This window comes from Streptomyces sp. MNU76, assembly GCF_020982545.1.
In the GTDB taxonomy this organism is placed as follows: domain Bacteria; phylum Actinomycetota; class Actinomycetes; order Streptomycetales; family Streptomycetaceae; genus Streptomyces.
In genome coordinates, this window is the sequence record NZ_JAJKLK010000003.1 from 173,015 (window position 1) to 287,809 (window position 114,795).

The 114,795-nt window shown below is 71.0% G+C and carries 96 protein-coding genes and 8 pseudogenes (1 of these 104 running past the window's edge); 58 read left to right on the top strand and 46 right to left on the bottom strand.

The features are described from left to right. Both E4N62_RS07110 and E4N62_RS07115 read left to right on the top strand, forming a co-directional pair. Nucleotides 1-435 (top strand): annotated as a pseudogene (locus tag E4N62_RS07110) (TIGR02680 family protein); it begins 3,652 nt to the left of the window's first position. After that, a complete protein-coding gene (locus tag E4N62_RS07115; protein ID WP_230212916.1) occupies nt 432-1,724 on the top strand; it encodes a TIGR02679 family protein in 1,293 nt (430 codons plus the stop codon). Before E4N62_RS07110 ends, E4N62_RS07115 begins: the two are co-directional and overlap by 4 nt. A gap of 13 nt (nt 1,725-1,737) precedes the next feature. On the opposite strand, the gene E4N62_RS48565 is transcribed toward E4N62_RS07115, so the two are convergent. After that, entirely contained in the window at nt 1,738-1,950 is a 213-nt protein-coding gene (locus tag E4N62_RS48565; RefSeq protein WP_308184871.1) for a hypothetical protein, read from the bottom strand. A gap of 212 nt (nt 1,951-2,162) precedes the next feature. On the opposite strand from E4N62_RS48565, the gene E4N62_RS48570 reads away from it, so the two are divergent. From E4N62_RS48570 to E4N62_RS07160, 8 genes are all read left to right on the top strand, one after another. Continuing rightward, complete coding sequence (locus E4N62_RS48570) at nt 2,163-2,426, top strand: hypothetical protein (RefSeq protein WP_308184872.1); 264 nt, start codon at nt 2,163-2,165, stop codon at nt 2,424-2,426. Continuing rightward, the gene (locus E4N62_RS48575) at nt 2,420-2,833 is read left to right on the top strand and encodes a hypothetical protein (protein WP_308184873.1); all 414 of its coding nucleotides are present in this window, start codon (nt 2,420-2,422) and stop codon (nt 2,831-2,833) included. Before E4N62_RS48570 ends, E4N62_RS48575 begins: the two co-directional genes overlap by 7 nt. Beyond that, nucleotides 2,830-3,495, top strand: coding sequence for a vitamin K epoxide reductase family protein (locus E4N62_RS07130; RefSeq protein ID WP_230212918.1), 666 nt, complete (start codon nt 2,830-2,832; stop codon nt 3,493-3,495). Before E4N62_RS48575 ends, E4N62_RS07130 begins: the two co-directional genes overlap by 4 nt. 91 nt (nt 3,496-3,586) lie before the next feature. Further along, on the top strand, nt 3,587-3,889 hold the full coding sequence (locus E4N62_RS49295) for an FAD-binding oxidoreductase (RefSeq protein WP_374116976.1): 303 nt from the start codon (nt 3,587-3,589) through the stop codon (nt 3,887-3,889). Nucleotides 3,890-4,153: 264 nt separating this feature from the next. Then, nucleotides 4,154-5,881: a cytochrome c oxidase subunit I gene (ctaD, locus tag E4N62_RS07140; protein WP_230212920.1), complete on the top strand. Its 1,728-nt coding sequence runs from the start codon at nt 4,154-4,156 to the stop codon at nt 5,879-5,881. Between the two features lies 1 nt (nt 5,882). Beyond that, nucleotides 5,883-6,440, top strand: coding sequence for a hypothetical protein (locus tag E4N62_RS07145; protein ID WP_230212923.1), 558 nt, complete (start codon nt 5,883-5,885; stop codon nt 6,438-6,440). A 283-nt stretch (nt 6,441-6,723) separates the two neighbouring features. Continuing rightward, the gene (locus E4N62_RS07155; protein ID WP_230212925.1) at nt 6,724-7,230 is read left to right on the top strand and encodes a LysR substrate-binding domain-containing protein; all 507 of its coding nucleotides are present in this window, start codon (nt 6,724-6,726) and stop codon (nt 7,228-7,230) included. A gap of 277 nt (nt 7,231-7,507) precedes the next feature. Next, nucleotides 7,508-8,062: a DUF1707 domain-containing protein gene (locus E4N62_RS07160; RefSeq protein ID WP_230212927.1), complete on the top strand. Its 555-nt coding sequence runs from the start codon at nt 7,508-7,510 to the stop codon at nt 8,060-8,062. On the opposite strand, the gene E4N62_RS07165 is transcribed toward E4N62_RS07160, so the two are convergent. Then, nucleotides 8,053-8,616 (bottom strand): DUF4396 domain-containing protein, encoded by a 564-nt coding sequence (locus tag E4N62_RS07165; RefSeq protein ID WP_230214048.1) that lies wholly within the window; start codon nt 8,614-8,616, stop codon nt 8,053-8,055. The two genes, E4N62_RS07160 and E4N62_RS07165, sit on opposite strands and share 10 nt — an antisense overlap. 233 nt (nt 8,617-8,849) lie before the next feature. Here E4N62_RS07165 and E4N62_RS07170 point away from each other — a divergent pair, with 233 nt between their 5' ends. Beyond that, nucleotides 8,850-9,569 carry a DUF5134 domain-containing protein gene (locus E4N62_RS07170; protein WP_230212929.1) on the top strand — a complete coding sequence of 240 codons (720 nt, stop codon included), beginning with the start codon at nt 8,850-8,852 and terminating at the stop codon, nt 9,567-9,569. A 73-nt stretch (nt 9,570-9,642) separates the two neighbouring features. Here the strand turns inward: E4N62_RS07170 and E4N62_RS07175 are convergent, their stop codons facing one another. From E4N62_RS07175 to E4N62_RS07215, 9 genes and pseudogenes are all read right to left on the bottom strand, one after another. Then, nucleotides 9,643-10,554 carry a M56 family metallopeptidase gene (locus E4N62_RS07175; RefSeq protein ID WP_230212931.1) on the bottom strand — a complete coding sequence of 304 codons (912 nt, stop codon included), beginning with the start codon at nt 10,552-10,554 and terminating at the stop codon, nt 9,643-9,645. Continuing rightward, nucleotides 10,551-10,919, bottom strand: a complete 369-nt coding sequence (locus E4N62_RS07180) for a BlaI/MecI/CopY family transcriptional regulator (protein ID WP_184900322.1) — start codon at nt 10,917-10,919, stop codon at nt 10,551-10,553. The genes E4N62_RS07175 and E4N62_RS07180 overlap by 4 nt, the downstream gene beginning before the upstream one ends. 140 nt (nt 10,920-11,059) lie before the next feature. Next, entirely contained in the window at nt 11,060-11,731 is a 672-nt protein-coding gene (locus tag E4N62_RS07185) for a DUF305 domain-containing protein (RefSeq protein ID WP_230212933.1), read from the bottom strand. 94 nt (nt 11,732-11,825) lie between these two features. Then, a complete protein-coding gene (locus tag E4N62_RS07190) occupies nt 11,826-12,290 on the bottom strand; it encodes a DUF6153 family protein (RefSeq protein ID WP_230212935.1) in 465 nt (154 codons plus the stop codon). 118 nt (nt 12,291-12,408) lie between these two features. Continuing rightward, nucleotides 12,409-12,924: a hypothetical protein gene (locus E4N62_RS07195; RefSeq protein WP_230212937.1), complete on the bottom strand. Its 516-nt coding sequence runs from the start codon at nt 12,922-12,924 to the stop codon at nt 12,409-12,411. Next, nucleotides 12,908-13,408, bottom strand: coding sequence for an RNA polymerase sigma factor (locus tag E4N62_RS07200; RefSeq protein WP_230212939.1), 501 nt, complete (start codon nt 13,406-13,408; stop codon nt 12,908-12,910). Before E4N62_RS07200 ends, E4N62_RS07195 begins: the two co-directional genes overlap by 17 nt. A gap of 70 nt (nt 13,409-13,478) precedes the next feature. Further along, nucleotides 13,479-14,114, bottom strand: a complete 636-nt coding sequence (locus tag E4N62_RS07205; RefSeq protein ID WP_230212940.1) for a class F sortase — start codon at nt 14,112-14,114, stop codon at nt 13,479-13,481. Further along, nucleotides 14,111-14,490: pseudogene (locus E4N62_RS07210) on the bottom strand (sortase-dependent protein). The gene E4N62_RS07205 and the pseudogene E4N62_RS07210 overlap by 4 nt, the downstream one beginning before the upstream one ends. Before the next feature lie 217 nt (nt 14,491-14,707). After that, entirely contained in the window at nt 14,708-14,986 is a 279-nt protein-coding gene (locus E4N62_RS07215; RefSeq protein WP_230212941.1) for a hypothetical protein, read from the bottom strand. 221 nt (nt 14,987-15,207) lie between these two features. Between E4N62_RS07215 and E4N62_RS07220 the strand changes: the two genes are divergently transcribed. Next, nucleotides 15,208-15,357, top strand: coding sequence for a hypothetical protein (locus E4N62_RS07220; RefSeq protein ID WP_230212942.1), 150 nt, complete (start codon nt 15,208-15,210; stop codon nt 15,355-15,357). Continuing rightward, complete coding sequence (locus E4N62_RS49300; protein WP_374116949.1) at nt 15,354-15,821, top strand: helix-turn-helix transcriptional regulator; 468 nt, start codon at nt 15,354-15,356, stop codon at nt 15,819-15,821. Before E4N62_RS07220 ends, E4N62_RS49300 begins: the two co-directional genes overlap by 4 nt. Here the strand turns inward: E4N62_RS49300 and E4N62_RS07230 are convergent. Further along, complete coding sequence (locus tag E4N62_RS07230; RefSeq protein WP_230212943.1) at nt 15,733-20,013, bottom strand: bifunctional nitrate reductase/sulfite reductase flavoprotein subunit alpha; 4,281 nt, start codon at nt 20,011-20,013, stop codon at nt 15,733-15,735. The two genes, E4N62_RS49300 and E4N62_RS07230, sit on opposite strands and share 89 nt — an antisense overlap. 480 nt (nt 20,014-20,493) lie before the next feature. Here E4N62_RS07230 and E4N62_RS07235 point away from each other — a divergent pair, with 480 nt between their 5' ends. From E4N62_RS07235 to E4N62_RS07250, 4 genes are all read left to right on the top strand, one after another. Further along, on the top strand, nt 20,494-20,880 hold the full coding sequence (locus tag E4N62_RS07235) for a cell division protein SepF (protein WP_230214049.1): 387 nt from the start codon (nt 20,494-20,496) through the stop codon (nt 20,878-20,880). A gap of 292 nt (nt 20,881-21,172) precedes the next feature. Continuing rightward, on the top strand, nt 21,173-22,348 hold the full coding sequence (locus E4N62_RS07240) for an ATP-binding protein (protein WP_230212944.1): 1,176 nt from the start codon (nt 21,173-21,175) through the stop codon (nt 22,346-22,348). Further along, the gene (locus E4N62_RS07245; RefSeq protein WP_230212945.1) at nt 22,335-22,688 is read left to right on the top strand and encodes a nucleotide pyrophosphohydrolase; all 354 of its coding nucleotides are present in this window, start codon (nt 22,335-22,337) and stop codon (nt 22,686-22,688) included. Before E4N62_RS07240 ends, E4N62_RS07245 begins: the two co-directional genes overlap by 14 nt. 193 nt (nt 22,689-22,881) lie before the next feature. Continuing rightward, nucleotides 22,882-23,358 carry a DUF6099 family protein gene (locus E4N62_RS07250; RefSeq protein ID WP_230212946.1) on the top strand — a complete coding sequence of 159 codons (477 nt, stop codon included), beginning with the start codon at nt 22,882-22,884 and terminating at the stop codon, nt 23,356-23,358. Nucleotides 23,359-23,616: 258 nt separating this feature from the next. Here the strand turns inward: E4N62_RS07250 and E4N62_RS07255 are convergent, their stop codons facing one another. Then, nucleotides 23,617-23,784 (bottom strand): hypothetical protein, encoded by a 168-nt coding sequence (locus E4N62_RS07255; RefSeq protein ID WP_184900344.1) that lies wholly within the window; start codon nt 23,782-23,784, stop codon nt 23,617-23,619. Nucleotides 23,785-24,024: 240 nt separating this feature from the next. On the opposite strand from E4N62_RS07255, the gene E4N62_RS07260 reads away from it, so the two are divergent. The 4 genes from E4N62_RS07260 to uppS all read left to right on the top strand — a co-directional run bounded on the left by E4N62_RS07260 (nt 24,025) and on the right by uppS (nt 31,524). After that, the gene (locus E4N62_RS07260) at nt 24,025-24,948 is read left to right on the top strand and encodes an LLM class F420-dependent oxidoreductase (protein WP_230212947.1); all 924 of its coding nucleotides are present in this window, start codon (nt 24,025-24,027) and stop codon (nt 24,946-24,948) included. A 335-nt stretch (nt 24,949-25,283) separates the two neighbouring features. Next, a complete protein-coding gene (locus tag E4N62_RS07265; RefSeq protein ID WP_230212948.1) occupies nt 25,284-26,864 on the top strand; it encodes a 3' terminal RNA ribose 2'-O-methyltransferase Hen1 in 1,581 nt (526 codons plus the stop codon). Continuing rightward, on the top strand, nt 26,861-29,449 hold the full coding sequence (locus E4N62_RS07270; RefSeq protein ID WP_230212949.1) for a polynucleotide kinase-phosphatase: 2,589 nt from the start codon (nt 26,861-26,863) through the stop codon (nt 29,447-29,449). The genes E4N62_RS07265 and E4N62_RS07270 overlap by 4 nt, the downstream gene beginning before the upstream one ends. A gap of 218 nt (nt 29,450-29,667) precedes the next feature. Then, nucleotides 29,668-31,524, top strand: a complete 1,857-nt coding sequence (uppS, locus tag E4N62_RS07275) for a polyprenyl diphosphate synthase (protein ID WP_230212950.1) — start codon at nt 29,668-29,670, stop codon at nt 31,522-31,524. Between the two features lie 250 nt (nt 31,525-31,774). On the opposite strand, the pseudogene E4N62_RS07280 reads toward uppS, so the two are convergent. Both E4N62_RS07280 and E4N62_RS07285 read right to left on the bottom strand, forming a co-directional pair. Then, nucleotides 31,775-32,673 (bottom strand): annotated as a pseudogene (locus E4N62_RS07280) (hypothetical protein). After that, entirely contained in the window at nt 32,670-33,785 is a 1,116-nt protein-coding gene (locus E4N62_RS07285) for an SPFH domain-containing protein (protein WP_230212953.1), read from the bottom strand. The pseudogene E4N62_RS07280 and the gene E4N62_RS07285 overlap by 4 nt, the downstream one beginning before the upstream one ends. Before the next feature lie 192 nt (nt 33,786-33,977). Here E4N62_RS07285 and E4N62_RS07290 point away from each other — a divergent pair. Further along, nucleotides 33,978-35,185 (top strand): annotated as a pseudogene (locus E4N62_RS07290) (arginine deiminase); the annotation flags it as partial. Between the two features lie 163 nt (nt 35,186-35,348). Continuing rightward, nucleotides 35,349-36,356, top strand: a complete 1,008-nt coding sequence (gene argF / locus E4N62_RS07295) for an ornithine carbamoyltransferase (RefSeq protein WP_230212955.1) — start codon at nt 35,349-35,351, stop codon at nt 36,354-36,356. 65 nt (nt 36,357-36,421) lie between these two features. Here argF and E4N62_RS07300 read toward each other — a convergent pair. Further along, nucleotides 36,422-36,872 (bottom strand): annotated as a pseudogene (locus E4N62_RS07300) (ATP-binding protein). A 332-nt stretch (nt 36,873-37,204) separates the two neighbouring features. Here E4N62_RS07300 and E4N62_RS07305 point away from each other — a divergent pair. Further along, nucleotides 37,205-38,032, top strand: coding sequence for an enoyl-CoA hydratase family protein (locus tag E4N62_RS07305; protein ID WP_230212958.1), 828 nt, complete (start codon nt 37,205-37,207; stop codon nt 38,030-38,032). Then, nucleotides 38,017-40,431, top strand: a complete 2,415-nt coding sequence (locus E4N62_RS07310) for a bifunctional salicylyl-CoA 5-hydroxylase/oxidoreductase (protein WP_374116950.1) — start codon at nt 38,017-38,019, stop codon at nt 40,429-40,431. The genes E4N62_RS07305 and E4N62_RS07310 overlap by 16 nt, the downstream gene beginning before the upstream one ends. A gap of 153 nt (nt 40,432-40,584) precedes the next feature. Here E4N62_RS07310 and E4N62_RS07315 read toward each other — a convergent pair whose 3' ends face one another. The 8 genes from E4N62_RS07315 to E4N62_RS07350 all read right to left on the bottom strand — a co-directional run bounded on the left by E4N62_RS07315 (nt 40,585) and on the right by E4N62_RS07350 (nt 47,368). Next, a complete protein-coding gene (locus tag E4N62_RS07315) occupies nt 40,585-40,752 on the bottom strand; it encodes a hypothetical protein (protein WP_268269368.1) in 168 nt (55 codons plus the stop codon). A gap of 2 nt (nt 40,753-40,754) precedes the next feature. Then, nucleotides 40,755-41,672: a sulfate adenylyltransferase subunit CysD gene (gene cysD / locus E4N62_RS07320; protein ID WP_230212963.1), complete on the bottom strand. Its 918-nt coding sequence runs from the start codon at nt 41,670-41,672 to the stop codon at nt 40,755-40,757. Further along, complete coding sequence (gene cysC, locus E4N62_RS07325; protein ID WP_230212965.1) at nt 41,669-42,229, bottom strand: adenylyl-sulfate kinase; 561 nt, start codon at nt 42,227-42,229, stop codon at nt 41,669-41,671. The genes cysD and cysC overlap by 4 nt, the downstream gene beginning before the upstream one ends. After that, nucleotides 42,226-43,470: a glycosyltransferase family 4 protein gene (locus tag E4N62_RS07330; protein WP_230212967.1), complete on the bottom strand. Its 1,245-nt coding sequence runs from the start codon at nt 43,468-43,470 to the stop codon at nt 42,226-42,228. The genes cysC and E4N62_RS07330 overlap by 4 nt, the downstream gene beginning before the upstream one ends. Further along, nucleotides 43,467-43,877: a hypothetical protein gene (locus E4N62_RS07335; protein WP_230212970.1), complete on the bottom strand. Its 411-nt coding sequence runs from the start codon at nt 43,875-43,877 to the stop codon at nt 43,467-43,469. The genes E4N62_RS07330 and E4N62_RS07335 overlap by 4 nt, the downstream gene beginning before the upstream one ends. Then, nucleotides 43,874-44,770 carry a sulfotransferase gene (locus E4N62_RS07340; protein ID WP_230212973.1) on the bottom strand — a complete coding sequence of 299 codons (897 nt, stop codon included), beginning with the start codon at nt 44,768-44,770 and terminating at the stop codon, nt 43,874-43,876. Before E4N62_RS07340 ends, E4N62_RS07335 begins: the two co-directional genes overlap by 4 nt. An 84-nt stretch (nt 44,771-44,854) precedes the next feature. Continuing rightward, a complete protein-coding gene (locus E4N62_RS07345; protein WP_230212976.1) occupies nt 44,855-45,673 on the bottom strand; it encodes a PaaX family transcriptional regulator C-terminal domain-containing protein in 819 nt (272 codons plus the stop codon). 15 nt (nt 45,674-45,688) lie between these two features. Next, the gene (locus E4N62_RS07350) at nt 45,689-47,368 is read right to left on the bottom strand and encodes an AMP-binding protein (protein WP_230212989.1); all 1,680 of its coding nucleotides are present in this window, start codon (nt 47,366-47,368) and stop codon (nt 45,689-45,691) included. 176 nt (nt 47,369-47,544) lie between these two features. On the opposite strand from E4N62_RS07350, the gene E4N62_RS07355 reads away from it, so the two are divergent. Together E4N62_RS07355 and E4N62_RS07360 are read left to right on the top strand one after the other, a co-directional pair. Continuing rightward, nucleotides 47,545-48,684 carry an acyl-CoA dehydrogenase family protein gene (locus tag E4N62_RS07355; protein WP_230212991.1) on the top strand — a complete coding sequence of 380 codons (1,140 nt, stop codon included), beginning with the start codon at nt 47,545-47,547 and terminating at the stop codon, nt 48,682-48,684. Beyond that, on the top strand, nt 48,681-49,079 hold the full coding sequence (locus tag E4N62_RS07360) for a RidA family protein (RefSeq protein ID WP_230212994.1): 399 nt from the start codon (nt 48,681-48,683) through the stop codon (nt 49,077-49,079). The genes E4N62_RS07355 and E4N62_RS07360 overlap by 4 nt, the downstream gene beginning before the upstream one ends. A 37-nt stretch (nt 49,080-49,116) precedes the next feature. Here the strand turns inward: E4N62_RS07360 and E4N62_RS07365 are convergent, their stop codons facing one another. Continuing rightward, entirely contained in the window at nt 49,117-49,305 is a 189-nt protein-coding gene (locus E4N62_RS07365; protein ID WP_184900388.1) for a DUF5999 family protein, read from the bottom strand. Nucleotides 49,306-49,637: 332 nt separating this feature from the next. Between E4N62_RS07365 and E4N62_RS07370 the strand changes: the two are divergent. Next, nucleotides 49,638-50,084: pseudogene (locus E4N62_RS07370) on the top strand (DUF6299 family protein); the annotation flags it as partial. Nucleotides 50,085-50,182: 98 nt separating this feature from the next. On the opposite strand, the gene E4N62_RS07375 reads toward E4N62_RS07370, so the two are convergent. The 6 genes from E4N62_RS07375 to E4N62_RS07400 all read right to left on the bottom strand — a co-directional run bounded on the left by E4N62_RS07375 (nt 50,183) and on the right by E4N62_RS07400 (nt 57,962). Then, on the bottom strand, nt 50,183-51,004 hold the full coding sequence (locus E4N62_RS07375) for a carbonic anhydrase (protein WP_230212996.1): 822 nt from the start codon (nt 51,002-51,004) through the stop codon (nt 50,183-50,185). A 186-nt stretch (nt 51,005-51,190) separates the two neighbouring features. After that, the gene (locus E4N62_RS07380) at nt 51,191-51,859 is read right to left on the bottom strand and encodes a class F sortase (protein ID WP_230212998.1); all 669 of its coding nucleotides are present in this window, start codon (nt 51,857-51,859) and stop codon (nt 51,191-51,193) included. A gap of 229 nt (nt 51,860-52,088) precedes the next feature. Then, complete coding sequence (locus E4N62_RS07385; RefSeq protein WP_230213000.1) at nt 52,089-52,850, bottom strand: hypothetical protein; 762 nt, start codon at nt 52,848-52,850, stop codon at nt 52,089-52,091. A gap of 112 nt (nt 52,851-52,962) precedes the next feature. Next, nucleotides 52,963-53,958 (bottom strand): methylmalonyl Co-A mutase-associated GTPase MeaB, encoded by a 996-nt coding sequence (gene meaB / locus E4N62_RS07390; RefSeq protein WP_230213002.1) that lies wholly within the window; start codon nt 53,956-53,958, stop codon nt 52,963-52,965. Beyond that, nucleotides 53,955-56,135, bottom strand: a complete 2,181-nt coding sequence (gene scpA / locus E4N62_RS07395; protein ID WP_230214050.1) for a methylmalonyl-CoA mutase — start codon at nt 56,133-56,135, stop codon at nt 53,955-53,957. The genes meaB and scpA overlap by 4 nt, the downstream gene beginning before the upstream one ends. A gap of 18 nt (nt 56,136-56,153) precedes the next feature. Next, nucleotides 56,154-57,962 carry a methylmalonyl-CoA mutase subunit beta gene (locus E4N62_RS07400; RefSeq protein WP_230213005.1) on the bottom strand — a complete coding sequence of 603 codons (1,809 nt, stop codon included), beginning with the start codon at nt 57,960-57,962 and terminating at the stop codon, nt 56,154-56,156. A gap of 216 nt (nt 57,963-58,178) precedes the next feature. Between E4N62_RS07400 and E4N62_RS07405 the strand changes: the two genes are divergently transcribed. Further along, complete coding sequence (locus tag E4N62_RS07405; RefSeq protein ID WP_230214051.1) at nt 58,179-58,403, top strand: heavy-metal-associated domain-containing protein; 225 nt, start codon at nt 58,179-58,181, stop codon at nt 58,401-58,403. Nucleotides 58,404-58,655: 252 nt separating this feature from the next. Here E4N62_RS07405 and E4N62_RS07410 read toward each other — a convergent pair whose 3' ends face one another. Next, nucleotides 58,656-62,309 carry a LamG-like jellyroll fold domain-containing protein gene (locus E4N62_RS07410; protein ID WP_230213007.1) on the bottom strand — a complete coding sequence of 1,218 codons (3,654 nt, stop codon included), beginning with the start codon at nt 62,307-62,309 and terminating at the stop codon, nt 58,656-58,658. A 540-nt stretch (nt 62,310-62,849) separates the two neighbouring features. Between E4N62_RS07410 and E4N62_RS07415 the strand changes: the two genes are divergently transcribed. The 6 genes and pseudogenes from E4N62_RS07415 to E4N62_RS07440 all read left to right on the top strand — a co-directional run. Continuing rightward, entirely contained in the window at nt 62,850-63,872 is a 1,023-nt protein-coding gene (locus tag E4N62_RS07415; RefSeq protein ID WP_230213009.1) for a LacI family DNA-binding transcriptional regulator, read from the top strand. 166 nt (nt 63,873-64,038) lie between these two features. Continuing rightward, the gene (locus E4N62_RS07420; protein WP_230213011.1) at nt 64,039-65,286 is read left to right on the top strand and encodes an extracellular solute-binding protein; all 1,248 of its coding nucleotides are present in this window, start codon (nt 64,039-64,041) and stop codon (nt 65,284-65,286) included. Nucleotides 65,287-65,306: 20 nt separating this feature from the next. Next, nucleotides 65,307-66,287, top strand: coding sequence for a carbohydrate ABC transporter permease (locus E4N62_RS07425; protein ID WP_230213013.1), 981 nt, complete (start codon nt 65,307-65,309; stop codon nt 66,285-66,287). Beyond that, the gene (locus E4N62_RS07430; protein ID WP_230213015.1) at nt 66,284-67,108 is read left to right on the top strand and encodes a carbohydrate ABC transporter permease; all 825 of its coding nucleotides are present in this window, start codon (nt 66,284-66,286) and stop codon (nt 67,106-67,108) included. Before E4N62_RS07425 ends, E4N62_RS07430 begins: the two co-directional genes overlap by 4 nt. A gap of 79 nt (nt 67,109-67,187) precedes the next feature. Next, nucleotides 67,188-68,945, top strand: coding sequence for an amylo-alpha-1,6-glucosidase (locus E4N62_RS07435; protein ID WP_230213017.1), 1,758 nt, complete (start codon nt 67,188-67,190; stop codon nt 68,943-68,945). A gap of 218 nt (nt 68,946-69,163) precedes the next feature. Continuing rightward, nucleotides 69,164-69,499, top strand: a pseudogene (locus E4N62_RS07440) (AbfB domain-containing protein); the annotation flags it as partial. A gap of 376 nt (nt 69,500-69,875) precedes the next feature. On the opposite strand, the gene E4N62_RS07445 reads toward E4N62_RS07440, so the two are convergent. Then, a complete protein-coding gene (locus E4N62_RS07445; protein WP_230213019.1) occupies nt 69,876-70,097 on the bottom strand; it encodes a hypothetical protein in 222 nt (73 codons plus the stop codon). 623 nt (nt 70,098-70,720) lie between these two features. Here E4N62_RS07445 and E4N62_RS07450 point away from each other — a divergent pair. The 5 genes and pseudogenes from E4N62_RS07450 to E4N62_RS07465 all read left to right on the top strand — a co-directional run bounded on the left by E4N62_RS07450 (nt 70,721) and on the right by E4N62_RS07465 (nt 74,527). Further along, nucleotides 70,721-71,929, top strand: a pseudogene (locus tag E4N62_RS07450) (IS3 family transposase). A gap of 63 nt (nt 71,930-71,992) precedes the next feature. Then, nucleotides 71,993-72,457: a helix-turn-helix domain-containing protein gene (locus E4N62_RS07455; protein ID WP_308184874.1), complete on the top strand. Its 465-nt coding sequence runs from the start codon at nt 71,993-71,995 to the stop codon at nt 72,455-72,457. After that, nucleotides 72,399-72,536: a hypothetical protein gene (locus E4N62_RS48580; RefSeq protein ID WP_308184875.1), complete on the top strand. Its 138-nt coding sequence runs from the start codon at nt 72,399-72,401 to the stop codon at nt 72,534-72,536. Before E4N62_RS07455 ends, E4N62_RS48580 begins: the two co-directional genes overlap by 59 nt. Before the next feature lie 237 nt (nt 72,537-72,773). Beyond that, the gene (locus E4N62_RS48585; RefSeq protein ID WP_308184876.1) at nt 72,774-73,064 is read left to right on the top strand and encodes a transposase; all 291 of its coding nucleotides are present in this window, start codon (nt 72,774-72,776) and stop codon (nt 73,062-73,064) included. A gap of 656 nt (nt 73,065-73,720) precedes the next feature. After that, nucleotides 73,721-74,527 (top strand): IPT/TIG domain-containing protein, encoded by an 807-nt coding sequence (locus E4N62_RS07465; RefSeq protein WP_230213021.1) that lies wholly within the window; start codon nt 73,721-73,723, stop codon nt 74,525-74,527. A 287-nt stretch (nt 74,528-74,814) separates the two neighbouring features. Here the strand turns inward: E4N62_RS07465 and E4N62_RS07470 are convergent, their stop codons facing one another. Then, on the bottom strand, nt 74,815-75,054 hold the full coding sequence (locus tag E4N62_RS07470; RefSeq protein WP_230214117.1) for a hypothetical protein: 240 nt from the start codon (nt 75,052-75,054) through the stop codon (nt 74,815-74,817). A gap of 328 nt (nt 75,055-75,382) precedes the next feature. On the opposite strand from E4N62_RS07470, the gene E4N62_RS07475 reads away from it, so the two are divergent. Beyond that, a complete protein-coding gene (locus E4N62_RS07475; protein ID WP_230213023.1) occupies nt 75,383-75,835 on the top strand; it encodes an IS110 family transposase in 453 nt (150 codons plus the stop codon). A gap of 443 nt (nt 75,836-76,278) precedes the next feature. Here E4N62_RS07475 and E4N62_RS07480 read toward each other — a convergent pair whose 3' ends face one another. The 4 genes from E4N62_RS07480 to E4N62_RS07495 form a co-directional block, all read right to left on the bottom strand. Then, nucleotides 76,279-77,808, bottom strand: coding sequence for a UDP-N-acetylglucosamine 1-carboxyvinyltransferase (locus E4N62_RS07480; RefSeq protein WP_230213025.1), 1,530 nt, complete (start codon nt 77,806-77,808; stop codon nt 76,279-76,281). A gap of 146 nt (nt 77,809-77,954) precedes the next feature. Next, complete coding sequence (locus E4N62_RS07485) at nt 77,955-78,152, bottom strand: DUF4236 domain-containing protein (RefSeq protein ID WP_230213028.1); 198 nt, start codon at nt 78,150-78,152, stop codon at nt 77,955-77,957. Between the two features lie 95 nt (nt 78,153-78,247). Then, entirely contained in the window at nt 78,248-78,970 is a 723-nt protein-coding gene (locus E4N62_RS07490; protein ID WP_230213031.1) for a VOC family protein, read from the bottom strand. 168 nt (nt 78,971-79,138) lie between these two features. Then, entirely contained in the window at nt 79,139-80,035 is an 897-nt protein-coding gene (locus E4N62_RS07495; RefSeq protein ID WP_230213033.1) for an aminoglycoside phosphotransferase family protein, read from the bottom strand. A 424-nt stretch (nt 80,036-80,459) separates the two neighbouring features. Between E4N62_RS07495 and acnA the strand changes: the two genes are divergently transcribed. Beyond that, on the top strand, nt 80,460-83,177 hold the full coding sequence (gene acnA, locus E4N62_RS07500) for an aconitate hydratase AcnA (RefSeq protein WP_308184877.1): 2,718 nt from the start codon (nt 80,460-80,462) through the stop codon (nt 83,175-83,177). 145 nt (nt 83,178-83,322) lie between these two features. Here the strand turns inward: acnA and E4N62_RS07505 are convergent, their stop codons facing one another. Then, nucleotides 83,323-83,499, bottom strand: coding sequence for a reverse transcriptase N-terminal domain-containing protein (locus E4N62_RS07505; RefSeq protein ID WP_230213038.1), 177 nt, complete (start codon nt 83,497-83,499; stop codon nt 83,323-83,325). A gap of 342 nt (nt 83,500-83,841) precedes the next feature. On the opposite strand from E4N62_RS07505, the gene E4N62_RS07510 reads away from it, so the two are divergent. Together E4N62_RS07510 and E4N62_RS07515 are read left to right on the top strand one after the other, a co-directional pair. Then, entirely contained in the window at nt 83,842-84,948 is a 1,107-nt protein-coding gene (locus E4N62_RS07510; protein ID WP_230213040.1) for an LCP family protein, read from the top strand. 81 nt (nt 84,949-85,029) lie between these two features. Further along, nucleotides 85,030-85,809, top strand: coding sequence for a CDP-alcohol phosphatidyltransferase family protein (locus E4N62_RS07515; protein WP_374116951.1), 780 nt, complete (start codon nt 85,030-85,032; stop codon nt 85,807-85,809). A gap of 14 nt (nt 85,810-85,823) precedes the next feature. Here E4N62_RS07515 and E4N62_RS07520 read toward each other — a convergent pair whose 3' ends face one another. Continuing rightward, a complete protein-coding gene (locus E4N62_RS07520) occupies nt 85,824-86,330 on the bottom strand; it encodes an adenylyltransferase/cytidyltransferase family protein (protein ID WP_230213042.1) in 507 nt (168 codons plus the stop codon). A 125-nt stretch (nt 86,331-86,455) separates the two neighbouring features. Here E4N62_RS07520 and E4N62_RS07525 point away from each other — a divergent pair, with 125 nt between their 5' ends. From E4N62_RS07525 to E4N62_RS07535, 3 genes are read left to right on the top strand one after another with little or no spacing between them, the layout of a single operon-like run. Next, nucleotides 86,456-87,739, top strand: a complete 1,284-nt coding sequence (locus E4N62_RS07525; RefSeq protein ID WP_230213044.1) for a glycosyltransferase — start codon at nt 86,456-86,458, stop codon at nt 87,737-87,739. Continuing rightward, nucleotides 87,736-89,493, top strand: a complete 1,758-nt coding sequence (locus E4N62_RS07530) for a lipopolysaccharide biosynthesis protein (protein WP_230213046.1) — start codon at nt 87,736-87,738, stop codon at nt 89,491-89,493. Before E4N62_RS07525 ends, E4N62_RS07530 begins: the two co-directional genes overlap by 4 nt. 41 nt (nt 89,494-89,534) lie before the next feature. Next, nucleotides 89,535-90,794 carry a hypothetical protein gene (locus E4N62_RS07535; protein ID WP_230214053.1) on the top strand — a complete coding sequence of 420 codons (1,260 nt, stop codon included), beginning with the start codon at nt 89,535-89,537 and terminating at the stop codon, nt 90,792-90,794. Nucleotides 90,795-91,186: 392 nt separating this feature from the next. Here the strand turns inward: E4N62_RS07535 and E4N62_RS07540 are convergent, their stop codons facing one another. Then, nucleotides 91,187-92,680, bottom strand: a complete 1,494-nt coding sequence (locus E4N62_RS07540; RefSeq protein ID WP_230214054.1) for an O-antigen polysaccharide polymerase Wzy family protein — start codon at nt 92,678-92,680, stop codon at nt 91,187-91,189. A gap of 339 nt (nt 92,681-93,019) precedes the next feature. Here E4N62_RS07540 and E4N62_RS07545 point away from each other — a divergent pair, with 339 nt between their 5' ends. Together E4N62_RS07545 and E4N62_RS07550 are read left to right on the top strand one after the other, a co-directional pair. Beyond that, a complete protein-coding gene (locus tag E4N62_RS07545; RefSeq protein ID WP_230213048.1) occupies nt 93,020-93,559 on the top strand; it encodes a WcaF family extracellular polysaccharide biosynthesis acetyltransferase in 540 nt (179 codons plus the stop codon). A gap of 181 nt (nt 93,560-93,740) precedes the next feature. Next, on the top strand, nt 93,741-94,889 hold the full coding sequence (locus E4N62_RS07550) for a glycosyltransferase (protein ID WP_230214055.1): 1,149 nt from the start codon (nt 93,741-93,743) through the stop codon (nt 94,887-94,889). On the opposite strand, the gene E4N62_RS07555 is transcribed toward E4N62_RS07550, so the two are convergent. The 3 genes from E4N62_RS07555 to gmd form a co-directional block, all read right to left on the bottom strand. Beyond that, on the bottom strand, nt 94,868-95,569 hold the full coding sequence (locus E4N62_RS07555) for a hypothetical protein (protein ID WP_230213050.1): 702 nt from the start codon (nt 95,567-95,569) through the stop codon (nt 94,868-94,870). The genes E4N62_RS07550 and E4N62_RS07555 overlap by 22 nt on opposite strands. Before the next feature lie 89 nt (nt 95,570-95,658). Beyond that, nucleotides 95,659-98,379 (bottom strand): DNRLRE domain-containing protein, encoded by a 2,721-nt coding sequence (locus tag E4N62_RS07560; protein WP_230213052.1) that lies wholly within the window; start codon nt 98,377-98,379, stop codon nt 95,659-95,661. Between the two features lie 195 nt (nt 98,380-98,574). Next, nucleotides 98,575-99,588: a GDP-mannose 4,6-dehydratase gene (gene gmd / locus E4N62_RS07565; RefSeq protein ID WP_230213055.1), complete on the bottom strand. Its 1,014-nt coding sequence runs from the start codon at nt 99,586-99,588 to the stop codon at nt 98,575-98,577. Nucleotides 99,589-99,782: 194 nt separating this feature from the next. Here gmd and E4N62_RS07570 point away from each other — a divergent pair, with 194 nt between their 5' ends. Beyond that, entirely contained in the window at nt 99,783-100,826 is a 1,044-nt protein-coding gene (locus E4N62_RS07570; RefSeq protein ID WP_230213057.1) for a GDP-L-fucose synthase, read from the top strand. Between the two features lie 26 nt (nt 100,827-100,852). On the opposite strand, the gene E4N62_RS07575 is transcribed toward E4N62_RS07570, so the two are convergent. Next, nucleotides 100,853-102,295, bottom strand: coding sequence for a sugar transferase (locus tag E4N62_RS07575; RefSeq protein WP_230213060.1), 1,443 nt, complete (start codon nt 102,293-102,295; stop codon nt 100,853-100,855). A gap of 654 nt (nt 102,296-102,949) precedes the next feature. Between E4N62_RS07575 and E4N62_RS07585 the strand changes: the two genes are divergently transcribed. The 4 genes from E4N62_RS07585 (at nt 102,950) to E4N62_RS07600 (ending at nt 105,295) form a co-directional block, all read left to right on the top strand. Beyond that, the gene (locus E4N62_RS07585; protein ID WP_230213062.1) at nt 102,950-103,501 is read left to right on the top strand and encodes a hypothetical protein; all 552 of its coding nucleotides are present in this window, start codon (nt 102,950-102,952) and stop codon (nt 103,499-103,501) included. Further along, entirely contained in the window at nt 103,498-103,674 is a 177-nt protein-coding gene (locus tag E4N62_RS07590; RefSeq protein ID WP_230213065.1) for a hypothetical protein, read from the top strand. Before E4N62_RS07585 ends, E4N62_RS07590 begins: the two co-directional genes overlap by 4 nt. Before the next feature lie 61 nt (nt 103,675-103,735). Continuing rightward, nucleotides 103,736-103,921: a hypothetical protein gene (locus tag E4N62_RS07595; RefSeq protein WP_230213068.1), complete on the top strand. Its 186-nt coding sequence runs from the start codon at nt 103,736-103,738 to the stop codon at nt 103,919-103,921. 300 nt (nt 103,922-104,221) lie between these two features. After that, entirely contained in the window at nt 104,222-105,295 is a 1,074-nt protein-coding gene (locus tag E4N62_RS07600) for a lytic polysaccharide monooxygenase (RefSeq protein WP_230213070.1), read from the top strand. Between the two features lie 259 nt (nt 105,296-105,554). Here E4N62_RS07600 and E4N62_RS07605 read toward each other — a convergent pair whose 3' ends face one another. After that, nucleotides 105,555-109,352, bottom strand: coding sequence for a GH92 family glycosyl hydrolase (locus tag E4N62_RS07605; RefSeq protein WP_230214056.1), 3,798 nt, complete (start codon nt 109,350-109,352; stop codon nt 105,555-105,557). Nucleotides 109,353-109,821: 469 nt separating this feature from the next. Between E4N62_RS07605 and ngcE the strand changes: the two genes are divergently transcribed. The 4 genes from ngcE (at nt 109,822) to E4N62_RS07625 (ending at nt 114,720) form a co-directional block, all read left to right on the top strand. Next, nucleotides 109,822-111,294 (top strand): N-acetylglucosamine/diacetylchitobiose ABC transporter substrate-binding protein, encoded by a 1,473-nt coding sequence (ngcE, locus tag E4N62_RS07610; protein ID WP_230213073.1) that lies wholly within the window; start codon nt 109,822-109,824, stop codon nt 111,292-111,294. Between the two features lie 137 nt (nt 111,295-111,431). After that, nucleotides 111,432-112,361 carry a carbohydrate ABC transporter permease gene (locus E4N62_RS07615; RefSeq protein WP_086801846.1) on the top strand — a complete coding sequence of 310 codons (930 nt, stop codon included), beginning with the start codon at nt 111,432-111,434 and terminating at the stop codon, nt 112,359-112,361. 19 nt (nt 112,362-112,380) lie between these two features. Further along, nucleotides 112,381-113,316, top strand: coding sequence for a carbohydrate ABC transporter permease (locus tag E4N62_RS07620; RefSeq protein ID WP_230213075.1), 936 nt, complete (start codon nt 112,381-112,383; stop codon nt 113,314-113,316). Between the two features lie 204 nt (nt 113,317-113,520). Beyond that, nucleotides 113,521-114,720 (top strand): ROK family transcriptional regulator, encoded by a 1,200-nt coding sequence (locus tag E4N62_RS07625; RefSeq protein ID WP_230213078.1) that lies wholly within the window; start codon nt 113,521-113,523, stop codon nt 114,718-114,720. Nucleotides 114,721-114,795: the final 75 nt, after the last annotated feature.

Genomic DNA, 114,795 nt, shown 5'->3' on the forward strand with positions numbered 1-114,795 from the left:
GAGGAACAGCTCGGTGAGGTGCTCGACTACACCGCCTGGCACCGCTTCACCGTCCGCCTCGACCGGGCGAACGGAAGCGGCTGGCAGCCGCTGACCAAGAAGCTGCACGGCGCGCTCTCCGGCGGAGAGAAGGCCATCGCACTGCACCTGCCCCTCTTCGCCGCCGTCGCCGCCCACTACGAGGCCGTGCCCCTGGCCCCCCGGCCGATCCTGCTCGACGAGGTCTTCGTCGGTGTCGACACCGTCAACCGCGGGCAGGTCTTCGCGCTGCTCACCGCCCTCGACCTGGACCTCATGGTCACCTCCGACCACGAATGGTGCACCTACGGCGAACTGCCCGGCATCGCCGTCCACCAACTCCTCACCGGCGGGGACGACGACGCGGTCACCAGCGCCCGCTTCGTCTGGAACGGCAGCGACCTGGAGGCGGGATGACCAGCGCCGAAGCCGCGATCCCCCCGGAACCGGCCCCGGGCGATGCCACTCTGCGCCGCCCGGAACTGCGCCCCCTCTGGGACACGCTCCACAGCCGCCTCTCCTCCGGCCGCCCCGTCACACGGGTGCGCCTCGGACCGCTCGACGACCCCCAGCGCGAGGCGCTCGCCGACCTCCTCGGCCTCGACCGCCTGCCGGACGCACGCCCCTCCGTCCCCCTGACCCGCCTGGAGGAGGCCGTCACCGAACTCACCGGCCGCACGGTACGAGAAGTCGTCACCACACTCGTCGGCCCTCTCGGCGACAGAGCCGGAGAGCGGCGCCGCCAGAGGGACGAGCGGGCCGAGCTGTGGACCTGGCTGGCCGAGCACGAGACGGTGAGGGCCCAGCCGGCGCTCTCCGACTGGGCCGCCACCTGCCGGGCGGCCGGCGTGGTCGCCGGCTCGGTGGAGCACACCCGTACGCTGCTCACGGACGCGCTCAAGGTGCTCGCCGAACTGCCCGGCCAGGCAGAACCCCTGCCCGTCTTCGCCGCCCGGGTCCTGAGCGGCCGGACGCACGCACTCGACGACGGCACACCCCTGTCCGCACTCGTCCTGCGCGCCCTGGCGACCCTGTACGACACCCTCCCGCCGCAGTCCGCCGCGCAGCGGCGTGCCCTGTGGACCCGCGCGGGAGTCGCCGACGACGAGCTGTCCGCCACTGTCCTCGTCGGCGGACTGCGTCCGGCCGGTGACGGCCTGCTCGCCCGGGTGGCCACAGCGTGCGCGGAGGCCGGCCAGGCCGCCTGTCTGACCCTCGCCCACGTCCGTCACCCGGGCGAGTTCACCCTTTCCGAGGCCCCTGTACCCGTCGTCCACGTCGTGGAGAACCCCAGCGTCCTGGCCCTGGCCCTACGCCGCTTCGGGCCCTGCTGCCCGCCGCTCGTCTGTACGTCCGGCTGGCCCAACAGCGCCGCGATCCAGCTCCTGCGCATGCTCGCGGACCACGGCGCGGCGCTTCGCTACCACGGCGACTTCGACGGAGAAGGCGTCCGCATCGCCGCGTATGTCCTGGACAAGACGCCGGCGCGTCCCTGGCGCATGACGGCCGCGGACTATCGTGCCGCGGTCGCCCTCTACCCACGCGGTCCTCAGCCGGGACGCATCACCGAAGCGCCCTGGGATCTCGACCTGGCCGAGGCCATGGCGGAGCACGGCATCGCCGTGGTCGAGGAACTGGTGGCGGAAGTGTTGTTGAAGGATCTCGCTGGTACGGCTCAGCAGAGGCGTCGCCCTGGCTGGTCGTGACGCTCCTTTGACGCTACGAGGGTACGAGCGGCCGTTCGGATCCTCCTGGCCTCCGGCTTCTCGGAGGGGTGAGGAGCAGACCGGGCTCGGGGAGCGGGCGTGGCGGGAGGTGCGAGGGCGGCGTATCGGCCTGATCCCGCAGGACCCAGGTGTCAGCCTCGACCCGGTCGAGCAGGTCGGCGCGCAGGTCGCCGAGGTGCTCCGGGTGCACCTCCTGGCCAGTCACGGGACGCCCCCGCCCGAGCCGTCGCTCTCCTCGGAAGAGGCAGGGGCCGCCGGCAGGTCTGACGGACTTGGCCGAAGGCGCGTCGACATTCTCGGGCAGGGCCGTTCGGCCCTTGTCGCCGGTTGCGCGTACTGACTTCACTGATCCTGCGGTTCCGCCCGTGCGCCGACGCTTTGGATCCCGCCTGTGGGCTTGGTCTTGCGGCACCGCTCATGAGCGAGGCGGGCGGGGCCGTGCAGTGCGTGGACGAACGGCAGAGCGAGAGCACCGTACGACGGGAGGTGAGCGGAGAGATGATCTTGGCGGTCGGGCACGCCGACCTCGCTTCGCACACGCTGAAGCTGGTGGAGGCCGAGTTGCGGGCGGTGCTGGATCGCCTGCCCGAGCGGGTGCCGGGGCTGGTGCGCGTGGGGGCGGGGTGCCGGTGGCGTTCAGCCGGGCGGTGCGGGCGGCGGGTCGGGAACTCGTCGTGGTGATTCCCACTCAGGGGATGGTGCCGGCGTTGCTGCCGCAGCGTGACCGGGCGGCGACCGGTGGGGTGCTGGTCCTCGCCCAGCAGGTGCGTCTGCTGGCGTACGACCCGGCGGACCGGGACGCGTGTATCGGCGAGGACGAGCGGATGATCGCGGGATGTCGTCAGCTGCTTGCCGTGTGGGACGGCTCGCCGTCCAACGGCCGTGATGCCACCGCGCATCTGGTGGCATACGCCCGCGCCCACGGCGTTCCGGTCGAGGTCGTGTGGCCAAAGGGGGCAGCCCGCGGGGCCGTCCCCGGCGTACCGGAGCCGGCCAACGGCCGTGCTCCGCGCGGCGGCAGCGACGTGTCGACCACTGTGGGCCCCCGGCCCACCCCGAACAGGGCCAAGGCGGAACAAACCCGATGACCGGCACCACCACGACCGTGCACCATCTCACCACTGCGACTCAGGGGGGCGGAGACGAGCGGGAGATCACGTCGGCGAGCACGAGCGGGGCCGGGCGGGCTTTCGCCTGGCTGCTGATCGTGTCCGGCGCCCTTGGCGTCCTCGCCTCCTTCGTCATCACCATCGACAAGTTCCAGCTCCTTGCGGACCCCGACTTCTCGCCCTCGTGCAACCTCAGCCCGGTCCTGTCGTGTGCGAACGTCATGAAGAGCGACCAGGCTTCCGTGTTCGGCTTCCCCAACCCGCTGCTCGGCCTGCTCTCGTACCCGGTGGTCGTCGCGATCGGCGCGGCACTGCTGGCCGGGGCCCGCTTCCGCCGCTGGTTCTGGCTCGGGTTGAACGCCGGCACGTTGTTCGGCGCAGGGTTCTGTATGTGGCTGATGACGCAGGCGCTGTACGAGATCGGCGCGCTGTGCCTGTGGTGCTGCCTGGCATGGGCGGCCACCGTCGCGATGTTCTGGTACGTCACCGCGCACAACCTGCGGCACGGGATCATCCGTGCGCCCCGCGTGCTGGTGGCCGGGGTGCTGGAGTTCCACTGGGCGGTACCGGTCACCTGGTACCTGAGCATCGTGATGCTGATCGTCACCCGTTTCTGGGACTACTGGCAGACCCTGCTCTGAGCCAGCGGGCCCCCGCACGACCACGCTCGGCGGGTGGGCGGGCGCGGAGGTTCGTAGGCCCGCGACCGGGAGCGCACCCCCGGGCCGGGTGATGACGCCGTCGCGGGAACGTGCGAGCGGAGGCATTTCCGCCGGTTCGGTTCACCTGCCGCGTTCCGGCCACACGTGGCGGCCGTACTCCGTCGCCTGCGCGCCCCGTCCGGACGGGGCGCTGGAGTTCCATGTCCGCTCCACCGGCCCAGGTGGGGTGAGTGAGGCACTGGTGGCGCGCACCCGCGTCGGCGACCCGCTGCGTCGGGGACCCGCGCTGGGGGAGTTCGAGGCCCCGGCCCAGGTTCGTGACGGCGTCGAGGAGGCTGTGCATCCGGTCCGGCACGTCGAGCCGAAGCCGTGACGACGCTGCGGTCGGGGGTGGTGATTCGGCCTTTCCACCCGCTCGTGGACCGGTCGGTGCTCAGCAGCGTACGACCGGCGTGCGGGGCGATGCGCGCCGCGCCGCTCAGCGACGCGAAGTGGGGACGTTGGACCCCTGCGCAGGGTCCTGGGAGGGGCCCTTCGGCCCTATCCGGACCCGGTACCCCACCGCCGATCATGAGGCGGCGACAAGCAAGAGCCAGGTGAACATCCCGCACCACGGCATTTCCGGCTCGTCGACGACATGAGCAGATGGGGAGGACGCCGTCCGGTGGACGAGGCACAGATACGGAAGACGGGGACCGAGCGGCCGCGCGCCGCGGTCGCCGTGGCCGACGAGGCATCCGGACGGGCGGAGCACACGGCGGGCGGATCGTCGTGGACGGACTGGCTGACGACCACCGACCACAAGAAGATCGGGACGATGTACCTGGTCACCGCGTTCGCGTTCTTCATCGTCGGCGGGGTGATGGCCCTGCTGATGCGCGCCGAGCTGGCCCGTCCGGGCACGCAGATCATGTCGAACGAGCAGTTCAACCAGGCGTTCACCATGCACGGCTCGATCATGCTGTTGATGTTCGCGATGCCGCTGTTCACCGGCTTCGCCAACTGGATCATGCCGCTGCAGATCGGCGCTCCGGACGTGGCGTTCCCGCGGTTGAACATGCTCGCCTACTGGCTCTTCCTGTTCGGCTCGTCGATCGCCGCGTTCGGCTTCCTCACGCCGGGCGGCGCCGCCGACTTCGGCTGGTTCCTGTACGCGCCGCTGTCCGACGCCGTCCACTCGCCGGGCCTCGGCGCCGACATGTGGATCATGGGTGTGGCGCTGTCGGGCTTCGGCAGCATCCTCGGCGCGGTCAACTTCATCACCACGATCATCTGCATGCGCGCGCCCGGCATGACCATGTTCCGGATGCCGATCTTCACCTGGAACGTGCTGCTGACCGCGCTGCTGATCCTGATGGTGTTCCCGGTCCTGGCGGCGGCCCTGTTCGCACTGGAGTGCGACCGCAAGTTCGGCAGCCATGTCTTCGACGCGGCCAACGGCGGCGCACTGCTGTGGCAGCACCTGTTCTGGTTCTTCGGTCATCCGGAGGTGTACATCCTGGCGCTGCCGTTCTTCGGGATCGTCTCCGAGGTGATCCCGGTCTTCTCCCGGAAGCCGATGTTCGGCTACATGGGCCTGATCGGCGCGACGATCGCGATCGCGGGCCTGTCGGTGACGGTGTGGGCGCACCACATGTACGTCACCGGCGGCGTCCTCCTGCCGTTCTTCTCCTTCATGACGTTCCTGATCGCGGTGCCGACGGGCGTGAAGTTCTTCAACTGGATCGGCACCATGTGGAAGGGCTCGCTCAGCTTCGAGACGCCGATGCTGTGGACCACCGGCTTCCTGATCACCTTCGTCTTCGGCGGCCTCACGGGCGTGATCCTGGCCTCGCCGCCGATGGACTTCCACCTCTCCGACTCGTACTTCGTCGTCGCGCACTTCCACTACACGGTCTTCGGCACGGTCGTGTACGCGATGTTCGCCGGCTTCCACTTCTGGTGGCCCAAGTTCACCGGCAAGATGCTCGACGAGCGCCTCGGCAAGATAACCTTCTGGACACTCACGGCGGGCTTCCACCTGACCTTCCTCGTCCAGCACTGGCTGGGCGCCGAGGGCATGCCCCGCCGGTACGCCGACTACCTGGCCGCCGACGGCTTCACCGCGCTCAACACCCTGTCTACCATCGGGTCCTTCCTGCTGGGCCTGTCGATCCTGCCGTTCTTCTACAACGTCTGGAAGACCGCCAAGTACGGCAAGAAGGTCGAGGTCGACGACCCGTGGGGCTACGGCCGTTCGCTGGAGTGGGCGACCTCCTGCCCGCCCCCGAGGCACAACTTCACCATGCTGCCGCGGATCCGGTCCGAGTCTCCGGCCTTCGACCTCCACCACCCCGAGATCGCCGCGGCCGAGGCGGTGAACTGAGGTGTCGCACACCGTCCCGGCGATGGGCGCCGCGCTGGTGACCGCCGCCGGCTGCGTCTGGTACCTCCCTGCCCTCGCCGACCTGCGCGCCGGGGCCGACCGGCCGGTCTCCCGCCGTACCGCGGCGGCGGCCTGCCTGACCGGCTGGAGCACGGCCGCGGTCGTCGCCGTGGTGCTCTTCGCCGGCGTGGTGTGGCAGGCGGCCTGCGTGGTGGCGGTGGCGGGTGCGACCGTCGTGGCCGCGCTGCGGATCCGTGCCGCCGCGCAGCACCGCCAGGAAGTGCGGGAGATCGCCCGTCACTGGGCGGCGCCGGCCCCCGGCCGGCCCGGACACGGCCGCTCCCGGCACGCCTTCGCCGCCCTCCTCGCCTGCGGACTCGTCGCCGCCGTGGCCACGGCGGCCCTCCTGGTGGCCGCCGGCCCGGAAGATGGCGCGGACTGGCTGATGATCGTTACAGCCCCCGCGGCGGTCGTCGGCCTGACCCTCGCCATCGCGGCGACGCGCACACGTATGGTCGTCCGTCGCACCATGGCGGGCCGTACGTGGCCCCCGCGATAGGGGAGCGTGTCGGTGGTGACGCCCATCTGACGCTCCGGTGCGCGTTGACGGGGCCTGTGAGCGTCTCGCCGTCGATCGCGCAGCGCAGTGCCCCGATGTGGTCGGTCAACGAGACGAACGGCCAGTACCGGTCGCCGGAGCCGAGCCGGCAGCCCAGGCCGAAGCGGAAGAGCGGGAAGAGTCTGCCGAAGGCGGAAGTCGTCCCCGGGTGGCGCGCTCTCCTCCTTGGTCCGGTCGCCGGTGTCGCCGTAGTAACCAGTTCCAGCACAGCACCGAACGGGTCGTGCAGCAGGCGCTGGACAACCTGCGCACGGTGGACGCCCTCGTCCTGCCCCAGGGCTTCCTGTCGAACATCCCCACCTTCGACCTGTACAAGGACCGTTGGGTGTGCGTGATGTCCGCCGACCGCGCCCCGGCCGTCCTCGGGCGGGAGGAACTGGCGGAACGTCCTTGGGTGTTGCCCTACCGTCACCCGTCGCCGGTCTTCTCCCCGCTGAACCGCCTGCACGCCGAGGGCATCGAACCGCACGCGGAGATCGTCACGGAGAACTTCCTGGCCATTCCCCACCTGGTCGCTGGGACCGACCGGATCGGCCTGATGCCCGAACGGGTCGCGAGCTCCGCCTTCTCCGGACAACCGATCACCGTCGTCCAACCCGCCTTCGAGATCGGCCACTTGGCGGAGTCCTTGTGGTGGCATCCCCTCCATGAGCGGGAACCGGCCCACATATGGCTGCGCCGCATCGCCGCTCAGGCCGGCCAGACAGTCGAGAGCGGCCCCTTGGCGTGAGGAAGTGCCCTCGGGCGGGGCGCGGAAGGTGTACAGCAGTCGGTCGACATCGAGCGCGGACACCCGGGTGTCGGCCTTGCGGGAGGGGTGGCCGCTCGGGCAGGCGATGCGCCGAGCGGAGAAACCAGCTGGTCGCGAGCCTCTGCCGGGACGCCCCGAGGTGGTGCGGGAGCTGCGCGCGATGCCCGTCCTTGCCCAGAGGTGTCGCGGCCCTGACCGTTCGGTGAGGAGAGGAGGGGAGGGGAACGCATCGTCTGCCCGGCAGTAGGGTGAAACGGTGACCCTTTTACCGGAGGATTCGTCGCAGTCGATCAGTGAGGGTGACCGTGAAACGGCCGTGCGGCGCCTGCAGACGGCGTACGCCGAAGAGCTCATCTCGCACGAGGAGTTGGACGAACGCCTGCATCGCGTGCTCACCGCCGAGGTGCGCGGTGAACTCGTGACGGCCCTGGCCTCGCTCCCGGAGGAGGGGCCGGGTGCCGCGTCGACGATCGGCGCCGCGGGTGGACGGATCAAGCGGCGGGGTGCGTGGCGGGTGCCTCGGGTCCTCAAGGTCGGGTCCGCCTACGGAAGGGTGCGGCTGGATCTGTCGCGGGCGATCATCGAGCATCCGGTCGTCGACATCGAGCTTCAACTCGGAACCGGCGGGGCCAGGATCACGGTGCCTCGTGACGCGGTCGTCGATGTCGAGGGTGTGACTACGGGGTGGAAGGACCTGCGCTACCGGGCCCCGCGGCGTTCCCCCTCCGGCGGGCCGGTGATCCGGATCTCCGGGGCCATGGGGTTCGGGCGGCTGAAGGTCCGTCACGCCTGGCGTCGAGTTCAGTGGTAGGCGTGCACGACGGCGTGGCCCTTGCCCCGGCCGATCATCCACTTGTTGACCGGCGTGGTGATGAGGAAGGCGACCCCGAAGCCGCCGAGAAGGGCTGACCAGAACAGGGCGTCGTCCAGGTGGGCGTCCATCGCGCCCGGGGTGAGGGCGATGATGGCGTTGTCGACCAGCTCCATCACGGCGATCGAGACGGTGTCGGCGGCCAGGGCCACCCTGATCGCGCTCTTGAGGTCCAGGCCCGCCCGCCGCACCGCGAACAGGGTGAAGGAGTAGCCGAAGAGGAACGCGAGCGCGATGGCCAGGACCATGGTCGGCACGTTGCCCCACCTCAGGGCCGTACCGATGACCATGCCCAGGATCTCGCCGATGGCGCACCCGGTGAGGCAGTGCAGGGTGGCCTTCGCCGCCGTCGCCCAGGAGGCTCCTCCGTGGCCTCCATGCCCTCCATGCCCTTCGTGGCCTCCGTGCCCTCCAAGGCCTTCGTGGCTTCCTCGCGGGTCGGTGTGCCCCGGGTGGTCGTGGGTGGTGCCGTCGTGGGCGGTCCTGTGGTTCATGTGGTCCATGACCTCTTCCTCCCTCTCCGTCCATGGTGGCCCGTGGTCGGGCTCATGTCAGGCTATACCCCAGGGGGGTATATGGCCAGAGGTGCGCCTGGACGCCTCGGGTGCCCCAGGAGGCGGTTCGGTTCACCCGTCTGAGTCGGATGGGCGGTCGCTACGTACTAAGCGGGTACGTAGTGGTCGACGATCGGTGAGCCGGATTTCCGGCCCCGTGAAGGGGTGGCGACGTGGGTGGACACCTTCTTGGCTGGACGCTGGTGGCGCTGGGAGCCGGGGCGGCCGTCGGGAACCTCGTGCGGCTGGCGCTGGTCAGAGGCTGGGTGCGGTACGAGGCAGGGGCCGAGGTGGTCATGGGTGTGGGGATGGCCGTCATGGCGGCGCCTCCGACCGCGAGCCTCTACGGCACGTACGGCGTGTGGTGGGCGGCCGTGTTCGGGCTGCTCTGTCTCGGGGGCGTGGCCCTGTCCGTCCGGCATGCCGTACGCGGCGGTGTACGGCAGCTGCGGCACGGCGCCCATCTCGTGATCGGCAGCGCCGCCATGGTGGTGATGACCCTGGCCATGCCCGGCGCCGTCTCGGGGCCGACGCTCGCCCTGGCCGGCTCCTCCGGGCACGGCCATGGAGGCGCTGCCGGGACGGAGGGCATGAGCGGGATGGAGGCCATGGGAGCCCATGGCGTCACCGAGGCCGCCGCCGCGTCGGGCTCCGCGATGGTGTGGCGCGTCGCCTTCTGGGTCCTGGCCGCCTACTTCCTGGCGTCCGTGGCGCTGGCCGTACGCGCCCGGCTGCGGGAGCCGGGCGGATCGTCCGCCGGGTCGGCCGCCCGGGCCCGCCACCGCCGGGCGTCCCGCACCCCTGACGTGCTGTCCGTCCCGAACGCCCGCCTGGCCGGTCACATCGGTATGGGCGGCTCGATGGCGACGATGCTCCTGGTGATGACCGTCTGACCCGAACGAGCCTCACCCCTTGCGGAGTTGGGTCCCAAGAGGCCGTGCGACGACGGGGGCGGCCATGTCCGCTTCACGCGGCGCCCAGCGGGCAGGCGACGAGGAGCGGCAACAGCGGGACGGTCGCGGTCACTGCGGCGACCGAACCCCAGAACGCGCGGTGTGCGGGACGGCGCGGCCCGAGCACCCGCCGGATCCGGATCAGGACCGCCGGGCCGCCCGCCGCGAAGGCGGCCTTCGGGGTCCGGGCCGCCGCCATCTCGTACATCGCGCTCGCCAGGGCCCCGTCGGAGTGGGCGCGCAGGGCGTGGTCGTCGGCGATCATCTCCAGCAGGAGTGCCGTCTGCGCTCGGGCGTGGCGGGCCAGGGGGAGTCGGGGGAAGAGTGAGTGGAACGCTTCCGCGGCGGCGATCACCAGATGGTGACGGCCCGCGATGTGGGCCCGTTCGTGCGCCAGGACCGCCGCCAGTTGTTCGGGGCTCAGCTGGCGTACGGCCGCGTCGCTGATCACGATCCGGGGCCGGTGGCCCGGCAGGCAGTAGGCGGCGGGCACGTCGTACGGCAGGACGGTGGCCCCCAGCCGCTCGGAGCGGCGGCCGACCAGATCCACCGCCTCCCGGTGTCGGTCCCGCGCGCGCCGGGCTCGTACGACATGGAAGGCGAAGATTCCCGCGAGTACCGTCCCGAGCGTCGTGGGAACGGCGACGGCGAGGCGGCCGGCGGTGTCGTGAGCGGGTCCGCTCGCGCCCAGGTCGAGTCCGCAGGAGTGCAGCAGGCCCAGGAGTCCCTGGTGTGTGTGCTCGGTGGGCATCAGCAGGTGGTACGCGGTCAGCGCGATCCCGAGGACGAAGGACAGCGTCAGCGTGTGCCAGACCAGCAGGGCCAGGGCCGGCGCCCGGTGCGGCCATGCGGCGCGCAGGACCAGGGGAGGGGCGACGAGGCCCACTGTCGCCGTGTAGGCGAGCAGGAGTGGAGCCGCGTTCACGGTTTCGCCTGCCGTCCCACCGCGCGCAGCGCCTTGCGCAGGGCGGCCTGCTCCTCCTCCGTCATGTTCTCCACGAAGTGGACCAGCGCGGCAGGCCGGTCCCTGCTCGCGTCGAGACCGTCCTCCATCAGCGCGGCGGCGTACGCCTCGCGGCTGCGCACGGGGGTGTACAGCCAGGCGCGGCCCTGTTTGCCCCGCAGCAACCAGCCCTTGTTGTAGAGGATGTTGGTGACCGTCATGACCGTGGTGTAGGCGAGCGGACGGGTCTTGTTGAGGTCGTCGACGACCTCGCGCACCGTCGCCGGACGGTTCCACGTCCAGAGGCGGTCCATGATCTCAGCTTCCAGTTCCCCCAGCCGTCTCATGGCCCCTACTCCTTCTGGCTGTTGACGTGTACGCGCGTAGGCGCGTACGCAGGGGCATAGTAGTTGGCCGGTAGCCGGCCGGTAGACGGCCTGCCCGAGTGAGGACCGGCGCGGGCCGTCGTCGGCCCGCGCCGGGGTGCTCAGAGTCGGTCGAGGATGTCGCCCAGTTGCTCGACCTCGGCGGTCTGGCCCTTGACGATGTCGCCCGCCATCTTCACGGCGGCATCGTTCTTGCCGTCCTTCTGCTCGTCCTCGGCCATGGTGATGGCACCGTTGTGGTGCTGGATCATCATCTCGGCGAACATCTTGTCGAACTCGGTGCCCTTCATGCCCTTGAGCTGCTGCATGTCCGCGTCGGACATCATCCCGTCGCCGCCGCTGCCGTGGTCCATGCCGGGCATGGACTCGACGGTCGTCGGCTTGCCCCAGGACCGCAGCCACCCCTTCATCGCCTTGATCTCGGGGTCCTGGGCCTTCTCGATCTGCTCGGCGATGTCCTTGAGTTCCGTGTCGGAGGCCCGGCCGTCGGCGAGTTCGGCCATGTCCAGGGCCTGTTCGTGGTGCGGGATCATCATCTGCGCGAAGGTGACGTCCGCGTCGTTGAAGTCGCCGGATCCGGCGTCGCCCGACCCGGAGTCGGACGATCCGGCGTCGCCGGACGCGGACGGCGAGCTCTTGTCGCTGCCGTGGTCCATGCCGTCCATGTCGTCGCCGCATGCGGTGAGGAGCAGGGCGCCGACGGCGACGATGCCGACGGTGGCGGAGGCGCGGCGAAGGCGCGTCCGGCGAGCGGTACGCGTGAAGGCAGTCATGGTCGATTCACCTCGTGGTGTGCGTTCTTGGCTGTTCGTGGGCAGGCGGAACCGCGGGGTCGCGCAGTGCGCGCGCCCGCGTGGGCGGTTCGGCCTACAGCCGCAGAACTGACAGACGGGTGAGATCGGGCCCGCGCGGCGGCGGGCGGGGTCGCGCGATCGCGGCGACCTGGGCGAGAAGTGCTGCCCACTCCTCATGGCGACGGGTGAACGCCGACTTGAGGAGGGCGGTGAGAACCCATGCGGCGAGCAGGATCGCCACGCAGAGGGACTGCATGTCCATGGTCGTGGCCGGTTCGTGCGAGGACGACGGCCCCGGAAGTCGGCCGCCCCACCCCGGCGCCGTCGACGACGGTCCCGGACCCGGCGCCGTCGACGACGGTCCCGGACCCGGCGCCGTCGTATGTGTCGCAGCGGCGTGGGAGGCCGTGCCCATGGAGTGCGCGGACTCGCCGGGGTGCCCCGTGCTGTGCATCGCGAAGACGCCGAAGGCGAGGACGGCGACGAGCAGCAGATGGCCGAGGGGGCCACCCGCGCGTACGCGTCGACTCAGCTTCATGCGGGGCTCCGTCACCGACCGTTCTGGATCTGCTGTCACGACCGTACCCAAGGAACGGTCGTCGCGCCGGGTGGCGGGGCGTTTTCTACTGTTCTACTAAGAGGTTTCGTGGTGGAGATCACGTGGCGGCGGCACCTGACGACGGCGCCGCCGCGTGGGCGCGGGTCAGGGCGTGCCGGAGGTGCTGTCCAGGGCCGAGGGACGGGTGGCCTCGGCCGGGTCGCCGACGGGCGGGGGTGTCGGTGGCGGTCTTGCTGGGCGGGGCCGAGGGACCGGGGTCGCGGGGCCGTCGCTGGGCGATCCGGTGTCGGGCGTGCGGGACGGCGTCGGTGTCGCTGTCGGTGTCGCTGTCGGTGACGGGGAGGTGCTGGTCGCGGGGGCGGGGCCAGGGGACCGAAGGTTTCGCCGGGGCCTCGTCGGCGCCGAGCCGCAGCGGGAGGGCGATCAGGGTGACGACCGCGCAGGCCGCGGCGGCACCGGCCGCGGCCCGGGCCAGTCGGCGGAGGGTGGCGGTGCGGCGGATGGCCTCGTAACGGCCCGGCGGTGGGCCGAGGCGGTCGGCCGGGGGACGCAGGAGGACGGTGAGCGGGTCGTCGGGCTCGAAGTCCGGGCCCTCGTCAGGGCGTGTGATCAAGGCTTCTCCTCAGGTGGGCGCGGAGCAGTTCGCGGGCCGCGTGGAGGTCGGCCTTGACGGTTCCTTCCTTGCGTCCGGTCAGCTCGGACACCTCCCGGATCGGCATGTCAGCGTAGTAGTGCAGCAGGATCGGTACGCGCAGCCGTTCCGGCAGCGACTGCACGAGCAGCCGCACCGAGGGGTCGGGCTGTTCGGCGTCGTCGTACCGCGGGTGCACCGCGGCCTCGGCGGTGGCCCGGTGCATCGCCTTGCGTTCGCGTTCGAGCTTGCGCCAGTGGTCCCGTACGAGGTTGGCCGCGGTGACGTAGAGGAAGCCGTGCGGCTCCGCCACGGACGTCCAGCGGGCCCAGAGCCGGGTGAACGCCTCCGAGGCGATCTCGTGGGCCGTCTCGTCGTCGTCGACCAGCCGACGGCACCAGCCGGCGAGGCGCGGGTAGAGGGCGGCGAACAACTCGGACGCGGCCTTCTCGCGGGACCGTTTCAACGCTCTCCATGGTCGTGATGGTGCGACAAGAGGAAGGGAGGAAGGAGGGGGGGGGCGGGCGGGGTGCTGGTCACCGGGCCGTGGGGCTCAGCGTCGCGAAGACGATCACGTTGTCCCGGTACTCCTCGCCCGTGCGCGGGCCGCCGCAGGTGATGAGGCGCAGCGCGGGGCGGTTCACGTTGCCGTAGACGTCGTTCGCGGGGAAGTCGGCCTTGGCGACCGTGCGTACGGAGTCGACGGTGAACTCCGCTGTCGTGCCGTTCTCCAGGCGCGCCTCGATCCGCTCGCCCCGCCGCAGCCGGGCGAGCCGGCGGAAGACGCCGTCGCCGTAGGGGCCGACCGTGACATGGCCCAGGATCACCGACGGGCCGGTCTGGCCCGGCGTCGGCGAGTGCCGGTACCAGCCCGCCCTGTCGTGCTCCGTGACCGGCGGCACCTCCACCGTGCCGTCCGGGGCCAGCCCCAGGCGGATGACCGGGGTGTCGACCTCGATGGCCGGGATCAGCAGCCGCACCGGGACCGAACGGGCCAGGGGGCGTGCCGCGCCGGGTGTCGGCGACGGGGACGGGGGCGGCGAGGACCGATGCGAGGTCGCGCCGCCCTCGGAAGGCTTGGTCGAGGCGTGGTCGGCGCGGCCACCCCCGCAGCTCACCGACAGCGCGGCGGCCGCCGCCACGGCGAAGGCGCGCCTGGAGAGCGGAGTCACGCCTCGTTCGCCCGCTTGCGGCGTACGAGGACTACGGCCGCGCCGCCACCGAGGAGCAGCGCGGTGGCACCGGTGCCCGCCAGCACGGCCGTGCCGCTGGTCCCCTGCGACTCCGGTGCCGTACCGGTGTCGGGGGCTCCGCCGGGGACGACGGAGACCTGGCTCGGCACCGGGCTCGCGACACTGTCGTCCGTGGCCTCGGTGGGCGCGCTGTCCGACGGGTGATCCGTGGCGGGGGCGGACGGGGCCGGGTCGCCGTCTTGGCGGCCTCCTTCGGTACGGCGGTCGGGCTCGTGCCGTCGGCGAAGGCGGGGAGCGCGATCGCCAGCACGGAGGTGACGGCAAGTGCCGTGGCACTGAGGACGGTTCGGCGCATGGGTCGCTCTCTCTCGTCTGGTTCGGGTCTGTCGAACGGCTTCGTGGGCCGCCGCGCGGCCGGTTGCCCGGGGTGCGGCGGCGTCACGTACCGAGCGGAGAGACGAGACAGCCGCGGAGTGCGTTGTAAAGAGATGGCAAAGTCGTCTCTGGGGGCGGTGGGAGCGGCTGAAGTGGTGGGGGCGGTGGGGGCCCTCCGGGATCGCGGGGCGTACGCGTCACGCGAGGCACACCAGCTCCACGGCGACCACCACATCCACGACCGCGCACCATTCGGCGAAGGTGGGGCCACGACCCCCCCGCAGCCGACGCATCCTCAGATGGGTGAAGTCCCCTACGCCGTGGCAGAACCAGCCCGCCGCGATCAGATACCGGCCCAGGTCCGCGCCCACCACCAGCCCGGTCACGGCCGGCGCCCCGAACACGACCGCCCCGGCGGCCTGGAGCCCGAAGACGGCACGCCCGTGCGGAGTTCCTCCGGCCGAGACCCCGGCCACGCTCCCGGCCGTGCTTCGGCCCGCGGCCCGGGATCGGATCGCGCTTCGGAGCGCGCCCCAGAGCAGTACCGCCAACGCTGTGCCCACCATGACGCCCGCCGGTGAGACAAGGTCGAGGCCTTGGAGGGCGACCGCGAACGACGCGCCCACGGCGAGTACCGGCCAGGTCGCCCGGGGCCTGCCGATGCGCGGCCCACCTCGGCCCGGGGCCCCGCCGGACGTTGATCGTCGGCGCGGTGCTCCTCGCCGCGCTGCCCGGCGGTGCCGTCAGTCTGGCCGCGGGGGACGGCCGGTTCGCGCACGCCGCGCTCTTCCCGGCCGGTCTCGTCGCCTTCACCGTGTGGATGGTGCTGGGCCCGCTGTGGGCGTGACACATCGCCGGACCACGGCCGCCCAGCTGGCGGAGATCATCCGCGACGTCGCCGCCGGGCGCCGCTACGTCGACCCCGACATCGCCGCGTCCGCCCTCACCGAGGACGACTGCCCCCTCAGCGAGCGCGAACTGCCGGTGCTGCGCGCGGCCCGCGCCGGCGCCTCGGTCGCCGAGATCGCCGACGAGGTCCACCTGGCCCAGGGCACGGTCCGCACCTACCTCTCGGCCGCGATGTCCAAGCTGGGCGCCCCCACCCGGCACGCGGCGGCGCACCACGCAGCAGGGCTGGATCTGAGCGGAGCGCAGGCGCGTGTCACCCGGGCGGAGCGACCGGTCGGGCCCCGCTCGGCGAACAGGCCCGGCCGGCACCCGCTCAGTACACGTCCCGCACGTACCGCTTCTCCGTGGTCAGCTGCTTCACGTACGCGGCCGCCTCGTCCTCGGTCATCCCGCCGTGGGTGATCGCGATGTCCCGCAGGGCCCGGTCGACGTCCTTCGCCATCCGGGAGGCGTCGCCGCACACGTAGAAGCGGGCGCCGTCCTGGAGCCAGTGCCACACCTCGGGGCCGTGCTCGCGCATCCGGTCCTGGACGTAGACCTTGGCGCGCTGGTCGCGCGAGAAGGCGGTGTCCAACCTGCTGAGCACGCCCGACTCCTGAAGCTCTGTCAGCTCTTCCTGGTAGTAGAAGTCCGTCGCCCGGTGCTGCTCCCCGAAGAACAGCCAGTTGGGCGCCCGGTGGCCGAGGGCCCGCCGTTCCTGGAGGAAGCCGATGAAGGGCGCGACACCGGTGCCGGGGCCGACCATGATCATCGGGGTCACCGGATCGGCGGGCGGCCGGAAGTGCGGGGAGCGCTGGACGTGGACCGGCACCTCCAGGTCCGCCTCGCCGTCCGCGAGGAAGGGGGAGCAGACACCCCCGCGCGGGCGCCCGTGCAGGTTCTCGTACCGCACGACCGACACCGTCAGCGAGATGTGGTGCGGATCGACGAGCGGGCTCGACGAGATCGAGTACAGACGGGGCTGCAGCTTCTTGAAGACACCGGCCCACTCCCGGGCGGAGGCGCGTACCGCGAACTCGGCGACCACGTCGACGGCCTGTCGTCCCCAGGACCACTGGGCCAGCCCGTCCTTGTTGTCCGGACGCATGAGCTTCTTCAACTCCCGGTTGTCCCGGGTCCGTTCGGAGACGAAGCGGAGCAGGTCCGAGGTGATCCGGGTGATGTCGAGATGCCGGTGCAGCGCCTCGGCGAACGGCACCTCGCCGACCCCGTCGACCGTCACGGGAGCCGAGCCGTCCAGACCGGTCACTGCCAGCCATTCGGCGACCAGGCCGAGGGAGTTGACCGGCCGCACCCCAAGCGCGTCGCCCGCCTCGTACGACAGTCCCGTCCCGCTGGTGTCGAAGGTGAACCGGCGCACCTCCTTGCCCGCTCCGGGCAGGCTCAGCAGCCGGTTGCCGACCAGCCGGGCGGTGGCCGGCGCGGGCCTCGCGGAGCGGTGGACGGGCGTGGACGTGGGTGCGGTGACCCGGGGAGGGGCGATGGTGACGGAGCCCTGGGGCGTCGTTCCCGCGGCCGTGGGTCCGCCCTCCGCGGGGCCCTCGCCCCCGTCCGTCCCCTTGCCGAGCGCGGTGATGACCTGGCCCAGCCAGGCGTCCGCCGACGGCTCGTAGTCCGGCTCGCAGTCCGTGCGCGGGGCCAGCCGCACCCCGCCCAACTCGTCGAGCCGGGCGTCCAGTCGGCGACCGTGCCCGCAGAAGTCGTCGTACGAGGAGTCCCCGAAGGCCAGCACGGCGTAGCGCACGCCGTCCAGGCGGGGGGCCTCCTGCCGGGACAGCGCGTCCCAGAACCCGGAGCCGTTGTCGGGTGCGTCGCCGTCCCCGAAGGTGCTGGTGATCAGCAACAGGTCGGCGCCGAGCGGCAGTCGGTCCGGCGCGGCCTCGTCCATCCCGACGAGCGTCGCCCGGTGCCCCGCCGCCCCCAGATGCTCGGCGGCCGCCGTCGCGAACTCCTCGGCCGTCCCGGTCTGCGAGGCCCACAGCACGACGACCTCGCGTCCGGCCGGTTCGACGGCGGGCTCCGCGCTCGGCGCCGCCGACCGCGAGTACATCCCGGCGAGCACCCCGTTCACCCACACCGCGTGCTCCGGCGCGAACGGCGCGTCCGCCGGCAGCACGGGCACCCCCTGCACCCCGGACCCGAGCCCGGCGAGGAACCCGGTGAGGTACTGCCGCTCCTGGGCGGAGAGGACGGGCGGTGGCGAGGGTTCCAGACCGAACGGGTTGGCATCGAGGGCGATGTGGGTCGGCGCGGTGATCGACGCGGCCACGGGGAGCGGGGAGGCTGGTACGGGGGCTGTCGCCGGGGCCGTCGTCGTGGCCGTCGTCGGCGTGCCGGTGGGTTCGCTCCCGGCCGGCGCCGCGAACCTCGTCGGCGCGGCCACCTTCGCCAGGGACACCGCGCACACCTTCAACTCCGGCTGGAACGACAGCGGGTCCACCGCGTCGCTCGTCACCGCGTTGATGCTCAGATACTCCCCGAAGAGGTCGTTCCAGTGGAACGGCGCGAACACGCACCCCGGCATCACACGGTCGGAGACCACCGCCGGCAGGACGGCCCGCCCCCGCCGCGAGGCGACCTCCACCGAGTCCCCGTCCGCGACGCCCAGTTCACGCGCGTCCCGCGGATGCACCTCCACGAACGGTCCCGGGTTCAGCCTGTTGAGCTTGGCGACCCGGCCGGTCTTCGTCAGCGTGTGCCACTGGTGCTGCAGCCGCCCGGTGTTGAGCACGAACGGATAGTCGTCGTCCGGCATCTCGGCGGGCGGCAGGTGCGGACGTGCGTGGAACACGGCCCGGCCACTGACCGTGGGGAAGAGCAACCCCCGACCGGTCGCGCCCTCACCGCCCGCAGCGCGGTCATCGTTCGCGTCCCCGTCACCGTTCGCGGCCCCGGTTCCCACCACGTAGCGGATCGGGTTGCGCGCCGGCCCGTCCTCCGTAGCCGCGGGCCACTGCACGGACCCCGACCGCAGCCGGTCGTACGTCACACCGCGCAGGTCCCAGCCGGTCTTCGGGTTCCACGCCCGCTTGATCTCCTCGAAGACCTGCTCGGCGCTGTCGTACGAGAACCCCTTCTCGAAGCCCATCTCCCGGGCGACGGCCGCGATGATCCGCCAGTCGGCCATCGCCTCGCCCGGCGGGTCGGCGGCGGGGGCGGCGAGCGTGAGGTTGCGCTCGCTGTTGATGAGGACGCCCTCGGACTCGGTCCACAGCGCGCCGGGCAGGACGACATCGGCGTAGGCGTTGGTCTCGGTGTCAGCGAAGACGTCCTGGGTGATGACGAACTCCGCGGCCTCCAGCCCCTCGATCACGGTCTTGCGGTTGGCCACGGAGGCGACCGGGTTGGTACAGATGATCCAGCAGGCCTTGATCTCCCCGTCGGCCATCTTCTGGAACAGCTCGACGGTGCCCTTGCCGACCCCGTCCTTGCGCAGGCTGTCCGGCGCCAGCTCCCACAGCTCCTCGACGAACGCCCGCTCCTCGTCCACGAGCACCGACCGCTGCCCCGGCAGCCCCGGCCCCATGTAGCCCATCTCGCGCCCGCCCATGGCGTTGGGCTGGCCGGTGAGCGAGAACGGGCCGCTGCCCGGCCGGCAGATCGCACCGGTCGCCAGGTGCAGATTGACGAGCGCGTTGGTGTTCCAGGTGCCGTGGGTGGACTGGTTGAGCCCCATGGTCCAGCAGCTCGTCCACTCGGCGGCCTCGCCGATCAGCCGGGCGGCCTCGCGGATGTCGTCCGCCGGGATGCCGGTGATGTCGGCGACGGCGTCCGGCGCGTAGTCGGCGAGGAAGTCGGGCATCGCCTCCCAGCCCTCGGTGTGGGCGGCGATGAAGTCGGCGTCGGTGTGCCCGTTCGCGTGCAGCTGGTGCAGCAGGCCGTTGAGGAGGGCGAGGTCCGTGCCCGGACGTATCTGCAGGAACAGATCGGCCTTCTCGACGGTCGCCGTGCGGCGCGGATCGACGACGATCAGTTTCGCGCCCGCCTTGACCCGGTCCATCATCCGCAGGAACAGGATCGGGTGGCAGTCCGCCATGTTCGAGCCGATGACGAGGAAGACGTCCGCCCGGTCCAGGTCCTCGTAGGAGCCGGGCGGGCCGTCGGCGCCCAGCGACAGCTTGTAGCCGGTGCCGGCGCTCGCCATGCACAGCCGGGAGTTGGACTCGATCTGGTTGGTCCGGATGAAGCCCTTGGCCAGCTTGTTCGCCAGGTACTGGGCCTCCAGGCTCATCTGGCCGGAGACGTAGAAGGCGAACGCGTCGGGCCCGTGCTCGTCGATGATCGCGCGCAGCCGCCGGGCGGTCTCGGCGATCGCGTCGGAGGCGGGCGCGGGGGCCGGTTCGTCGCCCCGGTCGTCCCGCACGAGGGCGGTGGTGAGGCGGCCCGGCGCGGCGAGCATGTCGGCGGTGGTCGCGCCCTTGGTGCAGAGGCGGCCGAAGTTCGCCGGGTGGGACTTGTCGCCGGACGCCTTCAACACCGTGCGCCGGCCGTCGGGGCCCATCCCGACGTCCAGGAGCATGCCGCAGCCGACACCGCAGTACGAGCACACGGTCCGCACCTGTGTCGTGGTGCTCTGCGGGCCCTGCGCGGCCACGGGCGGCCCCTCTCTGTCGGCGTCCGGGGTGTCCGGTCGTTCGTCCGTTCGTCCGTTTGCTCGTCCGGTCGGTCCACCGGGCGCTGTCGGTGTGGCGGCCGGCGCTGTCCGGCGCGACAGCCGTTCGTCGCCCGGCGTGACAGCCGTTCGCCGTCCGAGGCGATTGGCCGTTCCCTGTCCGGCCCGATGGCCGGTCGCCTTCTGGTACGGCCGCCGGTCGGCTGGCGCTCAGTCGCCGGATCGCCGCCCGGCAGGCTCGATCGTACGAATTGCCCGTTACGCCTGTGTCACATGATCCGATCATGAGGCGTTACGCCCGCCACACACGGCCGCGCGAGGGGCTGTGAGGGTGGGTTCCGGCTGTCGGCCGGGACGGAGGAGTCGCGGTCCGTGTCGCTGTTGGGCCGAACGGGTGACCATGCGTAAGAATTGGCCGATGCAGTCATTCAGTGCGAGCCAGGGGGAAGGCCGGTGAACAGGGTGAACAGCCACGATGTCACCGACGAACAGTGGGAGGGGCTCGCCCAGGTCGTGCCGCTGCGGGGCCGGGACGCCTGGCCGTCCGCAGTCGGCCATCGGACCATACCGGAAGCCGAGACGGAGGCCCGGCGCCGCTTCGTGGTGCTGCGCGTCAACGTCTTCGCGGACGCCCGTGAGGTGGCGGAGACGCTGATGGCGGGCGTTCCGGTGCTGTTGGACCTGTCGGGTGCCGAGAGCGACACCGCCAAGCGTGTGCTGGATTTCAGCACGGGCGTCGTCTTCGGCCTGGCATCCGGGATGCACCGGGTCGACCGGAACGTGTTCCTTCTCACGCCACCGGGGACCGAGGTGCGGGGGCTGATGGAGGGCCGGGATCCCGGGGTGTGACGCACGCGGCGTTCGCGCGGCGCGGCGCGCCTGAACGTGCCGCGTCGGGCCTCGGTGTGGGCGGGGCGTGGTTCGCGGCGCCCTTTCATCGCGTGTGGTTCGCGGCGCGTGGTCATCGCGCGTGGTTCCTGGCGTCTGGTTCATGGTGCGTGGGGAGCAGGGCGCTTGCGGGGGTTCGGGGCGCTGCCCGTGCGGGCGGGGCGCCCTCGTTCCCGGTGGGCGCTCCCTCGATCGTAGGAAGATCCACTCGGCGGAACGGTTTGTCTGCGGCGTCGGCTCCTAGTGTCCGCATATGACCGTGTCATCCCTTTCGCCGGTGGTGCCCGGCGTGGACGCCGGGGCGCGTCCGGAGCGGCCGAGCGTCACCGAACTGCGGCTCTCCGCCTTCGCCGGACACCGCAACGCCTTCCTTCCGCTCGGGCCGCTGACCCTCCTCGCGGGGCACAGCGGCAGCGGCAAGACCACCGCGCTCAGGGCGTACGAGGCGCTGGCCGGGCTGGGTGGTGGCGCCGGCCTCGACGAGGTCTTCCCCGACCCGCTGGGCTGCGTCCCCGAACGGGCCCGTCCCGACGCCCAGCGGCGCCGCGGCTTCCGGATCGGCTGCACGGCCGACGGTCCCGAGGGGCCCGTGCACCTCGACGTCGCCGTCCAGGTCGAGCCCGAACTCCGCGTCGTGGGCGAGCGGTTGACGTGCGGTGGGCTCACCCTGCTGGAGACGGCGCTCGTCGACCCGAGCCGCCCCGTGGTCCAGGCCGCCTGGCACACGGCCGGCTCCTCACCGGTCACCCGCGGCCCCCTGCCCGACGACCGCCTCGGTACGGCCCTGCTTCCGCTCCGCGTCGCCGGCAAGACGGACGGCCAGCGCCGGGTCCTCGCCGCCGCCGAGCAGATGGTGGTCGCCCTCCGCTCGGTCTACGCCTGTGATCCCCGCCCCGGCCGGATGCGCGCCGCCGTGCCGCTCGGCTCCGGTCGGCTGCTGCGGGGCTGCGACAACCTCGCCGACGTGCTGTGGCGTACGCGGACGGAGTGCGGCCGACGGCACGCGCTGCTCGTCGGGGCGGTGCGCGAGGGCTGTGCGGGGCCGGTCCTCGATCTGCTCGCCGAGCCGCTGCGGGACGGCGCGGTACGGGCGGTGCTGGACCGGGGGGACGGTGTGCGGACGGCCCTGGGCCTGCTCGGGGACGGCGAGTTGAGGTATCTCGCGCTGTCGCTGGTGCTGTTCACCGGGCCCGGTGTGCTGGAGGTGGACCAGGCCGCGGAGGTGCCGGCGGCTCTGCAGACGCTCACGGTCCTCGCCGACGGCTTCGACCGGGCCCTGGACCCCCGGCAGGTGGGGGAGTTGGTGCGGCTGGCGGCCCGGATGTGCGAACGCGGGCACATCCGGCTCGTCGGCGCGGTGAGCGACGCCTCCTGGGCCGCCGGGGTGGCCGGGGTGACGGTGGTAGACCTGAACCGTGAAAGATCCTGAATCCCCCGAGCGGAAGCCGGACCTGGCGGCGCTGCAGCGGCGGCTCGCCGAGTTCGCCGCCGCCCGCGACTGGCAGCAGTACCACACGCCCAAGAACCTGGTCTCCGCGCTGAGCGTCGAGGCGTCCGAACTCGTCGAGATCTTCCAGTGGTTGACGCCGGAGGAGTCGGCTCGTGTGATGTCGGACCCGGAGACCGCCCAGCGCGTCGGGGACGAGGTGGCCGACGTGCTCGCCTATCTGCTCCAGCTCTGCGAGGTGCTGGGGATCGACCTGTTGTCAGCGCTGGATGCGAAGATCGACCGCAACGAACGGAGATTTCCGGCACCGGGGCGACCCTGAGGACGCTCGACGCTGAGCACCTCCATCCGGTTGTCACTCTCCGGAGTTGAAAAGTTGTCCACAGCCGACTTGTTATCCACAGATTTCAGGCTTCCTCTGGCTTTCTGTCTCAGCGGCCCTCACTGTGGGTAATGAACAGGCAGGAGTTCGGGCGGACGTGTGAGAGCGCGTCGGGGAAAGTCGGGGGCAGCGCATGGATGCGGTGCGGCTCATCTTCGCGAGCAGGCGTGCTCTGGCGGGCAGCGTCGAGGGACCTCAGATCATGGCGGAGGCGTGGCAGTCCTATGCCCTCGCTCAGGCGATCGGGAGCCGTCTCGCGGTCTCGGGACCTCCCGAACTGCGGGGTGAGGCACTGGGGTTGACCGAACTGGCCGGCAGCGGCTGCGGCATACTCGGCGCCCCGCCGCTCGGTGTGGGCGACTTACGCGCCGCCCGGCTCACCGAGTTGGGCGACGCCCACGAGTCGCTGCTGCGGCTCGGGGGCCTGCTGGGCGAGGTCGGCATCGCGCTCGTGGGTCTGGCGAGCGGGGCGGACGACGAGGCGACGTACTGGCAGTGCATGGAGGCGATCGACGCGGCGGACGAGGCACGGGACCGGGTGCTGGAAATGCTGCGGCGGCTGGCCGTCAGAGAACAGGTCCTGTCGGAGAGAGACGCGGCGGCGGGGTGAGCCGCTCGGGACGGGCCGGCGCCTGCTCCTAGGGTCTGTCGTTTGGATCACGCCGGCTTCGGGCGAGGGCGCCCCGCGGCCCAGGCGTGATCCAAACGACAGGCCCTAGGGGCGCGGGGAACTGCTCGACGAGCCCTCACCCACCCGCAGTCGAAGAACGCACCTCGGCGGGCGGGGGAGGGGGCGCGGCCCCCGAACACGGCGAGCGCCCGGCCGGAAACGCACGGCCGGGCGTCGGGGTTCGTGGCAAGGAGAACCTCAGGCGGGTCCGCTCTCCTCCGTGGAGGCGGCCCGCGGTGCGGAGAACTCCGCGTCGAGCTGGGACAGGTCCGCGTTCAGGGCAGCCATCAGCTCCTCCATCTGCTGGAGCAGACCCTTCGGCTGCGCAGGCACGGCAGCCTGCTCCGGCACGGCTTCCTGGGACATGTGACGGCCTCCTCGGCCCTCGCCCCCCGAGGGGGCACGTGGTGCGGGCGTCCCGGCAGCGGCCGCCGGCGACGGGTGCCGGGCGGTCCGGCTCCATCCCGAGCAACGATCACCGTTACGGCCGGTCACTGACGCCGCCCGTCCCGGGCGCCGGATTGACGGTTTTTCACCCGACCGTGGCCCCAAGGCGCCAGCGTGACCGGTGCCGTTGACCGGGGGGTCAGCGTGCAGGATGGAGGCATGGATCTTCGCATCTTCACCGAGCCCCAGCAGGGGGCGACCTACGACACCCTCCTCACCGTCGCCAAGGCGACCGAGGACCTCGGATTCGACGCGTTCTTCCGTTCCGACCACTATCTCCGCATGGGCTCGTCGGACGGCCTGCCCGGCCCCACGGACGCCTGGATCACCCTGGCCGGGCTCGCCCGCGAGACCAAACGCATCCGCCTCGGCACCCTGATGACCGCAGGAACCTTCCGCCTGCCGGGTGTGCTCGCCATCCAGGTCGCGCAGATCGACCAGATGTCCGGCGGCCGGGTCGAACTCGGGCTGGGCGCGGGCTGGTTCGAGGAGGAGCACAAGGCGTACGGCATCCCGTTCCCGAAGGAGAAGTTCGGGCGCCTGGAGGAGCAGCTGGCCATCGTCACCGGTCTGTGGGCCACCGAGGTCGGCAAGACGTTCTCGTACGAGGGCACCCACTACCAGCTGACCGACTCGCCCGCGCTGCCCAAGCCCGCGCAGGCCAAGGTGCCCGTCCTCATCGGCGGCCACGGCGCGGTCCGCACCCCGCGGCTCGCCGCGCGGTACGCCGACGAGTTCAACATGCCGTTCGCCTCGATCGAGGACAGCGAGCGCCAGTTCGGCCGGGTCCGCATGGCCGCGGAGGAGGCCGGCCGCAAGGGTGACGACCTCGTGTACTCGAACGCCCTGGTCGTGTGCGTGGGCAAGGACGACGCCGAGGTCGCCCGGCGCGCCGCCGCGATCGGCCGCGAGGTCGACGAGCTCAAGGCCAACGGGCTGGCCGGCTCCCCGGCGGAGGTCGTCGACAAGCTCGGCCGCTACCGGGCCATCGGCTCCCAGCGCGTCTACCTCCAGATCCTCGACCTCGACGACCTGGGCCACCTGGAGCTGATCTCCGGCCAGGTGCAGTCCCAGCTGTCCTAGCGAAGACGTCCCGCGCCCGGCCCGGGGCGCGGGACGGCGCCGCCCGGGCCACCACCGCCCCGGGCCGACACCCAGGTGCCCGGCCCCAGGCCCCCGGGCGGGGCGCGGGACGGCGGCGCGCCCTCACCGACTACCTCACCGCCGAGAGCCCCGTCGCCCCACCGGGCACCGACCGGGTCACCGAGCTGCCCTGATGTCGGGCCCGCGTCGTGGCCGCGGGGTCGGCCGCGGCCACGACGCGGGGGCGGCCCTCCGGCGAAAATGCCTCAGTGCGCCCCGAACCTTCGCTGTACGTTGGGCGTCCATCCAGACACCCACGACGAGGCAACCCCACCGTGTTCCTGACGATCAGTACCATCGGCACCCCAGAGCGCCCCGCGACCGATCTCGGTTTCCTGCTGCACAAGCATCCCGACAAGGCGCAGGCGTTCTCCACCTCCTACGGCACAGCGCACGTCCTCTACCCCGAGGCGGACGTCGAGCGGTGCACGGCAGCGCTGCTGCTGGAGGTGGACGCGGTGGCACTGGTCAGAAGGGGCAAGGGCAAGGGCCGCGGCGGCGCCCCCGACGCGGCGCTCGCCCAGTACGTCAACGACCGCCCGTACGCGGCCTCCTCCCTGCTCGCCGTCGCGCTGAACGACGTCTTCTCCAGCGCCGTGCGCGGCCAGTGCAAGGCCCGCCCCGAACTCCCGGAGCAGGTCCGCCCGCTGCGCGTCGAGATACCGGCGCTGCCCGCCCGCGGCGGCCCGGATCTCGTCGTCAAGCTCTTCGCGCCACTCGGCTGGACCGTCACCGCCGAGGCGGTGCCGCTGGACACCCAGTTCCCCGAATGGGGTGCCTCCCGCTATGTGCGGCTCGTCCTGGAGTCGGAGTCGCTGACCCTCGCCGAGGCGCTGCGCCACCTGTACGTGCTGCTGCCGGTGCTCGACGACGCCAAGCACTACTGGGTGTCGTCCGACGAGGTGGACAAGCTGCTGCGCGTCGGCGAGGGCTGGCTCCCGGACCACCCCGAGCACAAGCTGATCACCAGCCGGTACCTGTCCCGCCGCTGGTCGCTGACCCGGCAGGCCATGGAGCGCATGGAACTCGTCCGGCTGGCCGAGGCCGACGACAGCGAGGTCGAGGAGATCGACAACGCGGTCGAGGAATCCGCGGACGGGGAGGCCGACGGCGAGATCACGGCGGAGGCCGAGGCCGAGTCCGAGATCGAGCCGGGGGCCGTCGCCGAGACCGGGGCCGAGGCCGGCACCGGGGCCGAGTCCGTCGAGAAGCCGACTCCGCTGGCCGTGCAGCGGCGCGACGCGATCATCGCCGCGCTCAAGGACTCCGGGGCCGCCCGCGTCCTCGACCTGGGCTGTGGTCAGGGCCAGTTGGTGCAGGTGCTGCTCAAGGACGTCCGGTTCACCGAGATCGTCGGCACGGACGTCTCGATGCGCGCGCTCACCATCGCCTCCCGCCGCCTCAAGCTCGACCGCATGGGCGAGCGTCAGGCATCCCGCGTCCAGCTCTTCCAGAGCTCCCTCGCCTACACCGACAAGCGCCTCAAGGGCTACGACGCCGCCGTGCTCTGCGAGGTCGTCGAGCACCTCGACCTGGCCCGGCTACCGGCCCTGGAGTACGCCGTGTTCGGCTCGGCCCGCCCCCGCACCGTCCTCGTGACCACCCCGAACGTCGAGTACAACGTCCGCTGGGAATCCCTTCCCGCCGGGCACGCCCGGCACAGCGACCACCGCTTCGAGTGGACCCGGGAGGAGTTCCGCGCCTGGGCGACGACCGTGGCCGAACGGCATGGCTACGACGTCGAGTTCGTACCCGTCGGGCCCGACGACCCGGAGGTGGGGCCGCCCACCCAGATGGGTGTGTTCAAGCAGCGCGACACCGACAGGACCGACGAGAAGGAGGCGAAGGCAGCATGAGCGAGACCACCCGGCAGACCGGCAAGGGGCGCATCCTGCCCGTCACCGACCTCTCCCTCGTGGTGCTGATCGGCGCCTCCGGCTCGGGCAAGTCCACGTTCGCCCGACGCCACTTCGAGCCCACCGAGATCATCTCCTCCGACTTCTGCCGGGGACTGGTCTCGGACGACGAGAACGACCAGAGCGCGACGAAGGACGCCTTCGACGTGCTCCACTACATCGCGGGCAAGCGCCTCGCGGCCGGCCGCCGTACCGTCGTCGACGCGACCAGCGTGCAGCAGGAGTCCCGCCGACAGCTGATCGAACTGGCCCGGAAGCACGACGTGCTGCCGATCGCCGTCGTGCTCGACGTACCGGAGGAGGTGTGCGCCGCGCGCAACGCGGCCCGCACCGACCGCGCCGACATGCCGCGCCGCGTCATCCAGCGCCACACCCGCGAACTGCGCCGCTCCCTCAGGCACCTGGAGCGCGAGGGCTTCCGCAAGGTGCACGTCCTGCGGGGCGTCGAGGAGATCGACCACGCCACGATCGTCACCGAGAAGCGCTTCAACGACCTCACCCACCTCACCGGCCCGTTCGACATCGTCGGCGACATCCACGGCTGCGCGAGCGAACTGGAGGCGCTGCTCGGCAAGCTGGGCTACGTCGACGGCGTCCACCCGGAAGGCCGCACGGCCGTCTTCGTCGGCGACCTGGTCGACCGGGGGCCGGACAGCCCGGCCGTGCTGCGCCGCGTGATGTCGATGGTCGGCTCCGGCAACGCGCTCTGCGTGCCCGGCAACCACGAGAACAAGTACGGCCGTTACCTGAAGGGCCGCAACGTCCAGCACACCCACGGGCTCGCCGAGACCATCGCGCAGATGGAGGACGAGAGCGAGGAGTTCAAGCAGGAGGTGCGGCGGTTCATCGACGGGCTCGTCAGCCACTACGTCCTCGACGGCGGGAAGCTGGTCGTCTGTCACGCCGGTCTGCCGGAGAAGTACCACGGCCGCACCTCCGGCCGGGTCCGCAGCCACGCGCTGTACGGCGACACCACGGGCGAGACCGACGAGTTCGGGCTGCCGGTGCGCTACCCGTGGGCGCAGGACTACCGGGGCCGCGCCGCCGTGGTCTACGGCCACACCCCGGTGCCCACCGCCACCTGGCTGAACAACACCATCTGCCTCGACACGGGTGCCGTCTTCGGTGGCAGGCTCACCGCGCTGCGCTGGCCGGAGCGCGAACTCGTCGACGTACCGGCCGAGAAGGTCTGGTACGAGCCGGCCAGGCCGCTGGCCACCGAGGCGCCCGGCGGGCACGAGGGCAGGCCGCTGGACCTGGCGGACGTGCACGGCCGTCGGGTCGTCGAGACCCGGCACGCCGGCCGGGTGTCGGTCCGCGAGGAGAACGCGGCCGCGGCCCTGGAGGTCATGAGCCGTTTCGCGGTCGACCCGCGGCTGCTGCCGTATCTGCCGCCGACCATGGCGCCGACCGCGACCTCGCACGTGGAGGGCTACCTGGAACATCCGGCGGAGGCGTTCGCGCAGTACAGGGAGGACGGTGTCGCGCGGGTCGTGTGCGAGGAGAAGCACATGGGTTCCCGGGCGGTGGTCCTGGTCTGCCGCGACGCGGACGCGGCCCGCGCCCGCTTCGGCGGTGGGGGCACCTCCCGCTCGAGCGCAGCCGAGAGTGGGGGAGGGCCCACCGGTTCCCTCTACACCCGTACCGGCCGCCCGTTCTTCGACGACCAGGCACGCACCGAGCTGGTCCTCGCCAGGATCCGCGAGGCCGTCACGGCGGCCGGGCTCTGGGACGAACTCGACACCGACTGGCTGCTGCTGGACGCCGAGCTGATGCCCTGGTCGCTGAAGGCGTCCGGGCTGCTGCGCACCCAGTACGCGGCCGTCGGGGCCGCCTCCGCCGCGGTGTTCCCGGGCGCGCTGGCCGCCCTGGAGGGCGCGGCGGCACGCGGCGTCGACGTGGGCGAGCTGCTGGGCAAGCAGCGCGAGCGGGCCGCCGACGGCGCCGCGTTCACGGAGGCGTACCGGCGCTACTGCTGGCCCACCGAGGGTCTGGACGGCGTCCGGCTCGCCCCCTTCCAGATCCTCGCGGTCCAGGGCCGCAGCCTCGCCGCGCTCCCGCACGACGAGCAGCTCGCGCTCCTGGACCGGCTCGTCGAGTACGACGTCAGCGGCCTGCTGCAGACCACCCGGCGCCTCTTCGTCGACACCGGGGACGAGGCCTCGGTGCGGGCCGGCATCGACTGGTGGCTGGAGATGACCGGCCGCGGCGGCGAGGGCATGGTCGTCAAGCCGGTCGGGGCGGTCGTGCGCAGCGGACAGGGACGGTTGGTCCAGCCGGGCATCAAGTGCCGGGGCCGGGAGTACCTGCGGATCATCTACGGCCCGGAGTACACCCGCCCGGAGAACCTCGCCCGGCTGCGCGGCCGGTTCCTCAACCACAAGCGGTCCCTCGCCCTGCGCGAGTACGCCCTGGGTCTGGAGGCCCTGGACCGACTCGCCGAGGGAGAGCCGCTGTGGCGGGTGCACGAGGCGGTGTTCGGGGTACTGGCCCTGGAGTCGGAGCCCGTCGACCCCCGGTTGTGAGACCGACGCCCGCCACGGACGACCCTCGTCCGTGGCGGGTGGACCCGCGCCCGTGACATGACATTGCGGCTGATAATGTCGCGAGCAGGCGTGGCCGTGTTCCGCGTTCGAGAGGTTCCGGCGGTGCTCGGGGAGACAGCGATCGAAGCCGATCGCAGGCGACCGCTGTCACCCGAGTCGGTCCCATCGGTCCCAGTCGAAGGTATGTGGGGTTTCCCATGCGTCGCAGCACCACGTGGTCCGGAACGCGGTCAGCTGCCGGATCCGCCGGGCGGTCCGGTCGAGAGCGGTCGGCCCTCGACGCCGCGTACGACGAGTGCCGCCGCCTGGTCCGCACGACCCGGCCCACCGAGTACGCGCTCATGCAGCTGATGCCGCCGACGGTCCGCCCCGCGTGCTGGGCCCTGTACGCCGCTCTCGCCTCCGCCGACGACCTGCTCGACTCCACCGAGGGCACGCCGGGGGAGCGGAGCAGGCGGCTCCAGGAGTGGCGGACCGCGCTGGAGGCCGACCTGGCGTGCGGCACCAGCGACGACCCGGTACGACTCGCGCTGACGAACGCGGTCTGGCACTGGGGGCTCGACCCCGCGGATCTGCTGGGCGCCCTGGACGCCGTCCAGGGGGACGAGGCCCGCGAGGGTGTCGCGACCTGGCAGGAGTGGCGGGAGCGAGCCCACGCCCAGAACGTCAGCTGGCCCGAACAGTTGATGCGCATGCTGGTCCGCTCCGGACTGCCCGTCCCCGTGCGGCTGCGCGACCTCCCGGGCTTCACCCGGTTCGTGGACGGTCTGTTCCTCGCCGACATGCTCCGCGACCTCCCCGAGGACCTCGACGCCGGGCAGGTGTGGTTCCCCACCGAGGTCCTCGACCGCCACGGTGTGACCCGGGAGGAGCTGATCTCCCGCGCGTGGACCCCGGCCGTACGGCGGCTGGTCGCGCACCTCGTCGACCAGGCCCGGCAGTGGCTGGAGAGCTCCCGCCGGGCGCTGCGGAACACGCTGCCGCTGGGCCCCGCCATCGTGCTCGACACCGCGGTCGAACTCTTCGGCGCGGAGCTGGACGCGATCGAACGCTCCGGCTCGGCCGTCCTGCACCGCCCGGTACGCGTGCCCCGGCACACCGAGTGGCGGATCGTGGGCCCGGCCCGCGCCCGAGCCGCCGTGGTGTGGCGGCTGACGCTGCCGCCGGGCAGGGACGACACCCCGGTGCGGACGGCCGGAGGCGCGTCGGCCGGCGGCGGCGCCGGGGACGACTCGGCTCCGGGCCCCCTCACCGGCCCCGAACGGCTCGTCACGCGGATCGCCGAACCGCCGCTGCCCCCGCGCCCGCACCGCGACGGCGCCCGCCCGCCGGCCATAGCCGAGGCGCACCTGCCCCGGCACGTGGCCATCGTCATGGACGGCAACGGACGCTGGGCCACCGGGCTCGGGCTGCCCCGCGACGAGGGCCACCGGGCCGGAGCGGTGGCCCTGCGCGACGTCGTCCAGGGCGCGCTGGAGATCGGCCTCGCCCATCTGACGGTCTACGCCTTCTCCACCGAGAACTGGAAGCGGTCGCCCGACGAGGTCTCCAAACTCTTCGCGATCATGCGCGCCGAGCTGCTCGACGGTGAACTGCTCGACCACGACGTACGACTGCGCTGGGTCGGCTCTCCCGACGGCCTCCCGGAGGACGTGGTGGAGGTCCTCCGCGCCCAGGAGCACGCCACCCGCAACCGCACCGGCCTCACTCTCAACGTCTGCGTCAACTACGGCGGCCGGGCCGAACTCGCCCAGGCGGGCGCGGCGTTGGCGCGTGCCGCGCTCGCGGGAGAGGTCGATCCCGCCCGGGTCTCCGAACAGCTCTTCGCCGCGCACCTGCCTCATCACGCCCTGCCCGACGTGGACCTCCTGTGGCGCACCAGCGGTGAGATCCGCACGTCCAACTTCCTCCCCTGGCACGCCCACTACGCGGAGCTCCACTTCACGGACCAGCCGTGGCCCGAGGTGGACCGCCGCGATCTGTGGGAGGCGGTAGTGGCCTACACCCACCGCAAGCGCCGCAAGGGTGCGGCGTCCGCCGAGGGGGCCGAGTAGACAGGTCTCTGGGCGGCGGGGGTGCGTTGTCGGGTGCGGGTGAGTGGGGCTTCTCGCGCAGTTCCCCGCGCCCCTGAAAAGCAGGGGCTGCGCCCCGTGCTTTTCATCCCCGCAGCCCCGCTGCCTTTCTGGCCGGCCGGGCCGTGGTCTTTCAGGCCCGCAGGGCCTGGTCTTCAGGGGCGCGGGGAACTGCGCGAGAAGCCCCACCGGGCCCGCACCCGACAACGCGCCGAACCGGCGGCGCCCCGCGTCAGCCCACCAACCGCAACCGAACCCCCGCCACCCCCACCCGCACCGTCTGCCCCCACGTCAGTTCCAGCGCATCCCCTCCATCCCGTCCCCGAACACGATCAACCGATCCGACTCGACCGTCAGCCGCAGCCGCGCCGCCGCCGCCAACTCCCCCGCCACCAGGGACGTCCCGGTCGCCGGAGACGGCCACGCCTCACGCACGAACCACAGCAGACGCGCCTCGTCGCGCCCCGGAAGGGCCAGCGCACTGGCCCGTTCCTGCCAGACGGACCGGATCCACCCGCTCGCCCCGGTGCCCGTCCCGACGAGCACCCCGGACGAGGCCTGGGGCTCGACGGCACCCCTGTCGCCGTCGAGCCCCAGCCGGTACCGGGCGGTCTGGTGCCCCGCCGGGCCGAGGTAGATCTCGTTGAGCGCCACCAGCCGCTGCGTGTCGTCCGCTACGGCCTCGACCATCGTCAACTCGTCGACCCGACCCGCTTGTTGGACCGAAGCGGTCAGCAACTTCGCGGCCTGCTCCGGCCGATGCCGCACCAGCACCCCCGGATTGCGCCGGGGATCGGGGTTGATCCCCACCACCGGCTGCCCCGCGAGGTACTTCGCCGCGTTGGCGACCAGCCCGTCCTGCCCGACCACGACCACCACGTCCTCGGGAGCGAACAGAAAGCGGTCCAGATCGCCCCGCTCGACCCGCGACTGACGCCACGTCAGCGGCACCGAGGAGGCGACCTCGGCGAGCGCCGCGCGTTCCCGCCGGTGCCGCTCGGCCACGTCCTCGATGTCCCGCCCCCGGGACCGCAGGAAGAAGGCGGCCTGCCCGTGCGTACCGTGCCGGGCCACCAACTCCTCGTACTCGGTGGTGCGATGGACCAGCACCACGCGCGGCGCCAGACTCACGCCCGGTCCCCGCCGCCCGACCCGCCGCCGAGCCTGGACAGCAGCCCGGTGAGCACATCCGGCGACACCGTCACACTCTCGATCCGCGGCAGGTTCTCCGCGAGCCGCGTCCCGGTCAGCGCGTGCAGCGTCGCCGCGTCCACCTCGGCGTGCACCCGCAGCCACGCCGCCTGCGCCTCGGCCCGCGCCACGCCCACCTCCCGCGCGGCCCGCGCCTCGGCCTCGGCGAGCTTGACCTGTCGCGCCGCCTCCGCCTGCGCCAGCTTCACACTCCGCGCGGCCTCGGCCTCCGCGAGCTGCACGGTGCGTTCGGCCTCCGCCTCGGTCAGCCGTACCGTCCGGGCCGCCTCCGCGCCCGCCTTCACCGCGTCGGCGGCGGCCCTCTCCTCCGCCTCGCGCCGCGCGTTGGTGCCCCGCTGCTCGACCAACTGCTCCTCGCGCCGGGCGAGTTCGATCTGGCTGGCCAGCTCGTTCTCGGCGATGGCCCGCTCCCGCTCGACGGCCACGGCCCGGCGCTCGTACGTCGCCCGGTCGGCCTCCTGCTGGATCTGCTCCCGGGCCGGTGTACGCAGCGCGCGCTCCACCTCGGGCTCGGGCCGCAGCGCCACCACGCGGACGGCCACGATCTCGATCCCGGTGGCCGGCAGCCGTGGCTCGGCCGCCAGCCCGCTCGCCACCCGTTCCCGGACCGCCGCGACCCCGTCGACCAGGGCGGAGGCCAGTGTCGTACGGGCCAGGACGTCCAGCGCGTGCTGCTGGGCCGTCTCCGTCAGCAGGGTCGACAGCTGCTCCAGCGGAGCGCCGCGCCAGACCCCCGTGTCGGGGTCGATGGAGAAGTCGAGCCGGGCGGCGGCGATCGCGGGGTCGCTCACCCGGTACGTCACCGTCGCCTGCACCGCCACGTCCTGGAAGTCGGACGTACGGGCGTGGAAGGTCATCGCCAGTTCCCGGTCGTCCACCGGGATCTCGGAGAGCGCGGCGCTGAGCGACCGGTACCAGAAGCTCAGCCCCGGGCCGTCGTGCGCGAGCCGCCCGGAGCGGTGGTGACGGATGTGGGCGGTGGGTGCTCCGCGCAGATGCCGCCAGCCGAGCCGTCTGGTGATGTCGGCCATGGATGGTCCCCCTCTGGTGCCGCCGGACGTGTCCGCGAGCCCGCCCCCGATGTTCGGCGCGAGCGATTCGCGTCACTTAGACGATAACGAGGGGACCCCTTTATCGTCAAGAGGACGAGATGAAGGTGGCGGAAGGATTCCGATTCGGTCGACCGGCGGGTGAACACGCGCCCGAATGGTCAGGATGAGGGCATGGGATTCCATGTCGACTCCGAGGCCGGGCGCCTGCGCCGCGTCATCCTGCACCGGCCGGATCTTGAGCTCAAAAGGCTCACCCCCAGCAACAAGACCGCGCTGCTCTTCGATGACGTCCTGTGGGTGCGCCGGGCGCGCGCCGAGCACGACGGATTCGCCGACGTGCTGCGTGACCGGGGCGTCGCCGTCCACCTCTTCGGTGACCTCCTCACCGACGTCATGCGGATTCCGCAGGCCCGGCAACTCGTCCTGGACCGCGTCTTCGACGAGAAGGAGTACGGCCCGCTCGCCACGGACCACCTCAGGGCCGCCTTCGAAACGCTGCCCGTGGACGGGCTGGTCGAGGCGCTGATCGGCGGCATGACCAAACGCGAGTTCCTCGACGCGCACATGGAGCCGGCCTCCGTCCGCTTCCACGTCATGGAGTTGGACGACTTCCTCCTCGACCCGCTCCCCAACCACCTCTTCACCCGCGACACCTCCGCCTGGATCTACGACGGGGTGTCCATCAACGCCATGCGCTGGCCGGCCCGTCAGCGCGAGACCGTCCACTTCGAGGCGATCTACCGGCATCACCCGCTGTTCCGCGCCGAGACGTTCCACGTCTGGTCGGAGGGCCAGGCCGACTACCCGTCGACCATCGAGGGCGGCGACGTCCTCGTCATCGGCAACGGGGCCGTCCTCATCGGCATGAGTGAACGCACCACCCCGCAGGCCGTCGAGATGCTCGCGCACAAGCTCTTCGCCGCCGGCTCCGCGCAGACCATCGTGGCCCTCGACATGCCCAAGCGCCGGGCCTTCATGCACCTCGACACCGTCATGACCATGGTCGACGGCGACACCTTCACCCAGTACGGCGGACTCGGCATGCTCCGCTCGTACACCATCGAGCCCGGCGTCGGGGAGAAGGAGCTCAAGGTCACCGACCATCCGCCGGAGCACATGCACCGTGCGATCGCCGCCGCGCTCGGCCTCGACGCGATCCGGGTGCTCACCGCCACGCAGGACGTCCACGCCGCCGAACGCGAGCAGTGGGACGACGGCTGCAACGTCCTCGCCGTCGAGCCCGGCGTCGTCGTCGCCTACGAGCGCAACGCCACCACCAACACGCATCTGCGCAAGCAGGGCATCGAGGTCATCGAGATCCCGGGCAGCGAGCTGGGGCGGGGAGGGGCGGGCCACGCTGTATGAGCTGCCCGGTGGAGATCCGCGGTGTAGGGATCCGCGGCGCTGGGGTGCCGGGTGCCGGGGCCGGGGCCGGGGCCGGGCGCGCGGCGGCGCGGAGGGTGCCGTATAGAAATGTGGAACATCGTATAGACTTCCAGTCTTCCTATCGCTGTCCCTGTCCCGTCGACCCAGGAGCGCCCCATGGCGACCGTTTCCCACGCCCTCGCCGGGCGCCACTTCCTCAAGGAGCTGGACTTCACCGCGGAGGAGTTCCGCGGGCTGATCGAGCTGGCCGTGGAGCTGAAGGCGGCCAAGAAGGCCGGGACGGAGACCCAGTACCTGCGGGGCAGGAACATCGCGCTCATCTTCGAGAAGACCTCGACGCGCACGCGCTGCGCGTTCGAGGTCGCCGCGGCCGACCAGGGCGCCCGGACGGTGTACCTGGACCCGTCCGGCTCCCAGATGGGCCACAAGGAGTCGGTCAAGGACACCGCGCGGGTGCTAGGACGGATGTTCGACGCGATCGAGTACCGGGGCGACAGTCAGGCGAACGTCGAGGAGCTGGCGGCGTACGCCGGGGTGCCGGTCTACAACGGGCTCACCGACGACTGGCATCCCACCCAGATGCTGGCCGACGTGATGACCATGACCGAGCACAGCGACAAGCCGCTGGACGAGATGGTCCTCGCCTACCTCGGCGACGCCCGTTTCAACATGGGCAACTCCTACCTGGTCACCGGTGCCCTGCTCGGCATGGACGTGCGGATCGTCGCCCCGCAGGCCTACTGGCCGGCCGAGGAGATCGTCACCCACGCCCGCAAGCTCGCCGAGATCAGCGGCGCGCGGATCACCCTCACCGAGCACATCCACGAGGGGGGCGAGGGCGCCGACTTCGTCGCCACCGACGTCTGGGTCTCCATGGGGGAGCCCAAGGAGGTCTGGGACGAGCGCATCGGGGCGCTCTCCCCGTACGCCGTGACCATGGACGTGCTGCGGGCCACCGGCAACGAGGACGTCAAGTTCCTGCACTGTCTGCCGGCCTTCCACGACCTCGGCACCAAGGTGGGCCGCGAGATCCACGAGCTGCACGGGCTGGACTCGCTGGAGGTCACGGACGAGGTGTTCGAGTCGGCGCACTCCGTCGTCTTCGACGAGGCGGAGAACCGGCTGCACACGATCAAGGCGGTCCTGGTGGCGACCCTGGCGTGAGGCCGACGCCCCGCGACGCCGGACCGGCGGTCGGACCGGGGGTCGGAGCGGGGGTCTGGCCGGGGCTACGCGTGGCGGCGCTGCGGCGGCACCGTCGGCAGCCGGAACCACACCGCCTTGCCGGAGTCCGTGGGGCGGTGACCGCAGGCGGAGCTGAGGGCGCGGATCAGCAGCAGACCGCGGCCGTGCTCCTGCCAGGGTCGGGGTCGAGGTGTCCCGGGGCGGTGAGGTCGCCCGGGGAGCGGGGTCGGGGTCGTGGACCTCCACCTTGCAGCCGCTCGGCACCAGCTCGACGACCAGCTCTATGGGGCCCTCCCCGGCGGCGTGCTCGATCGCGTTCGCGACCAGCTCCGCCGTGAGCAGCTCAGCCGTGTCGCAGTCCGCCCCGTGCTCCAGCTCGGTCAGCGCGGTCCGCACCAGGGCGCGGGCCACGGGCACGGCCGCGGCAGTGTGCGGCAGCGCGATGCGCCAGGAGGCGGGGACGGAGGGTTCGTGCAAGGCGGCTGATCCGTTCATGGAGCAGGTCATGGCTCGTCCTGCTTTCAACGTGATGAATGGTACGGCGCGGACCGGTGAAGTCGCTCGGCGGGCGCCGCGAGGGGCCGTCGGCCCCGTTGACGGCGGTCTACCCGCGCCAACGCCCCGCCGCGCCCGACCGAGCCCGTCGTTACCGGCTTGTCGAACGTCCGTGACCGAGTCACGGGGCCCGCCGGCCGCCTCCGTGGCGTCCGGATCGGCCTATCGCGTCGACCTATCGCGTACTCGTGACGACGGTCAGATAACAGTGATAACTTCGAGGGGCAGGGAAGTAGCCGCGCGTCGCGGTAGCCCTCGAGGAGGCCGCCCGTATGAGTCCCTTCACCGGCTCCGCCGCCCGCACCTCCGACTGGCGGCACCTGCGGTGCGAGATCACCGACGGCGTCGCCACCGTCACCCTCGCCCGCCCGGAGAAGCTGAACGCCCTCACCTTCGGCGCCTACGCCGACCTGCGCGACCTGCTCGCCGAACTCTCCCGGGAGAGATCCGTACGGGCCCTGGTGCTGGCCGGCGCCGGCCGCGGCTTCTGCTCCGGTGGGGACGTCGACGAGATCATCGGCGCCACCCTCGCCATGGACACCGCCCAGCTGCTCGACTTCAACCGGATGACCGGCCAGGTCGTACGAGCGATCCGCGAATGCCCCTTCCCCGTGATCGCCGCCGTGCACGGCGTGGTGGCGGGCGCCGGAGCGGTCCTCGCCCTGGCCGCCGACTTCCGGGTGGCCGACCCCACCGCCCGCTTCTCCTTCCTCTTCACCCGCGTGGGCCTCTCCGGCGGCGACATGGGCGCCGCCTACCTGCTGCCCCGTGTCGTCGGCCTCGGCCACGCCACCCGCCTGCTCATGCTCGGCGAACCCGTCCGCGCCGCCGAGGCCGAGCGCATCGGCCTGCTCAGCCGGCTCACCCACGAGGGCAGTGCCGACGAGGCCGCCCAGGCGCTGGCCGGCCACCTGGCCGAGGGCCCGGCCCTGGCCCACGCCCAGACGAAGGCCCTGCTGACGGCCGAGCTGGACATGCCCCTGTCGGCCGCCGTGGAACTCGACGCGGCGACCCAGGCCCTCCTGATGACCGGCGAGGACTACAGGGAGTTCCACGCGTCGTTCACGGAAAAACGCGTGCCGAAATGGCAGGGCCACTGATGCCTACATCGCCTGACCTGCCAAGTCCAGGCACATCCACCCCAGGGGCGCGAGGCGGTGTCGATATGCGGCTCCGCCGCGGGGCGCGAACAGCCCCCACAACACCGCAGTCGCCGACGAACCCCAAGCACCCCACCCGCATAGCGATCATCGGCGCCGGCCCAGCCGGCCTCTACGCCGCAGCCCTCCTCAAACGCTTGAACCCATCCCGCGACATCACCGTCTGGGAACGCAACCTCCCAGACCACACGTTCGGCTTCGGCGTAGTCCTCTCCGACGAAACCCTGGGCGGCATAGAACACGCCGACCCGACCGTCTACGACGCCCTACAACCCCACTTCACCCGCTGGGACGACATCACCATCGCCCACCGAAACACCCGCCAAACCGCCGGAGGCCACGGCTTCGCAGCCCTCGGCCGCCGCACCCTCCTCCAGGTCCTCCACGCCCGCTGCCGCGCCCTCGGCGTGGACCTCCGCTTCGGCACGGAGGCCCCGTACCCCTCCTGGCTCTGTGAGACGTACGACCTGGTCATCGCGGCGGACGGTGTGCACAGCGCGACGCGCGAGGCGTACGCCCAGGTGTTCCGGCCCACCGTCCGGACACATCGCTGCCGGTACATCTGGCTCGCCGCCGACTTCGCCTTCGAGGCGTTCCGCTTCGAGATCGCCGAGACCGAGCACGGCGTGGCGCAACTGCACGGCTACCCCTATGAGCCCGGCGCGTCCACCGTCATCGTGGAGATGCGCGAGGAGGTGTGGCGGGCCGCCGGGCTGGACCGGGCGGACGAGCGGGAGTCGGTCGAACGGTGCGCGAAACTCTTCGCGGACGCGCTCGGCGGACGCCCCCTGCGCGCCAACAACTCCACTTGGACGACCTTCCGCACGGTCGTCAACGAACGCTGGTCCCACGGCAACCTGGTCCTGCTCGGCGACGCCGCGCACACCGCGCACTTCTCCATCGGCTCCGGTACGAAGCTGGCCGTCGAGGACGCGCTGGCCCTGGTCGCCTCCCTGGAGGAACAGCCCGACCTGGAACGGGCGTTGCGGGCGTACGAGGAGGAACGCCGTCCGGTGGTCGCCTCCACCCAGCGCGCGGCGCGGGCCAGCCTGGAGTGGTTCGAGGACATCGGGCTCCATCTCGACCAGCCGTCCCGGCAGTTCGCCTTCAACCTCCTCACCCGCAGCCGCCGCGTCACCCACGACAACCTCCGGCTGCGCGACGCGCACTTCACCGGCGCGGTGGAGCGGGAGTTCGGCTGCCCGCCCGGCACGCCCCCGATGTTCACCCCCTTCCGACTGCGCGGCCTGACCCTGCGCAACCGGGTCGTCGTCTCCCCGATGGACATGTACTCGGCGACCGACGGCGTCCCCGGCGACGTCCACCTCGTCCATCTCGGCGCCCGGGCCCTCGGCGGTGCCGGGCTCGTGATGACCGAGATGGTGTGCGTCAGCCCCGAAGGGCGGATCACGCCGGGCTGCGCCGGGCTCTGGAACACGCGGCAGGCCGACGCCTGGCGCCGCACGGTCACCTTCGTGCACGAGTGGGCGCCCGGCACGGCCATCGGCGTGCAGCTGGGGCACTCCGGCCGCAAGGGCTCGACCAAACGGATGTGGGAGGGCATCGACGAGCCCCTGGACACCGGCAACTGGCCCCTCGCGGCGGCCTCCCCGCTCCCGTACAAGCCGGGCGGCCAGACGCCGCGCGAACTCTCCCGCGCCCACCTCACCGACATCCGCGAGCAGTTCGCCTCGGCCGCGCTCAGAGCCGCCCGCAGCGGGTTCGACCTGCTCGAACTCCACTGCGCCCACGGCTACTTGCTCTCCGGCTTCCTCTCACCACTGACCAACCGCCGCACCGACCGCTACGGCGGCTCCCTCGACCACCGGCTCCGCTTCCCGCTGGAGGTCTTCGACGCCGTACGGGCGGTGTGGCCACAGGAGCGGCCCATGACCGTCCGTATCTCCGCGACCGACTGGGCGGACGGGGGGACCACCGCCGACGACGCCGTCGCGATCGCCCGTGCCTTCGTCGCGCACGGCGCCGACGCGATCGACGTCTCGACGGGACAGGTCGTCGCCGACGAGCAGCCCGAGTACGGCCGCTCGTACCAGACCCCGTACGCCGACCGCATCCGGCACGAGGTGGGGGTGCCGGTGATCGCCGTCGGCGCCATCTCCTCCTGGGACGACGTCAACTCACTGATCCTCGCCGGCCGCGCCGACCTCTGCGCCCTGGCCCGCCCCCACCTCTACGACCCCCACTGGACCCTCCACGCGGCGGCCGAACAGGGCTACGAGGGACCGGGCGCGCCCTGGCCCGCCCCGTACCGGGCCGGCAGCCGCTGCCCCAACACCGGTCGCACCGACGCCCCCAGACCCCGGCTGACCCTGTCCTGACCACCACGCGACACGGCAGGCCGCAGGGCTACCGGGATCTATTCGCAGTGCTCTGGCCTTCAGGCCGGGGGTGAAGCGAATCTGATGACGGCGACGCGGTGTGTCGCGGCATTGTTCCGGCGGAGTTGGACGCTGCGGTGGAAGTCCCGTCGGTCACCGTCGTGATGGACGCGGCCAGGCGGAGGCCCGTTCCACGGCTTCCAGTCGGTCGGTGAGGACCGACTTGGAGTCGTGCAGCAGGCGGCCCACCAGGGTGGACTTGCCGTCGTCGACCGACCCGGCCGTCGCGAAGCGCAGGGTGTCGATGGCGATCGTGCTCATGCCTAGAAGTACCCCTCGCGCTTACGGTCTTCCATCGCGGCCTCGGACATCTTGTCGTCGGCGCGGGTCGCGCCCCGCTCGGTGAGCCGGGAGGCGGCGATCTCGGTGATCACCTGGTCGAGCGTCACCGCGTCCGAATCCACGGCACCCGTGCAGGACATGTCACCCACCGTCCGGTACCGCACCCGGCGCTTCTCGACCCGCTCGTTCTCGCGCGGCCCGCCCCACTCGCCGGCGGTCAGCCACATCCCGGCCCGCTGGAACACCTCACGCTCGTGCGCGAAGTAGATCTCCGGGAGTTCGATGCCTTCGCGGGCGATGTACTGCCAGACGTCCAGCTCGGTCCAGTTGGAGAGCGGGAAGACGCGGACGTGTTCGCCGGGCGCGTGGCGGCCGTTGTAGAGGTTCCACAGCTCGGGGCGCTGGCGGCGCGGGTCCCACTGGGAGAACTCGTCGCGCAGCGAGAACACCCGCTCCTTGGCCCGTGCCTTCTCCTCGTCGCGGCGGCCGCCGCCGAAGACGGCGTCGAACTTCTCCGCCTGGATCCTCTCGGTGAGCGGCACGGTCTGCAGGGGGTTGCGGGTGCCGTCGGGGCGTTCGCGCAGCACTCCGCGGTCGATGTAGTCCTGGACGGAGGCCACGTGCAGCCGCAGGCCGTGGCGGGCCACGGTGCGGTCGCGGTACTCCAGCACCTCGGGGAAGTTGTGTCCGGTGTCGACGTGCAGCAGGGAGAAGGGGACCGCGGCGGGGGCGAAGGCCTTCAGTGCCAGGTGCAGCATGACGATGGAGTCCTTGCCGCCGGAGAAGAGGATCACCGGCCGCTCGAACTCGCCCGCGACCTCGCGGAAGATGTGGACGGCCTCGGACTCCAGCGCGTCCAGGTGCGACAGCGGGTACGGGGTGCCGGTCGTGCCGGTCATACGAGGCCCCGTTCCGCCAGCAGCGCGTACACGGCCGCGGCCGACTCGTCGGGCGTCTGGTGCTGCGTGGGGAGGTGGAGCGCGGGGGCGGCCGGCGGCTCGTACGGATCGTCGACGCCGGTCAGGCCCTTGAGCCGGCCCGCGGCCTGCCGGGCGTACAGCCCCTTCACGTCACGTTGGCTGCACACCTCGACGGGGGTGGCGACATGCACCTCGAAGTACGGGGTGCCGCTGGCGTCGTGGCGCCCCCGGACCGCCTCGCGGCTGTCGGCGTAGGGCGCGATGACCGGCACGAGCGCCTTGACGCCGTTCCGGGCGAGGACCTCGGCGACCAGGCCGATGCGTTGCACATTGGTGTTGCGGTCCTCGCGGGAGAACCCGAGCCCCGCGGAGAGGAAGCGGCGGATCTCGTCACCGTCGAGCACCTCCACCCGATGCCCCTCGGACCGCAGCCGCCCGGCGAGGAGGCGGGCGATCGTGGTCTTGCCCGCGCTCGGCAGTCCGGTGAGCCAGACCGTGGCTCCCTGGGCCCGGGAGGCCCTGGACGAGGTGGTCATGCGTGGGTTCCTTTCGCGGCGCCGGCGGCGATGCCGTGCCGTTGCTCGTGGAGGGAGGCGAAGAGGGACTCCCAGCGGTGGTGGACGGAGTCCGGGCCGTAGGAGGCCGCCGTGAGGACCGCGGCCACGCCCATGTCGGCGCGCAGCACCTCGTCGGCCATCAGCCGGGCCATGGCGTCGGCGAGCGCGTCGGGGTCCTCGGGCGGGACGAGCAGCCCGTCCACGCCGTGCGTCAGCACGTCGGCGGGGCCGGTCGGGCAGTCGAAGCTCACCACGGGCAGGGCGTGGCTCATCGCCTCGATCATCACCATGGGCAGTCCCTCGAAGCGTGAACTGAGCACGTAGAAGGAGGCCTTGGCGAGTTCGTCGTCCAAGCGGTCGGTGTGCCCCATGAGGAAGACGTGGTTGTAGAGATGGTGTTCGTCGATGAGGCGGCGCAGTTCCGACTTCTTCTCGCCGCTGCCGTAAATTCTCAACTGCCAGTCGGGGTAGGTCTCGACGAGCTTCGCCCAGGCCTGGATCAGCAGGTCGAAGCCCTTCTGCGGGAAGAGCCGGCCGGCCGCCACCGCGATCCTCGACCGGGGGTCGGCGGGGACCTGGTCCAGGGAGTGCACGGCGTTGGGGATCCGGACGACCCTGGTCCCGGGCAGGAGTTCGGCGTACTCCTCGCGGTCGCGTTCGGTGAGCACGGCGACCGCGGCGAAGCGCGGGTACGTCTCCTGGATGCGCTGCTGCACGTCCCGCTTGTGGGTGCCGAGGTTCATGTGCTCCTGGGCGACCCGGACCACACCTGCGGTGGCGTGTTCGGCGGCCAGGAAGTTCAGCGCGGGACGGGTGGTGACGAGGACGCCGTCGGTCAACGACCGAAGGTACGCGATGAGCCGGTCCTCGACGTACCGGTTGAAGTGGCGGTAGCCGAACTCGCCCTTGGGGATGTGCCGGGCGGGTGCCTCCAGCTGAACGCCGCGCCGGCGGTCGCGCCAGCGGGCGAGGAGCCCGGACGGCGGGGTGTGGGCGCCCTCGCGCAGGTCGACGACGGTGGTGACCCGCACCCGGGGGTCGAGCGGGAACTGGAGGTCGTCGCGGCGGCGCAGGGCGCTGACGATCTCCACGGTCCAGCCGGCCGCCACCAGGGAGTTGGCCTGGTTCATCACCGTGCGGATGGTGCCGCCCCGGCCGTACGCGTGCAGCAGCAGGTAGCGGATGCGGGGACGCCGGGGGAGTGGTCGGCGGTCGGTCATGCGGGGCCTCCCGTACGGCACTCCAGAGACAGGTTGTCCTTGATCGTGAAGTAGGGCCGCACCCGGAGGTCTCCCGCGCGCTGCTCCGGATACACGAAGATCTTCTTCTTGCCCCGCACGTCGTCGAGGTGCCTTCCGGCACGCAGTTCGACCTCACCGTCCGTCAGGTGGACGTCCCATTCCTCGACGGGCGCGTAGTCGTCGGCGGTGAGGTCGCCGACGGGCAGTTCGGTCTCGAAGCGGTCGCCCTCGACGGCGGCGGCGTAGCGCAGCGTCCGGCCGGTGTGCGCGCGGCGGGTGAGGAGCAGGTGCCAGGCCCCGTCCGCCGGGATCCCGTGGATGCGTCCGACGAGTCTGATGTGCCCGTCGCGCGGCCACACCTCGGCTATCTCGGCGTGCGGCCTCACTGGCTGTAGCCCCACGCCTCGCACATCGGCCGGAGCAGGTCGGGGATCTCGTCGTCGGTGGGCAGCGCCCGCCCGGCCTGCACCCGACCCGTCCTGATCTTGTCCCGCCAGTCGCCGAGGCCCTTGACGACCTGGGCGTCGTCCTTCCTGCCGTAGTCGAGCATGGAGGGCGTGAAGTCGAGGTCGAGGAACGCGCACAGCCCCCGCAGCTCCTTCTCGGCGTCGGCGGTGAGGTCCTCGTAGCGCACGGTGTACCCGCCGGTGGTGCCCTCGCGTGCCCGCTCGACGGCCCTCATGTAGCGCAGCGCGTCGGCGGCGGCCTCGTCGTAGGTGCGCTTGTCGGGGTCCCCCTCGTGCCAGGACCGGGCGATGGAGACCGGGTGGCGCAGCAGGAAGACGAAGCGGGCGTCCGGCCAGCAGTCCCGGATGCGCTCGTACACGAAGGCGTTGCTCGGGGTCTTCTCGACGATGAAGTCCTTGCCCGACCTGACCAGTTCGCGGTGCATGACCCGGTCCCACAGCAGGTGCTCCAGGTCACCGCGCTCCAGGTCGAGGGTGCTCATCGCCTTCTGGGAGAGCTTGCTGCCGTAGCCGACCTCCAGGCGGCGTATGTGCAGCTCGTGCGGGGAGTGCAGCCGCGGGTGCGCGTTCAGGAGCATGCGCAGCAGGGTGGAGCCCGAGCGCACGGGCGACATGATGAAGACCGGCCGCCTGAGCAACCGGTCCGTCGCGAGATCCTCGGGAGCCGGACATCGGTACACCGCCGTGGGCTTCTTCGCCGCCCGCTTCGGCGCCGTGGCCCCGGGCGCGGCGGACGCGACCGGGGAGGCCCTGCGTACTTGCAGACCGGTGGTGGCGGTGAGGGCACGGTTCAGGTTGCGCATGAGGCTCATGCGTCAGGATGGTAAGTAAAGATTCTGAGAAGACCGAAGCGAGAACCTGAGGGTTCTCTGAGTGAACGAAAATGTTCCAGATTTTTACGATGCGGCGGTCACGAACACGGCTCCGGCGTCCCTCAGCCGCCCGTGCAGTGCACGGAACACCGCCGCCGAGCGCACCCCCGGCCAGTTGGCGGGCAGCAGTTCGGCGGGCAGCCCGGGGTCGACGTACGGCAGCTGGCGCCAGGAGTCCAGGGCCAGCAGGTAGTCGCGGTACGCCGCCTCCGGCCGGGTCTCCTCGTGGCTCTCCCAGTCGTGCAGCACGGGCGCGTGCCGGTCGAGGAACGCCTCGTGCTGCTTGGCGATCCCGGCCAGGTCCCACCACCGTGCCACCGCCTCGGCGGTCGCCGCGAACCCCAGGTGCTCGCCCCGGAACAGGTCCACGTACGGGTCGAGCCGCAGCCGGGTCAGGGTGTGCCGGGTCTCCTCGTACAGCCGGGCCGGCGCGATCCACACGCCCGGTGCCGCCGTGCCGAAACCCAGCCCGGCCAGCCGGGAGCGCAGCACGTGCCGCTTCTGCCGCTCCGACTCCGGCACCGAGAACACGGCCAGCACCCAGCCCTCGTCCCGCTCGGGCGCCGTCGCGTAGATCCGGCGGTCGCCGTCCTCCAGGAGCTGGCGCGCGTCCTGCGACAGCGCGTACCCGGCCGCCCCCGTCGCGGTGCGGGCCGGCAGCAGCAGGCCGCGCCGCTTGAGCCGGGACACCGAGGAGCGGACGGAGGGCGCGTCGACACCGACCGCGGCGAGCAGCCTGATCAGCTCGGAGACGGGCACCGGGCCCGGCACCGAACGGCCGTAGGCGCCGTAGAAGGTGACGATGAGCGAACGTGGTGCGTGCTGTTCGGACACGTTGATCATTTTAGGTCGTCGGCATCACTGCTGGTCACTCAGGGTGCGCAGCCGGAACCGCTGAAGTTTGCCGGTCGCCGTGCGCGGGAGCGCGTCCAGGAACACGAACTCGCGCGGGCATTTGTAGGGCGCCAGCTGCGACTTGAGGAACGCGCGCAGCGCCTCGCCGTCCCGGCGCGCACCCGCCGCGACCACCACATGGGCGACGACGACCTCGCCGCGCGCCTCGTCCGGCCGTCCCACCACCGCCGTCTCCACCACGTCCGGATGGCGCATCAGCGCCTCCTCCACCTCGGGACCCGCGATGTTGTACCCGGCAGAGATGATCATGTCGTCGGCGCGCGCGACATAGCGGAAGTACCCGTCGGGCTCGCGGACGTAGGCGTCACCCGTGACGTTCCAGCCGTCGCGTACGTACTCCCGCTGCCGCTCGTCGGCCAGATAGCGGCACCCGACCGGGCCGCGCACCGCGAGCAGTCCCCGCTGTCCGTCGGGCACCTCCTTCCCCTGCGCGTCCTGCACCCGTGCCCGCCATCCGGGCACCGGCACGCCCGTCCGCCCCGGCCGTACGGCGTCGTCGGCCGCCGAGATGAAGATGTGCAGCAGCTCGGTCGCGCCGATGCCGTTGATGATCCGCAGCCCGGTCCGCTCGTGCCAGGCCCGCCAGGTGGCCTCCGGCAGGTTCTCGCCCGCCGACACACACCGCCTGAGCGACGAGATGTCGTACCGCTCGGCCCCGGCCGAACCGTCCGCCCCTGCCGAGCCTGCTTCCCCGGCCGAACCGGCTTTCCCTGCAGGCCCGTTCAGCTCGCCCAGCATCGCCCGGTAGGCGGTCGGCGCGGTGAACAGCACCGACACCCGGTGCTCGGCGATCGCCGACAGCAGCTGCCTCGGGCCCGCCTGTTCGAGCAGCAGGGCACTGGCGCCGGCCCGCATCGGGAAGACGACGAGGCCGCCGAGACCGAAGGTGAAACCGAGCGGCGGGGACCCCGTGAACACGTCGTCGGCCCTGGGCCGCAGCACATGCCGGGAGAAGGTGTCCGCGATCGCCAGCAGGTCCCGGTGGAAGTGCACGCATCCCTTGGGACGCCCGGTCGTCCCGGAGGTGAACGCGATCAGTGCCACGTCCTCGGCCGCCGTGCCCACCGCCTCGTACGGGCCGCGCGCCCCGTCCGCCGACGGCAGCCCGAGCAGGTCCTCGGGCCCGCCCCCGCCGAAGGTGGTGACCCTCAGCCCCGGGACGTCCGCCTTCACGAGGTCGTCCACGTGCCGCAGGTCGCACAGCGCGAAGGAGACCCGCGCCAGCTCGCAGATCGTCGCCAGCTCCTGCGGCCGCTGCTGCGCCAGTACGGTCACCGCGACCGCCCCCGCCTTGAGCACCGCGAGCCAGCACGCGGCCAGCAGGGGCGTGGTGGGGCCACGCAGCAGGACCCGGTTGCCGGGGACCACCCCGAGGTCGGACGTGAGGGCGTGCGCGATCCGGTCGACACGGTCCCGGAGTGCGCCGTACGTCCAGCTCTCCCCGGCGGGCGTGCGGAACACGGGCCGCCCGGACTCGCCGCCGTCGAGCAGCTCGGCGGCAGCGTTGAGCCGGTCCGGATAGCGCAGTTCGGGGAGGTCGAAGGACAGCTCGGGCCACTGGTCCGGCGGCGGGAGGCGGTCCCGGGCGAAGGTGTCGACATGGGCGGTGAACCTGGAGTTCATGACGTTCGCCCCCTGCTGTGTCCCTGCTGCTGTGGTCCCTGCCGAAGTGGGCTCGCACGGAGTGCCGGACTGGCTGGCGTGAGTGGGCTCGCATCAGCGAGCGTATCGCCTTGGTGACGGCAGTCAACAGTTCGCGATATCCTCGGCAGTGGCCCCCAGGTGAGAAGGGACGGGCAGTGACCGCATTCTCGCTCGAACCATCACAACTCGCCTGGCGCGCCGAGCTGCGCGCACTGGCCGTCGAACGCCTGCGCCCCCTGGCCGACAAGGGCGAGCCCGGCCACGTGAACCGACCCCTCGTCGCCGAACTCGGCCGACTGGGCCTGCTCTCCCGGCTGTTCACCTCGGGGGCACTCGACCTCTGCCTGATGCGCGAGTCACTGGCGTACGTCTGCACCGAGGCCGAGACGGCGCTCGCCCTCCAGGGGCTGGGCGCCCACCCGGTGCACGCCCACGGCACCGACGAGCAGCGGGCCCGCTGGCTGCCCCGGGTGAGCGACGGCGACGCGATCGCGGCCTTCGCGCTCAGCGAGCCGGGCGCCGGGTCGGACGCGGCCGCCCTCTCCCTGCGCGCGGAACCCGACGGCCCCGGCCGCTGGCGGCTCATCGGCGAGAAGTGCTGGATCTCCAACGCCCCCGAGGCCGACCTCTACACCGTCTTCGCCCGCACCACCCCGGACGCCGGCTCCCGTGGCGTGACCGCCTTCCTGCTCCCGGCCGACCGCCCCGGTCTCACCGGCACACCCCTCGACATGCTCTCGCCGCACCCCATCGGCGCCCTGAGCCTCGACGCCGTCCCCGTCACCGCCGACGACGTCCTCGGCACACCCGACCAGGGCTTCCGGGTCGCCATGGCCACCCTCAACCTCTTCCGCCCGAGCGTCGGCGCCTTCGCGGTCGGCATGGCCGAGGCCGCCCTGGACGCCACCCTCACGCACACCGCCCGACGGGACGCCTTCGGCGGCAAGCTGCGGGACCTCCAGAGCGTCTCCCACCAGGTCGCCGAGATGGCACTGCGCACCGAGGCGGCCCGGCTCATGGTCTACGCGGCGGCGACGGCGTACGACGCGGGGGACCCGGAGGTGCCGCGCCGGTCCGCGATGGCGAAGCTGCTGGCCACCGAGACGGCGCAGTACGTCGTCGACGCGGCCGTCCAACTGCACGGCGCGCGGGCGCTGCGACGCGGCCATCTGCTCGAACACCTCTACCGCGAGGTGCGGGCGCCACGCATCTACGAAGGGGCGAGCGAGGTGCAACGGACGGTCATCGCCAAGGAGTCGTACCGGCGGACCGGGTCCGAGGGGAGGCCGTCATGAGCGCCGAGCGGGTGAACCCGGCCGGACTGTCGCCCCCCACCGGCTTCTCCCACGCCGTCGTCACCACCGGGAGCCGGATCGTGTTCCTGGCGGGCCAGACCGCGCTCGACGCGGACGGCAAGATCGTGGGGGAGACGCTGGAGGAGCAGTTCGAGCAGGCCCTGGGCAATCTGCTGGCCGCGCTGGAGGCCGCCGGCGGTGCGCCGGCCGATCTCGCCCGCGTCACGGTCTACGCGACGGACGTCGCCGACTATCGACGCCGCGCTCCCCAACTGGGCCGAATCTGGCGGCGGTTGGCGGGCCGCGACTATCCCGCGATGGCGGTCGTCGGCGTCGTACGGCTCTGGGACGAGAGGGCGTGGGTGGAGCTGGACGGCTTCGCGGTCCTGCCGTAGCCCCGAGGCCGAGGCCCGGGCCCCGGTGCGGTGGGTGTCAGGCCGCGACCGCGAGCCGGCTCGGCGCGACGATGCTGCCGTCGGGCAGGATCTCGCCGGTGTCGTCGAAGACGATCGCCCCGTTGCACAGCAGGTTCCAACCCTGCTCGGGGTGGAAGGCGACGACACGCGCGGCGTCGCGGTCGGAGCGGTCTGCCGAGGGGCACAGGGGCTGGTGTGAACACATGGCGCGCCTCCACGTCGTCGTGAGTGCCGGCGGTGCGTCACCGCCTCGCACCACAGACCATGCCCGCGCCCGGAACTCATCGCCACACCCTCGCGCGAGACGTGACAGCACCCGGACGTGCCGTGACAGGACGCGGACATAACCACGGGCGCGCGGGGCGCATCCGGTGGTGGGACAGGCGGAACCGGTAGTGAGGACGGGGTGAACGACGCGTCGACGAAGGGGTGACGATCGCACGATCGGAGAGGTGTGGCCGGTACCTCTGGACTTCCCCTGGATCCCCTCTAAACCCCCCTGGATCACCGCTGGATCCCGTCCAAGGAGGTTCTCCCATGTCCTCGTCCCCGGCCTTCGCGCGCGTCCCCCGGCTGCTCGGCGCGGCCGCCGGCGCCGCGCTGCTGGTGCTCGCCGCTGCCCCGTCCGCGGGCGCCACGACCGAACCGTTCGAGACGGTGACCATCGACCCCACCGGGGTCGTGGCCCCCGACGGCACCCTCGCCCTGTCCGGCACCTACCGATGTCTCGGCGGCAACGGCCCCGTCTTCGTCTCGTCCTCGCTCCAGCAGGGCGAGAGCCGCTTCCGCAAGGGCATCGGCGGCACTTCGGCGGTCTGCGACGGCGCCGACCACACCTGGACCAACACGGACAAGGCCGCCCCGGGCCGCTTCCGGCCCGGCCCCGCCCGGGTGGAGGCCACCGTCACGGAGCTCTCCGGCGGCGGCCTGCCGCTGCCCAGGTTCCACGCCGTGCGGCAGCGGGACATCACCCTCGTCGAGGGCCGCCGCCGGCCGGACACGGCCCGGCGCCATCACGACACACGAAGGCGGCCCCGGTGGTGGGTGATGCACCGGAGCCGCCTTCTCCCTGCCAGGGCCCGCTACTTGAGCAGGTGCACCCCCTGGGTCGTCAGGTCGTAGCGGGCGCCGACGACGGCAACCTCGCCCGCCTTCAGCTTGGCGGCGAGGTCCGGGTCGGCCTCGAGCTTGGAGCGGACGAGCCGGACGTTCGCGTCGATGGTCGCCGCGACCCGGGCGTCGCCGGTCACGCTGTGGTCGATCGCCGGAGCGATCTCGTCCGCGATGTACTGGATACCGCTCGGCAGTTCCTCACCGCTCTCGTCCACCGCGACGGCCGCCTTCACCGCGCCGCAGGACTGGTGACCGAGCACCACGACCAGCGGGATCTTCAGTTCGAGGACGCCGTACTTGACGCTGCCGAGCACGGACCGGTCCAGCACCTCGCCCGCGCTGCGCACGGTCATCAGGTCGCCGAGGCCCTGGTCGAAGACCAGCTCCGGGGGGACCCGGGAGTCGATGCAGCCGAGGACCAGGGCGAACGGCTGCTGACCGGTCGTCAGCGCCTTGCGCACGGCGTAGTCCTCGTCGGGGTGCTGCTCGTGGAAGGTCCGCCAGCGGCGGTTGCCCTTCGACAGCTCCGTCAGCGCCTCGTCCGCCGTCTTCGGCCGCGGACGGGTGGGGGTGGAGTGCGCGGGGTTGGCGCGGGAGGAGCGGGAGACGGGCTCGGCGTCGGCCGGGAAGGCGCCGACCGCGAGGCCGCCGCCGAGGACGGCCGTGCCGGCCAGCGCGGCGCGCAGGAGGGAGCGCCGACCGCGCGACTTGGTGTGGGATATCGGGGCGTCCACGCCGGTGGCGGTCGCCTCGGTGCTGTCGCCACTGTGGGGTGTTGCGTCAGGGTTCACGGCCAGGAACGTACGCCCGGCCTAAACGCTCAAACGTTCAAGTTGCGCAATCATGGACGTGCGTTGATCAATCATGGCCGTCCCTTGAACCTCCCTTGGTCGCTTCGGGAATGGTTCTTGGACAGCCCGTCTCTTTGTGTTCGCCCGGGGCGTGGGAGCGCTCTCCCTCCGCGTGCCCGCGTGACCTCAGGTCCGGTGCGCGAAGACCACCAGGTTCTCCGTGTAGTCCATGACCTTGCGGTCGTAGTCGCCGGCGCAGGTGATCAGCCGGACCTCGGGGCGGGTCGCGTCGGCGTACACGCGCTTGTCGGGGAAGTCGTCCTTCTCGAACGTCTCCAGGGCGTCGACCACGAAGGACACTCTGCTCCCGTCGGAGCGCGCGACGTGGAAGACGTCCCCCTTCTCCAGTTCGCTGAGCTTGGCGAAGACCGCCGGTGAGGTCGCCGTGTCGACATGGCCGGCGATGATCGAGGTGCCCGTCTCGCCGGGCGCGGCACCCTCGGCGTGCCAGCCGACGAGGTTCACGTCGTCGGCGGGCGGGGCTTCGAGCTGCCCGGAGCGGCCGACGGAGAGGGGCACGAAGGGGGCGCTCACCTGGATCTTGGGGATGAGCAGCCGGACAGGTCTGGCCCGGGCCGACCGCTCTCGCCGGTCCGCCGGCCGCTCGACGGGCGCGGTCTGCTCGCCGGGGGAGGCGGATGAGGCCTGCGGGGCGTGCCGGGCGCCCGGCGGGCGGGAGGTGCCGGACGAGGAGTCCTCGCCGCCGAACAGGCTCACCGCCAGGATCAACAGGACCACGGTGCACAGCACGGTCAGATTGACGCGGGCGCCGGGGGGAGAGGAGTGGGCTGCCATCGAAAACCACCTCACAGGTACGGCAGCAGAGCGAAAAGGGACGAAGGAGCGGGCGGGCGGGGCCCGTACGACGGGAACACCGGCCAGGGGCCGCACGCGGGGAACGCCGGCCGGGGCGCACTGCGGGACGCACGCCCGGGCGGGCGAGGGAACGCCGGCCGGGCCGCCACACGACACACGGTGTGGAGGCCCGGCCGCTATCGGGCCAGGTATCGCGCCCGGCATGGGCTCAGGCCACGCTTCCGGCGGTCTTCCTGCGGCGCAGGGCGTACACGCCCGTACCGGCCACCGCGAGGACCGCCATCCCGCCCGCGGTCACCGCCGGAGCGGCCAGCGCGCCACCACCGGTGTGCATCCCGCCGCGCGGCTTGTCGTGGTCGCCCTTCCAGGACTCCTTGGTGGACTCTTCCTTGTCGTAGCCCCCGGCGCCGGGCCTGCCGGACCGCTCGGAGTTCCACTCCTCCCCGCCCGCCGACGAGGTCAGCGCGCCGCCACCGGTGTGCATCCCGCCGCGCGGCTTGTCGTGGTCGCCCTTCCAGGACTCCTTGGTGGACTCTTCCTTGTCGTAGCCCCCGGCGCCGGGCGAGGTCAGCGCGCCGCCACCGGTGTGCATCCCGCCGCGCGGCTTGTCGTGGTCGCCCTTCCAGGACTCCTTGGTGGACTCCTCCTTGTCGTAGCCCCCGGCGCCGGGCGAGGTCAGCGCGCCGCCACCGGTGTGCATCCCGCCGCGCGGCTTGTCGTGGTCGCCCTTCCAGGACTCCTTGGTGGACTCCTCCTTGTCGTAGCCCCCGGCGCCGGGCGAGGTCAGCGCGCCGCCACCCGTGTGAATCCCGCCGCGCGGGCCGTCGTGGTGGCCGTCCTTGTGGTGTTCCTTGCTGTAGCCGTTGTCCTTGTGCTCCCACTCGTCACCGTCGGCGTACGCGCCGGGAGCGGTGACGGCGAGGACGGCGGCCGCCGCCCCGGTGACGAGCAGCATGCGGGCAGAACGCATCTGATGGTCCTTCCGCCGGCAGCCGGGCAGCTGGTGCTTCGTCAGCTGACTTGACCCGACTCCGACGTGATCCACCGTCAGCCGGATCGCACGCGGCCACCACTCAGGGCGCTCAGCCGGGTGAACCGGGGGACGGGTCCCCGAAGGCATCCAGAATGCGTTCGGCGGCCAGCGTCGCCGTCAACTCGCCGTCCCTGACCCGTTGTTCGAGGCCGGGCGCGACGGAGCGGACACCGGGGTGGGTGCGCAGCCGGTCGAGGAGCTCGTCGCGGACCATCGACCAGGTCCAGTCGATCTGCTGGTCCCGGCGCTTGGCGGTGAGCCGGCCGGTGGAGTCCAGGAGCGTGCGGTGCTGCTCCAGACGCTCCCAGACGGTGTCGAGGCCGGTGGACTCGCGGGCGCTGCAGCTCAGCACCGGCGGCGTCCAGACCGCGTCCTTCCCGTGCATCAGCCGCAGGGCACCCGCCAGCTCCCGTGCCGCCGTACGGGCGTCACGCTCGTGCGGGCCGTCCGCCTTGTTGACGGCGAGCACGTCGGCCAGTTCCAGGACGCCCTTCTTGATGCCCTGGAGCTGGTCGCCGGTGCGGGCGAGCGTCAGGAGCAGGAAGGAGTCGACCATGTCGGCGACCGCCGTCTCGGACTGGCCGACGCCCACCGTCTCCACCAGCACCACGTCGTAGCCGGCCGCCTCCATCACCACCATCGACTCACGGGTGGCCTTCGCGACACCGCCGAGCGTCCCGGCCGTCGGCGAGGGCCGGACGAAGGCCGCCGGGTCGACGGCCAGCCGCTCCATCCGGGTCTTGTCGCCGAGGATCGAGCCGCCCGTACGGCTCGACGACGGGTCCACCGCCAGCACCGCCACCCGGTGCCCGAGCGAGGTCAGCATCGTGCCGAACGCGTCGATGAACGTCGACTTGCCGACGCCCGGCACCCCGCTGACCCCGATCCGCCGGGCCCGGCCGCTGTGCGGCAGCAGCGCGGTCAGCAGCTCCTGGGCCAGGGCCCGGTGCTGGGGCCGGGTGGACTCGACGAGGGTGATGGCGCGGGCGACGATCGCCCGCTTCCCGTCGAGCACACCCTTGGCGTAGGCGTCGACATCGATCACAGGTCGTGCCCGAGCTCGTCCGACAGCCGCCGCACCAGGTCGAACGCCGCGTCCGGGATGACCGTGCCGGGCGGGAAGACGGCCGCCGCGCCCATCCGCAGGAGCGTGGGTACGTCCTGAGGCGGGATCACCCCACCGACGACGATCATGATGTCCTCGCGCCCCTCCTCGGCCAGCTGCTCCTTCAGCGCCGGTACGAGGGTCAGGTGCCCGGCGGCCAGTGACGACACCCCGACGATGTGCACGTCCGCCTCGACGGCCTGACGGGCCACCTCGGCCGGCGTCTGGAACAGCGGGCCGACGTCCACGTCGAAGCCGAGGTCGGCGAACGCGGTCGCGATCACCTTCTGGCCCCGGTCGTGGCCGTCCTGGCCCATCTTGGCGACCAGGATGCGCGGCCGGCGGCCCTCGGCCTCGGCGAAGGACTCCACCAGGCTCCGGGTGCGCTCCACGTTCGGGGACTCGCCTGCCTCGTTGCGGTACACGCCGGAGATCGTACGGATCTGGCTCGCGTGCCGGCCGTACACCTTCTCCAGGGCGTCGGAGATCTCGCCGACGGTGGCCTTGGCGCGGGCCGCGCGCACGGCCAGCTCCAGCAGGTTGCCCTCGCCGCCGGCCGCCCGGGTGAGCGCGTCGAGCGCGTCCTGGCAGGCGGTCTCGTCGCGGTCCGCGCGCAGTCGCCGCAGCTTCTCGATCTGCTGGGCCCGGACGGAGGAGTTGTCGACCTTGAGGACGTCGATCTGCTCGTCGCTGTCGACCCGGTACTTGTTGACGCCGATGACGGGCTGCCGCCCGGAGTCGATCCGCGCCTGGGTGCGGGCGGCGGCCTCCTCGATGCGCAGCTTGGGGATGCCCGCGTCGATGGCCTTGGCCATGCCGCCCGCCTGCTCGACCTCCTGGATGTGCTGCCAGGCCCGGCGGGCGAGGTCGTACGTCAGCTTCTCCACGTACGCGCTGCCGCCCCACGGGTCGATGACCCGGGTGGTGCCGGACTCCTGCTGGATGAGGAGCTGGGTGTTGCGGGCGATACGGGCGGAGAAGTCGGTCGGCAGGGCCAAGGCCTCGTCCAGGGCGTTGGTGTGCAGCGACTGCGTGTGGCCCTGGGTGGCCGCCATCGCCTCCACACAGGTGCGGGTGACGTTGTTGAAGACGTCCTGCGCGGTCAGCGACCAGCCCGAGGTCTGCGAATGGGTGCGCAGGGACAGGGACTTGGTGTTCTTCGGGTCGAACTGCGTCACCAGCTTCGCCCACAGCAGGCGGGCCGCGCGCAGCTTGGCGACCTCCATGAAGAAGTTCATGCCGATCGCCCAGAAGAACGACAGCCGGGGCGCGAACGCGTCCACGTCCAGGCCGGCCTCCCGGCCCGCCCTGATGTACTCGACGCCGTCCGCGAGCGTGTACGCCAGCTCCAGGTCGGCCGTCGCACCAGCCTCCTGGATGTGGTAGCCGGAGATGGAGATGGAGTTGTAGCGGGGCATCCGCTGCGAGGTGAAGGCGAAGATGTCGGAGATGATCCGCATCGACGGCTTCGGCGGGTAGATGTAGGTGTTGCGGACCATGAACTCCTTGAGGATGTCGTTCTGGATGGTCCCGGCCAGCTTCTCGGGCGGTACGCCCTGTTCCTCGGCCGCCACGATGTAGAGCGCGAGCACGGGCAGCACCGCGCCGTTCATCGTCATCGACACGGTCATCCGGTCCAGCGGGATGCCGTCGAAGAGCTGCCGCATGTCGAGGATCGAGTCGATCGCCACGCCCGCCATACCGACGTCACCGGTCACCCGGGGGTGGTCGCTGTCGTAGCCCCGGTGGGTGGGCAGGTCGAAGGCGACGGACAGGCCCTTCTGACCGGCCGCCAGGTTGCGGCGGTAGAAGGCGTTGGACTCCTCGGCGGTGGAGAACCCCGCGTACTGGCGGATCGTCCAGGGCTGGTTGACGTACATCGTCGGGTACGGGCCGCGCAGATACGGGGCCATGCCCGGATACGTGCCCAGGAAGTCCAGACCCTCCAGGTCCTGCCCCGTGTAGAGCGGCTTGACCGGGATGCCCTCCGGGGTCTCCCACAGCGGCTCCCCGCCGTCGGTCGCCTTCTCGACGGCCGTACGCCACTCGTCGGCGCCGCCGTCGACGGACGGGGAACCCAGCTCGATCCCGGTGAAGTCGGGGACGGAGGGACGGATGGGGTGGAGGGGTGGTCATCAGGACACTCCCATGCGGTCGAGGGCGGCGGACAGGACGGCCACGGCGTCACAGCCCGCGAAGACGTAGGCGTCGACGTCGGCGTACTCCCCGGGGCGGCCCGCGAGGAACACGTGCGTGGCGCCGGAGGCCCTGAGCGAGGCCGCCTCGGTCGCGGCGCTCTCCTCGTACAGGGCGTCGCTGGAGCACAGACAGACCTCGGTGGCGCCGCTGTCCTCGAAGGAGCCCTCCGTGACGGGCTCGATGCCGCCCGCCTGGAAGAGGTTGGCGGCGAAGGTCGTCCGCGCGGTGTGGGCGGCGGCCGGGCCGAGGGCGGCCAGGTAGATCCGGGGGCGGGAGCCCGTCGCGGCGAGGTGGGCGTCCGAGCGGGCCCGCAGGGTCTCGTACGCCTCGTCGCGGGTGACGCGGGGGAGACCGCCGGAGGGCGGCTCGGGCGCCGGGGCACGGACGACCGGCTTCTCCGCCAGGTGCGGGAACTCGCTGACACCGGTGACCGGTTCGCGCCGCTTGGCGAGCCCGCCGGTGCGGGCCGCCCAGGTGTCGGCGAGGTCCTGGCGGAGGTCGCCCGATCGCAGCGCGGCGGCCTGTCCGCCCAGGCGTTCGATCCGCTGGAAGAACTCCCAGCCCGCGTGGGCGAGTTCGTCGGTGAGCCGCTCCACGTACCAGGAGCCGCCCGCCGGATCGATCACCCGGGCGAGGTGGGACTCCTCGATCAGGATCGTCGAGGTGTTGCGGGCGATCCGTCGCGCGAACGCGTCCGGCAGGCCCAGCCGGTGGTCGAAGGGCAGCACGGTGACCGAGTCGGCGCCGCCCGCGCCGGCGGCGAGCGTGGCGATGGTGGTGCGCAGCATGTTCACCCACGGGTCGCGGCGCGTCATCATCACCGGCGAGGTCACTGCGTGCTGGATCTGCGCCCCGGCGGCGGGCGCCCCGCACACCTCGGCCACCCGGGCCCAGAGGCGGCGCGCGGCGCGCAGCTTGGCGATCGTCAGGAACTGGTCGGCGGTCGCCGCGTACCGGAACTCCAGCTGTGCGCAGGCCTGTTCGACGCTCAGTCCGGCGCCGGTCAGCTCCCGCAGATACGCGACACCGGTCGCGAGCGAGGCGCCCAGCTCCTGCGCCGCCGAGCCGCCGGCCTCGTGGTACGGCAGGGCGTCCACGGTCAGCGTCCGCAGCCCCGGGTAGTCCTCGGCGCACCGGCGCGCGAGGTCGAGGACGGGTGCGATGTCGGAGGTCTGTCCGGTGCGGGCCTCGTGACCGAGGGGGTCCGCGCCCAGGTTGCCGCGCGCCGCCGCCCCGGCGACGCCCCGCTCGGCGTACAGCCGCAGCAACTCCCGTGCGGCGGGCTCCGCTTCGGCACCCGCGTCCAGGACCACGGGCGCGAGGTCGAGGTGGACGCCGTCCAGGGTCGGGCCGAGCGACGCCACCGGGAAGCCGCCCTCGCCGAGCACCAGCCACAGGGAGGTGACGCCGTTCTCCAGGTCCGTGAGCACGGCCGCGCCGTCCGCCGCCGTGTGCCGCTGGCGAACGTCCCAGCCGCCGACGGTGTTGCCGGCGGCCCTGCCTCCTCGTACGAAGGGCGCGAAGCCGGGGTGGCCGGAGGGGGGCGCGGTGTCGTGCGCGGTGTAGAGGGGACGGGTGCGCAGCCCGTCCTCCAGCGCGGTGGACAGGGCTTCCTCGGCCTGAGCGCCCTCGACGTCCTTGCCCGACTTGCGCAGCACGCCCGCAACGAGGCGCTGCCACTGCTCGTGGGTTGCGTCAGGGAACTCGGCGGCCAGCTCAAGCCCGTCGTCAGGCAGGACCGTCATGCTCGGATGCTAGGCCAGAGGCACAAAGGAGCAGCAGGGGGCACGGCTGTGACCTTGCCCTCTCCGGATACACGGTTGAAGGGCGGCGGACCGGGACCGGACGGCGGCAGACGGCGACGGCTGAACGTGCCGAGGGCGTGCGCCGTACCTCGTGCCACGCGGCCCGTGCGCCCCCTCGGCGCGGTCACCGGGCCGACCGAGGACGGGAGCGACCCCATGGCCGAGAAGTACTTCACCGTGTCCGGCATGAGCTGTGGCCACTGTGCCGAGAGTGTCACCGAGGAGGTCGTCGCGGTGACCGGCGTCACCGAGGTCGAGGTCGACGTACGCGCCGGCCTGGTGATCGTACGGGGGAAGACGGTCGACGACGCGGCGGTGCGTACGGCGATCGTCGAGGCCGGCTACGAGGTCGCGGAGGTCGTACGCCGGGCGGCTGCCTGAGCCGGCCCGGCCTGCCGTGGCAGAAGGGAAAGGCCCGGGAGCACCGGCCGTCACCGCCGCGGCCGAACAAGGTTGTTCCGTTTCTCCGCCGCCGGCCACGTACAGCGAAGCGCCCGGGTCCGTCCGTACGGTGGACCCGGGCGCCTGCTCGCGGCGCCGGTGGCGAGGCGGCACGCTCCAGCGGCCGGCGGATGGGAGGCGACCCGCTACTCGGCCCTGGTGCGCGTCATCTCACCGCCGGCGCCGCTCGTCTCATCGCACCTCCCGCGCGTACGGCGCGACCGTGATCCGGTCGATCAGCGGGGCGAAGCGGGAGCGCAGCAGCACACCGGGGAAGGTGTCCGAGGCGTAGGTCTCGCCGTCGAAGTTCGGGAGTTCCTCGGAGCGGAAGGTGATCGTGTTCTGCCCCTTCCTCAGGTGGACGGGGACGGTCAGCTCCCAGAAGTTGTTCTGGTGGAAGGTGTGCGGGAAGGTGACCCGCCGCGTCCCACCGCCGTTGACGGCGAGGTCGGCATGGCGGGCGAGCGGGTCCGGGTTGTAGTGGGTGGCCGGCGACTGCTCCGGGTTGGAGTAGCGGATGCGCAGCGCGTGGGTGCCCGCCCGGTCCGCGGTCACGGTGAACGTGGCGGTGTTGCCGTTGCCGGGGTCGCCGCCGATCCCGGTGATCGCGGTACCGCCCGTGGCCAGGGAGAGGGAGCCGAGCGCGGCCGAGCCGCGGAGTTCGGCGTCCTTCCCCTCGTACGTACGGGTCGGGAGCGTGCCCTCGGTCGAGGCGACCGTGAGGCGGTCGACGAGCGTGGTGGACGAACTCCCGGTCACGGTCACCTTGTTGACGCCGCCGGAGAGGGAGACCGCGACGCTGTTCCGGCCCTTGTCCAGCCTCAGGACGTCCTGGCCGTTGACGGAGAGCCGGGCGCCCGAGCCCTTCAGGGTGTCGATCCTGAGGGTGGCCTCGCGGTCGGCGGGGGAGTACACCCAGAACGTGGCGGTGCCCTTCTTCGGGAGCCGGGCCGCGCCCGATCCGGTGGCCGCCCGCTTCGGCAGGTCGTAGACGGGACGTGCCCCGCCGCCCAGCCAGGCGAGTTCACCCTCGTACACCCGTGTGCGGGCGGAGGCGTCCGGCAGGGAGAGGGTCAGCCGGTCGACGATGGCGTCGCCCTGGGTGACGCGCTTGCCGTCGGCGCTCCGCGCGGCGAGCGTCAGGGTGTGCCTGCCCTTGGTGAGCCGGACCGTGGTGTCGGTGTGGTCCCACACCACCCACTTGTAACCCAGCGGCAGATACAGCTCCTGCTCACTGTCCGCCTTGCCGTCGACCCGTAGGAAGACGTTGGTGGGGCCCTGGTCCTTCACCTTGTCGAAGGTGTTGAGCGAGTTGGCGAACACGCTCAGGTCGTAGGTGCCGTCCTCGGGCACGTCCACGGTGAAGTCGAGCGTCAGGTCCGAACCGGTGCGCAGGCCTCCGACGTCGTAGCCGCCGGAGGTGTAGAACTTCGACACGTCGCGGGGTGAACCCTCGGGGCCGTTCTTCGAGTAGCCGGACCCGGTGTGGGCGGCGTCCTCGGCCTCGTAGGAGTGCTGCCAGCGCGTGGGCGCGTCCTGGGTGGCCTTCGCCTTCCCGGCGGGGCTGAGGACGATCTCGTACGCCGAGGACTCCTTCAGCGCCGGCAGGGTGCCGTCGCCGAAGTCGACGGAGACCGTGCCTTCCTCGGAGACCTTCAGGTTCGTCTCCGTGAGCAGCTTCGGTCCGGAGCTGTCGCCGATCTGCCCGCTCCACTCGATCTCGCGGACCCAGGCGTGGACGTTCTTGCCGAAGGTCTTCTTCGGGACGCCTGCGAAGGTGATGTGGCCCTTGCCGGTGGAGCCGCCGAAGATCAGCCGGGCCTGCTTCTTCCTCTCGTCGAGCGTGCCGACGCCCTGCATGGTGTAGTTCTCGCCGGGGAGCGGCGGGTCCACCTTCACCGTGTGCCCGCTCATCGAGGCGTACGCGTTGAGCAGCCACCACTGGCCGTTGCCGCGGCCCGACTGCACGGCGGAGTCGGAGAGGTTGCCGTCGATGTTCCAGTAGGCGATGTCGGCGTCCACCTTGGACTCCTCGATCGCGGAGACCCACTGGATCATCTGGCCGGGCACCGAGGTGTGGTAGTTGAACGCGTACTCGTTGATGTTGACGGGGAGCTGGGTGCCCTCACGGGCGGTCCCCTCGAACAGGTCCTTCTCCCACCCGCGGTACGTGGCCACGCTGTCGCGCACCGCCTCCGGGTGACTCAGCTCGTGCCAGGTGACGACGTCGGGGAGCGTGCCGGCGGCCAGGGCGTGTGCCATGAAGCCCTTCACCTGGTCGTACAGGACGCTGGTGTTGGGACCCGCGATCCGGGCGTCCGGCATCCTCTCCTTGATCAGCTCGTACGCGGAGTCCCAGGCGGCCAGGAAGTCGTCGGGTTCGTCGAGCCAGCTGACCCGGTTGTAGCTCCACTCCCCGGTCCCGAACATGTTGCCCTCGGGCTCGTTGAACGGCACGAAGACGATGTTGTCCTGGTACTGCTCGGGCAGTCGGAGCACCTGGTCGACCTGCTTGGCGATCTTCTGCTCGTAGAGCTTGAGCTTCTCGGCCGGGGTGTCGCCCGGCCACTGGTACGGGAAGCCGCGGTGGATGTCGGTCATGTAGATGTACACATCGCCGTCGGTGGAGTCCGCCAGCGGCTTCACCACTTCCAGCGCGTCGGCGCCCGGGTGCTGCGGGCCGTCCTGCGCCTTGGTGGAGACCGTGCGCAGGCCCATGCCCTCGATGAGGTTGTTGGTCGGCACGTCCGGCCCGTACACGCCGTAGAGCGTGCCGGAGGCACCGCCGTGGAACGCGCCGGTGTCCGAGGCGAGGTCGACGGTGAGCTGACCCTCCCGGACCACGGCGACCGTCGCCTGCACGTCCCGTCCGGCCGCGCGTCCGGCCACCGTGAACGTGCCGGGCCGGGCGTACTTCTCCTCGGGCACCGCGTCCCAGACGATCGGCGTGTCACGGTCGTAGCCGTCGGAGTACGAGGAGCGGACCGCGGCGGGGAGGGAGGGAGCGGTCCCGGTCGTGGTGCGCACGTCGAAGGACGTGCGTGACAACGAACGGAGGGTGGGGGCGTCACCGACCACGTCCGCCACCTGCTCTGCGCTCAGCGCCGAGTGCCACACCGTGAAGTCGTCGATCGCGCCCTTGAGCAGCGGGTCCGGCCAGAAGGACCTGCCGATGTAACCGGCGGCGGTGGCCGAGGCGTCCAGCAGCTCCCTGGCCTTGACGGAGGTCTTCGCGGAGGAGACGGCCACGCCGTCGAGGTAGGTGGTGACCCGCCCGGCGGCGGTGTCGAGGGTGACCGTGACCGTCCGCCAGGAGCCGGCGGGGAGTGCCGCGTACCCGGAGACCTGGGACTCCGCGCCCCCGCCGCCGGTGGTCACGGCGGTGCGCAGAGCGCCGCCGTTGTGGGACGGGGTGGTGAAGAGGTACTTCGTGGTGTCGGTGCCCAGGTCGAAGATCCGCTGCCAGGCCGACTTGTCGTCGCCCCACTTCACACGGGCGGACACCGTCAGGTCGGTCGCGTCGCCGACCACCGCGCGCGGCAGGCGCACGTACGCGCCGTCGGAGGTGGGTGCTCCACCGGGCAGGGCGAGCGCCCTGCCGCCGCCCGCGCCCTCGACGGACCGCGCGGTGGAGCCGTTGACGAGGCTCGCCGTCAGACCGTTGCCGGAGACGTCCGTGATCTTCCCGGACGTGAGGTCGTCCTCGTCGAAGGTGTAGCGGGCGGTGGGCTCGGGCGCGTCGGCGGCCTGGGCGGGGACGGCCGGCGCGACCAGCACGCCCGCGCCGAGGGCCAGGGCCACGGCGGCCGGGGCCCGGCGCCGGGCCGATCTGTCAGCGGATGGCATGGAGTGCGTCCTCGATCCTGTGAGTAACGAGTCCCGGCCGGCCCGCCGCCCCGGCCCGCAGCGCCGGCTCGGCTGTCGGTCCGCGTGCCGTGGTCGGTGAGGCGGGTTCGAGGGCGGAGGCGTGCGGACTCGGTGACAGCGATGCGGAATCGGTTCGATCGCCCGCCCTACGGAGCCGGGGGCGGCCGACCCGGGTGGCCGTGACGGCGCCCCGCACACCAGGGACTGCGCGGAGCGGAGGCCCCGGCTGCCGGAAGGATCACTTCGTCGAACCGGTTCGCTGGAAGCTAGCACCGGAGAAATCGCGCAGCAATACCTCCGACACGAGCGAAGCCGCGTAGGGCCGCGGATCGTCCGGATCGCCGCGCTACGACGGGAAGTCCCGATCGAGGTGTTGACAGCCGCCCCGCCCGTTCCTACCTTCACTTCACGCGAACCGGTTCGACGACCGGGGACCGTCCGCTCCTCAACCTTCCGTCCCAGCGGCTCGGAAGCTTCGCCTCCGCGGAGTATCGAACCGGTTCGAGCAAGGAGTTCTCCGTGAACATCGGTGAGATCGCCCGGCGGGCCGGTGTCTCGCGGAGCACCGTGTCCTACGCCCTGAGCGGCAAACGCCCCGTGTCGGACGACACCCGCCGGAAGATCCAGCAGGTCATCGACGAGCTGGGCTACCGGCCCAACGCCAGCGCCCGCGCCCTGGCCAACGGGCGGACCAGCACGATCGGCCTGGTCTTCCCGCCGGCCGGCAACCACTACACGGGCATGCAGCTGGACTTCATCGGCAGCGTGGTGGAGGCCGCCGCGGCCCACGACTACGACGTGCTGCTGTCACCCAGCGGCGTCGACAGCGACCGTTCCTTCCAGCGGCTGCTGGGGGAGCGGCGGGTGGACGGCGCGATCCTGATGGAGATCAGGCTGGAGGACGACCGGGTCGATCACCTGGCCGACCTCGGCTTCCCCTCCGTCGCCATCGGCCGCACCGCGCGGCCGGAGGGCGGCTGGTGGGTGGGGCTCGACCACACCGCGCTGGCGGAGGCGTGCGTCCACCACCTCGCCGACCTCGGCCACCGCAGGGTCGCCTTCGTCAACCGGCCCGAGCAGCTTCTGCGGGCCGGGTACGAGTCCGCGCACCGAGGGCTGGACGGCTTCACCAAGGCCGCTGCCGAGCGCGGACTGACCGTGCGGACGTACACCTGCGGGGACGACGCCGCCTCCGGGCAGGCGTGCCTGGAGCGGATCCTGCGGGACGACCCGGCGACCACGGGCCTGGTCACCCTGAACGAGGCGGCGCTGGGCGGCCTCTACCGAGGGCTGGCCCGGGCCGACCGCCATGTGCCGCGCGACTTCTCCGTCACCGGCATCGTGGCCTCCCGGTGGGCGGAGACGGTGACCCCGCAGCTCACCGCGGCGGACGTACCGGCGGAGGAGATGGGCCGCCTCGCCGTCGACCTCCTCGTGGAGCGGCTGGACGACCCCGACGCGTCGCCCCGCAATCACCTGCTCGTACCGCCGATCTCCCTGCGGGCCAGCACCGGCCCCGCGGGCGGCGCAACCGTCTCCTAGCCGTCACCCCGCCCGCACTTCCTTCTTCTGTCAGCCGTTCACCCCGCCTGTCCTTCTTCCCTCTTCACCGGGCACCCCGTTCCGCCACCGGCTCCGTTCGGCGTGCCCGGCTTCCTCGTCTCCCTCCCTCTCACGGCACCCCTGTGCCTGAAACTAAGGACCCGCCATGCATCCCACCTTCAGACAACGTCGTCTGACCGCCGCAGCCCTGACGGCGCTGGCCGTGGCCGTCAGCGCCACCGCGTGCTCCTCCGGCTCGGGCGGCACCGGTGCCAAGGACGCGGACAGCGGCTCGTACACCATCTGGGACCCCTACCCTCAGTTCGCCAAGGGTTCGGCGTGGACGAAGCTGCTGGACAAGTGCGGCACCGACGCGGGCGTGAAGATCGAGCGGACCGGCTTCGACACCAGCGACCTGCCCAACAAGACGCTGCTGGCGGCCCAGCAGAGCAACTCCCCGGACGTCCTCGTCGTCGACAACCCGGTCGTCTCGACCCTCGCCGAGGCGGGCGTGCTCACCACGACCGACGACAACGAGCTCGACACCTCCGCCGTGGACCCCAACCTGCTCGCGGCCGGCCAGTCCGGCGGCAAGACCTACGGCACCCCGATCGGCGCCAACACCCTCGCCCTCTACTACAACAAGGAGGTCCTGAAGAAGGCCGGCGTGGACATCGCCTCGGTCAAGGACTGGAAGTCGCTGACGGCCGCGCTGGCGAAGGTCAAGAAGGCCGGCAACAAGGGCATCACCTTCTCCGCGATCGGCACGGAGGAGGGCAGCTTCCAGTTCCTGCCCTGGTTCTGGGGCTCGGGCGCGCAGCTCACCGCACTCGACTCCGCCGAGAGCGTCTCCGCGCTGTCCCTGTGGAAGGGCTGGCTCGACAAGGGCTACGCCCCCAACTCCGTCCTCAACAACACCCAGACCACCAGCTGGCAGGAGTTCGCCACCGGCGACTACGCCTTCGCCGAGAACGGCACCTGGCAGCTCGCAGGCGCGGAGAAGGCCGGCTTCGACTACGGCGTCCTGCCGATACCGGGCGCGGACGGGGACAACGCCGCCGCCCCGACCGGCGGCGAGTTCGTGACCGTCCCCGTCCAGCAGGACACCGGCCGCTACGCCACCTCGCGCAAGCTGGTCACCTGCCTGACCAGCACCGAGAACCTGTACGACACCGACACCACCCTGTCCTACGTCGCTCCCACCGGTGAGGTCCAGGACAAGCAGGTGGCGGCCAACCCGGACCTGAAGCCGTGGATCGAGGCGGTCAAGGCGGCCAAGGGCCGTACCAGTGACGACCTGGGCACCAAGTACCCCAAGATCTCGGAACAGTTGTGGAAGGCCGTCCAGTCCGCGCTCAGCGGCGCCGAGTCGCCGAAGGACGCGCTGACCAAGGCCCAGTCGGCGGTCAAGTAGCAGGGAGGCGCGGTCCGTCGATGAACGACACGAGACAAGTCCCGGACCGCCGGTCCGCGCACGATCCGGGCGGGGCGGCCCCCGCCCCGCCCCGAGCCCCCGCGCGAGAGCGGCGCCGTCCGGTCTCCACACAGTGGGCGGCCTGGGCCTTCCTCACCCCGGTCACCCTCTACCTCGTCCTCTTCTACGCCTACCCGCTCTACCGCAACCTCGACCTGAGCCTGCGCGACTACACCGTCCGCTCCTTCGTCCAGGGCGACGCGCCCTTCACGGGCCTGGCGAACTACCAGAAGGTCTTCGCCGACCCGACCTTCGCCCCCGCCCTGCTGCACACCGTCGTCTTCACCGCCGTGTGCCTGGTCTTCCAGTACGCCATCGGCCTGGCGCTGGCGGTCTTCTTCCACCAGCACTTCCGGCTGTCGGTCACCCTGCGGGCCCTGTTCCTGGTGCCGTGGCTGCTGCCGCTGATCGTGTCCGCCTCCACCTGGTCGTGGATGTTCAACAGCGACTCCGGCATCGTCAACGCCGCCCTGCACGCCGTCGGAGTCGGCCCGGTGCACTGGCTGACCTCCCCCGACTGGTCACTGACCTCGGTGATCATCGCGAACATCTGGATCGGCGTCCCCTTCAACCTGGTGGTGCTCCACAGCGGTCTGCAGTCCGTCCCCGGTTCGCTGTACGAGGCCGCGGCCCTCGACGGGGCGAACGCCTGGCAGCGCTTCTGGCGCATCACCTTCCCCCTGCTGCGCCCGGTCTCCGCCATCACCCTGCTGCTGGGCCTCGTCTACACCCTCAAGGTCTTCGACATCATCTGGATCATGACCAAGGGCGGCCCGGCGGACTCCTCCACCACCTTCGCCACCTGGTCCTACCAACTCGGCTTCGGCAACCTCCTGCCCGCCTTCGGCCCCGGCGCGGCCGTCGGCAACCTGCTCGTGGTCGCCGCCCTGGTCTTCGGCCTGATCTACCTCCGCGTGCAGAGAAAGCAGGGGCTGTCATGAACCGAAGTGCCGCCCGCTCATGGTGGAAGACGGCCGTCGGCCTGCTGCTCACCGGGATCATGCTCTTCCCGGTCTACTGGATGGTCAACGTCTCCCTCACCCGCGACCAGGACATGCGCAAGAGCCCACCGGACCTCTTCCCGGCCCACGGCACCCTGGCCGGCTACCGCACCGTCCTCGACGAGCAACTGCCCTACCTCGGCACCAGTTTGGTGGTCGCCCTCGGCACCGTCGTGCTGACCGTGGCCCTCGCCGCGCCCGCCGGCTACGCCCTGGCCAAGCTGCGCCCCCGCGGCGGCGGCCTGCTGAGCTTCGTCCTGCTGGCCGCCCAGATGATCCCAGGCATCATCATGGCGATGGGCTTCTACGCCATCTACCTCCAACTCGGCCTGCTCCAGTCGGTCCCCGGCCTGATCGTCGCCGACTCCACCCTGGCCGTCCCCTTCGCCGTGCTCATCTTCACCGCGTTCATGTCCGGCATCCCGGGCGAACTCCTCCAGGCCGCTCAGATGGACGGCGCGAGTGCCCTGCGCACCTTCGTGTCCATCGTCCTGCCGATGAGCCGCAACGCCGTCGTCACGGTCTCCCTGTTCGCCTTCCTCTGGTCCTGGTCCGACTTCGTCTTCGCCAACACCCTGGTCAACGGCGGCGTCCACGAACCGATCACCCTCGGCATCTACCACTACATCGGCAACAACAACCAGGAGTGGAACGCCATCATGGCCACCGCCGTCGTGGCGTCACTGCCCGCCACGGTCATCCTCGTCCTCGCCCAGCGCTATGTGGCGGCCGGTGTCACCACCGGCGCCGTCAAGGACTGAACCCCCGCCCGCCCCATGTCCGGCGCCCCTCCCGCGCCGGTCGGTCGGCACCCCCTGCTCCAGAAACGAGTCACGCCACATGACCGCCGCCCCGTCCGGCCCGGCCTTCTCCGTCCACGACATCCCGTTCAGCGCGTACGGATCCTGGTTCGACATCTCGCCCGTGGTGGCGGAGAAGACCTACGCCGAGGACCTCCACCTCGTCTCGCACCAGAACGGCATGCACGGCGTCCTGCGCCTCGTCCCCCTCGACGCCTCCACGGGCGCCCGGGCCGACACCCGTGTCGAGGCGACACCGGCCCTGCTCACCTGGACCGCCGGGCGGGGACGCGTGGAACTCGCCTACGAGGCCCCGGACACCGTACGCCTGCGGGGCAGCGGCCTGGACCTCGGCGTCCTCGCCGCCGCGCGGACCCTGACCCCGTTCAGCGGCACGTACTTCTTCCAAGACCCGGTGGCGGACGCGCACGTGTTCACCTCGTACGAGACCGGCCGCCGCTACCGCGTCACCCTGCTGTCCGGCGCCCTCGCCGACACGGCCGGGGCCCAGGCCCTGGGCAGCGCCGACCGCGGTGTCACCGTGACCGCGCCGACGGACGGCAGCTGGGAGCTCGCGATCGAGGAACTCGACACCGCCCGGCCGCCGTACGCGCCCTCGGCGCCCTTCGACGCCGTGGTGGCCTCCGCACGGGCCGCGTTCGCGGACTTCGTCGACGCCGCGGCCCCCTGGCGTTCGGACGCCACCCCGGCCGCCGAACTCGCCGCCTACGTCGTCTGGTCGGCGACCGTGGCGGCGAAGGGCCTGGTCACCCGGCCGGGGGTGCTGATGTCCAAGCACTGGATGGACAAGGTCTGGAGCTGGGACCACTGCTTCAACGCCCTCGCCCTGGCCGAGGGTTCGCCCGAGCTGGCGCTGGACCAGTTCCACCTGCCCTTCGACCACCAGGACGAGAGCGGCGCCCTGCCGGACTCGGTCACCCACTCCGAGGTCCTCCACAACTTCGTCAAACCGCCCATCCACGGCTGGGCCTTCGGCCGTCTGCGCCGCACCCTGCCGACCCCGGTGGACCACACCGAACTCACCGAGGTGTACGAACGCCTGGAGCGCTGGACCGGCTTCTGGCTCACCGCCCGGCGCGCCCCCGGCGCCGACCTGCCCCACTACCAGCACGGCAACGACAGCGGCTGGGACAACGCCACCACCTTCGACCCCGAGCGCGTGGTCGTCAGCGCGGACCTCGCGGCCTTCCTCGTCCTGCAGCTCCACGAACTCGCCGTGCTGGCAGATGAGTTGGGCAAGCAGAACGTGGCCGAACGATGGACGCGGACGGCCGAGGAGATCCAGACGGCACTCCTCGACCGGCTCTGGACCGGGGACAGGTTCGTCGCCCGCTCGACCACCACCGGGGAATCCTGGAGCAGCGCGAGCCTCCTCGATCTGATGCCCATCGCCCTCGGTGAGCACCTGCCCGCCGAGATCGCGGGCACCCTCGCCGACCACATCAAGGCCCACCTCACCCCGTACGGCCTCGCCACCGAACTGCCCACCTCCCCGCACTACCTCGCCGACGGCTACTGGCGCGGCCCGATCTGGGCCCCGGCCACCGTCCTCGTCGAGGACGGCCTGCGCCGCGCGGGCCACCACCGGCTCGCGGACGACATCAGCGCCCGTTTCCGCGCCCTGTGCGAGACCCACGGGTTCGCCGAGAACTTCGACGCCCTCACCGGCACGGGCCTGCGCGACCGCGCCTACACCTGGACCGCGAGCAGCTACCTCCTCCTCGCCCGTGAACACCAGCGGCGCGAGGAGGCCGGGACCGACGACCCGGTCGCCTGACCCGCGAGCGAGAACCACCCACGCGAGCGCCCTGACCACCAAGAAGAACCAGATCTGGCGGCTCACCGGTAACGGACTGACCGACCGAGGGGCCCGGCGCCGCACTTTCTGTGTGGCACATTGCCGGAGGTATTGACGCTTCCGGTTCTCGCCCCTAGCGCCTGGCCGACTTCACGAACACTGTTCGAATTGCCGAACGATGTGTGTCGGCTGGACAGAGGAAAGAGTGGACCCTGTACCTCGACCAGTACGCGACCGGGAGGGGATACATGCCGGTCACGACGACCGACCCGTCCGCCGCCGGCACCTACCGGCTGCCGACGTCGGGAACCTACTCCATGGGCGGCACCAAGAAGCGCCACGGCTCGATCCTGACCCTGACGGCCGCCGAGGAGAGCCGCGTCCAGGCCCGCTGGCCCGACACGACCGCCAACCGGCTCCAGTCGTACAACTTCCCCGACCGGTACATCCGCCACTAGGCGTACCAGCTGCGGCTCGACCCGGTCACCACCACGACGGCGCGCGGCGACGCCACCTTCCGCGTGACGAGCTGACCCTGCGCTGATCCGCCCTCCGGCGGATGCTGCCGGCGCCCTCCTCGGAGGGCGCCGGCAGCACCGTGAGGGCCGGACTGTTCGGATGTCCCGGAAGAGGTCAGTAGGCGCGGTGGCCTGCCACGGTGAGGAGGATTTCGTCGCTGACCTGCGCGAATCGTCTTTCGGTTGTTTCATGCTCGTGCCGGTTGATGAAGCCGGAAGTCCCAGAAAAGTCCCAGAGGACTCCCACCACTGACGTACGCCCTTTCGGTTCTACTCGACGCGGCGGGGCCGGGGCTGTGCGTTGGAGGTCGGCCATGTTCCTCCGCGGCCCGCCGGTAGCGTGCTCTCCGCGCGCGGAGAGCACGCTACCGGCCCACCTGGCTGTGCCGGTTCAGCTTCGCCGTGCCGCGTCCGCTTTCCGCACCACCTTCGCCGCGTGGTCAGCCGAGTCGGCCAACTTCCGGAGTGCGTGGGAGACCCGGCTGAGGAACACCACAAGGTGGTCGGTGAAGGTGTCCTGCTCGGTGCTGGTGCGGACGATGACGAGGCCGTCGCCTTCCCGGGACGGTGGCCGGTGGCCGGTGGCCTTGTGATTTCGCTGAAGCGCCGACACAGCACAGCCGCCATTCGATAACTCACACTGACGCGGTGCCCGCTCGTAATGCGTCTGCACTCCCGTCGAACCCGAGTAATTGACACATCGAAAATAGAGCGGTGGGCAAATGTTCGGCACGGCGACGAGCCGCACCGAAAGAAGCGAGGTCGCCGACCGGTGGACACCCTTTCTAGCCACTGGTTCGACGAGCGCGTATAAGGGTACATTATCGGCAAATTCGCTGGTGATCCCGGTTCGGGAATTGCGCCCCTTGGTGCGCCCCGCCGATCGGGTGACTAAGAGCCACGCGCCTTGCGGCATATGCCATGTTCCTGCGTCACTAGAGGTATCCAACCGGTGGGCAGCCCAGCCTCTCGGGGGGCACGGTCTTCGGAGTAGCCGCTGCCTGCCCTGCGCGTAGGACAGGGTCAGCGTCGAGATCGATGCCGTGATGGGCACCCCTTAGAGGAGTGGATCCCCCAGTTGGCGCCTCCATGGCGCCAGCTGGGCGGTTGTCGGCCCCTTCCGTCGTGGCCCTTCGGCCCGGCGCATGCTGGCTTCACGGCAGCACGAACCGGGGGCGCTCCCACGTGAATCGCCCCGGTTCGAATGGAGACTCGATTTCATGAAAGGATCGAGTCATGGCACGACCTTCCCATTACCCGCCTGAGCTCCGCCGTCGCGCGGTGCGCATGGTCCCCGAGGTAGGCGACGACTACCCGAACGAGACGGCTGCCCTGCAGGCGGTGGCCGAGAAGCTCGGTATCGCCTCCCGCGAGACGCTGCGGAACTGGGTGAAGCAGCACGAGATCGATGCGGGGACACGTCCGGGGGCGACGACGGAGGAGTCCGCCCAGCTCAAGGCGTTGAAGAAGGAGAACGCGGAACTGAAGCGGGCCAACGAGATCCTGAAGGCCGCGGCGAGTTTCTTCGCGGCCGAGCTCGACCGGCCACACACACGCTCGTAGCGTTCATCGACGAGCACCGGGACCGCTTCGGCGGCGTCGAGCCGATCTGCAGGACGCTCACCGAGCACGACTGCAAGATCGCCCCTTCCACCTGCTACGCCCACAAGAAGCGCCTCGAAGCTCCCTGCGCCCGTTCCGTGCGCGACGAGGAACTCAAAGAACGCATCCAGAGGTCCACACGTCCAACTACCGCGTCTACGGGGCCCGGAAGATCTGGCGCGAACTGAACCGGCAGGGACATGCCGTGGCCCGCTGCACCGTCGAGCGCCTCATGCGTGAACTCGGCATCACCGGCGCCGTCCGCGGCAAGAAGGTGATCACCACGCTGCCCGGCGGGCAGGCCGAACGGGCGCCGGACCTGCTGGACCGCGACTTCGTCGCCAAGGCCCCGAACCGCTGCTGGGTCGCGGACTTCACCCACGTGAAGACCTGGGCCGGTGTCGTCTACGTCGCCTTCGTCGTGGACACGTTCTCCCGCCGGATCGTCGGCTGGTCCGCGGCCACCGTGAAGGAAACAGTCTTCGTCCTGGACGCCCTGCAGATGGCCGTGTGGCAACGTGACCGCGACCAACACCCAGTTCAGCCAGGCGAGTTGATCCACCAGTCGGATGCCGGGTCGCAATATACGAGTTTCCGGCTCGCCGAGCATCTGGACGCCGCCGGCATCGCCGCCTCGATCGGATCGGTCGGCGACGCCTACGACAATGCCCTGATGGAGAGCGCGATCGGTCTGTTCAAGACCGAGCTGATCAAGCCCCGATGGCCCTGGAAGTCTCTCTCCCAGGTCGAGTTGGCCACCGCAGAGTGGGTCGACTGGTACAACCACCGCTCCACGGTGAGATAGGGCACGTTCCGCCCGTCGAGTACGAAGCCAACCACTGAGGTTGAACTCGCAGTGGCGGGTGGGGAGCTGACGTTTCGTGATCGTTGCGGTATGCCGGAGGGATGAGGTATGCGCAGGGTGGTGGGCTGACGCCCAGGCGGCAGGCAGCTCGCGAGCAGCTGAGGCTGGAGGCCGCGGAGCGGTTCGCGGGCGGCGAGAAGACCGCGGACATCGCGCGTGAGCTTCGGGTCGGGGAGCGCCAGGTGGAGAAGTGGCGCAGAGCGTGGCGCGAGGGCGGGGCGGAGGCGCTGCGCTCGAAGGGGCCGATGTGCGTGGAGCTGCTGAGTCCTGCGCAATGGGAGCGTCTGGTGCGGGAGTTGGAGCGCGGGACGCTGGCGCACGGCTGGGATGAGGATCAGGGCTGGACGCTGGTGCGGATCCGTGCGCTGATCATCCGGTTGTTCCTGGTGGAGTACACGGTGCAGGGGGGTGTGGAAGTTGATGCGGCGGCACGGCTGGTCTGCGCAGGTGCCGGCGAGGCGGGCGCTGGAGCGGGACGACGCGAGTGTCGAGCGGTGGCGGAGTGAGGTGTGGGAGACCGTAAAGCCACCGCGGCGGCCCGGGACGCCTACATCTGCTTCGAGGACGAGGCCGGGCAGGGGCTGAGGCCGCCGAAGGGGCACACGTGGGCGCCGCGCGGCCGGACACCGGTGGTACGGGTGCGCGGCTCGAACCGGGGACGGGTCTCCGTGGCGGGCGTGGTCTGCTTCAAGAGCGGTGAACGATCGCGTCTGATCTACCGGTTGCACGTGTACCGGGGACGGAAGGGTGAGGCGAAGAGCTTCGGATGGCAGGACTACCGCGACCTGATCGTCGTAGCGCACAACCAGCTCAAGGCCCCCCGTGGTCTGGGTCTGGGACAATCTCAACGTCCATCTGGTCGACGAGCTCGCGCTGTTCTTCGTGGAGAACGAGGAGTGGCTGACGGTGTTCCAGTTGCCGTCGTACGCTCCTGAGCTCAATCCGCAGGAGGGCATCTGGTCGCTGGTCAAGCGCGGCCTGGCCGATTTCGCCGCCGCCAACCTCGACCACCTGGCCCGCGTCATGAAGCGCAAGCTCAAGAAGATCCAGTACCGCCCGGAACTGATCGACGGCTGCCTCACCGAGACCGGACTGATCATGAGTGCCGGATGATCGACCGGCCCGCCACTGCGAGTTCAACCTCAGCACTACATGGAATCCACGAAACCCCAGGTCAAAGCCATAATCTGAGATCTCTATCGAACCCGGGGCGGTTCACTCGGCGACCATAGGAGTAACCGCCGCACGGAGGCGGCGAATGCGAGTGGGGCGTCGTGACGATTAGTCATCCCGCCGTAATTGCGCGGGAAACGAAACGCCTGCCTCATCGCCGACCGGAGTGCACGTAGCCCCCGAAAACTGACCGAGCAGCCCGGCGCGCATTCTTTGCGCGCCCCCCATTCGGGTGACGTTCTGCAAGGTCTCTTGTCATCCCCTCACCCGCATGGGTCAATAGGGATACCGGTGGGCGGCCCATCCCATTCGGGCCAGCGCGTACAGTCAGCGCTCTCGACCCGTCTGTTGCACATCAGTAGTACATGCAGCTGCGCCGCCGCCCAAGGCGAGAGTTGTGCGCCAGGTCCCCGGCAAGCCGCCGGAGTCGACCAAAGATTCGCAATTCCTTACCCCGGCCCTGTGGTCGTCCAGGACCACATCCGGGTCACCTTCCCCGCTGGTGCCCTGTGCGTTTGCCGCACGAGTCATGCAAGCACCCGCGGCCAGAGGCCGATGCGCCTCACACCACCACAACCCAGTCCAGGAGGACACCCATGTCTGAAACCAGTGTGCTTTCCGTCCTGACGCAGCCGACACTGGTCGCTGCGGTCCCCGGCTTCGGGCCGACCGCCGGCGGCAACTCCGTCCTGCTCATCGGCGCCAACCTCGGCGGTACCACCTCGGTCACCTTCGGAGGCGCGCCCGCGACCATCGTCTCCCAGGACCTCTTCGGCTTCCTGATCACCGTGGTCGCGCCCCCCCACGCGGCCGGCAACGTGCCCGTCGTGGTGACCACCGCGGCCGGCGCCAGTAACCCGGCCAACTACACCTACGTGGGACCCGTGGTGCCCTCGCCCCCGAGCGTGCTGGTCTTCAGCCCGCCCTTCGGCCCGACGACGGGAGGAACCCCCTTCACGATCGTGGGCACCAACCTCACCAACGCAAGCGTCACCTTCGATGGGGTCCCGGCCGTCGGCGTGAACGTCATCGCGGGCGTGGTGCTGACCGGTGTCACGCCGCCGCACGCGGCCGGCAACGTGCCCGTCGTGGTGACCACCGCGGCCGGCAGCGCCTCAGTCGCCGGCGGATACACCTACGTCGGCCTGCCGCTGCCCACGGCGGTCTCCATCACCCCGGCCGTCGGCGCTGCCATCGGTGGCACCCCGATCGCGATCATCGGCACCAACCTCGCCGGGGCCACCGTGACCATCGGCGGCGTCCCGGCGACCGGCGTGGTCGTCGACGTCACCGGCACGGTGCTGAGCGCCATCACTCCTGCGGGAGTGGCCGGTAACGCGGAGGTCGTCGTGACGACTCCCGCCGGGAGTGTGACCGTCACCGGCGGGTTCACCTACAACTGATCGATGCGTTGTGGGCCCGGACTGCGATCCATGTCCGGGCCCACACGGGTGCCCACACCCCTGAGAAACGCTTCGCCGTGTCTCGGTCCGCTCCGCGCGGCAAACCGGGTGGGTGGCCGGATCACCAGGGCAGCGCAGCGAGCCGCATGCGCCTGAGAGGAAGGCCGCGGTCACACCGGCAAGAGCGTGCCCCGTCCGGCTGGCGAGCGCGCTCGGTGCAGGCAGCCGCGAGCTGTCCGCGCACCTCTCGGGCCAACCAGCGGGACCACCCTTCGGCTTCGCCGTATTCAGGGACGTCGGCGTCCGCCTGCGGCCCGCGGATCCGGGACGTCCTCCGTGTCGGCGGTGCTGCCGCAGTCCCGAGCCAGCACCGCGTCGACCCGCCTGCGGGCGATCACCCACTCCTGCCACTCCATCTCGGCCACGGCCAGCTCGGCCTGGATACGGTAGGCCTCCTCACGCAGCCCGTCGACCCGACAGCGCGTTGCGAGCTGGTGCTGTTCCAGCAGTCCGACAACCGATGGCATCCGCAACCTCCCGGTGAGCGACGACATGACAGGTCACGACTCCCACGGAATCACCGCCCCTACCTCCCGACCAGTGAAAACGCCGCCCTCAAGTTCGGAAAGGCTGTGAGGATGATCTGGTACCGCTTCGAGCGGTGGCCTGACCCGCGGAAAGACTGGCTTTGGCGCCCTGCTGTTGATCTGTCGGCCACCGCGCGGAGCGGTATCTGCTGCCGCCGGGCAGGGGGCGTGTCCCGATAGGGGCCTTCGCGACAGGCACCGTCACAGTCTTGACCTCCCCTGCCCGACGACGGCCACCGGTTCCGAGGCGATCAGGAGACAGGCGACCTTGCCCAGCATCACGCAGCCCACAGCCCCGTGTCATGTCCCGGCCGACGCCGCGGAGGAGGTTCTGCTAGGCGTCGACACGCATAAGGACTTCCACGCGGCAACCGTCGTCACCGTCCTCGGCGCCGCGTCGGACGGCCGCAGCTTCCCGGCCACCACCGAGGGCTATCAACAACTTGTCTCCTGGGCACGCTCGTTCGGCGCCCTGCACCGGGCAGGGGTGGAGTGCACCGGCTCCTATGGCGCCGCGCTCGCCCGTTACCTGCGCACCGAGGGCATCGAGGTGACCGAGGTCAACCAGCCTGACAAGGCAGCGCGCCGACGACGTGGCAAGACCGACGCCGTCGACGCGGAAGCGGCGGCCCGCGCCGTGCTGCTCCCAGAGTCCGTCCGGAACGATCCATCCCCACCGACCACTCCCCAGGCCCAGCTCAACTGCCAACTGACCATGTAGGACACGGTCTTAACCTCTACCACCCGGATTTAACGAACTACCGGTAGTGCAAGCAACCCCCATCCAGCTGGTGATTCCAGGCCGACGGCCGAAGGGCATTACCAAATCGGCAAGGGGCGCCGCCTCGGCACCGTAATGGCTACCGGGGTGGCTTGCCGGGTCTTCGACATGGGTGCCGACGGTCGACCAGACACGGTCGGCGTGACGCGACCGACACCGGACGTTGCGAGGCCACTTCGGGGACAACCCCCCGTAAGGACTGACGAGTAATCAGATATCTCTGACGTATCGTCGGCCATTCAAGATCATCTTGCACGTGCGTTGCACAAGGTGTTGAAGAACAACAGTGATCAGTGGAGGGTCGTGAAAATGAGTATCCACAGGTCAGCAGGCATTTCGCGGTGCCGTGCCCCTTGCCTCCAAGGGGCACGGCACCGCGCCGATCAGATGTCCCGGAAGATCTCGATCTGTGCCCCCACCGTGTTGAGGCGTTCCGCGAGGTCCTCGTAGCCGCGGTTGATGACGTAGACGTTGCGGAGCACGGACGTGCCCTCGGCGGCCATCATCGCGAGGAGGACGACCACGGCGGGACGCAGGGCGGGCGGGCACATCATCTCGGCGGCGCGCCAGCGGGTCGGGCCCTCGACCAACACCCGGTGCGGGTCGAGGAGTTGGAGGCGACCGCCGAGGCGGTTGAGGTCGGTGAGGTAGATCGCCCGGTTGTCGTAGACCCAGTCGTGGATGAGGGTCTGGCCCTGCGCGGAAGCGGCGATGGCCGCGAAGAACGGGACGTTGTCGATGTTCAGCCCGGGGAACGGCATGGGGTGGATCTTGTCGATCGGCGCCTGGAGCTTCGAGGGCCGGACGGTGAGGTCCACCAGGCGCGTACGGCCGTTGTCGGCGAAGTACTCCGGTGAGCGGTCGTGGTCGAGCCCCATCTCCTCCAGGACCGCCAGCTCGATCTCCAGGAACTCGATCGGTACCCGGCGCACGGTCAGTTCGGACTCGGTGACGACCGCCGCCGCGAGCAGACTCATGGCCTCGACCGGGTCCTCGGAGGGGGAGTAGTCGACGTCCACGTCGATGTGCGGCACCCCGTGCACGGTGAGCGTGGTGGTGCCGATGCCCTCCACCCGTACGCCGAGGGCCTCCAGGAAGAAGCAGAGGTCCTGGACCATGTAGTTGGACGAGGCGTTGCGGATGACGGTGACGCCGTCGTGGCGGGCGGCGGCGAGCAGCGCGTTCTCGGTCACCGTGTCGCCGCGCTCGGTCAGTACGATCGGACGGCCGGGCGTGACGGAGCGGTCCACCTCGGCGTGGTACAGCCCCTCGGTGGCCGTGATGTCGAGACCGAACCGGCGCAGCGCGATCATGTGCGGCTCGATCGTCCGCGTCCCGAGGTCGCAACCGCCCGCGTACGGCAGCTTGAAGTGGTCCATTCGGTGCAGCAGCGGGCCGAGGAACATGATGATCGAGCGGGTGCGGCGGGCCGCCTCCGCGTCGATCGCGTCGAGGTCCACCGCGGCCGGCGGCACGATCTCCAGGTCGACACCGCCGTTGATCCACCGGGTGCGTACGCCGATCGAGCCGAGCACCTCCAGAAGGCGGTACACCTCCTCGATACGGGCCACCCTGCGCAGCACTGTGCGCCCCTTGTTCAACAAGGAGGCGCACAGCAGCGCGACACACGCGTTCTTGCTGGTCTTCACGTCGATCGCGCCCGACAGCCGACGCCCGCCGACCACCCGCAGATGCATCGGACCCGCGTAACCCAGCGAGACGATCTCACTGTCCAGGGCCTCACCGATTCGGGCGATCATCTCAAGGCTGATGTTTTGATTACCGCGCTCGATTCGATTCACCGCGCTCTGGCTCGTACCGAGGGCGTCCGCCAACTGCGACTGTGTCCAGCCACGGTGCTGCCGTGCGTCACGGATGAGCTTGCCGATGCGTTCGAGGTAGTCGTCTGCCATGAGGGAGAGGTTATCTCAGATATGAGATGGCGCCTCTTGAGGGGTCCGTTGGGGGTGTGGCGCGGGCCCGTTCAGGTGACGGCAGGCGAGGTCAGGCGATGTCGGGTGTAGCCAGGTGGCGTCAGCTGAGGGGACGTCAGCCGGGCTCAGTGGCGCCGCGCGTTGCTGGTGCGGCGCCAGCCGAAGGGGCCGGGCAGGTCCATCGAGGTCGTACGGCGTCCCGTGCTGCTGTGGGTGCGGCGGGGGCCGTTGCGGCCGCCGGTGGTGATGGACCAGGAGCGCTTGTTGATGTTCAGTCGCACACCCGGCAGGATCCGAAAGCTCTTGCGGAACGTGAGCGGCATGTCTGCCTCCTTCCCGATGCCGAACGGGTACCCCGCTCTTCGCCGGGCATCCCCACCCGTGTACGGCAACTGGGCGTTCCCCGGAGCCAATTGCCTCAGCGCGGCGGCAGTACACAGAACTCGTGGCCGTCGGGGTCGACCAGTACCGCCCAGTCGACCCGGCCCTGGCCGATGTCCACGGGGGCCGCGCCGAGGGAGACGAGGCGGTCGATCTCGTCGCGCAGATCGCTGCCGGCGGACGGGACGAGGTCGAAGTGGAGGCGGTACTTCCCGACCTTCGGGGCCAGCGGCGGACCGCCCCAGGTGATCTTCGGGCCGCCGTGCGGCGACTGGATCGCGGTCTCCTCGTCCTGGTCCCAGACCAGGGGCCAGCCCAGGGCCCGGCTCCAGAAGTACCCGACCTCCTGTGAACCGTCGCTCGCGAGCGCGCCGATGAATCCGCAGCCGGCGAGGAAGGTGTTGCCCGGCTCGATGACACAGAACTCGTTGCCCTCGGGGTCGGCGAGGACCACGTGGGTCTCTTCGGGGAGCTGGCCGATATCGATGTGACGGCCGCCGAGCTCCAGCGCCCGTTCCACGACCCGCCGTTGGTCGTCGAGGGAGGTGCTGGTCAGGTCGAAGTGCGTCTGGTTGGGGACGGTCTTCTTCTCCTGGCTGGGCAGGAAGCGCAGGCGGAGCCCGCTGTCGTCGTTCGGCGCGAGCGCGATGCCTCCGTAGGGGTCCTCGGTCGTCTCCCGGCCCAGGAGGCCGGCCCAGAAGCGCGCGAGTTCGTCGGGGTCGTTCGCGTCCAAGGTGAGCGCGTGGAGGTGGGAAGTCATCGCGTGGGATCTCCGATCCGCCGGCACGGCCGCGGACAGGGCCGGTTCCCCCGCCCATGAGGAACAACCATGCTAGGAAGCCAGGGAAACGCCCCGCAACGCATTAAGAACGCAGCGACACAACGCCCGCCTGGCGCGGACCGGCCTCCGCTCCCGGCCGGAGCGACATCACTCCGGCGACCCCAGAAGGCGGTCGAGTGTCCGGCGCCCCATGGCGCTCATCGCCGGATTGCTCTCGACGTAGTACCAGACGAGACCCATCGCCTGTTCGAACGCCCATGCCCTGCCGCGCTCCCACTCCAGATCGTCACAGCCCAGCGCCCGCCGGAACACCTGTCGCGGTCCTGTCCGCAGCAGGTGCCAGGCGCCGACCAGATCCAGCGCGGGGTCGGCCGGGCCGAACCCGCCGGTGTCGAGTACGCCGCTGAGCCGGTCTCCCGTGACCAGCACGTTGCCGGGGATCAGGTCGCCGTGGCTCATCACGTCGGCGCTCGTGCGGGGCAGTTCCCGGAGGCGGTTCCACAACCGGCGCAGCCGGGGCACGTCGAGCAGGTCCTCGCTCCGCGCGAAGCACGTCGCCATCCACTCGTCGTGGTGGGTGAGCACGCCGCCGCGATTGTCGCCGTCGAAGACCCGGCCCCGTGTCCCGGCGTCCCGCAGGGCCTCGACGAAGGCCGCGAGGTCCTCGGCGAAGGCGTCGGACCCACTTGGGTCGGCATCGGCGGCGACCGTGCCCGGCAGCCAGGTCTGGACCGACCACGGCATGGGGTACCCCGCTCCGGGCTCTCCCAGGGCGACGGGTTTCGGGACGGGGAACGGGGAGACCCCTGCCAGCTCCGCGCTCGCCAGGGCCTCCCGCTCCAGCACCGCCAGCGCCTCGGCGGGATCGGCCGGACGCAGGGGGAGACGCGCGGAGAGGTCGGCACCGATGCGGAAGATGGCGTTGACCGTCCCGGTCGACGGCACGCGCCGGATCGCCCTGCCGCTCCACCGGGGGAACTGCTCGCGGATCAGGGCCTCGACGGTCTCGGTGGCCACGTCCACTTGGTCGACGTGCATGGTCATGCGCGCGGGCCCTCCCCCGGTTCCGGCGCGGAGGCCGGACGCCGGACGCGCTCCAGACGATCAGGAACGACAACCAGGTATTCATCCGCCAGGGGCCGGATCAACCGAGATTTTCGGTCCCCTGGTGGTTTCCTGGCGGTCCCCGGGCCGTCGGCGGGCCGCCGGCGGGCGCCCCCAGGCGGTCCCCGCGCCGCCGGGCGGACGGGGCGCAGGCGGCGGAGATTGGCGCACGCCACATTGGGCCGGGCATGACCAGCCCGCGCCCATGTACTACTGTTATCTCGACATCGAGATATCTGCCGAGGCGCACTGCGGCCGCCACCCCGGTAAGGGGTGCCTAACTTAGCCTTACCTTAGCGGATCGGCCAAGGGGGCGTGGCGGCAGGATGCGGTGGTACGCGCACATGGAATGAAGGAGACTGTCGTGTCGGCGAACAGCTTCGACGCCCGCAGCACGCTGCAGGTGGGCGACGAGTCGTACGAGATCTTCCGGCTGGACAAGGTGGAGGGCTCGGCTCGCCTGCCCTACAGCCTCAAGGTCCTGCTGGAGAACCTGCTCCGCACGGAGGACGGCGCGAACATCACCGCCGACCACATCCGTGCCCTCGGCGGCTGGGACTCGCAGGCCCAGCCCAGCCAGGAGATCCAGTTCACCCCGGCCCGCGTGATCATGCAGGACTTCACGGGCGTGCCCTGTGTCGTGGACCTCGCGACCATGCGTGAGGCCGTCAAGGAGCTCGGCGGTGACCCGGCGAAGGTCAACCCGCTCTCCCCGGCCGAGCTGGTCATCGACCACTCCGTCATCGCCGACAAGTTCGGCACGAACGACGCCTTCGCCCAGAACGTCGAGCTGGAGTACGGCCGCAACAAGGAGCGCTACCAGTTCCTGCGCTGGGGCCAGACCGCCTTCGACGACTTCAAGGTCGTACCCCCCGGCACCGGCATCGTCCACCAGGTGAACATCGAGCACCTGGCGCGCACGGTCATGGTCCGGGGTGGCCAGGCGTACCCCGACACCCTCGTCGGCACCGACTCGCACACCACCATGGTCAACGGCCTCGGCGTCCTCGGCTGGGGCGTCGGCGGCATCGAGGCCGAGGCCGCGATGCTCGGCCAGCCGGTCTCGATGCTCATCCCGCGCGTCGTCGGCTTCAAGCTCACCGGTGAGCTGACCCCCGGCACCACCGCCACCGACCTCGTGCTCACGATCACCGAGATGCTCCGCAAGCACGGTGTCGTCGGCAAGTTCGTCGAGTTCTACGGCGAGGGCGTGGCCGCCACCTCGCTCGCCAACCGCGCCACCATCGGCAACATGTCGCCGGAGTTCGGCTCCACCGCCGCGGTCTTCCCGATCGACGGCGAGACCATCAAGTACCTCAAGCTCACCGGCCGCTCCGAGCAGCAGCTCGCGCTCGTCGAGGCGTACGCCAAGGAGCAGGGCCTCTGGCTGGACCCGGCCGCCGAGCCGGACTTCTCCGAGAAGCTGGAGCTGGACCTCGCCACGGTCGTCCCCTCCATCGCCGGCCCGAAGCGCCCGCAGGACCGCATCGTCCTCGCCAACGCCGCCGAGCAGTTCAAGCAGGACGTGCGCAACTACGTCGACTCCGTGGACGAGTCCGGCAAGGAGTCCTTCCCGGCCTCCGACGCCCCGGCCGTCGCCCCGAACGGCGCCCCGTCCAACCCGGTCACCGTGACCGCCCCCGACGGCTCGACGTACGAGATCGACCACGGCGCGGTCACCGTCGCGGCCATCACCTCCTGCACCAACACCTCCAACCCGTACGTCATGGTCGCCGCCGCGCTCGTCGCGAAGAAGGCCGTGGAGAAGGGCCTGACCCGCAAGCCGTGGGTCAAGACCACCCTCGCCCCGGGTTCGAAGGTCGTCACCGACTACTTCGACAAGGCCGGGCTCACCCCGTACCTCGACAAGGTCGGCTTCAACCTCGTCGGTTACGGCTGCACCACCTGCATCGGCAACTCCGGCCCGCTGCCGGAGGAGGTCTCCAAGGCCGTCAACGACCACGACCTCGCGGTCACCTCGGTCCTCTCCGGCAACCGGAACTTCGAGGGCCGGATCAACCCCGACGTCAAGATGAACTACCTGGCCTCCCCGCCGCTGGTCGTCGCGTACGCCCTCGCGGGCTCCATGAAGGTGGACATCACCCGCGACGCCCTCGGCACGGACCAGGAGGGCAAGCCGGTCTACCTGTCCGACATCTGGCCCTCCGAGGCCGAGGTCAACGACGTCGTGGCCAACGCCATCGGCGAGGACATGTTCAGCAAGTCCTACCAGGACGTCTTCGCGGGCGACGCCCAGTGGCAGGCGTTGCCGATCCCCGAGGGCAACACCTTCGAGTGGGACGCGGAGTCGACGTACGTCCGCAAGCCCCCTTACTTCGAGGGCATGACGATGGAGACCACCCCGGTCTCCGACATCGCCGGCGCCCGCGTCCTCGCCAAGCTGGGCGACTCGGTCACCACCGACCACATCTCCCCGGCCGGTGCGATCAAGGCCGACACCCCCGGAGGCAAGTACCTCACGGAGCACGGTGTCGAGCGTCGTGACTTCAACAGCTACGGCTCGCGCCGAGGCAACCACGAGGTCATGATCCGCGGCACGTTCGCCAACATCCGCCTGCGCAACCAGATCGCGCCGGGCACCGAGGGCGGCTACACCCGCGACTTCACGCAGGACGGCGGGCCGGTCTCCTTCATCTACGACGCCTCGCGCAACTACATCGAGCAGGGCATCCCGCTGGTCATCCTGGCCGGCAAGGAGTACGGCTCCGGCTCCTCCCGTGACTGGGCGGCCAAGGGTACGGCCCTCCTCGGCGTCAAGGCCGTCATCGCCGAGTCGTACGAGCGCATCCACCGCTCCAACCTCATCGGCATGGGCGTCCTCCCGCTGCAGTTCCCCGAGGGCGCCTCGGCGCAGTCCCTCGGCCTGAGCGGCGAGGAGACCTTCTCCATCACGGGCGTCACCGAGCTCAACGACGGCACCACGCCCCGCACGGTCAAGGTGACCACCGACAGCGGCGTCGAGTTCGACGCGGTCGTCCGCATCGACACCCCCGGTGAGGCCGACTACTACCGCAACGGCGGCATCATGCACTACGTGCTGCGCCAACTTGCCGGTTCTTGACCTGATGTGAACGAGCGCCCCGCCCCCCTGCATCTCGCGCACGGGGGGGGCGGGGCACTCGCGCTCGACGGTGCGGAAGACGCGCCTGTTGCCGTTCGCCTTCGGGCTGTACACACGACGTACGGGCTTGGGGGCGGGCCTGGGGTCAGCACATACCTGCCGTGCCATCTCCCACCCCCGCATCTCCGGAGTCGGAGCCTTCTCCCCATCCCATCCCGCCCGTCTTCTTTCCGGTGCCGACCTGGCAGACCCGCCTGACACCCGTCAACGTGTTGGCCTTGGACCGCAGCATCAGCTGTTGCCGGTTACGCACCTGCTTCATGTCACCCTCGCGGGCAGCCCTGAGAATCCTCTGAGGCAGCCGCTTCAAGCCGGATCCGGCGCGGCAGCACCGTGGCGGCCGGCCGCGTGCCCCGGAAGCGACAGCGCAACCCCCGGCCCTCGCACGGGCCGCCGGCCCGGTCCCCTGCGCCCCGGCCCGTGACAGCAAGCTGTGCGGAACGCCTCACTATGCGTTGGCGGTCGTTTATAGTTCACCGACGATCGCGGCCGTCCATGCGGAGTGCCTTCTCCTCCCACACCACTCAGGCTCCGCGGTCGGATGACCACGCGCCGGCATCTCGGGTCGGGTGCGGAAGCAGGCATGGAAAGGGGAAACGGGGCAATGGCAGAGGCGATGTCATCGGCCGACGAGGACAGGCAGGCGGATTCCTCCTCTCCCGGCTCCGTGCCCGGCCCCCGCCGTACGTCCGCCCGTCGCCGGACGCTGCGCATCCTCGGTATCGGGTGCGCCGTCGTCCTCCTCGGCGCCGCGGGGACCGGGTGGTGGATGTACCGCAGCCTGGACAGCAACATCAAGGGCGTGGACATCGACGGGGCCCTGGGGGACAACCGTCCAAGGAAGGCTTCCGCCGCGCTACAGGCGACCGACATCCTGGTGCTGGGGTCGGACTCCCGCGCGGGTGACAACGCGGAACTCGACAGCGGCGCGGTCAGCGGTGCCCGTTCGGACACGGCGCTGGTGCTGCACGTCTCCGAGAACCGCTCCGAGGCCGTCGCGGTCAGCATCCCCCGCGACACCCTCGTCGACCGGCCGTCCTGCACCAGGGCGAACGGCACCGAACTGGGTCCGGCCGCCCGCGTGATGTTCAACTCGGTCTACTCCGCTGCCGGTTCAGCCTGTGTGGTGAAGACCGTGGAGCAGATGTCCGGGGTGCGGATCGACCACCTCCTGGAGATCGACTTCGCCGGCTTCAAGGAACTGGTCGACGACATAGGCGGCGTGACGGTCGACGTCCGCGAACCCATTCACGACACCAAGGGCGGTTTCACCCTGGACGCCGGAACCCACCGTCTGAACGGCGCCGACTCCCTGAGGTTCGTCCGCACCCGCTACGGCTACCGCGACGGCAGCGACCTGGGGCGGATAGGCCTCCAGCAGCAGTTCCTGACGGCCCTGCTCAGCGAGGTGAAGAAGCAGGACCTGCTGGGCAGCCCCGTGAAGTCCTACCGGATCGCCCAGTCCATGACCAAGGCGCTGACCACGGACTCCGAACTCGCCTCGCTGACCGCACTGGCCGACTTCGGGCGCAGCATGAACGGCATCGACCCCGGCTCCCTCGAGACCGTCATGCTGCCGGTGAAGTACGACAAGGCCGATCCCAACCGAGTCGTGGCGGCCGAGCCGCAGGCTTCCGAGCTGTGGGAGGCTGTTCGGCAGGACGCGGCGATCCCGGCCTCGGCGAAGAAGTCTCCGGCGTCCGCGGGCTGAACCGCCGAGCCCCGAGGAGGCGGCACCAGGGGTGTTGTCATCATGGACACACACGCAAGCGGGAAAGCACAGGGGGTGCCGATGACGGAGGTGAGTGACAGAGCCGCCGGAGCGGGGATGTCGTTGGGCGAGGCGCTCGGACGGCTGCGGGGTGCGCAGAAGCGCGCCGGCGGGGTGTCGCTGTATTCGAGGTTCGTCAATCGCCCCACGGGCCGGTTGCTGGCGGCCGGCTCGTACGTCGCCGGACTGACTCCCAACCAGGTGACGCTGATCAGCGCCGGGTTCAGCTTCGGCGGCGTGGCGGTGCTCGCCTTCGCCGAGCCGTCGTGGGGAACGGGCTTGGTGGTGTGGCTGGCGCTGGCTGTCGGGTTCGCCTTCGACTCCGCGGACGGGCAGCTGGCACGGCTGCGGGGTGGCGGAAGCCCGGCGGGCGAGTGGCTGGACCACGTGGTGGACTGCGCCAAGATCACGGCCCTGCACACCGCCGTACTGCTCACCCTCTACCGCCACTCAGGACACTTCGGCGCAGGCTCCGACGCATGGCTGGCACTCCCCCTGGGGTTCCTCTTCGCCGCGATCGTCACGTTCTTCGGCGGTCTGCTCACCGAGCAGCTGAAGCCGAAGCCCGCCCCAGGCAGCGCCCCCGCGCCGCCGTCGACCCTGCGTGCGGTGGCGCTGCTCCCGGTCGACCACGGCGTCTTCTGCCTGGTGTTCCTGCTGCTGGGCGGGGGAGAGCTGTTCCTGTGGGGGTACGCGCTGCTGGGCGCGGCGGCGGTGCTCTACCTGCCGCTGTTCCTGGCCAAGTGGTTCCGGGAGCTCAGCCGCCCGGCCGCGGCCGCCGCGGGGCGGACGGGAATGTGACGTAGCGACAGGGTCTACGGCCGCAGGGCCTGTTGCGAAAGCCCCTGATGGTCCCCGGCCCCGGCCTGATCCGCCAGGCGCCCCTTCTCGTGTGTCAGGGCGTCGAGTGCCCGGCGCAGCTGGGTGCTGGAGGTGTGCACGGTGTAAGGGAAGTAGACGACGTCGACGCCCACCGCGGCGAAGTCACGCTCCAGCCGGTCCCCCTTGGGGGTCCCGCGCCAGTCGTCCCCCTTGAACAGGACGTCGAAGCGGACCTGTTGCCAGGTCTCCAGCTTGTCGGGGACGGTTTCCACGAAGGCCGCGTCCACGTACTTGATGTTCCGGACGATCTCCAGGCGTTCGATGAGCGGGATCATCGGGCGCCTGCCCTTGGCGAGTTCGGCCATCTCGTCCGACACCACCCCCGCCACCAGGTAGTCACAGCGCTCCCGCGCGTGGCGCAGGATGTTCAAGTGCCCGATGTGAAAGAGGTCGTAGGCCCCGGGGGCGTACCCCACCCGGTACAACTTGCCTTCCGCCATGATGACTTGCCCCCTGAAGCAGTTCCTCCCCCCGCATGCCGGGCCGACACTACCGTGCACACATGCGAGGGACAGGTGAACGATTAAGGTACCCGAGTAATCGTTCGTCACGAGGGGGGCACACGATGCGCGAATCCGGGTCGGCCGGACCGGCCGGCGCCGGGCGACACAGACGGCTGCTGCTGGTGTCGACCAACTACGCGCCGGAACACACCGGCATAGGTCCCTACGCCGCCCAGATCGCCGAGCACTGGGCGGCACAGGGCCACGAGACCCACGTGCTGGCCGGCATGCCGCACTACCCGTCGTGGTCGGTGGACCCGGAGTACCGGGGAAGGTGGCGGCACACCGAGATCCGCGAGGGAGTGACGGTGCACCGCAGGCGGCACACCGTCCCACGCCGGCAGACGGCGGTGCGGCGCGCCCTGTTCGAGGGCTCGCTGCTGGCGCACAAGCTCACCGCTCCACCGCGGATGCCGCGGCCGGACGCCGTCATCGCCCAACTGCCCAGCCTCGCGGGCGGCGTGGCCGGGGCACGGCTCGCGGCCCGCTGGCGGGTGCCCTACGTGCCCGTCGTCCAGGATCTGATGGGAGCCGCCGCCGCGCAGAGCGGCATCGAGGGCGGGGACCGGGCGTCGGCCGTGGCGGCGCGCGTCGAGGCGTACGTGCTGCGGCGGGCCGGCCTCGTCGGCGTCATCCACGACACGTTCACCGCCAAGGTCACCGCCCTCGGCGTGGCCCCCGACAGGATCCGGACCCTGCCGAACTGGTCCCACGTGGCCGCCCCGACCCGGCCGCGCGAGGAGATCCGGCGGCGACTCGGCTGGGCTCCCTCGGACACCGTCGTCCTGCACTCCGGGAACATGGGCCTCAAACAGGGCCTGGAAGTGCTGGTGCAGACGGCGCGTCTGGACCCGGCCGTCCGCGTGGTGCTCATGGGGGACGGCAACCAGCGCGAGACCCTTCGGCGGTTCGCGGACGGCGTGCCCAACCTGGAGTTCCTGCCGCCGGCCCCGGAGGACGACTTCCCCGACACGCTCGCGGCGGCCGATGTGCTGGCCGTGACCCAGCGGGCCTCGGTGCTCGACATGAGCGTGCCGTCCAAGCTGACGTCGTACTTCGCGGCCGGCCGGCCGGTCGTCGCGTCGGTCACGGACGGCGGCGGCACCGCCTGGGAGGTACGGCGCTCCGGCGCCGGTGTCCTGGTGCCGCCGGAGGACCCGGCCGCACTGCTGACGGCGGTACGGGACCTGGCCGCCGACCCGGAGGCGGCCGCGCGGCTGGGAGCCGCGGGGCCACGCCACGTGGCGGCCCATCTGAGCCGGGCGGCGGGACTGGCCCGCTACGACGCGCTTCTTGACGAAGTGCTGTCAGGACAGCGCCCGGCGGTGAGGGGATCGGCGGCATGACGCAGTCACATGAAGGCACGGCGGACACCGGGCCGGTGGCCGTGGCGGACGACGAACCGGACCTGTTGCGGGACCAGTTCCGGCAGCTGTTGCGGTATCCCCGGCTGATCGCCGGCGGGGTGCTGCTCGGCCTGCTGGGCGGTGCCTGGCTCGGCTACAGCACATCCGACACCTATGTGGCCACCAGCGACGTGGTGGTGCGCGCAGCGATCGAGGACCCGTTCAATCCGAGCGTCGCGACCGACAAGATCCTCGACATGAACACCGAACGACAAGCCGCCACGAGCAGGAGAACGGCGGAACTCGCGGCGGACGCGCTCGGCTTCCGCGGGGACGCGGACGCGCTGCTGGAGGGCCTGCAGGTGACCAACCCGCCGCAGTCGCAGGTGCTGAGCTTCAGTTACACCTCCCAGGACCCCCAGGTGTCGGAGCGGCGCGCCAACGCTCTGGTCAAGGCATATCTCGACGACCGCGAACAGGACACCGACCGCACCCGGGACGCCATGCTCAAAGGACTGCAGAAGCAGCTCGATCCGGTCTCCAAGCAGCACGACGAGCTCGCCGCGACGCTGGAGAACGGCGGCGGCACCGAGGCGGACTACACCGTCAAGGCCAACCTGCTGGGCCGCATCACCGAACTCGGCAACCGGATCAGCAACCTGCGGTCGCTCGACACGACACCCGGCAAGGTGATCAAGGAGGCGACGGTGCCCACCGCCTCCGACGGCCCCGGGTGGGCGCTGTCGCTGGGGCTGGGCGGCGCCGTCGGCATCGCGCTCGGCCTGCTCATGGCGTGGGCGCGGCTGGTCTTCGACCCGGCGGCACGCTCGGAGGGGGACGTGGCCCGCGCGCTGCGCGCCCCGGTCCTCGGTGCGCTGCCGCGCACCCGGGACACCGATCCGCTGCTGACCGAGGACCGCCAGGACTCCCCGCTGGCCGAGGAGTACCGTTCGATCGCCTACCGGCTCGCCTACGACCGGCGGTTCGCCGATCGGCGACGGCTCCTGGTGGCCGCGCCGCGCGGCTCCAGTCGTACGGCGGCCGCCGTGGCCGTCAATCTGGCCGCGTCGTTCGCCGAGACCGGCAAACGCGTGCTGATCGTCGAGGCCGAGTTGCGCCGGCCGTCCCTGGAGGGGCAGTTGCGCGCCCGTGAGATCAGCCGTTCGTCCTGGGGGCACGGCGCGGAGTCCGACGAATGGCCGGGGCGGCGGAGGCTGACCGTGGACGCGGGTGAGTCCGGCAGCTTCGACCTGGTGCCCGGGACCCGGGTCCGCAACGTGGCGCGCGCGCTGACCTCGCCGGAGATGTCCCGGCTGGTGGAGGAGGCGGACGACCCGAAGGTGACCGTGATCGTGCTGACTCCGCCGGTGTTCGCCTACGCCGACGCGCTGGCGCTGGTCGACCGGGTCGACGGCGTGCTGGTGGTGTGCGACCCGCGCGGCGTGCACCGCTCCCAGCTGGCCCGGCTGCGGGACCTCATCACCGGTGCGGGAGGCACCGTGCTGGGCACGGTCATGCACCGGGGACAGCGGGGCAGGACCGGACAGGAACAGAAGAGCAAGCGGGGCAAGCGGCGCGGTGCCACCGAGGGTTCCCCCGGCGAGCCGGCGGCCGGACACCGTTCCATGGCCTCGTCCTGGTCCGCCGCGGACCACCGCCGCGACGACCGGGGCCGCGGGGCGGAGGAAGCCGATCTCGGCGACGGCTCGACGACGGTCGCGCTGCGGATCATCGCACCGCCCGATCGCTCGTGAGCGCCGGAACGAGCGCCGACGTGAGCGCCGGAAACGGCGCACTGCGGACCCGTACCGCGGCGCTCGCCGCGGTGCTCGACCAGGGCGCCGCCGGGCTGACCAACATCCTGGTGCTCGTCCTGGCCGCACGGCTGTCGACGGCATCCGGGTTCGCGCGGTTCTCCCTCGTGTACCTGGTGTTCACCGTGGTCCTTGGCCTGTTCATGTCCTACGTCGGGCAGGCGCTGGTGCTGGTACGCGGCGACGCCGGCCGCGTGGCGACGGCCTGCCGCTCGGCGCTGGCGTTCACCGCGGTGTCGGCGTGCGCCGTCGGGGCGGCTCTCGCTGCCGTCGGCTGGGCGGCTCCCGCCCCCGGGCGGGCGCTCACGACGCTCGGCGCGGTCCTGCCGGTCGTCCTGCTCCAGGACGCCGCACGGTACTGCTTCTCGCTGCTGGGCCGCCCCCACCACGCGCTGGCGGCGGACGGGCTGCGGCTCGCCTCCACCGTGACGGTCCTGGCCCTGCAGCCCGCCGGGGCCTCCCCGGCCCGGCTGGTGCTGGCGTGGGGCCTCGCCGCCCTGCCGAGCCTCGCGCTCGCCGCCCTGCTGCTGCGGCGGACGCTGACCGGAGCCGGCACGGATCTGCGCCAGTACGCCGTCCGCGGCCACCTGGGGCAGCGCTTCGCCGTCGAGTTCGCCGTCGGCAACGGCTCCAGCCAGCTCGCGGTGCTGGGACTGGGCGCACTGGGCAGCCCGCTGGCGGTCGGGGCGCTGCGCGGCGCCTCGGCGCTCTTCGGCCCGCTGAACGTGTTCTTCGGCGCCGCCCAGGGCTTCGGCCCACCCCTGCTGAACCGGCTCGGCGGAGGCCGGGCCGTGGTCCGGGCCACCGTCCTGCTGGGCGCAGCCCTGGCCGCCGTCGGCGCGGCATGGGGGACGGCATGGTGGCTCCTCCCGGACCACTGGGGCCGCCAGGTCCTCGGCGACACCTGGCCCGCGGTCGCGGAACTGCTGTCGGCGACCGGCACGCAGTACACGCTGATGGGCCTGGGCGTGAGCGCCCTGCTCACCCTCCGGGTGCTCAGCCCCCGCGAGACCCTCCCCGTCCAGGTGGCCTTCTCGCTGCTGTCGGTAGGGCTGATGTACGCGGGCTACGCCTGGGCCGGAGCGCTGGGCGCGGCCTGGGGCCTGGCCGCAGGGTCAGGGGCGAAGGCGCTGGCCGCGTGGCTGCGGGTGCTCGGGGTGCGTCGACGGTCTCCGGCGGGCGGCGACGGCGGCCCCTCCCCGCAGCCGCCCGGAACGGACGTCGAGGCGGTGGGACGGTGAGCGGACGAACGACTGTACCGGGGCGTGAGCCGCCCGGGGACTGTGAGAGCACACTGAGAGAAACGGGTGCAGACGTCGTCTCGTGGCAGGATCTGGGTTTGACCGGTGACTTGCTGATGGCCCGTGCGCGCGGCCTGGGGGAGCAGCCGACGGCTGGGCCTGTGTCGTGCCCATCCTCGTGAGATGCTCAGAGGGATGAAGCCGTCCGTCGGGTCACGTCCACGGATGTGGTGTACGGCGACTGCGCCGAGGCAGCCGAATCAGCAGGTGCGACACATTTCACGGCGGTGTCGCAGTTCAAGTCGGTAGTCGATGCCGTCCCTGACGCCCAGGAGCAGGCCGCGGGTGGTACCGAGTCGTCCAGTGCCGCTCTCCGGGCCGCACCGAACCCCTCAGCCCAGCCAAGCCCCCCGCTCCCGCCGGTACGTGGCGATCAGCATGAGGCACAGTACCGCGATCGCGACCCGGCCCGTGGCCTGGAGCAGAGGGCCGCGGATGAGGATGAACGAGTAGCCCGCGAGCAGCGGGACGGCGATCAGCAGCAGGCTTCCGGGGGGAGCGCGGCGGACGGCCCGGCGGGCGAGCCGCCGGTCGACACGGGCCGCCGCGTACCCGATGGCGGCCAGGGCGGCGGTCATGCCGACCGGCCCGAAGTCGAGCCACAGCTCCGCCCACACCGGCGAGGACAGATTCGTGTTGACCGTGCCCATCCACTCACCCACCAGAACACCCGTGTCGGTCGGCTTGTCCGGCCAGACCGAGCGTGGTACGGCGAACAGCAGCGAGCCCGCCAGCTGGTATCCGTAGGAGTGACCGGGCCCGGACTCCGCATAGGTGATCGTGTTGGCGAACATGCCGACTTGGTCGTAGTCCTTGAGCGCCAGCGGCTCCAGGAACGACGTCGTCTCGACCTGCCGGGTGTTCTTCTCGTCGTACCGGAACCGGTCGGCGAACGGGAAGACCAGCAGGGCGACCACCACGCCGAGGCTCAGGGACGTCCGGTACATCGCGGCGCTCACCGGGAACACCGTGAACAGCAGCGCGAACATCACCGTGAGGAACCAGTAGCGGGGGTTGGAGATCGGGTTGTTGACGATGGCGTTGAGGACGACCAGCGCGCCGAACGTCGCGATCACCGACCAGGTCCTGCGGGCCCGCCGGGACGTGACCAGCCAACGGGTGTAGACCAGCAGGGCGATCAGCGGCAGCACGGTGCCGAAGCCGCGCAGCAGGGCCTGGCCCGCCTGCGAGCCGTCGCCGGAGAGCCCCGCCTCCTCGACGCTCGCGATGATCTCCTGGCGGCTGCTGAAGAAGACGACGAGGCCGCCGAGTTTGACGATGAGGAGAGCGCCGGCGGCGAAGGCGAGCAGGGTCAGCAGGATCAGGCGCCTGTGGTGGATCAGCAGCGGCCGGGTGTCCGAGAAGGCACCGCTCCCTGTCGCGGCACCGTCGTACGCCGACCTTCCGTGTGTGTGTCCGCGGCGATGCCACGGCGGGCGGTACCGGGCGAGCAGCGCTCCCACGTCGAAGGCGAAGCAGCCGAGCAGCACCAAGGAGACGGCCTGGACGAGATCCTCGCGGGGCCCGACGACCGGCGTGGGCACCCGGCCGAGGACCGCCTGGGCGAGGGGGGCCACCCCCATCGCCATGTAGCAGAACATCCAGAAGGAGGCCTGGAGCAGCTTGCGGCGGGCGGCCAGGACCATGGCGGACAGCCGCGCCCCGCAGTAGATGGTGAGGACGAACTGGAGAAGGAAAGCCGCGTCGCGGGGGCCCTGGCCGGACTGGGAGACGACCACCAGCGGCAGGAAGCACGACAGCCCCAGCACCAGCGGCACGGCCAGCGCCCGGGAGAGCAGGGTGCGGGCCGCGAACGGGGGTGGCAGCGAGACGGCGCCGTGCGTCGTATCAGCCGTCGAGTCGTGCTTCGCCGGTGCCGTGCTGTCGGCCGCCACTCCATACCCCTATCGCCCCGGGGTCTGCCCATACCCCCATCACCCCGGGGTTTCCCATGGCTCCCCGGGACTTCCCGGCGGTCTTCGGTCGGCACCCGGTCCCGCCAGTCTAACGAGCCCCGCGCCTGGCGATGAGAGGGGCCGGGGCCGGGGCCGGGGCCCAAGTCCCTGGGCGGGGACGTGTGGTGACGGTACGACAGGCGCTAACCTGGGCCCCGTCGCGCGGCCGCACCGCGCGCCACGACTTGGCACAGGGGGGAGTCCGGCGCCATGCGCGATCTCTCGGCGTTCACGCTGACCGGGTACGACAAGGGGCGTGGCAGGCTGACCCAGGCGCTGTGGTTCGCCGTGCAGAACCTGCTCTTCGCCACCTGGTGGTGTCCGGCCCGGCTGCGCATCGCGCTGCTGCGCGCGTTCGGCGCCACCATCGGTGACCACGTGCTGATCCGGCACCGGGTCCGGGTGCTGTGGCCGTGGAAGCTGACGGTGGGTGACCACTCCTGGATCGGGGAGGGCGCCTGGCTGCTCAACCTGGAGCCCATCACCATCGGAGCCCAGGTGTGCGTCTCGCAGGAGGCACTGCTGTGCACCGGCAGCCACGACCACCGGGCGGCCGACTTCCGCTACCGCAACGCGCCCATCACGGTGGAGGACGGGGCGTGGATCGCCGCTCGTGCCACGGTGCTCGCGGGAACCCGCGTGGGACGGCACGCCGTTGTCGGCGCCGGTTCGGTCCTCCACCGCGACCTGCCCGAACTGACCCTGCACACCGCCGACGGCGACCGTCGCCCCGTCAAGGAACCGATGTGAGCGCGTCGGGCCTGGGAGACAACGCTGGGGGCGTGCCGGGTGTGCGAGGCGATGGGGCGCGCAGCGCGTGGAAGGCGGGCGTGCGCCGGGTCCGGAGAGGGCCGCGACGAGCGCGGCGCTTCCAGAAGGGGCGGGGATGAGTTCGGCGCGTCCGGAGCGGGACGGGATGAGCACGCCGGGTCTGCGGGTGCTGCACGTCGTCACCCTGCATTCTCCGACCGGTGCCTTCGGGGGCCCGGTCCGGGTCGCCCTCAACCTGTCGCACGCGCTGCGCGAGCGCGGTCACGCGCCCCGGCTGCTGGCCCTGGCCGACGGGTTCGGTACGGCGCCGCCCACCGACGTGGAGGGGATCCCCGCGCGGCTGCTGCCCGCCCGACGGCTGCTGCCGCTCGGCTTCAGCGGCATCACCTCACCCGCGCTGCTGGCCGGGGCCGGCCGGCTGGTACGCGCCGCGGACGTGGTTCACGTCCACCTGGCCCGCGACCTGGTGACCCTGCCCGTGGCCCTGGCCGCTCTGCGGGCCGGTGTCCCGCTGGTGCTGCAGACCCACGGCATGGTCGACCCCAGCGAGAGGCTCCTGGCCAAGGTGCTCGACGCGCTGGCCGTACGGCGGCTGCTGCGCGGCGCCTCGGCCGTCCTGCACCTGACGGCGCACGAACTCCGCGGCCTCGACGCCGTGCTGGGCGCTCCACTGGGCAACGCGGTACGACTGGTGAACGGGGTGCCCCGGCAGGCAGCGGTGTCCCGGCAGGGGGCGCGCCCGGTCCCGGAGGGGCCGCCCAGGATCCTGTACGCGGCCCGCCTGCAGGCACGCAAGCGGCCCCGTGACTTCGTGGCGGCGGCCCCGGAGATCCTCCGGCACCACTCCGATGCCCGCTTCGTCGTCGCGGGGCCCGACGAGGGCGAACTGGCCGCCGTACGGGAACTGATCGACAGCCTGGGGCTGCACGACCGCTTCGACTGTGTCGGGCCGCTCAGCCCGGCGGGGGTGCTGGACGAACTGCGCCGCGCGCACGTCTATGTCCTGCCGTCCGTGGACGAGCCCTTCCCGATGTCGGTGCTGGAGTCGCTGTCCGTCGGCACACCGGCCGTGGTGACCGAGTCGAACGGACTCGCCGCCGCCGTCCGGGAGGTGGGCGCGGGCCGGGTCGTCGCGGACGCCGCAGGGCTCGCTCCGGCCGTCCTGGAACTGCTGGAGCCGGGCACGGCCGAGAAGGCGTCGGCGGCCGCCTGTGCGCTGGCCGACGACGCCTTCTCGATGGACGCCGTGGTGGAGGAACTCCTGGAGGTCTACGGCCGGGCCGTGGCTCAGGCCCGCAGCCAGGCGTAGCAGCCGGAGGAGACGAACTCCGTCGCGCCGGCAGGGATGGTCAGGGTGCTCTGCTCCTCGCTGTCACCCGTCCCGGAGCCCGCATCCAGCTCCTTGCCCTTGGCATCCGTGATCCCCCAGAGGCAGTCGGTGCCTGCCGAAACGGTCCGGTAGCGGCCGGGCTTCGGGTCGGTGTGGGTGCCGTCCGGGTACCCGCCCTCGGCCGCGTCCAGCACCGGCCGCTGCTCGGGGCAGAGGTGGGTGATGGCGTCGGCGGCGTCCTGGATCTCCCCGGAGACGACGGCGGTGGCGGCCGCGTCCTTGTCGTGCTTCGCGGTGCGCTCGATCCGCTGGCACGCCTCCTGGCCGGCCTCCAGCACGGCGGCGGGTTCGACCGATTCGGGCACGCGCCCGCTCAGGTACTTCTTCTCCTTCCTGGTGAACGAGCCGGTGGCGGGCTTCAGTTCCGAGTCGGGACGTACGGGCCCGACGGAGGCGGACCGTGCGGGTGCAGGGCTGCTGCCGTCGCCCGCCGAGTCCTGCTCCCCGGCGAGCCGCTCGGCCGCCGAGAGCGTTCGCGTGGGTGTGGAGGCGGACGGGGTGTCCTTGCCCGTCGGCCCCGACGACGAGCAGCCCGCCACGGTCAGCACCGCCGTCAGCAGCAGGGGCGCCACGACCGGGCGCCGGATGTGGTTACGCATGTCTGTTGCTCCTGCTCCGGTGGTTCCGCGGCGGGGCGGCGCCGTGACGCCGCCCCGCCGCGGAGCACCCTGTCGTACCGCTGCCGTGTCTACGCCGGCGAGAACGTGAGGATCAGCCGCGGTGTGCTCTCCGCGGCCGAGGCCTCGCTCGACCACAGCCACAGCGAGTCAGTGCCGTCGGCCGTCAGCGCCAGGTCGTACTCGCCGCCCAGGGCTGCGGCGACGGCGGCCGCGTCCAGCTGCACCGTGGCCTTGGTACCGGCGGTGGTCGGCGGGGTGAGCGTGCCCAGGGACTCGGTGCCGAGGGACGGCTTCGTCGTGTAGGTGACCTCGCTCTCCGACCACGCGCCCGTGACCGGCCGGATCTGCACCGGATCGGTGGATCCCGCGTAGGACGCCGAGTTGGTGTTCACCTCCAGCGTCACTCCGGTCAGCTTGGTGCGGGCGGGGGCGGCGGGCAACTGGAAGCGCAGGTACGTCTCGTAGGCGGAGGTGCCGCGTACCGCGAGCGACGAGTCGGCTCCGTAGTTGGAGCCCGGCGCGCCCGCGTTGACGTACGTGTCCTCGTCCGGCTGCACCGTGGTGACGGTATCGCTCTGCGGGAACGCCAGCGCGTAGTGCGCGGCGACCCGGTCGGCGCTCAGCACGTTCGGGTAGACGGCGGTCTCGTCGATCTGGCCGGCGAAGTACAGGCTGGACGGCCTGGACGGCCAGCCGGAGACGAGGCTGTCGCCGCCGACGTGCCAGCGGCCCGTGTAGGCCTGGTGCCTGGAGTTGCCGTTGCCGTCGACCCGCTTGCCGTCGACGTAGAGGGTCATGCCATTCGGTCCCTGAGTGCCGACGACGTGGTGCCACTGGCCGTCGTTGTACGAGCCCGGCGTGGAGACGGTACGGAACGCGCCGTCGTAGGCACCGAAGAACAGCTGTCCCTTGTCGGTCATGTAGATGTGCTTGTCGTGAAAAAGGCTGCTGGTGGTGCCGCTACCGAAGCCGACCAGCTTGCCGCCCCGGGTCGTGGTGGTCCTGAACCACGTCTCCACGGTGTAGGCGCTGGCCACCTGTGTCCAGCGATCGCTGTACACCTTGTCGTCGGAGCCGTCGAAGCCGTACGCCGCGCCTGCGTCGGCCACCGCGCCCGGGCTCTGCTGGAGGGCGGGCCGGCCGGACTGCACACCCCTGACGCCACCGGGCGACGAGTCGGCGGCGTACGGACCTTCCGTGTCGTCGTAGCGCCAGTACAGGTTGGCGCCGTCGGCGAGGACCGCCGAGGCGTACGGCCCCGGGGCGGGGGCGACCGTGACGCTCACCGTGGCGGAGAGCCCGCTGACGTTGCCCGCCGCGTCCGTGGCCGTCACCCGGTAGGAATGGGTGCCGGCGGCCAGACCGGTGTCCGTGAAGGACACCTGTGGGCGGTCCCAGGGCAGGGACTCGGCCTCGACCGTGCCGACGGGCGTGGCGGAGCCGTCCCGGTAGACCTTGTAGCTCAGCCGGCTGTCGTCGAGGTCCAGGCTGGCACGCCAGCTGATCTCGGCCTCGCCGCCCTTGGTGCTCTTCACGCTCGCCACCGGGGTGGTGGGCCTCCCGGTGTCACCGGTGGAGGCGAACCGGGTCAGGCCCTGCGCGGCGGCGCCGTTGACGGTGGTGAACTCCCCACCGGACCAAAGGTATTCGACGCCGTTCTTGGCCGCGACGGTGAGAGTGCGCGGACCGATGCCCTCGCCGATGCCGTCGTTGGTGTCCGGGAACCAGCCCAGCTTGCCGACCGACGTGGTGGGCTGGGCGAGGAAGTGGTAGCGGCGGCCTTCGGGGAACTCGCCGACGCTGGAGCAGTTGTGCGCGTGCGAGGCGCTGTACAGCACGTCCTTGTGCGCCTTGACGGCCTGGGTCGCGCCCAGGCAGGTGTCGCGCCAGCGCTGCTCGAACGTGTCCAGCTTCAGGGCGATCCGGCCGTCGAAGACGCCGGCGCCGGTGCCCTCGTTGCCGGTGTAGAAGCCGGTCGCGTCGACGTCGATGTCCTTGACCACCGAGCGGCTCTCGATGAAGCCGTTCGGGTAAGCCTTCGTCAGGCTCCCGGTGTCGGCGTCGACCACCGCGAGGGCGTGGGAGTTGGCCCTGTTGACTCTGAAGAAGTCACCGCCGAGCAGGACGTTCTCCCCGTCCGGCGTGAGCTCGACGGCGCGTCCGGGCTCGTCGGCGTCGGCCCGGAACGGCCGCAGCGCGCCGTTGCCGGCCGCCACCGCGGCGAAGCGCTGCCTGGTCTGGCCGTTGACCTGGCCGAAGTCACCTGCCGCGTACACGGTGTCGTCGGTGACGGCGAGATCCCGCACGGTGGCGGCAAAGGCGGCGTTGAATCCGGTCTTCGGCGTGCAGCTGGCGATGTCGATGGCGGCGACGCTGGATACCGGTGTGCCGTTCACCGCGCCGAAGTAGCCACCCGCGTAGAGCGTCTGCTTGTCCGGCGAGACGGCCAGCGCCCGCACGGTGGCGTTGCCCGACCCGACCGTGAACGACAGCTCGCAGTCGGTCGGGGCACCGGTCGCGGCGTCCAGCGCCACGAAGTTGAGCGCCTCCTGCTGGCTTCCGGAACCTCCCTGCGGCGGGCGTACGACGGAGAAGGTGCCGCCGGCGAAGACCACTCCGTCCGCCTGGGCGAGCGCCCAGACGGTCCCGTTGGTCTGCCAGGTGGGCAGGTCGTCCGCGGTGAAGGCGACCGGCTCGGTGAGCGCGGCGGCCTGCGGTAGGACGGCGGTTCCCAGACCGGCCGCCAGGCAAAGGACGAGGGCGGCGTGCAGCCCTCTGGTTGTTCTCAATGTGGCCCCCAAGACAGAACGCCTTGATAGGGGATGTCAGGAGCAGCAGTGTCACTGGCGCTCCTGGCACCCGGGATGTGCGGATATGAATGAGCCGTATGCCAACGGCTGCCGGATGTTTCCACCGCCGACGCGGATCCCGCGGCTGCGGCAGCACTCGACGGGCCGACCCCGAGGGGCCGGTCCCGGTGTTCGTCAGCGGTCCACGCGCACGGCGACACCCGTCAGTTCGTCCTGGACCTGCCGGATGTCGGCGTCGACCATGATCCGCGCCAGGTCGTCGACCCGTACCTCGGGTTTCCACCCGAGGAGTTCCTCCGCCTTGCTCGCGTCGCCGATCAGCGCGTCCACCTCGCTGGGGCGCTCGTACTTGGCGTCGTGACGGACGTGCTCGCGCCAGTGCAGCTCCGCGTGTCCGAAGGCGGTCTCCAGGAACTCGCGGACGGTCGCCGCGACTCCCGTGGCCACCACGTAGTCGGTCGGCTCGTCCTGCTGGAGCATCCGCCACATGGCGTCCACGTACTCGGGTGCGTATCCCCAGTCCCGCACGGCGTCCAGGTTGCCGAGGTAGAGCTCGCTCTGCAGACCGGCCTTGATCCGGGCGACCGCACGGGTGATCTTGCGGGTGACGAAGGTCTCGCCGCGGCGGGGCGACTCGTGGTTGAAGAGAATGCCGTTCACCGCGTACATGCCGTACGCCTCGCGGTAGTTGACCGTCGCCCAGTATCCGTACACCTTGGCGACGCCGTAGGGGCTGCGCGGGTGGAAGGGCGTCTTCTCGTTCTGCGGCGGCGGGGCCGCGCCGAACATCTCCGACGACGAGGCCTGGTAGACGCGGGTGTCGATGCCGGAGGCACGTACCGCTTCCAGCAGGCGCAGCGCCCCGAGTCCCGTCACGTCACCGGTGTAGAGCGGGGCGTCGAAGGAGACCCGGACATGGGACTGGGCGCCCAGGTTGTAGACCTCGTCGGGCTGTATGTCGCGCAGCAGGTTCACCAGCGCCACTCCGTCGGAGAGATCGGCGTGATGCAGCACGAAGGACCGGCCCTCCTGCTGCGGCCCCTGGTAGATGTGGTCGATGCGCTCGGTGTTGAACGTGGAGGCCCGCCGCACCAGGCCGTGCACCGTGTACCCCTTGGACAGCAGCAGCTCCGACAGGTACGAGCCGTCCTGTCCGGTCACGCCAGTGATCAGCGCGGTCTTGCTCATGCGTGGCAGCTCCTTCTGGACGAGCCGCGCACCGGCCCCATCCTCAGCGTCGTGTCGCGAGTCGCGATGTGCGTCGTCCTGCGAGCCGTGTCGCAGGCTGTGCCGCACGTCGCGTCGCACGGCGTGTTGTGATATGTGGTGAAAATCAGGATCCGTGTGGGAACGCACCCCGTACTCCTGGCATGATCCGGCTCATGACCGACTCGCACGCGGCACCGCCGCCCCCCGCCCAGCCGTCGCCGTACCTGCCCGCGCGGGCCCGGGTCTTCGTAGCGGGCCACCGCGGGCTCGTGGGATCCGCGATGGTCCGCCGGCTGACCGCCGACGACCACGAGGTGATCACCCGTGACCGCGCCGACCTCGATCTGCGCGATGCCGAGCACACCGCCGCGTTCCTCGCGGACGTGCGGCCCGACGCCGTGGTCCTGGCAGCGGCCAAGGTCGGCGGGATCCTCGCGAACAGCACCCGGCCGGTGGAGTTCCTGGAGGACAACCTGCGGATCCAACTCGGCGTGATCGCCGGAGCCCACGCGGCCGGGGTGCGCCGGCTGCTCTTCCTCGGCTCGTCGTGCATCTACCCCAAGCTCGCGCCGCAGCCCATCCGCGAGGACGCGCTGCTGACCGGCCCGCTGGAGCCCACCAACGAGCCCTACGCCCTCGCGAAGATCGCCGGCATCTGCCAGGTCCAGTCCTACCGGCGGCAGTACGGTGCCGCCTACATCTCGGCGATGCCGACCAATCTCTACGGGCCGGGTGACAACTTCGACCTGGAGACCTCCCACGTCCTGCCCGCGCTGATCCGCCGCTTCCACGAGGCACGCGAGGCCGCTCTGGACGAGGTGACGCTGTGGGGCTCGGGCACCCCGCGCCGGGAGTTCCTGCACGTCGACGACCTCGCCGACGCCTGCGTGGCGCTGCTGGCCGGATACGACGGGGACGAACCGGTCAACGTCGGCTGTGGCCAGGACCTGACCATCAGGGAACTCGCGGAGACCGTCGCCGAGGTGACGGGCTTCACCGGCCGGATCGCCTGGGACACCGGCAAACCGGACGGGACACCGCGCAAGCTGCTGGACGTCTCCCGACTGACGTCGCTCGGCTGGAAGCCGCGCATCGAACTGCGAAACGGTATCGCGGCCACCTACGGCTGGTGGCTGGCTCACCGCGCGGAGGCGGCGCCCGAGCCTGCCGGGTTCAGGACTCCGGGCGACGGCTCGGCCATGCGCACGCGTTGCTGAGCACCTCATCCGGCACCCCCGTGTCCTCAGTACGCCCCGCGACCGTCGACGACGGCGCGGAGCGTACGGCTCATCACATCGAGATCGCTGCTGAACGACCAGTTGTCCACGTAGTACAGATCCAGCTGGATCGTTTCGTCCCAGGACAGGTCCGAACGACCGCTGACCTGCCACAACCCGGTCATGCCGGGCTTCACCCGCAGCCGGCGCAGCGCCGTCGCGTCGTAGGAGGCGACCTCCTCGGGCAGTGGCGGGCGCGGGCCAACCAGGGACATGTCACCCCGGAGGACGTTGAAAAGCTGGGGCAGTTCGTCCAGCGAGGTGCGGCGCAGCACACGGCCCACCCGGGTCACCCGGGGATCGCGGCGCATCTTGAACATGAGCCCGTCGTGCTCGTTGCGCGCCTGGAGTTGCGCCATGAGCCGATCGGCGTCGGTGACCATGCTGCGGAACTTCCACATGGTGAAGATCTCCTGGTCCCGGCCCACCCTCTGCTGCCGGTACAGAGCCGGTCCCCGGGAGTCGAGCCGTATGGCGGCGGTCAGCAGCACCAGCAGCGGGGACAGCAGCAGCAGCCCGAGAGCCGCGGCACAGCGGTCGGCGGCCGCCTTCAGGGCGGCCTGCACCCCGCCGCCGAGCGGAGGTTCGATCCGCAGCATGGTGAGCCCGGCGATCGAGTACGCCTTGAGCCGCTTGACCGAGGTCTCGACCAGACCGGGTGTCAGGGCCACCGCCACACCGGCGTCGTGCAGCGCCCAGCACAGTTCGCGCAGCCGGTCGCCGGTGAGCCGCGCGCCGGGGGCGAGCAGTACCAGCTCGGCGCGGTGCCGGCGCGCGGTGTCCACGAGCAGCCGACCTGCCGCGCCGTCCGTGCCGAAGTCCAGCCGGTCGGCCGCGGGGCCGCCCACGGGGGTGCCGTCGCCGACCACCACCGTGCCGACCACCGCACACGGATGGTCGGTGCTGGACGCCAGCCGCCGCACCGCATCGTCCAGCGCCCCGGGCTCGCCCACCACCAGCACTCGGTCCACCGCCTGGGCCGCCCGCCGGGCCTCGGTCAGATGGCGGTGGATCAAGCGCCTGGAGATCAGCGTGCACACCAGACTCGGCACCAGCGCGGCGAGAGCGGTCGGCAGTTCCGGGGTGTGCCGGGTGATCACGCACAGCACCGCGAGCGTGCCGAGCAGGATGAGCCAGTCGTGGAGCATCGGAAGGGCTCCTCGGGACTCGCCCAGTTCCGCTCTTCCGTACCGGTGCCTGACCGCCTGGACAGCGGTCCAGGCCAGGGCGGCGGCCAGGGCGGAGCGCGCCGGGTGCGGCTCTCTCGCCGTGTCGAAGACGAGGTGGACGGAGACGACCGTCACGACCACGTCCACCCACAGGGCGACCGGCAGATACCAGCGTGGCTTGGCGCGGTGCCCCGATGCCACCGGGCGGGCGCCCGCCTCCTTGGGCCGCCCGCCGGGCACGCGCGCGACACCAACCGCGTAGGTCCGGATGTTCTCCAAATCCCGCAGCCCCCAGGCCTGTACATCAGTGCCGCGCGCAGTGGTAATCGGTCATCTGCGCCACGAACACAGTTCCTTCACTGCGTGCACACTATGTCACTCCGGCATCCGTGAAATACACCGCTCGTAAACTTTGTGAGCACTCGTCACTTGATGACAGTCCGTCAACTGCCGGATGATCAGCTGCCGTTACCGCTCACCGCACGGAGCGTCCGGCGCGCCGGTTGACAACCGACCGGAGGTAGGCGCCCGCATTCCGGTGGCCATGGCCCCCGGCCCTGGTCTTCCTGGTCCGCGAGCGCCCGGGTGGTCACTCGCTGGCCGCGATCCTCGCGGCGGCCTGCGTCCTCGGCGAGATCGTCGGCTCTCCGCTGCTCGGCACGCGGTTACGGCCCGACCGCCCCCGGCCCCGGTTGGCGGCGGGCCTCGCAGCCGGCAGTCGAGGGCCGCATCCCCGGTGACGGGGGTGCGGCGCTTCACGTGTGCCGAGGCGTCGACGCGCTCGACGCCAACCCCCGCCCGGGCTCCGTGGAGCAGGTGAGCGGGTCGCATGGCCACTTAGCCGGGCAATCCGCTGGCGCCGGGCGCGCCTTGAGCGAAGACTCGTCCCCATGGATGTCCCCCGGACGCACCGATGCGCCGCCCCCGCCGCCCCTGCCCTTCGTCGACGAGCACACGATCCTCGTCGCGGCCGACGTCGAGGACGTCTGGTGGGCCCTGGCCGAGGCGCTCGACTGGGCCTTCTCCCGCCCCTCGGCGGTCCGTTACGCCAAACTCGTCGGCTGCGCCGACCACACGGCGGGCGGACCACGCCCGCCTGTCGCGGGCGAGACGGCCTTCCCCGGCTTCCGCACCGCGAGCGCGGTCCCGCCCCGGGAACTGACCCTCCTGGGCCGCCACCGCTTCTCCTCGTACACCTGGACCTTCCGCCTGGACGACGCGGAGCCGGGCGGCGGTGTCCGCCTCCGCGCCGAGACCCGCGCCACCTTCCCGGGCCCGGTCGGCGGGCTCTATCGGCTGCTCGTCCTCGGCACCGGCACCCACGCGAAGCTGACCCGCCGCCTCCTGACCACCGCCCGCCTCCTCGCCGAACGCCCCTGGAGAGAAGCACCGGGAGAAACACAGGCAGAAGCACCGGCAGAGGCACCGGGAGAATCACCGGCATGACAACCCGTTCGATCCGCTCGACCCGTGTCCACCTCGACCGGGTCCTCGGTGACCGCCCGTTCGCCGAGATCGGTGACCCCGCCCCGGCCGTCGAGGACGAGGCCCGCCGGCTGCTGGCGGTGGCGGGCACGCCCGGCTCGTTCGTCGTACGGCGCTCGGCGACGACGGGGTGAGCCGGCCCGGGTCTTCCGGACGGACCGGAGGGCCACCGGCCTCGACGCCGACCGGGAGACCGTGTACGTCACCTACGACGACGGCGAGCTCGTCGCGCTCGATCCCGACGACGGCACGGTGCGCGAACGCCGGCACCTGGCGGTCGGGGCGGTGCGCGTCCTGCCGACCGCGCTGACCGTGGCGGGACCCGGCCGCCTGCTGATCGGCACGAGCGACGGACGGGCCCTGGTCTGCACGACCCGATGACCCGGCGTCATGAGGAGGCCGTACCAACGGGTGCGGCCCCCGAGCAGGTCGTCGCGGGTCGTCGCGCGTCACCCGTTTACAAGCGCCGCGCTCCGCGCTAGCTTCCGAAGAAGGTGGGTGGGAGCGCTCCCATCAAGGATGACGGACCGGAACCCGCCACCCTTCGGATCCGCTCCCGCCCAACCCCCACCTCCGCACCGCCCAACGCCCCCACCTCCGCACCGGCTCTCCGCAGGGCGCCTCCGCACCGGCACCCGCACGTTCCCCACCTCCGAGCCGTACACGCAAGGAGTTCTTGTCATGCGCGTGACAAATCCACGATTAACGCTGCCCCGACGCCACCGGGCCCTCCTCCTCGTCCTGCTCGCCCTCGTGACCACGATCCCGGCGCTCGGTCTCGTCGTCGCCGCAGGCAGTGGCAAGGCGGAGGCGCACGGCACTCCGATGAAGCCCGGCAGCCGTACGTTCCTGTGCTGGCAGGACGGGCTGACCGACACCGGGGAGATCGAACCGATCAACCCGGCCTGTCGTTCCGCGCAGCAGGTCAGCGGGACGACGCCGTTCTACAACTGGTTCTCCGTGCTCCGCTCGGACGGCGCCGGCCGGACCCGTGGCTTCGTCCCGGACGGTCAGCTGTGCAGCGGTGGCAACACCAACTTCACCGGGTTCAACACGCCCAGCGCCGACTGGCCGTTGACCCATCTCACCTCCGGAGCGACCGTCGACTTCTCGTACAACGCGTGGGCGGCGCACCCGGGTTGGTTCTACGTCTACATCACCAAGGACGGCTTCGACCCGACGAAGACGCTCACCTGGAACGACATGGAGGCACAGCCGTTCCTGAGCGTCGACCACCCGCCACTGAACGGCAGCCCGGGCACGGTCGAGGCCAACTACTCCTGGCGGGGCCAACTGCCCGCGAACAAGTCGGGCCGCCACATCATCTACATGGTCTGGCAGCGTTCGGACAGCCAGGAGACCTTCTACTCCTGCTCCGACGTCGTCTTCGACGGGGGCAACGGCGAGGTGACCGGGATCAAGCAGCCCGGCGACCCCACCGACCCGGTACCGGGGGAGTGCGCTGCGACCCGGCGTACGACGGGCAGTTGGAACGGCGGCTACCAGTCCGAGGTCGTCGTCACCAACACCGGCGACGTGCCGATGCTCGGCTGGATGGTCAACTGGACACTGCCGGCCGGGCAGACAGTCGACAGCCTCTGGAGTGGCAGCGCCACCTACACCGGACAGGACGTGATGGTGCACAACGCGAACTGGAACGGGTCGCTGGATCCCGGTGAAACCGCCACCTTCGGCTATGTGGTGCAAGGGCCGGGAGGTGATCCCGCGACCACGCTGCCCTGCCGGGTGGGCTGAGCCCGGCTCCCGTTCGCGGCACCGGCCCTGTGCGGGGGCGGATGTCGCGCTCGGGGCGGACCGGGTGGGCGGGCGGTGCGTGCCCACCCGGTCCGCGAGCCGCGACCCGGTACGGGGGAGACCGGGCGCGGGGGAGTGCGGCTGTGGGACCCCTCGGCAGGACAACGTTGTCGAGTGGTCTGGACAAGACTCTATCGTTCCAACGGGCAACCAAGTCAAGCCGGTTGGACCGAGGTGCCCGGCCGCCTCCGTCCAGCTGTCAGGACAGCAGCTCCACCTCCGCGAGCGTCGCCGTGTCGTCGAGGACGAGCCGGTAGTGGTCGTACGCCCTCGGGGCCGGTACGGAGAAGGCCCGGGTCTGGCGGTCCCAGGCGAAGGATTCGCCGGAGCGCCGGTCGAGGGTCTTCCAGGTCCGGCCGTCCGTGGACGCCTGGAGGGTCCAGCCGGCCGGGGCCTCGGTGCGATCGGCGGAGGTCAGCGTGTACTGGACCGCCCTGGTCCGGGCGGGAGTCGGCAGCGTCACTCTCCCCACGGACGCCTTCGTCGACGAGGTGTCGTCGAACAGCTCCCCGTCGCCCTCGATCGCGTCGCTGCGCGGAGAGGGCACCTTGTCGTCCTTCGTGATCGACACCGGGGCCGCGCTCTCACCCGTGCCCCAGCGGGAGGGCTCCGGACCCATGTCGAACCTCAGCACACCCCCGCGCGAGAGGAGCGAGTGCGGCAGTGCGGTGGACGTCCAGGCCCTGCCGTTGACCTTCAGACCCTGCACGTACACGTTCCTGGCGCTGTTCCCCGGGGCCTCGACGACCAGGTCCCTGCCGTTCTCCAGGTGGACGGTCGCCTTGGTGAACAGCGGGGAGCCGACGGCGTACTCGCCGCTGCCCATCACCAGCGGGTAGAAGCCGAGCGCGGAGAAGAGGTACCAGGCGGACTGCTCGCCGTTGTCCTCATCGCCGTGGTAACCCTGGCCGATGTCGCTGCCGACGTAGAGGCGGGAGAGCACCTCGCGGACCTTCTCCTGGGTCTTCCAGGGCTGCCCGGCCGCGTCGTACATGTAGATCGCGTGGTGAGCGACCTGGTTGGAGTGGCCGTACATGCCCATCCGGACGTCACGGGCCTCGGTCATCTCGTGGATGACCCCGGGATAGGAGCCGATGAGCTCGGGGGAGGCCGTCTCCGGCGTGGAGAAGTAGGTGTCCAGCTTCCTCGCCAGCCCGCCGCGACCGCCGTACAGGTTGGCCAGGCCCTTGCTGTCCTGCGGTGCGGTGAAGGCGTACCCCCAGCCGTTGGTCTCGGTGTAGTCGTGGCCCCAGACCCGGGGGTCGTAGGACGCGGAGTCGACCCGCCAGGCACCGGTGCCGTCGCGGCCCTGGAAGAACCCGGCCTTCCCGTCGAACAGCTCGACGTAGTCGCGGGCCCTGTCGAGGAAGTACGCCGCCTCCTCCCGGTAGCGTTTCTCGCCGGTCTTCCGGTACAGCGCCTGGCCCATGCGCGCGATGCCGTAGTCGTTGAGGTAGCCCTCCAGCGCCCAGGACAGACCCTCGTGCGTGTCGGTGCTGGTGTAGCCGAGGAAGGGGGAGGTGGCCATGCCCTTGCGGCCGACGCCCGCCGACGGCGGCACGACGGTGGCGTTCTTCAGGGCCGCCTCGTACGCCGATCTCGCGTCGAAGTCCACACCCTTGACGTATGCGTCCGCGAACGCCACGTCCGAGGAGGTGCCGGTCATCAGGTCCGCGTAGCCGGGGGAGGACCACCGGGAGGTCCAGCCGCCGTCCTTGTACTGCTGTACGAAACCGTCGACCATCTCGCCGGCCTTGTCGGGCGTCAGCAGCGCGTACGCGGGCCAGGTGGTCCGGTAGGTGTCCCAGAAGCCGTTGTTGACGTAGACCTTGCCGTCGACGATCTTCGCGCCGGTGTGGGTCGGGGTGTCCGGGCCGGTCATCGGGGAGAACGGCGAGGCGTACCGGTAGGTCGAACCCACCTTCTCGAAGCCGGAGTTGGGGTACAGATACAGCCGGTAGAGATTCGAGTACAGCGTCGTCAGCTGGTCGGGGGTCGCGCCCTCGACCTCCACCTTCCCGAGGACGCGGTCCCACTGCGCCCGCGCCCGGTTCTTCACCGTCGTGAAAGAGGTGCCCTCGGGTATCTCCTGGCGCAGGTTGTCCTTGGCCTGGTCCAGGCTGATGAGCGAAGTGGCGAGACGCAGCGTCACCGTGCGGTCCGCGCCCGCGTCGAAGCGGAGGTGGCCCTTCACCCCGGTCGAGCCGCCGTCCGTGACCGGCGCGTCGAAGACTCCGTACACGAAGAGCCGGGTCGCGCCCGTCGACAGCCCGGACTTCACATCCGAGAACCCGGTGACGACCCCGGCGTCCTTGTCCAGGGTCAGCCCCGCCTGGTCGGTCACATTGTCGAAGATCACGCTCGCGTCGTCGCCGGGGTAGGTGAAGCGCAGCGCCGCCGCGTGGTCCGTGGGTGCCATCTCGGCCCTGACGCCGTTCTCGAAGCGCACCCCGTAGTAGTAGGGCCGGGCCGTCTCGTTCTCGTGCCGGAAGGCCAAGGCCCGGGACGTACGGCTCAGTTCGGGTGTCCCGGTGGCCGCCGAGGGCATCACCTGGAAGGTCTGCCGGTCGCCCATCCAGGGGCTCGGCTCATGACTGGCGCTGAACGCCTGGACGGTCGGCAGGTTGTCCGCGTTGTTGCCGCGCGCGTAGTCGTACAGCCAACTCAGGGAACCCGCGTTGGTCACCGGCGTCCAGAAGTTGAAGCCATGGGGCACCGCCGTCGCCGGGAAGTTGTTGCCGCGGGAGAAGCCGCCGCTGGAGTTCGTCCCCCGGGTGGTCACCGCGTAGTCGGAGAGATGCGCCTTCGGCCGCTCGGGCGCCCGGACCCGCAGCGTCACGTCGTCGAGCCAGCCGCGGAACCGTGCCGGGCCCTTCGGGGAGTCGTACGCCACCAGGATCCGGTCCACGGTCCGCCCGGCCGCGACCGACCCGATCCGCGCGACCACGTCGTTCCACTGGTTGACGTACAGCACCTTCGCCGCGCCCTGCCCGCGCGGCGACAGCGGGAAGCCGTGGCCGTCCACCGCTCCCAGCTCGCTGAGGGAGGTGCCGTCGGTGAAGACCAGGTCGACCGAGACGTTGGTGGCGTCGTAGTCCAGGTCGCCGTCCGCCAGCGACGGGAAGATCCGGTAGGCCAGCTCGGTGTCGCGCTCGACGGCCACGTCCACGTCGAAGATCTTGTTGTACGAGTGGGCCGCCCCGTCCGCGGTGTGGCGGCCCGCGTACCTGAGGGCCCGCTTGCCGGTGAAGCCCGCGCCGGCCTTCGCGGTCGCGGATCCGCTCGGGCCCCGGTCGACCAGCGACAGCATCTCCTTCGGCGGGGGCGCCTGCCCGCCGCCCGTGGAGAACCGCACATCGGCGAGCTGGGTGATCATCGAGGCGCCGTTGTTCCGGGTGATGTCGAGCCGGAAGTGCCGGTACCCGGCCACCGCGCCCTGGGGGATGTCGTACGACTTCGTCTGGAACCGCTGCGCGAAGCTCTCGCCGGAGCGGGTGTCGAGGGTCTTCCACTCCTTGCCGTCGGTGGAGCCCCTGAGGGTCCAGTCCCTCGGGTCGCGGGTCTCGAAGTCGTTCGCCGACGTGAGTGCGTAGGTCACCACCTCGGCCGGTCCGGCGAGGTCGAACTCGGCCCAGCCGGTGGGCTGGAAGGTGAGCCACTTGGTGGCGGACTCGCCGTCGACGAGGTTCTCCTTCACCTCACCGCCCTCGGTGTTCTCGCCGCTGGCCCGGACCTCGGTGACCCGGTCGGTGATGTCGCCCGGAATGCCGGTGGTGTAGCCGCCGTCGACGCCCGAGGCCCGGGGGGAGCCGTCCGGGGCGGTGTCGACCGTGCTGATCCAGTCCGGGGCCGGGTCGTCCGGTTCGAACGAGGAGCCGAACTCCCGCGCACCGGCCGCCGGCCGGTCCGGTAACGCCACGGCCGCCCCCTGCGAGGCCATCACCAGAGCGAACGCGACGGCGCCGAACACCGCCGTGGAACTCCTTCCGTGCCGCATCAGCAGCACCCTCCCTACGTCCAGCAGACTGTTTCCGATCAAGAAGCGACCGAAAGAGGACAACGTTGTCGACTGTGTAACGCGAGGACCAGTAGGGGTTGAAGTGGCGAGTGATGTCAAGGGTGTTGACTGCGCCATCCGGGCCGAATGGCGGGGATTTTCCGGTCAGGTGACGCAAGGTCGCTCATATTTCCGAGAGGTCTCAACTCGGAAAAGACCGAAGGCGAACCTTGCATTCGATCTTGCCCCTCTGGCGGGAAGTGGACTATACCTGTCGGCGTCCGCATAGTGGTCGCACGACGTGGACGGCACTACCTGGGGGGAATTACCGGTGGTCGCGGACGTGTCCGCGCGCCGACCGCCGTGTTGCCCCTGTTGAATCCTCACGCACGACCCCAGCTTGAACCGACCGCGGTGCCGGGAGGATCCGGTTCACCGCCTGAGTCCTGGAGAAGGCGAGGACTTGAGCATGGGATCCACTACCGCTGAGCCCGACCACGGCCCCGAGGGCACCGGCACCACCCACCCCGAGGGCGTCGGCCGCCGCGATCTGATCAAGCGGTCCGCCGCGCTGGGCCTGATCACCGTCCCCACGATGAGCTTCCTGTCGGCGTGTGCCAGCGGGGGCGGCGGGGACGACACCTCCGAGGACACCCAGGGCGAGTCCTCCGAGTCGAACCCCTTCGGCGTCAAGAAGGGCAGCAAGCTCGACGTCGTCATCTTCAAGGGCGGCTACGGCGACGCCTACGCCAAGGCCTGGGAGGCCTCCTTCCAGGAGAAGTGGGGGGTCACCTCCACCCACACCGGAACCCAGGAGATCACCGGCAAGCTCCAGCCCCGGTTCAACGCGGGCAACCCGCCGGACATCGTCGACGACTCCGGCGCCCAGCAGATCCCGATCGACGTCCTCTACAAGAACGACCAGCTCCTCGACCTCGCCGCGGTGCTGGACGCCCCCTCGATCGACGACCCGGCCAAGAAGGTCCGCGACACCCTCATCCCCGGCACGCTCGACGCGGGCATGCAGGAGGACAAGGTCGTCGCCCTCAACTACATCTACACGGTGTGGGGCCTGTGGTACTCCGGCAAGCTCTTCAAGGAGAACGGCTGGGAGGAGCCCAAGACCTGGGCCGACTTCCTGACCATCTGCAAGGAGGCCAAGGCCAAGGGCATCGGCGGCCTCGCCCACCAGGGCAAGTACCCGTACTACATCAACGTCGCCATCATGGACCTGATCGCCAAGACGGGCGGACTGGAGGCCATGAAGGCGATCGACAACCTCGACCCGAAGGCGTTCGTCGGCTCCGACGCCGCGAAGGCCGGCGTCGAGGCGATCTACGAGGTCGTCGAGAAGGGCTATCTGATGCCCGGCACGAACGGCCTCACCCACACCGAGTCCCAGACCCGCTGGAACCAGTACAAGGCCGTGTTCATCACCTCCGGCTCCTGGCTGGAGAACGAGCAGCTCAAGCAGACCCCGGACGACTTCGACATGACGTTCATGCCGATGCCGCTGCTGCCGGACAGCGTGATGCCGTTCGAGGCGATCCGGGCCGGCTCCGGCGAGCCGTTCATCATCCCGGCCAAGGCCAAGAACCTGCCGGCCGCCCAGGAGTTCATGCGGATGATGCTCTCCAAGGAATGGTCGACGCTGTTCGCCAAGGAGGCCAACTCGCTGACCATCCTCAAGGACGGCGTCGACACCGGCGTGCAACTGCGGCCGGGCACGCAGTCGACGGTCGAGGCATCCAAGGCCGCCGGTGACAACACGTTCCGTTACCTGTACACCGAGTGGTACAGCGAGATGGACACGGCGATCCAGAACGCGTCGAACGAACTGATGGCGAAGCGGATCCAGCCGGCCGAGTGGTTGAAGCGGGCGCAGGCCGCGGTGGACAAGCAGGCGAAGGACCCGGATTCCAAGAAGAACCGCCGGGACTAGTGGGGCGTCGGAGCGCCGAGGGAGCTGCGCACTGTGGTGAGCTGCGGGTTCGTCGTGGCTCACCGCGCAGTTCCCCGCGCCCCTGAAAGGACGGGGCGCGCTTTTCGTCCCCTCGAACCCGAGGCAGGAAAACGCCAATGCGCAAAGGGCAGAACCGGTTCGTCGCGGGGTTTCTCCTGGTCCCCGTGGCGCTTTATCTGATCTTCGTGATCTGGCCGTACATCCAGACGTTCGGCTATTCGCTGACGGACTGGAAGGGCCAGTCCCAGACCTTCTCCTTCATCGGCCTGGACAACTACACCGCGTTGTTCGAGGACGACATCTTCCTCCAGGCGATCTGGCACAACATCCTGTTCCTGGTGTTCATCCCGGTCATCACGATCCTGCTCGCGCTGTTCTTCGCCTTCATGCTGAACGCGGGCGGACGCGGCCGGGCCGGCGGGGTGTCCGGGGTCGCAGGGTCGGGCTTCTACAAGATCGTGTACTTCTTCCCGCAGGTGCTGTCGCTGGCGATCCTCGCGGTGCTCTTCGGCGCCGTGTACCGCAGCGACAGCGGCGGCATGCTCAACGGCCTGCTGATGAAACTGGGACTGGTCGACGAGAGCAGTCCCGTCGAGTGGCTGAACGAGCCGAACATGGTGCTCTGGGCCCTCATCCTGGTCGTCGTCTGGCACGGCGTCGGCTTCTACCTGGTGCTGTTCTCCGCCGCCATGCAGGCCATCCCGAGGGACATCTACGAGGCCGCGCTGATCGACGGCGCCGGCCGCGCCCACACCTTCTTCCGCATCACCCTGCCGCTGCTGTGGGACTCCGTGCAGACCGCCTGGGTCTACCTCGGCATCGCGGCCATGGACATGTTCATCCTGGTCTCGACGATGACGGCGGGGGAGTACGGAGGCGGCCCCGACCACCACAGCGAGGTCATGGCGACCGTGATGATGCGGAACTTCCTGCTGTACGGCAGGAGCGGCTACGCCTGCGCGATGGGCGTCGTGATGTTGCTCCTCACCCTGATCGTGTCGGTGGTCATGCTGCGGGCCACCCGTCGCGAGCGCGTCGAGTTCTGAGCGGGAGAGACGACAGAAGATGAGTGCACCCCTCAAGACCGCCTCGCGCGGCGACTCGGTCCCCACCGGCCCGACCGTGACCAAGCGGGGGTCCGGTGATCCCGGCGACGAGCGCGGGGAAGGCGTCGTCCTCAACGTCTTCTCGCACGGGTTCCTCGCCCTGTGGGCCCTGCTGATCGTGCTGCCGCTGCTGTGGCTGGTGCTCAGCTCCTTCAAGACCGACGCCCAGATCGGCGGCTCGGCCTTCGGCTGGCCGCAGAACTGGTCCCTGGACGTCTTCTCCCGGGCCTGGGACAAGGGCATCGGCGACTACTTCGTCAACACGGTCATCGTGCTGGTCTTCTCCGTGCCGCTGACCATGCTGTTCGGCTCGATGGCCGCGTACGTCCTGGCCCGCTACCCGTTCCGGGGCAACCGGCTGCTGTACTACTTCTTCGTCGCCGGCGCGATGTTCCCCGTGTTCCTGGCCCTGGTGCCGTTGTTCTTCATGGTCAAACGGCTGGACATGCTGAACACCTACCAGGGGCTGATCCTGGTGTACGTCGCCTACTCGCTGCCGTTCACGGTGTTCTTCATGCACGCGTTCTTCCGGACGCTGCCCACCGCCGTCTTCGAGGCGGCCATCCTCGACGGGGCCTCGCACACCCGGACGTTCTTCCAGGTCATGCTGCCGATGGCCAAGCCCGGGCTGATCAGCGTCGGGATCTTCAACACCTTGGGGCAGTGGAACCAGTTCATCCTGCCCACCGTTCTCATGCAGCCGCAGAGCGGCGACGATCCCGAGCGGTACGTTCTCACCCAGGGCCTCATCCAGCTCCAGCAGCAGCAGGGCTACGCCTCGGACCTGCCCGTCCTCTTCGCCGGGGTCACCATCGCCATGATCCCCATGCTCGTCGTCTATCTCTCCTTCCAGCGACAGGTCCAGGCCGGCCTCACCTCGGCCACCCTCAAGTAGCCGATCCCAGGACCCCAAGTAGCCGCAGAGTGACATTTAGTGGTCACTCGGCGGTCCCAGTTTCCGTCAAGGACTTGACTGCGGTAACCCGTTCAGCGGAGCTTGGAGTTCACAACTTGTAAGTGACCCGGGTTCCGCGGCTGTGACCTGGGTCACCCGGGCGGCGTGCGGGCCGCCCGGTCTGGGACGGGAGTGGATGAGTCGATGGAGACTCCGGGGTCGCAGTCGTCGCTGCACCGAGCAAATCTCGAGCGCGTCGTACGGGCGGTGCGCCTCGCCGGGTCGCTCACGCAGGCGGAGATCGCCAGGGCCACCGGCCTGTCCGCGGCCACGGTCTCCAATATCGTGCGCGAGCTCAAGGACGGTGGAACCGTCGAGGTCACGCCCACTTCGGCGGGCGGCCGCCGGGCGCGCGCGGTCTCGCTGAGCGGGGACGCGGGCATCGTGATCGGCGTGGACTTCGGGCACACGCATTTGCGCGTCGCGATCGGGAATCTCGCCCATCAGGTGCTCGCCGAGGAGGCCGAGCCGCTGGACGTGGACGCCTCCTCGACGCAGGGATTCGACCGTGCGGAGCAACTGGTCACCCGGCTGATCGAGGCCACCGGGGTGGATCGTACGAAGGTCGCGGGCGTGGGGCTCGGGGTGCCCGGCCCGATCGACGTGGAGTCCGGGACGCTCGGCTCCACCGCGATCCTGCCGGGCTGGACCGGCACCAAGCCCGCCGCCGAGATGCAGGACCGCCTGGGCGTCGCCGTGCACGTGGACAACGACGCCAACCTCGGCGCCCTGGGTGAGCTGGTCTGGGGCAGCGGCCGGGGCGTGCGGGACCTGGCCTACATCAAGGTTTCCAGCGGCGTTGGTGCCGGCCTGGTGATCGATGGCAAGATCTACAGAGGCCCGGGTGGCACAGCGGGAGAAATCGGGCATATTACTCTTGATGAATCCGGCCCGGTCTGCCGCTGCGGCAACCGCGGCTGCCTGGAGACCTTCGCTGCCGCGCGCTATGTGCTGCCGCTCCTCCAGTCCAGCCACGGCACCGATCTGACCATGGAGGGGGTCGTACGGCTGGCGAGGGACGGGGATCCGGGCTGCCGTCGGGTGATCGCCGACGTCGGCCGACACATCGGAAGTGGAGTCGCCAATCTCTGCAATCTGTTGAACCCGAGCCGCGTGGTCCTCGGTGGCGATCTCGCCGAGGCCGGAGAGCTGGTTCTGGGACCCATAAGGGAGTCGGTCGGCCGGTACGCGATCCCGAGTGCCGCACGTCAACTCTCGGTGCTGCCAGGGGCACTTGGTGGCCGTGCCGAGGTCCTCGGGGCCCTGGCGCTGGCCCTCGGCGAGATGGGTGATTCGACCCTTTTGGACGGGACCCTCTCCGCAGCAACCCCTGTCTTCACTTAGAGAACGAAACACGCCGTTGCCAACCCGTTAAGGATTTACTTCTTGACGTCGCACGTGTGGCCGAGTTGACTTCCA

What these genes read in the sequence shown, in the direction of transcription:
- E4N62_RS07115 (WP_230212916.1), top strand. Translation starts at nt 432, where the DNA reads ATGACCAGCGCCGAAGCCGCGATCCCCCCGGAACCGGCCCCGGGCGAT.
- E4N62_RS48570 (WP_308184872.1), top strand. Translation starts at nt 2,163, where the DNA reads ATGAGCGAGGCGGGCGGGGCCGTGCAGTGCGTGGACGAACGGCAGAGC.
- E4N62_RS07130 (WP_230212918.1), top strand. Translation starts at nt 2,830, where the DNA reads ATGACCGGCACCACCACGACCGTGCACCATCTCACCACTGCGACTCAG.
- E4N62_RS49295 (WP_374116976.1), top strand. Translation starts at nt 3,587, where the DNA reads ATGACGCCGTCGCGGGAACGTGCGAGCGGAGGCATTTCCGCCGGTTCG.
- ctaD (WP_230212920.1), top strand. Translation starts at nt 4,154, where the DNA reads ATGAGCAGATGGGGAGGACGCCGTCCGGTGGACGAGGCACAGATACGG.
- E4N62_RS07165 (WP_230214048.1), bottom strand. Translation starts at nt 8,616, where the DNA reads ATGAACCACAGGACCGCCCACGACGGCACCACCCACGACCACCCGGGG.
- E4N62_RS07180 (WP_184900322.1), bottom strand. Translation starts at nt 10,919, where the DNA reads ATGAGACGGCTGGGGGAACTGGAAGCTGAGATCATGGACCGCCTCTGG.
- E4N62_RS07185 (WP_230212933.1), bottom strand. Translation starts at nt 11,731, where the DNA reads ATGACTGCCTTCACGCGTACCGCTCGCCGGACGCGCCTTCGCCGCGCC.
- E4N62_RS07190 (WP_230212935.1), bottom strand. Translation starts at nt 12,290, where the DNA reads ATGAAGCTGAGTCGACGCGTACGCGCGGGTGGCCCCCTCGGCCATCTG.
- E4N62_RS07240 (WP_230212944.1), top strand. Translation starts at nt 21,173, where the DNA reads ATGACCGTGTCATCCCTTTCGCCGGTGGTGCCCGGCGTGGACGCCGGG.
- E4N62_RS07250 (WP_230212946.1), top strand. Translation starts at nt 22,882, where the DNA reads ATGGATGCGGTGCGGCTCATCTTCGCGAGCAGGCGTGCTCTGGCGGGC.
- E4N62_RS07255 (WP_184900344.1), bottom strand. Translation starts at nt 23,784, where the DNA reads ATGTCCCAGGAAGCCGTGCCGGAGCAGGCTGCCGTGCCTGCGCAGCCG.
- E4N62_RS07260 (WP_230212947.1), top strand. Translation starts at nt 24,025, where the DNA reads ATGGATCTTCGCATCTTCACCGAGCCCCAGCAGGGGGCGACCTACGAC.
- E4N62_RS07270 (WP_230212949.1), top strand. Translation starts at nt 26,861, where the DNA reads ATGAGCGAGACCACCCGGCAGACCGGCAAGGGGCGCATCCTGCCCGTC.
- uppS (WP_230212950.1), top strand. Translation starts at nt 29,668, where the DNA reads ATGCGTCGCAGCACCACGTGGTCCGGAACGCGGTCAGCTGCCGGATCC.
- E4N62_RS07285 (WP_230212953.1), bottom strand. Translation starts at nt 33,785, where the DNA reads ATGGCCGACATCACCAGACGGCTCGGCTGGCGGCATCTGCGCGGAGCA.
- argF (WP_230212955.1), top strand. Translation starts at nt 35,349, where the DNA reads ATGGCGACCGTTTCCCACGCCCTCGCCGGGCGCCACTTCCTCAAGGAG.
- E4N62_RS07305 (WP_230212958.1), top strand. Translation starts at nt 37,205, where the DNA reads ATGAGTCCCTTCACCGGCTCCGCCGCCCGCACCTCCGACTGGCGGCAC.
- E4N62_RS07310 (WP_374116950.1), top strand. Translation starts at nt 38,017, where the DNA reads ATGGCAGGGCCACTGATGCCTACATCGCCTGACCTGCCAAGTCCAGGC.
- E4N62_RS07315 (WP_268269368.1), bottom strand. Translation starts at nt 40,752, where the DNA reads ATGAGCACGATCGCCATCGACACCCTGCGCTTCGCGACGGCCGGGTCG.
- cysD (WP_230212963.1), bottom strand. Translation starts at nt 41,672, where the DNA reads ATGACCGGCACGACCGGCACCCCGTACCCGCTGTCGCACCTGGACGCG.
- cysC (WP_230212965.1), bottom strand. Translation starts at nt 42,229, where the DNA reads ATGACCACCTCGTCCAGGGCCTCCCGGGCCCAGGGAGCCACGGTCTGG.
- E4N62_RS07330 (WP_230212967.1), bottom strand. Translation starts at nt 43,470, where the DNA reads ATGACCGACCGCCGACCACTCCCCCGGCGTCCCCGCATCCGCTACCTG.
- E4N62_RS07340 (WP_230212973.1), bottom strand. Translation starts at nt 44,770, where the DNA reads ATGAGCCTCATGCGCAACCTGAACCGTGCCCTCACCGCCACCACCGGT.
- E4N62_RS07345 (WP_230212976.1), bottom strand. Translation starts at nt 45,673, where the DNA reads ATGATCAACGTGTCCGAACAGCACGCACCACGTTCGCTCATCGTCACC.
- E4N62_RS07350 (WP_230212989.1), bottom strand. Translation starts at nt 47,368, where the DNA reads ATGAACTCCAGGTTCACCGCCCATGTCGACACCTTCGCCCGGGACCGC.
- E4N62_RS07360 (WP_230212994.1), top strand. Translation starts at nt 48,681, where the DNA reads ATGAGCGCCGAGCGGGTGAACCCGGCCGGACTGTCGCCCCCCACCGGC.
- E4N62_RS07365 (WP_184900388.1), bottom strand. Translation starts at nt 49,305, where the DNA reads ATGTGTTCACACCAGCCCCTGTGCCCCTCGGCAGACCGCTCCGACCGC.
- E4N62_RS07380 (WP_230212998.1), bottom strand. Translation starts at nt 51,859, where the DNA reads ATGGCAGCCCACTCCTCTCCCCCCGGCGCCCGCGTCAATCTGACCGTG.
- E4N62_RS07385 (WP_230213000.1), bottom strand. Translation starts at nt 52,850, where the DNA reads ATGCGTTCTGCCCGCATGCTGCTCGTCACCGGGGCGGCGGCCGCCGTC.
- E4N62_RS07400 (WP_230213005.1), bottom strand. Translation starts at nt 57,962, where the DNA reads ATGACGGTCCTGCCTGACGACGGGCTTGAGCTGGCCGCCGAGTTCCCT.
- E4N62_RS07405 (WP_230214051.1), top strand. Translation starts at nt 58,179, where the DNA reads ATGGCCGAGAAGTACTTCACCGTGTCCGGCATGAGCTGTGGCCACTGT.
- E4N62_RS07410 (WP_230213007.1), bottom strand. Translation starts at nt 62,309, where the DNA reads ATGCCATCCGCTGACAGATCGGCCCGGCGCCGGGCCCCGGCCGCCGTG.
- E4N62_RS07420 (WP_230213011.1), top strand. Translation starts at nt 64,039, where the DNA reads ATGCATCCCACCTTCAGACAACGTCGTCTGACCGCCGCAGCCCTGACG.
- E4N62_RS07425 (WP_230213013.1), top strand. Translation starts at nt 65,307, where the DNA reads ATGAACGACACGAGACAAGTCCCGGACCGCCGGTCCGCGCACGATCCG.
- E4N62_RS07430 (WP_230213015.1), top strand. Translation starts at nt 66,284, where the DNA reads ATGAACCGAAGTGCCGCCCGCTCATGGTGGAAGACGGCCGTCGGCCTG.
- E4N62_RS07435 (WP_230213017.1), top strand. Translation starts at nt 67,188, where the DNA reads ATGACCGCCGCCCCGTCCGGCCCGGCCTTCTCCGTCCACGACATCCCG.
- E4N62_RS07455 (WP_308184874.1), top strand. Translation starts at nt 71,993, where the DNA reads ATGAGGTATGCGCAGGGTGGTGGGCTGACGCCCAGGCGGCAGGCAGCT.
- E4N62_RS07465 (WP_230213021.1), top strand. Translation starts at nt 73,721, where the DNA reads ATGTCTGAAACCAGTGTGCTTTCCGTCCTGACGCAGCCGACACTGGTC.
- E4N62_RS07470 (WP_230214117.1), bottom strand. Translation starts at nt 75,054, where the DNA reads ATGCCATCGGTTGTCGGACTGCTGGAACAGCACCAGCTCGCAACGCGC.
- E4N62_RS07480 (WP_230213025.1), bottom strand. Translation starts at nt 77,808, where the DNA reads ATGGCAGACGACTACCTCGAACGCATCGGCAAGCTCATCCGTGACGCA.
- E4N62_RS07485 (WP_230213028.1), bottom strand. Translation starts at nt 78,152, where the DNA reads ATGCCGCTCACGTTCCGCAAGAGCTTTCGGATCCTGCCGGGTGTGCGA.
- E4N62_RS07490 (WP_230213031.1), bottom strand. Translation starts at nt 78,970, where the DNA reads ATGACTTCCCACCTCCACGCGCTCACCTTGGACGCGAACGACCCCGAC.
- E4N62_RS07495 (WP_230213033.1), bottom strand. Translation starts at nt 80,035, where the DNA reads ATGACCATGCACGTCGACCAAGTGGACGTGGCCACCGAGACCGTCGAG.
- E4N62_RS07505 (WP_230213038.1), bottom strand. Translation starts at nt 83,499, where the DNA reads ATGAAGCAGGTGCGTAACCGGCAACAGCTGATGCTGCGGTCCAAGGCC.
- E4N62_RS07510 (WP_230213040.1), top strand. Translation starts at nt 83,842, where the DNA reads ATGGCAGAGGCGATGTCATCGGCCGACGAGGACAGGCAGGCGGATTCC.
- E4N62_RS07515 (WP_374116951.1), top strand. Translation starts at nt 85,030, where the DNA reads ATGACGGAGGTGAGTGACAGAGCCGCCGGAGCGGGGATGTCGTTGGGC.
- E4N62_RS07520 (WP_230213042.1), bottom strand. Translation starts at nt 86,330, where the DNA reads ATGGCGGAAGGCAAGTTGTACCGGGTGGGGTACGCCCCCGGGGCCTAC.
- E4N62_RS07525 (WP_230213044.1), top strand. Translation starts at nt 86,456, where the DNA reads ATGCGCGAATCCGGGTCGGCCGGACCGGCCGGCGCCGGGCGACACAGA.
- E4N62_RS07530 (WP_230213046.1), top strand. Translation starts at nt 87,736, where the DNA reads ATGACGCAGTCACATGAAGGCACGGCGGACACCGGGCCGGTGGCCGTG.
- E4N62_RS07545 (WP_230213048.1), top strand. Translation starts at nt 93,020, where the DNA reads ATGCGCGATCTCTCGGCGTTCACGCTGACCGGGTACGACAAGGGGCGT.
- E4N62_RS07555 (WP_230213050.1), bottom strand. Translation starts at nt 95,569, where the DNA reads ATGCGTAACCACATCCGGCGCCCGGTCGTGGCGCCCCTGCTGCTGACG.
- gmd (WP_230213055.1), bottom strand. Translation starts at nt 99,588, where the DNA reads ATGAGCAAGACCGCGCTGATCACTGGCGTGACCGGACAGGACGGCTCG.
- E4N62_RS07570 (WP_230213057.1), top strand. Translation starts at nt 99,783, where the DNA reads ATGACCGACTCGCACGCGGCACCGCCGCCCCCCGCCCAGCCGTCGCCG.
- E4N62_RS07585 (WP_230213062.1), top strand. Translation starts at nt 102,950, where the DNA reads ATGTCCCCCGGACGCACCGATGCGCCGCCCCCGCCGCCCCTGCCCTTC.
- E4N62_RS07590 (WP_230213065.1), top strand. Translation starts at nt 103,498, where the DNA reads ATGACAACCCGTTCGATCCGCTCGACCCGTGTCCACCTCGACCGGGTC.
- E4N62_RS07600 (WP_230213070.1), top strand. Translation starts at nt 104,222, where the DNA reads ATGCGCGTGACAAATCCACGATTAACGCTGCCCCGACGCCACCGGGCC.
- E4N62_RS07605 (WP_230214056.1), bottom strand. Translation starts at nt 109,352, where the DNA reads ATGCGGCACGGAAGGAGTTCCACGGCGGTGTTCGGCGCCGTCGCGTTC.
- ngcE (WP_230213073.1), top strand. Translation starts at nt 109,822, where the DNA reads ATGGGATCCACTACCGCTGAGCCCGACCACGGCCCCGAGGGCACCGGC.
- E4N62_RS07615 (WP_086801846.1), top strand. Translation starts at nt 111,432, where the DNA reads ATGCGCAAAGGGCAGAACCGGTTCGTCGCGGGGTTTCTCCTGGTCCCC.
- E4N62_RS07620 (WP_230213075.1), top strand. Translation starts at nt 112,381, where the DNA reads ATGAGTGCACCCCTCAAGACCGCCTCGCGCGGCGACTCGGTCCCCACC.
- E4N62_RS07625 (WP_230213078.1), top strand. Translation starts at nt 113,521, where the DNA reads ATGGAGACTCCGGGGTCGCAGTCGTCGCTGCACCGAGCAAATCTCGAG.